Here is a 112,615-nt window from a genome sequence, read left to right as displayed (position 1 = left end):
CTGGCTCTTGGCGTCAGGGCCGAGTTTGCCGGCCTCGCCGCTGCCTTCGTGGCGGGCGGCGGCCAGCAGTTCGAGGATCTTGTGGCTGTAGTAGATCGGCGCCGGCATCAGATCCGGTGTCTCGCGGCAGGCATAGCCGAACATGATGCCCTGATCGCCGGCACCTTCCTCGCCCTGACGGTCGGACGCGTTGTCGACGCCCTGGCCGATATCGGGCGACTGGCCGTGCAGCAGGACCTCGATCTTCGCGTTCTTCCAGTGGAAGCCGGCCTGCTCATAGCCGATTTCACGGATCGCCTTGCGGGCCACCGACTTGAACTTCGCCGGATTGACGACCGGATGGCCGCCGGCATCCTTGAGGATGTTGCCTTCCTTGTCCTTCTTCAGCAGCGTCTCGGGGACGCGCACCTCTCCGGCGATGACGACGCGGTTGGTGGTGGCCAGCGTCTCGCAGGCGACACGGACTTTCCATGGGTCCATGCCGGTCTTCTTGGCTTCGCGATAGACCAGATCGACGATCTCGTCGGAGATCCGGTCGCAGACTTTGTCGGGATGGCCCTCGGCAACGGATTCCGAGGTAAAGAAGTAGTTCTGCCGCGTCACGGGTGTCCCCTCTTGAAAAAACGATCGGCAGGCTGCCGACTTTGGCGCGCCACGTGTTAGCGGGGTGGAGCGCCGCTCGTCAAGCGGTGCTACCGTTCTGGCATGAATGTCGATGCAGTTATCTTGTGCCACCGGCGGCAGGCTGCCGCCGGTCCAAACGGGATTGCGGATCAGTCGAGATCATCAGTGGAGAGGGATTTGACCAGGTCGATGAGCCGACGGCGCACCTTGGCATCGGCAATCTTGACAAAGGCGCGGTTGAGCTGAAGGCCTTCGGGACTGCCGCAGAATTCGACGGCGAAAGCCATCGACGTGTCTTCGGCAAAGCCACGGCCGGGCGCGGCCTCCTGGCCGGGCGCATCCTCGAAAAAGAAGGCGACTGGCACGCCGAGAATCGACGCTATCGCCTGCAGGCGGCTGGCGCCGACGCGGTTGGTGCCCTTTTCATATTTCTGAATCTGTTGAAATGTGATGCCGAGATTCTCGCCCAGTTTCTCCTGGCTCATTCCGAGCATATTGCGGCGAAGCCGGATGCGACTGCCAACATGGATGTCGATCGGATTCGGTTTCTTCTTGTTGTCTTCTGTCATTTTTTCCTCGCCGAATTTTTTCGGCTTTCTCTATTTTTTCTTGCCCAAACGAAGCCGGCGGCAACTGCCCCAACAGAACGATCCACCGACTTCGAGAAAATTTCAGGCGCTTACAGTATGAGTTTCTAATGTGTGGGCTGTCAATTCACCCGTAGCCTTTGCCTTACGTTCAACAATGCGGCGGCGATGGCAAACATCAACATGATCAGCATTCCGTTAATGCGTCTTTGGCCGGCGGATATGACCGCCTGTCCGGAAATCGGCACGCGTGCATCGATGGCGCCACGCGCGTCGATGGCCAGGGCATCGACGACGCGCCCGCGCGTATCGACGACGGCCGAGATGCCGTTGTTGGCAGCACGCAACAATGGCAATCCATTCTCCACTGCACGGATCTGGGCCTGCCTGAAATGCTGATACGGACCCGGCGTGTCGCCGAACCACGCATCATTGGTAACGTTCACAATAAGCTGCGCTGACGTTGCGTCAACTGCCACCAGATCGGGAAAGATCACCTCATAACAGATAAATGGCAGCGCACGGACGCCGTCAGGCAAAGTGATGGCGTGCCGCTCGTTGCCGGCCGCAAATGTCATCGGCCCGGCAACCAGCTGCTCGATGCCGAAACGCTCGAGCAGATCGGCGAAAGGCAGATATTCGCCGAACGGCACCAGATGAACCTTGTCGACGGCGTCGGCGATTTCACCCTTGTCGTCGATCGCCACCACGGAGTTGTAGTAGCGGCTGTCGGCATTCGCGGCCGAGCCGCCTTCCTCGCGGACGACGCCGGCGATCAGCATCTGGCCGGGTCCGAGCATGTCGCCCAGCGCCGTCAATGCGTCCGGACGCTCGGTGAAGAGGAACGGTACCGAGGTCTCGGGCCACAGGATCAATTGCGGCTTTTCATGACCGGGGTCCGGCGCCTTGGCCGACAGGCCCATCAAAGTTGCGAAGATGCGGTCGCGCACCGACGCATCCCACTTTTCCGACAGATCCACGGCCGGCTGGACGATGCGGACATCCAGGCTGTGCGTCGCCGGCTTTTCGGGAGTGGCAAGCCTGACATAGCCGAAACCGATATGGGCGGCGACGAGGACGGCAAACAGTGCCGCGCCGAGGCGCAGATGCCGGCGCGCCACCAGCAGTGCCGGCAATGCGAAGACGAACACCGCGAGCGCGTTCATGCCGATCATGCCAGTCACCGAGACGCTCTGCATCAGCAAGGGCACGGGCATGGCCGCATAGCCGATCGCATTCCACGGAAAACCGGTGAACAGGAAGTCGCGCAGCCACTCCGCCAGCCCAAAACCGAAAGCAAGGGCGGCGATGCGGCCGATATCGCTGCTCCACAGCAGTCGAGCAACCATTGCCGCAAAGCCGTAGAAAAAGGCGAGTGCGAAGGGAATGCCGACCACCGCGAAGGGAAGCGCCCAGGCAAAACTGTCGGCCTCGACCAGCAGTGCCGAGCCGATCCACCAGAGGCCGGCAAGGAAATAGCCGAAGCCGAACCACCAGCCGACGGCGAAGGCAGGCCGCAGGCGACGAAACAGGCTGCCGGAGGCTTCGCCGGTGGCGCCATCGATCAGCCAGACCAGCAAGGGAAACGAGATGAAACAGGCAGCGAAGAAATCGTAAGGGGCCTGGCCAAGCACGGCAAACGCCCCGGCGAGAAACGCCACGAGCGCGCGCCGCCAACCCCAAAGCAGAATTATCCGGCCGGCCAGGCGCTCCATGCAAACTTCCGAGTCGCGCGAATCAGGAAGCAAGATTTAACAGGCCGCGGTCAGCACTCCAAACGCCGGATGGCTGGCTGCAATGCAAGCTGCGGCCACCGCTCTACCGGTGCCAGCCCTCGATGCGCACGCCGCCCAGCCGTTCGGCCTCTTCACGCGAAACAACGCGAATGGCCTGCGTGAAGGTCCAGACATGGCCTTCGGGATCGCGTGCCCGATACTGGCGTTCGCCGTAGAACTGGTCTGCAGGCTCCTGGATGATCTCCGCGCCGTTTGCCCTGGCGTGCTGACAATGGGCGTCCAGGCCGTCCTTCAGCCGCACATAGACGGATTGCGTGTTCTTGCCCGAAATGGAAGCGGGACTGGCGACGTAGTCGGTCCATTCGGAATCGACGATGATGTAGCCGTCGCCGAACCGCATCTCGGAGTGGACGAGCCTTCCATCGGCGGCGCTGACCACCATGCTGCGCTGGAACCCGAAGGCCGTTTCCAGCCAGTCCAGCGCGGCGCGAGGGTGCCTGTAGAACACCCCGGACCCCAAGGTGGAATGCTTGAAGGGGTCTTCGACCGTCATCCGCGAGCGCTTATATCCTTGTTTTGTCTCATGATGTTCGTCCGAGAAGTCTGCAACTTTTCGGCATCATGCTTTGGTGCTGTCGCATGATGTTCGTCCGAAAAGTCTGCGACTTTTCGGCATCACGCTTAAGCCTGCTCGGTGCGTGCGGCGCGCCGGCGGCGCTCGCCCTTCTGGCTCTGCACGATGCGCACGCGCTTGACGCGGCGCGGATCTGCATCAAGGACGTGGAATTCGAAGCCGGGGATGGCCTGCACCACCTCGCCGCGTGCCGGCACGCGGCCAAGCGTGTTGAAGATCATGCCGCCGATGGTATCGACATACTCACCATGTTCGCCAGCAGCGAAATCCTCGCCGATCATTTTGGCGACATCGTCGATCTCGGCCTTGCCGTCTACGATGAAGACGCCGTCGCCGCTCTGGGTAATCATCGGCTCATCGTCGTCATGCTCGTCCTCAATGTCGCCGACCACCATCTCGACGATGTCTTCCAGCGAGGCAAGGCCATCGGTACCGCCATATTCGTCGATGACCAGCGCCATCTGCGTGCGTGTCGTCTGCATGCGGCCCATCAGGTCGGAGGCAAGCATCGACGGCGGCACGAACAACACCTGGCGGATCAGGTTGAGGTCGCCAATGGTGCGCGCGAGGTCGACCTGCGTGAGGTCGAGAACCGTGGCTGCAGGGGTTTTTCTTGTCGAGCGGCCCTTCTTGACGCGCGCGATCTTGGTGATGTGGGCCAGCACGTCGCGAATATGGACCATGCCGCGCGGATCATCGAGCGTCTCGGAATAGACCGGCATGCGCGAATGGCCGGACTGCTCGAAGGTGCCCAGCAGATCGCCGAGCGTCGTCGTGATCTCGACCGCCTCGATATCGGCGCGCGGCACCATGACGTCCTCGACGCGCACTTCGCGCAAGCGCAGGATGTTGTTGAGCATGGCGCGTTCGCCGGGCGAGAAGGCGCCGGCGTCGCTCGCCGTTTCGGCAAGCGCCCCTGCGATTTCCTCACGCAGGCTGGTTCCGTTGCGCTGCCGGAACAGGCCCAGCACGCGGTCGAACAGGGAGGGACCGGCTGGCGATGTTTCGCTGGCAACGCTGCCGGTAACGGTACTCGGACTTGATCCCTCTTCCGACGTATCGGAAGCCTTGTTCGCACTGCCGGCGTCGGGGCGGGCGGCAGTCTCTGGTTTGTCGTTCATCGTCGTCCGGTCAATTGATCTTTTGTAGTTACGCGTAGGGATCGGGAATGGCAAGCCTTGCGAGCGCTGCGCGCTCGATGGCCTCCATCGCCTCGGCCTCGGCATCGGTCTCGTGATCGTAGCCCAGAAGGTGCAGCAGGCCGTGGATGACGAGATGAGTGATATGGTTCTCGACAGGCTTGTCTTCCAGTGCCGCTTCACGCGCGACCGTCTCGGCGGCGAGCACGATGTCACCCAGCATCGGCGGCAATGGAGCGCCTTGCACAAGCGGAAAAGCCGGGAAAGACAAGACGTTGGTCGGTTTGTCCTTGCCGCGCCAACCCGCGTTGAGGGTCCGGATATGGGCATCGTCGGAAAAAACGAGGCTGAGTTCGGAACGGCCCGCCACGCCGGTCTCGGCAAAAGCAGCCGCGACAGCGCGATCGACCAGCCGTGTCAGGCTTGCCTCATCGGGCCAATTGCCTGCTTCGACTGATATATCAATATCGACGGGGACCGGACCTGCCCCGTCGCCGGATATGTTGTCCTCAGGCATGAGGCCGCATCGTCAAAATCAATTCTCGGCGCCGAGGCCGCGCGCCAGTTTGGCATCCCGGTCATACGCCCGGACGATTTCCGCCACCAGCGGATGGCGGACGACGTCGCCATCGTTGAAGCGCACGGTTACCGCGCCGGCCACGCCATCCAGCACGCGCAAGGCTTCGACCAGGCCCGACTTGGTATTCGAGGGCAGGTCGATCTGCGTCGGATCGCCGGTGACGATCATGCGCGAATTCTCGCCGAGACGCGTCAGGAACATCTTCATCTGCATCGGCGTGGTGTTCTGCGCTTCGTCAAGGATGACGGCGGCATGGGCCAGCGTGCGGCCGCGCATGAAGGCGAGCGGCGCGATCTCGATCACTTCGGCGGCAATGGCGCGCTCGACCTTGTCGGCGGGCATCATGTCGTACAGCGCATCATAGAGAGGGCGCAGATAAGGGTCGACCTTCTCCTTCATGTCGCCCGGCAGGAAGCCCAGCCGTTCGCCGGCCTCTACGGCCGGCCGCGACAGAATGATGCGTTCGACCATGCCGCGCTCGAGCAGCATCGCCGCATGCGCCACCGCCAGATAGGTCTTGCCGGTGCCGGCCGGGCCGATGCCGAACACCAGTTCCGAGCGCTCCAGCGCCCGCATATAGGCATCCTGGTTGAGCGAGCGGGCATAGATCGTCTTCTTGCGGGTGGCGATCTGGGCGGCCGAGACCTTGCCCTTGCGCTCCAGCGTCGGCAAGGTCAGCTGATCGTCGGCGGCAATCGCCATGCGCACGGCGCCGTCGACGTCGGACTGGCCAATATCGACGCCCTTCTGGAGAATGCCGTAGAGATTATCCAGCGCCCGGCGAGCCTGCTCGGCGGCCGACGCCGAGCCCTTGATTGTCAACTGGTTGCCGCGCGAGCGGATGTCGACGCCGAGCTTCTGCTCGAGCCTGGCCAGGTTTTCGTCGAACTGACCGTAAAGGGCGCTGGCAAGCTTGTTGTTGTCGAAAGTCAGAACGATGTGCGCCATGTCAGAAGCCCCAGATGCCGGTGCCGGGGGCAGGCTCTTCACTTCTGCAGCGCTCAACCGTCTCTCCTCATCTGCCGAGACCCCTAGGCCAATTCGGCGAACAGGCTGTTGTAGCCCGTCTTCGTGATTCGCACCTGGATAATGTCACCGATTTCGCCGGCCTTTTCATCAACAATAACCGGCTGCAGCCAAGGTGAGCGGCCAACCTTCTGGCCCGCCTGGCGGCCGGGCTTCTCGATCAGCGTGTCGATGGTGCTGCCGACGAGGCTTGTGCCGAAATCTTGCTGCTGCTTCACAAGCAAGGCCTGCAGCCGCTGCAGGCGCTCGTCCTTGACCGTTTCCGGCACATGGTCGGCCATCTCGGCGCCCGGCGTGCCGGGACGCGGCGAATATTTGAACGAGAAAGCCGAGGCATAGTTCACCTGGCGCACCAGTTCCATGGTCGCCTCGAAATCCGCCTCGGTCTCGCCGGGGAAGCCGACGATGAAGTCGCCGGAAAGCGCGATGTCCGGTCGCGCGGCACGGATGCGGTCAAGCAGTGCCAGATAATCCTTCGCCGTGTGCCTGCGGTTCATCGCCTTGAGGATGCGGTCGGCCCCGGATTGTACCGGCAGATGCAGGTAGGGCATCAACGCCGGCAGATCACGGTGGGCTGATATCAGTTCATCGTCCATGTCGCGTGGGTGGCTGGTGGTGTAGCGCAGCCGCGCCAGCCCTGGGATTTCGGCCAGCCTGAACAGCAGGCGGCCAAGGCCCCATTCCTCGCCGTCTTCGCCCTGGCCATGCCAGGCATTGACGTTCTGGCCAAGCAGCGTCACCTCGCGCACGCCGGCTTCGGCCAGACGCTGCGCCTCGGCAACGATCTGCGCCACCGGCCGCGACACTTCGGAGCCCCTGGTGTAAGGCACGACGCAGAAGGTGCAGAACTTGTCGCAACCCTCCTGCACGGTGAGAAACGCGGTGACGCCGCGCTTGATGACCTCGGCGCGCTTGGGCTGCGGCAGGTGCTCGAACTTGTCCTCGATGGCGTAGTCGGTCTCGACGATCTTTTCGCCGCCACGCACCCGCGCCAGCACGTCGGGCAGCCGGTGATAGGTCTGCGGGCCGATGACCAGATCGACGGCCGGCGAACGGCGGATGATCTCGGCGCCTTCGGCCTGCGCCACGCAGCCGGCGACGCCGACCAGCATCTCGCGGCCGGCCAAAGCACGTTCGGCTTTCATATCGCGGATACGGCCGAGCTCGGAATAGACCTTTTCGGCCGCCTTCTCCCTGATATGACAGGTGTTGAGCAGCACCAGATCGGCCTCGCCGATGGCTTCGGTGGCCATATAGCCGTCGGCGGCCAGCGCATCGGCCATGCGCTGTGAATCATAGACGTTCATCTGGCAGCCATAGGTCTTGATGAAGACCTTCCTGGTCGCCGCCGCCGGCACGGCCATCGCTTCGGCCGCGGCGTCGATGTCGTCACTTTCTATCGTGTTCAAGTCCATCCGGCGGCTTCTAACGCCTTTCGATGACAAAAAACAGACGATTCTCCGCCACGGTCGTCATGCACTCTGGCGCACCCACCACCTGTCTACCGGCTCGGGTGTGGATCGGCGAGTGCCGCCTGCATCATCGCGCGCACCTGGCTTTCCATCAGCTTCGACGTTTCCTTGCGGTTCGAGCCCTTGGAAAAGGCGATCGGTTCGCCGAAATGTACCTCGACGTCGAGCGCCCCCTCCGCCAGCAACACCTTGAGATGCGGCATCAGGTCCTCATCGCCGATCCAGGCGGCAAGTGGCCGGTGCCGGCGGCCGAGCGGCACGCCGTGCAGGCGCGTGTAGGCGATCGCCACCGGCTGGATGAAGACCTGCTCGGCCGCGCCTTCCGAAATCGCCATCGAGGCGGCGCCGAACAGCGTGCTCTTGAAGGGCAGGACGATATTGCCGTCGCCGGTCGATCCCTCGGCGAACAGCACCATGGCGTCGCCCTTGGCCATGCGGCTGGCGATCTCGCTTGCCTGGTCGCCGGACGAACGCTTGCGCTCGCGCTCGATGAAAACGGTGCGCTGCAGCTTCGACAGCATGCCGATCAGCGGCCAGCCTTCCATATCGGCTCTGGCGATGAACTTCACATCGACCATCGAGCCGAGCACCATGATGTCGGTCCAGGAGACGTGGTTGGACGCGACCAGCAGTGGACGTTTGTCGGACAGCGCGCCCTTGACATGGATGCGCATGCCCAGCGCCCGGATGATCAGCCTGTGCCAGATTTTCAGGATGAAGGTTTCCGGCCACCAGCCGGTCTTCATCGACAGGATCTGCAACGGCACGAGGACCAGCGAACCGGCGGTGACGAGGCCCAGCGCCAGGAAAATCCTGATTTTTCCGATCATACAGTCCCGGCCCTGCCGTTACAGCGCGCCGCGCGTCCTTTTTGGAAGCGCTGGGGACACTATAACCCTTGGATTTGGCGCTTCTGGCTAGCGAAGATCGCGGCGCATGACAAGCGCCCCGGTCGGTCCGTGCTCGGACGACCTGTAGTAATTGGGGCGTTTGCCGACCTCGCGGAAGCCCAGCCGCCGGTAGAGGGCGATCGCCGCGACATTGGTCTCGTCGACCTCGAGGAACAGCGCTTCGGCGCGCTGCGCGTGCAGTTCGCGCAGCACCGCGTCCATCAATTGCCAGCCCAGCCCCTGCCGTCGGTGCGAGCGCGCCACCGCGACGGTCAGGATCTCGCCCTCACCGGCCGCCAGCCTGGCCAGCACGAAGCCGACCGGCGGCTTGGCACCCTGCCCGGTCTCGCGCGCGGCATAGCCGAAGACGGTGTCCTGTTCGAGCAAGGCGGCGAATTCGCCGTCGGTCCAGGGGCGGACAAAATCCTCGCGATGCAGCAGCGAGACCGCCGGGCTGTCGGTGATCCTCAGCGGCTCGAGCGCATAGTCCCGGCGGCGTGGTTGGAGAAAAGGTATGCGCATTTTATCTTTCTTGCCTTGATAAAATGAACCCAGCCTGCGGCTTGGCGTCCGCGCCACGCAAATAAAGCGGTTTCGGCCTTTCGCCCTCGCCCTTCCCGGCCGCCATGCGAGCGTAGGTGAGAATGTCGGCGGTGGCCGTCTCCGGGCCGATCTCGAAGGCGCGCCCTGCTGAGGCAGCGATTTGCGCAGCCGCGGTGCCGCAGAGCGCCGAAGCGCTTTCCGTCGCCATGGCCACGGCGTCAGCCAGTGTGGTCACAGCCGGACCGTAAGTCAAAACTGACATTTCATCGAAAAGGGCGGCGTGGAGTTCCTCGCGACCAGCGTCGAGCGCCGCAAGTACGGCACGGCCGGGAAATCTCGCTGCTGCCTCGGTGGCCAGCGCCTCGAGCGTCGTCACCCCGATCGCCGGGACCTTCAGCGCCAGCGCCAGACCGCGCGCGGTCGAGACGCCGACGCGCAGGCCGGTGAAAGAGCCGGGACCGACAGAGACGGCGATGGCGCCGAGACCGGCATAGTCGGTTGCGCCTGCCTTTAGCGCTTCAGCGATGGCGGCCATCAGGTGCTCGGCGTGGCCCTTGCCGAGATCGAGCACCGAGCGGCCAAGCTCCTGCTTCGCCTCGGTGTCATAGACGCAAGCGGCGCAGAGGTTGGCGGCACAGTCGATGGCAAGCAATTTCATGAAACGACCGGTTCGAGAAAACAGTTCCCTGTGCCCGCCACGGCCCGCCACCGCAAGGGGATAGTGCATAATTTGTTAAGCGGCTTCGTTTCGACCCGGCAGAAAAGTATTTATGCGGCCTGTTCGATACGCAGCATGTGGTTGTCCCAGACATAGTCTGGTTCGGAGCGTGTAGCACCGCTGCCCTCGATGATTTCGCCGGCGCCTGTGGTCGCCATGAAGCTGGTTCCGTCGGGCGCCACGCCGCAGACCTCGACCAGCGCGCTGTTCGAGATGACCCGGCCGCTCGCCGCGTCGATCACCACAAGCGAATTGCCTTCCGGCGAAGAGACGGCGACGGTGCCGGCAACCGGATTGGCGGCGACCGACCCGATGTAGTTGCGGAAACCGGACAGGACGTCCTGCGGCATGTCGAGCAGCTGCAACTCCTTGCCACGCGCGGCGCGGCCGATCAGCAGCGGTCGATCGGTGCCCGGCCCCCTGTACTGGCAGCCGAACCAGACGGTGCCGGACCGGTCGATGTCCATATGGCGGATCGACAGCTGGTGCAGTGCCGCCGGCAGCTCGTGCTTCTCGATGAGGTCTCCGGTGACGCGGTCGATCAGCACATAGGACGGCTTCATGGTGGCGATGTTGAGCTCGGCGCGGCCATAGTCCGGATGGGTCTCGATGCCGCCATTGGCAACAGCAATCGTCTTGCCGTCGCCCAGGAGCAGAAGCTCGTGCGGACCCATGCCGCAGGTCGGGAATTCGCCGATGCGGCTGAATTTCGCCCGCGCATCGTAGATGCCGACGACGCCGGCGGCATTGTCGAAATCATTCTCGGTTGCATAGAGCAAAGCGCCGTCGGGGGAGAACACGCCATGGCCGAAGAAGTGCCGGCCGGTGATGCTGGTGATGGTCAGCGGTCCCTCGCGGCCCGAATGATCGAAGACCACGGCGAAGGTGCCGGGCTGGCGGGCGAAGACCACGGAACGCTTCGACACCGGATCGAAGGTGACGTCGTGGCCGCGATCGGGCAGGTCGATCGCATGCAGGAGCTTGCCGCCCTCGGACAGAACAGCGGCGCCATAACTGCCGTCGCGCTTGACGAAGGCGGTGGCGAAGACGGCGTCCGCCGCAAGCGTCTTCGCCCAGGCCGACGGCGCCATCGCGGCGGCAAAACCAATGCCTGCGGCCCTGAGGAAATCGCGGCGGTCGATCAGCGGGGTACGCATGCTCAGTCTCCGTCGAGCGACGAGAAGCCGGCGGTCAGGCCGAATTCGGCGGTCAGCCTGGTGCCGATCAAGGTCGACAGGCTGGAGGTGATCAGCGCGAAATGATCGAGCTTTTCGCGCAACGCTGGATCGGCAAGCGCCTTGTCGATCGGACCGCTGACCGCCTTGGCGGTGGCGACGCCATTGACCAGTTGGATATGGATCGATTCCGCCATCCAACGCGCATCGGGCGGCAGTGCGTCGCCAAGCTTCGAGGCCTGGAACAGATCGTCTATTCCCGACAGATTGGCGGCCAGAGAATTGGTGGTGTTCTGCGACCGCCAGTAGATTGCCTGCCTCGGCTTGTCCGCGTCCGGCTTGCCGCCGAAAAAGCCCTTCAGGCGCACGTCGCGCACCATTTCCAGCTCATTGATCAAGACGCCGACCAGTTCGGTCACCGCTTCGTTGCCGTCGCGATAGAGCGCGTTCTGCAGCCCCGGATTGGCCCAAAGGGCCGCAAAGCCGTCAGGCTTGTTCCAGGCGGCGCTGACCTCGCCGGCCATGGTTTCGATGTTGCCGGCAACCGCCGCGCCATAGGCACAGCGGTAGGGGTCGCCCTTGCCCGTCAACACCTCGGCGCCATCGCCGTAAAGGACGAATTCCAGCGCGCCCAGCCCCTGCATGGCGACGCTCTTGCCGGCCAGCTGTACCGCATCGGTTGCGGTCGGGTCCTTGTCGGACAGCGCCGCCTGCACCTGCTTCAGGCCGATGCTCTTGCGGTCCGGCCAGAACAGCATGCGCTCCAGCCGGTTGTTCTCCTTGATCGGCCCGAACCCGATGATCTCGGCTGACGACCAGGCATCGACCGTCGCCGAAAACTGGGCCCGCGCCGCATCGAGGTCCGCTTGAGAGGGCGCGGCGCAGAGCTTGTGCATCGACTTGGTCAACCGGCCGGCGTGGTCGTGCAGGCTGGCATAGGCCGGGCGGACAAAGCCGTCGATCGCCCGCTGGATGATTTCGGAGGCTTTCACAGCCGCCGACGCCGGGACGACGCCCAGCAGGGCCAGCGGCAGAACAAGAACCAGTGCAGAGCGCTTGAGCATCACAGTGACTCCAGGAATTTGAGCAGCGCATCACGGTCGGCCGCGCTGGCGGCGGCAAATCGGTCGCGCGCCTTCTGCGCCTCGCCACCATGCCACAGGATCGCCTCGGTCAGGCTGCGCGCGCGCCCGTCATGCAGGAAGAAGGAATTGCCGTTGACCGTTTCGGTGAGACCAATGCCCCATAGTGGCGGGGTGCGCCACTCGTTGCCCGTCGCGTCGCCCACGGCCTGGCCGTCGGCCAGATCGGGCCCCATGTCGTGCAACAGGAAGTCGGAATAAGGCCAGATCAACTGGAAGGCCTGCGCCTTGTTCGGCGTATCGCGACGGGTGACGAATTTCGACGTATGGCAGGAAATGCAGCCTGTCTCGTAGAAGATTTTCTTGCCGGCGAGCACTTGAGGTGTGTCGGGGTCACGGCGTGCCGGCACCGCCAGATTCTGCGAATAGAAGGTGACAAGATCCATCACCGGCGCCGGCGCCTCGACCGGGCCGAGGCGCTGCTGCACGCCATTTGGCATGGCGAGGCATTTTTCCTGTGCGGCGGTGCAGTCGCCCCAATATTTCGGCTCTTCCGGCGTCGAGATGCCGATGTCGCCGGCAAGCGCATCCGCCGCCTGCTGGCGGATCGACGCTGTCTGCGCCTTCCAGCCGAAACGCCCAAGCGTCAGCTCTCCGCTCTGGCCGTCGCGCACGATGTTGGGCTTGCCGGAAATCCCGTCAGCGTTCCGGTCGTCCGGGTCGGCATCGGCAAGGATATCCGCCAGCGCGATCTGCTCGATCAGGCCAAGGCCGATCATCGGCGGCGTCAGGCGCGGCGACAAGGTGGTGCGCGGATCAAGCGGCCCATATCCGGGATCGACGACCGAATAGCTGGGTTTGCGAAGCGAAATCACGGTGCCGTCCGCCAGCGTCACCTGCCGTTCCTGATAATCGACATGCATCCTGCCTTCGCCGCGCAGGCCTGGCACGGCCAGTTCCTGCAATTGCGTGCCGTAGACCGGGTCGGGAAAATTGAGCAGCCTGTGGTCGGCAAGTGCTGCCTTCTCTTCCGCGCTGCTCGCCTCGCGGGCCAGCCGCAGGAACATCGAGGTGGTGCCGACGTCGCCTTGCGGCGGGCGGCCGCGGCCATCCTTCAGATGGCAGTTCTGGCAGGCGCGTTCATTGAACAGCGGACCGAGCCCGTCCGAAGCCTGCGTCGAGGATGGCGACGACACCCAGTTCTTGCGGAACAGGGCATTGCCGAGCTTAAAGGTGCCCTCTTCCTCGAAGGTGATGTTGGCCGAGGATTGCGAGAAGGAATCGCGGCTGACGTCCTTCCTGGACGTGCCGGCGCCACCTTGCATCAGTTCGAACTGCTCGGGCTTGGAAAAATCCGACGTCGGCCGGGTGATGGCGGTGACGCGCGCCTGATCCTTCGGATTGAGGTCGGTGCGCGTGGTGGCGAGGCCGGCTGGCCGAAGGTCGCCCGCAATCGCCGAAGAGGTGAGCGCCACCCCAAGGATGACGCAGCGCCCGCGCGCCGATCCGGCTGGCGCTTTGTGACGGGGCGGCGAGCCATTGGCCCGCCGCAAGCGGCGCACGAATTCTAGCAGGCGCCGCATTCCCGCATGTCCTTAGTCCGCCTCGTCCGCCGATGCGGCGTTGAGCTGGCCGTATTTTTCCTCGCCGATCGAAGCAAGCAGGTCGAGCTGCGTCTCGAGGAAGTCGATGTGACCTTCCTCGTCGGACAGCAATTCCTCAAACAGCTTCATCGACACGTAATCGCCCGCTTCCTCGCAGATCTCACGCGAGCGCTTGTAGGCGGTACGCGCGTCATATTCGCCGGCAAGGTCGGATTCGAGCACTTCCTTGACGTTCTGCCCGATGCGCAACGGCGCCACGGATTGCAGGTTCGGATGGCCTTCAAGGAAGATGATGCGGGCCACGAGCCGGTCGGCATGGTGCATCTCCTCGATCGATTCCGCCCGCTCCTTCTTTGCCAGCTTGGCGTATCCCCAGTCCTCCAGCAGACGGAAATGCACCCAATACTGGTTGACGGCCCCCAGCTCCAGAAAAAGAGCCTCGTTAAGCCGCTCGATGATCTGCGGTTCGCCTTTCATGGATCCTGCTCCCATATTGGACGCGCAGGCCTCTGACGCGGTCCAGGTGTGAAACGATGTCGACGCCGCTCGCCTCCGAGCGGGCGTGGTAATTTTCGGTGACCCGAATGATCGTTTCGACCACATTTGGGAAGCAGCCGCAACAGCGGCCGCGCTTCTGCATGGTGTGATAGACCTTCGCCGGCACGATCAGTTGCCAGGGATCCTGATCCAGCAGCCCGATGATCGTCTGCTCGATTTCCCTCTCGGTGATGATGTTGCAATGGCATATCAGCATTTGGCGGCTCGGATGGCTGACGGCGCCTCCCGCGCCGTGTGGCTTGATTTCTTACCATGGCCTATTTCGAAGCCGGTTGTCAGGCTTCGGATCAGGCCATGGCCCGTCGGCGGTTACTTGAACACCTTGTCCGGCGCGTCGAGACTGTCGGAACCCTCGAAGGCGATGGCATTGAGCTTCAGGGTGCCGACGGCGCGTTCGATCGACTTGGTCTGGTCGATCAGCGCGTCGATCGCCGCCTGCACGGTGGCGTTGCCTTCCGTGTTGCCCTCGGCGATCTGCTGGTCATAGGCCTCGCCGGCCAGGGCCCGCGCCTTGATCGCCTCCATCTTGGCGACGGTGACATCGAGCTTGCCCGACAGTTCCTTGTCGATCGCCGGATCGGCCGCCTTCACCATATCGGCCACCGAAGGTCCCGAAACGACGGTGCCGTCGAGCCTGGTATAGCTGGCATGGTAGGCGGCGCGAATGCCAATGGCGTCGTAGAGATGGGAGTTGTAAGTGTTGTCGGAAAAGCAGTCATGCTCCTCTTCCGGATCATGCAGCAGCAGGCCGAGCTTCATGCGTTCGCCGGCGAGTTCACCGTAGGACAGCGAGCCCATGCCGGTGAAGATGATCGAGATGGCGGTGTTCGGCTCGCCGTCGACGAGGTTCTTGCGGGCGGCACCGTCTTCCTTCCAGTCGTTGACCATCTTCTGCAGGTCGGAGACCAGAAGGTCGCTCGCCGACTTCAGATATTGCACGCGGCGGTCGCAATTGCCGCCGGTGCAGTTTTTGAGGTCATAGTCGGTGTACGGGCGCTCGCCGGCCCCCGGGCCGGTGCCGTGCAGGTCCTGGCCCCAGAGCAGGAACTCGATGGCGTGATAGCCGGTGGCGACATTGGCCTCGATGCCGCCGGCCTGCTGCAGCGTGCCGGAGAGAAATTCCGGCGTCAGGTTCGTGGCATCGACCTTCTTGCCGTTGATCTCGATCTCCTTGTTGGCGATCACATTGGCCGTATAGAGCGAATTCGCATCCGATTCCGTGCCATAGCTCTTGGCGACATAGTCGATCAGCCCTTCGTCGAGCGGCCAGGAGTTCACCTCGCCTTCCCAATCGTCGACGATCTTGTTGCCGAAACGGTAGACTTCGGTCTGCTGGTAGGGGACGCGGGCTGCCTTCCAGGCGTCGCGGGCGGCGTTGAGGGTTTCCACCGATGGATCGGCAATCAGGGCGTCGACCGCCTTGTCGAGCGCCTGCGCCGTGGTCAGCGAATCCTCGTATTTGGCGAGCCCGATATCGGCATAGGTCTTGATGACCGCCTTCGCATCGGCTGCCGCCTTGGCCGGCAGCACGAACACCGCCGCCGTCAGCAGGGCGGTGGCGCCGATCGCGGCGAGCCTGCCGCCATACCGTGCCGCTATCATCGCTCTCATGACTGTCATCTCCTCAGGAATTCACTGAAATATGGGCGCGGCAACAGGCGGCCCGCACAAGTCGGGCAGGGCAACGCCATCCGGCAAAAAAATGGCCACGACAAGACGTGGTCTGCGGAAGAAAGACACCGAAATGCCTCCAATCGAAAGGGTTCAAGGCCCAGACATCAAAGGGATGCGCCATTGCGCGAGCCTCCATAAAGCTTCGACGCTGGTGGACGTCAATGAAAATCTACAGGAAAAGCCAATTGAAACAATAGTTTAGAATTATTCTAAACTACGACAGTCAACTTTATGCCCGGGTCTTGCCGATGAACGCTGCGATTGACAGCCGCCATTCCGGGTGCGACCCGCAAAAGCTCTCTTGCGGCGGTGCCAGACAATTGCCACTTGGCGGGACATCCTAGAATTGAACCGGGATTGGAATGCGATGAAGAACGGTGTGGTCATTGTCGGTGCGGGTCATGCGGGCGTGCAAGCGGCCGCAAGTCTGCGCGAGGAGGGCTATGACGGACCGGTGATCCTCGTCAGTGACGAGAACGAATTGCCGTACCACAAGCCGCCGCTGTCGAAGACGTTCATCAAGGACGCCGAGGCCAAGCCGCAGCCGCTGCGCGGCGAGGCCTTCTACACCGGCAGCGCCATTGACTACCGGCCCGGCGTCAGGATCGAGCGTATCGACGCTCCCCGTCGTAGCCTGGACGTTGCCGGTGGTGGCGCGCTCGCCTTCGATCACCTGATCCTGGCGACCGGCTCGCGCCCGCGCACCCTGCCGCTGGCCGGTTCGGATCTTACCGGCGTGGTGTCGCTGCGCTCGCTGGCCGATGCGCGGCTGATCCGCGAGCTCAGCGCACAGAGCGACGATGTCGTCATCCTCGGCGGCGGTTTCATCGGTCTGGAGATCGCCGCCACATTGCGGGCGGCCGGCCGCACGGTGACGGTGGTCGAAGCGGTCGACCGGCTGCTCGGCCGCGCCGTGGCGCCGGTCGTAGCGAGCCATGTCCGCCAAAAGCTGGAAGCGATCGGTGTGCGCATCCTCACCGGCACCTCGATTGCAAGGCTCGAAGGCGAAAACGGCCATGTCTCGGCCGCGATCACCTCAACCGGTGAAAGGCTGCCGGCACGCATGGTCATCATCGGCATCGGCGCCGTGCCGAATGTCGAGCTGGCGCAGGAAGCCGGCCTGGCTGTCGCCAACGGCATCCGCGTCGATCACCAAATGCGCAGCTCGGTGCAGGGAATCTTCGCCATTGGCGACGCCGCCTCTTACCGGCACTGGTTCACAGGCGGCGACGTGCGGCTGGAATCGGTGCAGAACGCCACCGACCAGGCGCGGCTCGCCGCCCGCACCATTACCGGCCATGCGGACGCCTATTCGGCGGTGCCGTGGTTCTGGTCCGACATCGGCGACATGAAGCTGCAGATGGTCGGCCTGACCGCCGGCGGCGACAGCCATGTGGTGCTGGGCGACCTGCCCGACAACAAGTTCTCGATCTACCACTACGCCGGAGACCGGCTGCTCGGCATCGAATCGGTCAACCGGCCCGGCGACCACATGCTTGGCCGCAAAATGCTCGGCGCCGGCTTCTCGCCGACGCCGCAGACAATTGCGGCAGGCCCCGAAGGCTTGAAAGCGGCGCTGGCCGCTTTCCTTGAGGGTGAACCAGCCAGAGCGGCTGGATAATTCCGGCCCTTCAGGCCGACGCGCCGTCGATCAGGCAGCGCAGACTTCGCGGATCGAGCTTTCCAGAATGTCGAGCGCCTCGTTCATGACGCCGTCCTGGATGGTGATCGGCGCGAGGAAGCGGATGACGTTGCCATAGACGCCGCAGGTCAGCAGGATCAGTCCCTTGTCGAGCGCCTTCAGCCTGATCGCATTGGCGATCTCGGCCGACGGCAGGCCTTTCTTGACGTCGTTGAACTCGACGGCGTTCATGAAACCGAGGCCTCTGATATCGACGATCTCGGGCACGTCGTCACGGATCGACTGCAGCCGCTGCTTCAACCGTGCACCCAGCGTGTTGGCGCGGTCGCATAGCTTCTCCTCGTCGATCACGTTGAGAACGGCATGCGCGGCGGCGACACCGATCGGGCTGCCGCCATAGGTGCCGCCGAGCCCGCCGGGCCCGGGTGCATCCATGATCTCTGCACGGCCGGTGACCGCGGCCAGCGGGAAGCCACCAGCCAGGCTTTTCGCCATTGTGGTGATGTCGGCCGCCACCTCATGGTGATCCATGGCAAACATCTTGCCGGTGCGGGCAAAGCCGGTCTGCACTTCGTCAGCAATCAAAAGCATGCCGTGCTGGTCGCAGAGCTTGCGCAGCGCGGTCAGGAACTCACGCGGTGCGTCGTAGAAGCCGCCCTCGCCCTGCACCGGCTCGATGATGATGGCGGCGACGCGGGCCGGATCGACATCGGCCTTGAACAGCCGGTCGAGTGCGGCCAGCGAATCGGCGATCGACACACCATGCAGCGGCACCGGGAACGGCGCATGGTAGACGTCGCCCGGCATGGCGCCGAAGCCGACCTTGTAGGGCACGACCTTGCCGGTCAGCGCCATACCCATGAAGGTGCGGCCGTGGAAGCCGCCGGCGAAGGCGATGACCGCCGGACGGCCGGTGGCGTTGCGGGCGATCTTGATGGCGTTCTCGACCGCCTCGGCGCCGGTGGTGACGAAGATCGTCTTCTTCTCGAACTTGCCGGGCAGCATGCCGTTCAGCCGTTCGGCCAAGCGCACATAGCTCTCATAGGGCACCACCTGGTGGCAGGTGTGCGTGAAGCGGTCGAGCTGCGCCTTGACCGCCTCGATCACCTTCGGATGGCGATGACCGGTGTTGACGACGGCGATGCCCGACGAGAAGTCGATGTAGCGGCGGCCTTCGACATCCCATATCTCCGAGTTTTCAGCCCGGTCCGCGTAGATCTGCGTGGTCATGCCGACGCCGCGCGAGATCGACTGGTTCTTGCGTTCGGAAATGGCTGAATTCTTCATGGGATCCTCATCGGGCCGGCGCCCGTTCTGGTTTGATGTCGCTGACATGTCTTCTGACCTTATTTCACGTTTTCCTCAAGTCGGCACCGTCGACAGGCGATTGGGCCTGCCACAGGGCGCCGCCTTGACCAGTCGACCGATCCGCGTACGAGGGAGGTTCCCTTTTCATCGGGATCGATTATCTTTGGACGGCCCGCGAGGCTCCGCGGTGGGAGCGGCCTACGCAGGCAGGGGAAGCCATGAGCAGGAACGCGAAATCGTCCGCCTTGCAACCATTGCTCCCAAGCCCTTTGCCGTACCGAAACACCTCAATCCTTGCCTGCGCGATGGCGAGCCTGCTGCTTGCCGGCTGCCAGAAGCAGGAGGCAGTCGAACACAGGCTGCCGGTGATGGTGCGCACCGAGACAGTGGCGATCGCAGACTTTTCGCCAAGGACCTCGCTGACCGGCGTGATCGCGGCGCGCACGCTGAACAATCTGTCGTTCCGGGTCGGTGGCCGTGTCGCCGAGCGGCTGGTCGATGTCGGCCAGCATGTCGATCAAGGTGCCGTGCTTGCCCGCATCGATCCGCAGGAGCAGGAATCCGATTTGCGCTCGGCACAGGCCGATCTTGACGCCGCGCAGGCACAGCTGACCCAGACCGCCGCCGCCTTCGAGCGGCAGAAGACGCTGCTTGCCCAGGGTTTTACCACCAGGCGCGACTATGACGCCGCCGATCAGGCGCTGAAGGTGGCGCGAGGTAGTGTCGATGCCGCGCAGAGCGTACTCACCAACGCCCAGCAGAACCTTTCCTACACCGAGCTCAAGGCGGGTGCCGCCGGCGTCATCACCGCCCGCCAGGTCGAAACCGGACAGGTGGTGCAGGCGGCACAGACCGTCTTCACCGTCGCCGAGGACGGCGATCGCGACGCGGTGTTCAATGTCCAGGAAACTTTGGTTGCCAAAACGGCGCCATCGCCGGCGGTGACGATCACGCTGTTGTCCGACCCGCAGGTAAAGGCCGTGGGTAAGGTGCGCGAAGTCTCGCCAGCGGTGGATCCGGCTTCGGGCTCGATCCGGGTCAAGGTCGCCATTCCCAACACGCCCGCCGGCATGCCACTGGGAGCGGCTGTCATCGGCTCGGTCAGCGCCAGGCCGACGCAGGCTATCCTGTTGCCCTGGCAGGCGCTGACCTCCACTGCCGGCAAACCGGCTGTCTGGATCGTCGACCCTTCTACCAAGGCGGTTGCGACGGCGCCGGTCGAGGTGCTGGCATTCGAATCGGGCACGGTCGTCATCGCGAGCGGCCTGAACGAAGGCCAAAGCGTCGTTACGGCAGGGGGGCAGTTGCTCAGTCCCGGGCAAACGGTCGAGATATCGGGAGCGGGCCAATGAGAAGGCTGCCGCACCTCATGCTTGGCCTGATTGCACTTGGCATGCTCGTGTCCTGCTCGAAGTCCGAGGAAAAGCCTTCCGAGATCATCCGGCCGGTGCTGTCGGTGGTCATCGAGCCGCGCACCACCCAGACCTTCGGCTTTGCCGGCTCGGTCGAGCCGCAGGTCAGCGCCGACCTCGCCTTCCGCCTGCTTGGCCGGGTTGTGTCGCGCGACGTCAATGTCGGCGACATCGTCAGCAAGGGCACGACGATCGCCGCGCTCGACCCGACCGCACTGGAGCTGGCCGTCCAGGCCGCCAAGGCGGAACTCTCCAATGCCGAGGCGCAGTTCGCCAACGCCGCAGCCAGCGAGGAACGCCAGCGCCAGCTGCTTGCCGCCGCCAACACCACGCAGGCGGTCTTCGATGCCGCGCAACAGGCGAGGAAAGCGGCGGAGGCCGGCGTCGAACGGGCCAAGGCCTCGCTTGCCAAATCGCAGGAGCAGCTTGGCTACGCCCGGCTGTTCTCGGATTTCGACGGCGTCGTCACCGCCACCGGCGCCGAGGTCGGCCAGACGGTCTCGCCTGGCCAGACGGTCGTCACGGTGGCGCGCTCGGACCTGCGCGAGGCGGTGGTCGACATTCCCGACCAGTTGATCGGTGACCTCACGGCCGGCACGCCATTCCAGGTCATCCTGCAATCGCTGCCGACGATCCAGACCGAGGCCAAGCTGCGCGAGATCGCGCCGCAGGCCGAAGGCTCGACCCGCACGCGGCGCGTGCGGCTGACGCTCACCGATCCGCCGCAAGCCTTCCGACTCGGCTCGACAGTGACGGCGACCCGTGTGACCAAGGTTGCGCCGACGATAGAATTGCCCATGTCGGCACTGCTTGAGAAGGACGGCGTCGACAAGGTGTGGATCGTCGATCCGCAGACATCGAGCGTTAGCGCCAAAGATATCAAGGTCGCCGCCAAGGGCGCCGCTACCTTCACCGTCGCCGGAGGGCTGGAAGCCGGTATGCGCGTCGTCACCGCCGGCGTCCACAGCCTGAGCGAAGGCCAAAAGGTCAAAGTGCCGGAGGGCGGCGTCTGATGAAGGGCTTCAATCTCTCCGACTGGGCGCTCAGCCACCGCTCCATGGTCTGGTACTTCATGCTGGTCTTCGTGGTGGCCGGCATCTTCTCCTACCTCAATCTCGGTCGTGAGGAAGATCCCAACTTCACCATCAAGACGATGATCATCCAGGCAAACTGGCCGGGCGCGTCGGTCAAGGAGACCGGGCAGCAGGTGACTGACCGCATAGAGAAGAAACTCGAGGAGCTCGACAGCCTCGACTTCACCAGATCCGTCACCACCGCTGGCCAGACCGTCATCTTCGTCAACCTGAAAGACACCACCAAGGCGCGCGACGTCGTGCCAAACTGGATTCAGGTCCGCAACATGGTCAACGACATCCGGACGCAGTTTCCGCAAGGCGTGCAGGGACCGTTCTTCAACGACCGCTTCGGCGATGTCTTCGGCAACATCTACGCCTTCACGTCGGACGGGCTGACGCCGCGCCAGCTGCGCGACTATGTCGAGGACGTCCGCACCAAAATCCTGACGGTGCCGAATGCCGGTAAGGTCGATCTCGTCGGCGCGCAGGACGAGGCGATCTATCTCGAATTCTCGACCCGCCAGATCGCCGCCCTCGGCCTCAACCAGCAAGCGATCATTGCCAGCCTGCAAGCGCAGAACGCGATCACGCCGTCCGGTGTCATCGAGTCCGGACCGGAGCGCATCAGCGTGCGCGTCGGTGGCCAGTTCACTTCCGAAGAGAGCCTGCGTGCCATCAATCTGCGCGTCAACGACCGCTTCTTCCGGCTGAGCGACGTGGCGACGATCACGCGCGGCTATGTCGATCCGCCGACGGCGCTGTTCCGCTTCAATGGCCAGGACGCCATCGCGCTCGCCATAGGCATGAAGCCCAACGCCAATCTGCTGCAGTTCGGCGAGGCGCTGCACACGGAGATGAACAAGGTGCTGGCCGACCTGCCGGTCGGCGTCGGTGTGCATCTGGTCGCCGACCAGCCCGTCATCGTCGAGGAGGCCGTCTCGGGCTTCACGCGCGCGCTGTTCGAGGCGGTCGCCATTGTGCTCGCGGTATCCTTCATCAGCCTAGGCATGCGCGCCGGCTTCGTCGTGGCGCTGTCGATCCCGCTGGTGCTGGCCATCACCTTCACGGTCATGGCCTATCTCGGCATCTCGCTGCAGCGCATCTCACTGGGCGCGCTGATCATTGCACTCGGCCTCCTGGTCGACGACGCGATGATCGCGGTGGAAATGATGGTGGCGCGGCTTGAGGTCGGCGACAATCTGCGCAAAGCGGCGACTTACGTCTACACATCGACTGCCTTCCCAATGCTGACCGGTACACTGGTGACGGTCGCCGGCTTTATCCCGATCGGCCTCAACAACAGCGCAGCCGGCGAATACACCTTCACCCTGTTCGTCGTCATCGCGGTATCGCTTCTGGTGTCATGGATCGTGGCAGTGCTGTTTGCGCCGCTGCTCGGCGTCACGATCCTTCCGGCGACCATGAAGACGAAGCACCACGACCAGCCGGGCCGCTTCACGTCACTGTTCCGGCGCGTGCTACTCGGCTCTGTGCGGCATCACTGGCTGACCATCATCGCCACCGTGCTGTTGTTTGCCGGCTCGATAGCCGGCTTCGGCCTCGTCCAGCAGCAGTTCTTTCCGCCTTCTGACCGGCCGGAGCTGATCGTCGACTGGAACCTGCCGCAGAACTCATCGATCACCGAGACGCGGGACCAGATCGAGCGTTTCGAAGGGCGCGCGCTGGCCGGCAATCCCGACATCGACCATTTCAGCTCCTATATCGGCCAGGGCGCGGTGCGCTTCCTGCTCGCCTTCGACGTGCAACCGGCCAATCCGTACTTCGGCCAGACGGTCATCGTCACCAAGAGCATCGAGGCGCGTAACCGGCTGAAGCCGCAACTGGAGAAGCTGCTGCGCGAGGAGTTCGTCGGTACCGATGCCTTCGTCAAGCCGCTTGAGCTGGGGCCGCCGGTCGGCCGCCCGGTGCAGTACCGCGTCGGCGGTCCCGACATCCAGACGGTGCGCAGCCTGGCGCAGCAATTCGCCGGCCTCATCTCGACCAATCCGAAGCTTGCCGCGCCAACCTTCGACTGGAACGAGCCGCAGCGTGTGCTGAGGGTCGACGTGCTGCAGGACAAGGCGCGCCAGCTCGGCATCACCTCCTCCGATATCGCCAGCGCGCTGAACAGCACGGTCGGCGGCGCCACCATCACACAGGTGCGCGACGCCACCTATCTGATCAACGTCGTGGCGCGCTCACGCGATGCCGAACGCGGCTCGATCAGGACGCTGCAGAACATGCAGCTGCCGACCGGCACCGGCGAGGCGATCCCGCTCGCGGCGGTGGCCAACTTCCGCTACGAGCTGGAGCAGCCGACGGTGTGGCGGCGTAACCGCATTCCGACGATCACCGTGCGCGCCGGATTGGTCGGCGACACGCTGCCGGCCACCGTGGTCAATGAACTGAAGCCAGCCGTCGGTGCCTTCATCGCCAAACTGCCGCCGGGCTATTCGGTCGAGACCGCAGGCTCGGTCGAGGAAAGCGCCAAAAGCCAGGGACCGATCGCCGCAGTCGTGCCGCTGATGCTGTTCGTCATGGCGACCATCCTGATGGTGCAGTTGCAGAGCTTCCAGCGCCTGTTCCTGGTCGTTGCTGTGGCGCCGCTCGGCCTGATCGGCGTGGTGGCCGCACTGGTGCCTAGCGGCGCGCCGCTCGGCTTCGTCGCCATCCTCGGCGTGCTGGCGCTGATCGGCATCCTGATCCGCAACTCGGTCATCCTGATCGTGCAGATCGAGGATCTCGTCACCGAAGGCAAGGACCGCTGGGCGGCGGTGATCGAGGCGACCGAGCACCGCATGCGGCCGATTGCGCTGACGGCAGCGGCCGCGAGTCTCGCGCTGATTCCGATCGCACGTGAGGTGTTCTGGGGACCGATGGCCTATGCCATGATGGGCGGCATCATCGCCGGCACCGCGATCACGCTGTTGTTCCTGCCGGCGCTCTATGTGGCGTGGTTCAGGATCAAGGAGCAGAAGCGGGGGCAGGAAAGCGAAGGCGCGCGCAGTGAAACGGTGCCGGAAGGTGGGGCAGCCTGAGGCGCAAATTTCGGTCGCGCCCGCTATAGAAACTACGCCCTCACAAACCCTTCGCTCGCCCTAAGCAGATTGCGGGTATAATCCTTCGTCACACGCCGCTCGACAAGGTCGTCCGCGCTCAGATTCTCCACCGCCTCGCCGCTCTGCATCACCATCAGCCGCTCGCACATATGGGTGATGATGGCGAGGTCGTGGCTGACCATCAGGAAGGTCAGCTTGCGCCGCCGGCGGACCTCTTCCAAAAGGTTGAGCACTTCCGCCTGCACCGAGGCATCGAGTGCCGAGGTCGGCTCGTCGAGCAGCAGGATCGACGGTTCTAGGATGAGCGCACGCGCGATCGCCACGCGCTGACGCTGGCCGCCCGACAATTGATGCGAATAGCGGAAGCGAAAACCGTTGCCGAGGCCAACCTCGTCGAGCGCCCGCTGAATGCGCTTTTCGCCGTCGGCAAAGCCATGGATGGCAAGCGGCTCCTGCAGCAGGCGGTCGACGGTCTGGCGCGGGTGCAATGAGCCGTATGGATCCTGGAAGACCATCTGCACTTCGCGGTAAAAGGCCTTGTCGCGGCGTGCGCCAAGCTTCTTGCCATTGACGGTGATGCTGCCAGAAGCGACCGGCGCGAGGCCGGCGATGGCTCGCAGCAACGTCGATTTGCCAGACCCGGATTCGCCGACCAGGCCGAAGGATTCGCCCGGCTGCACATCGAGGCTGACGCCTTTCAGCGCGTGAAAGCGGTCGAAGATCACTCCCAGCCGGTCGACGGCAATCGCTGCTGTCATGCCGCCCACTCCGGCTTGCGGTCGAGCACCGGCAGCGGGTGACGGTCAGCGCCGATCTTGGGCATGCAGTTGAGCAGGCCGCGCGTATAGGGATGCTGGGCGCGGCCGAGTTCGGACGCCTTGAGCTGTTCGACCACCTTGCCGGCATACATGACGATGACGCGGTCGCAGAAGGACGAAACCAGGCGCAAATCGTGCGAGATAAAAATCAGCCCCATGCCGCGCTCGCTGACCAGCCGGTCGAGGATGCCGAGCACATCGAGCTGCACGGTGACGTCGAGCGCCGAGGTTGGCTCATCGGCGATCATCATTTCCGGTCCGGCGATCAGCATCATGGCGATCATGGCGCGCTGGCCCATGCCGCCGGACACTTCATGCGGATGCAGGTCGAAGACGCGGGCCGGGTCGCGGATCTGCACCGCTTCCAGCATCGCCAGGGCGCGGTCGCGCGCTTCGGCCTTGCCGACCTTTTCATGGGTGCGCAGCGTCTCGACGATCTGGCGGCCGATGCTCATCACGGGATCGAGCGAATATTTCGGATCCTGCAGGATCATGGCGATGCGTTTTCCGCGCAACGCACGGCGTTCGCGTGGCGACGCTGCCAGCAGGTCGATGCCGTCAAAGACAAGCTTGTTCGCCGATATCCGGGCCTGCGGGGGCGTCAGCCCCATGATGGCGCGGCCGGTCTGCGATTTACCGGAGCCGGACTCGCCGACAATGCCGAGCCGTTCGCGGCCGAGTGAGAAGGTGACGCCACGCACCGCCTCGACCAGCCCGGTGCGGGTCGGGAAAGTGACGCGCAGGTCTTCGACGTCGAGAAGCGTGCTCATTGGTCACCACTGCGGGGATCGAGCGCGTCGCGCAGGCCGTCGCCAAGCAGGTTGAAGCCAAGGCTGACGATCAGGATGGCAAAGCCCGGTGCACCGGCCACCCACCACTGGTCGAGCACGAAGCGGCGGCCCGACGCGATCATGGTGCCCCATTCGGGCAGCGGCGGCTGCGCGCCGAGGCCAAGGAAGCCGAGACCGGCGGCGGTCAGGATGATGCCGGCCATATCGAGCGTCACCCGGACGATCAGCGAGGAGATGCAGAGCGGCATGATGTGGCGCAGCACGATGCGGAAGGGCGAGGCGCCCATCAATTGCACCGCCTTGATGTAATCGGAATTGCGCACGGTGAGCGTTTCCGCGCGGGCAATTCGAGCGTATGGCGGCCACGAGGTGATGGCGATGGCGAGGACCGCATTCTCGATGCCGGGGCCCAAGGCGGCAACAAAGGCCAGCGCCAGGATCAGTTTGGGGAAAGCGAGGAAGATGTCCGTGATGCGCATCAGGATGGCATCGGTCCAGCCGCCGGCATAGCCGGCGACGGTGCCGACCAAGAGGCCGATCGGTGCGGCGATGATGGCAACCAGGATGACCACGTAGAGCGTCCAGCGCGAGCCGTAGAGAATGCGCGATAGGATGTCGCGGCCGAGATCGTCGGTCCCGAACCAGTGCTCGGCGCTCGGCGCCAGCAGGCGCGAGCCCTTGAGGTCGCCGAATGTCGGCGAATAGGGCGCCAGCACGCCGGCAGTGGCGGCAACGACCAGCAAGGCAATGATGATGAGCAGGCCGAGAAACGCCAGCCGGTTGGCGGAAAAGCGCCGCCACGCGACATAGGCGCGGCCGAGCCTTGCCTGCATGCGCGACGCCGGCCGCTCGCTGAGCAGCCAGTCGCGACGGGTCTGGACGGCGTCGGCACTCATGCGGACTTCGTCCTCGGATCAAGCACGCGATAGAGCAGATCGGAGAGCAGGTTGATGGCGATGAAGACCGAGCCGATGACGATGGTGCCGCCGAGCACTGCGTTCATGTCGGCGTTCTGCAGCGAGTTGGTGATGTAGAGGCCGATACCCGGCCACGAGAACACGGTTTCGGTCAGCACCGAGCCCTCGAGCAGCCCGGCGTAGGAGAGCGCAATCACCGTCACCATCGGCACCGCTGCGTTGCGCAGCGCATGGCCCCAGATGATGCGGGTTTCCGACAGGCCCTTGGCGCGGGCCGCGACGATGTATTCCTGGGCGAGCTCGTTGAGCATGAACGAGCGCGTCATGCGGCTGATATAGGCAAGCGAGAAGTAGCCGAGCAGCGAGGCCGGCAGGATGATGTGGCGGAAGGCATCATAGAAGACATCCCACTGCCCCTGCCACAGGGAATCCAGGAGATAGAAACCGGTGATCGGCGTGAAGGTGTATTCGTAAACGACGTCGAGCCGGGCCGGGAAGGCGACCCATTGCAGCTTGGCGTAGAACAGCACCAGCGCCAACAGCCCCAGCCAGAAGATCGGCACGGAATAACCGATGAGGCCAATGATGCGCACGATCTGGTCGATGAGACTGCCACGCCTGACCGCGGCCAGCACGCCAAGCGGCACGCCGAACAATGCACCGATCAGCGTTCCCAGCGTCGCTAGTTCCGTCGTTGCCGGAAGGGCGCGGCGAATGTCGGTCATGACCGGATTGGTGGTCAGCACCGAGGTGCCGAAATCACCGTGCAGCGCGCTTCTCACATAGATGTAGAACTGCTCCACCAACGGCAGGTCGAGGCCCATCTCGCGGCGCGTGCGCTCGACGACATTGGCCGGCGCCCGGTCGCCGAGCACCGCCAGCACCGGGTCGATCGGGATGACACGGCCGATGAAGAAGGTGACCGCGAGCAGACCAAGATAGGTCGTGATCGCGATGACCAGGAAACGGCCGAGCGATGATGCAAGGGCGACGGCGCGGGCGCTGCTGCGCCCGCCCTCGTTTTCAACCGCGCTCATGCGGCGCGCCTGTCGGCGTTATTCCTTGGAAACCGGCCCGACGAAGTTGCTGTCGAAGCTCGGGCCGAGTGCGAAGCCCTTGAGGTTCTTGCGCAGGCCAGCCACTTCCAACTGCTGATGGATAACGACGAAGGGGCTGGTGTCGAGGATCTTCTTCTCGAGATCCTTGTACATATCGGCGCGCTTGCCCGCATCCTTCTCCAGCAGCGCCGCTTCCGTCTCCTTGGTCAGGTCCGGAATGTCCCAGGCATTGCGCCAGGCCAGCGTATGGGACTTGCCTGCATCCGAATTGTCCGGGTTCGAGGCAAAGGTTTGGGCGTTGGAGTTCGGATCGAAATAGTCCTGGCCCCACTGGCCGATATAGATGTCGTGGTTGCGGGCGCGGTACTTGGTCAGCGTCTGCTTGCCGTCGCCCGGAATGATCTCCAGCTTGATGCCGGCCTGGCCGAGCGTCTGCTGGATCGATTCCGCCATGCCGGTCGTCGGCTGGCCGGTGCGCACGTCCATGGTTACGCTGAAGCCGTCGGGCAGACCGGCCTTGGCCAGCAGTTCCTTGGCCTTGGCGACATCGAGCTTGAACGGATTCTCGTCCAGTTCACCCAGGACCCCCTTGGGCAGGAAGGTCTGGTGGATCTCTCCGATGCCCTTGAGGATGGTCGAGCCCAAGGCATCATAGTCGACCAGATACTTGAACGCCTGGCGCACCTCGGGCTTGGCTAGGTTCGGGTTCTTCTGGTTGAGGCTGATGTAGAAGACCGTGCCCTTCGGCGCGCTGGTGGTGGTGAGATCGGCGTTCTTGGCGATGGCGTCGAGATCGTTCGGCTCGAGGTTGCGGGCAACGTCGATGTCGCCTGCTTCGAGCGCCAGGCGCTGGGCCGAGCTTTCCTTCATGTTGCGGTAGATGACGCGGGCCAGCTTGGCCTTTTCGCCGTAATAATTGTCGTTGCGTTCCATGACGACGGCTTCGTTTGCCCGCCATTCGCGCAACTTGAAAGCGCCCGAGCCGGCATAGCCGGTCTTCAGCCAGGCATTGCCGAAGTCATTGTCCCATTTGTAGTCAGCGGTGGGTGCTGCCGTGACGACATGTTCCTTGACCAGCTTGGCATCGACCACGGAAGCGACGGTTGCGGACAGGCAGTTCAGCACGAAGCTCGGCGCGTACGCCTTGTCGACGGTGAACTGGAAGGTGGTGTCGTCGACGGCCTTGGCTTTGTCGGTGACGTTGTCGCCGCTGATGCCGAACTGACCGATGATGAAGGCCGGGCTCTTGTCCAGCTTGACGGCGCGCTCGAACGAATAGGCGACATCGGCCGCGGTGATCGGATTGCCCGAGGCAAATTTCAGACCGGGCTTGAGCTTGAACGTGTAGGTCAGGCCGTCGTCGGAAACGGTCCAGCTTTCGGCGAGGTCGCCCTTGACCTTGGAGGTGTCGCTGAGGTCGAGACGGACGAGCAGATCATAGGTGTTGCCAGTGACCTCGGCGGTCGACAGCTCGAACGCCTCGCCTGGATCCATGGAAATGATGTCGTCGATCGCGAAACCTTCGACCAGCGTGTCGGCGGGGGTGACTGCGCCCGCTGGCGCGCCGGCCAGAAGCAGCGCGGACATTGCGGCACCCGCGAGCAGGATGCGCGAGCGTAGAGCAAACTTTTCCATCATCATTGTGATTGTTCCCTGTTTTGTTGACCTGAGTTCCCGGCTCAGGATTGCAGTATTCTTTTCGGGGCCGACAATGGCCCTCTGCCCACTTACCGTCGTGGTTTTTGTCCAATTGGTCAACACCATATCCGGCGGTATTCTGGCCGGCAACGAGCATTTGCACGACAGCGTATTGGACCAGAATGGGGTGGGGTCAGTCGATGCGCACGCCGGCTAATTGATGCCGCCAATACGGAAAAATCTGCTAATTTCGCAGCTACTTCAGCGTCGCGACCAGATCGGCATCGGGAAAACAGGTGGCGGCCCGGCCGTTCTTGGCCTGCCACTTGCCGATCGAGCGGCGGGTCTTGAAGCCGGGCAGCCCGTCGGCGCTGCCGACATCATAGCCCTTGGCCTCCAGCGTCCGCTGCAAAGCCGCGATATCCGACCTGTAGAGCCCGCCGACCGCGCCCCAACTGCCGGCAAAGTTGCTGTCGCCATGGGCGATGCGATCGGCCCCGTGGCCGATGAACAGCGCGTAGAGGTCGCTGGTGTTGTATTCCTTCAGCACGTAGAAATTGGGGGTGGCGATGAAGGCCGGCCCGCTGCGCCCGGCCGGCATCAGCAGAAAGCCTTCGGCTTTCAGCTCGCTCGCCGGAAACGGCTTTCCGCCAACGCGCTTGATGCCCATGTCAGCCCATTGCGAAATTGTCTTGCCCTGGTCCGGACCTTCCAGTGAACAGGAGACCGTCTCCGGGACGGTCACCTCAAAACCCCAGCTTCGCCCCCTCACCCAGCCATAATGGACGAGGTAGTTGGCAATCGAGGCCAGCACGTCCGGCGTCGAGTTCCAGATGTCGACACGGCCGTCACCGTCGAAATCGACGGCGTGCTTCAGGAACGAAGTCGGCATGAATTGCGGCTGGCCGAGCGCGCCGGCCCATGATGATTTCATCGCGCCGACCGGGGCCAGTCCGCGCTCGACGATTTCCAGCGCGGCCAAAAGCTCCGTGCGAAAGAAATCCTTCTTGGTCGACATGAACGCCTTGGTGCCCAGCACCTCGAAGGCATCGTAGGGCATTTTCGCCGCGCCGAAGCCGGTTTCACGGCCCCAGATCGCCAGCAGCACTTCGCCCGGCACGCCATAGCGCTTTTCGATGGCAGCCAGCGTGCGGGCATTGGTCGCTTCGCGCGCCCGGCCGCCGGCCGTCACCGCACCAATGGTCTTCTCGGCGAAATAGGCGCCGGGCGAGCCGAACTCGGCCTGATGCTGTTTCTGCGGCGTGGCCGCCTTTTCACCCGGCTTGACCAGGTCGGGCAGCTTGAGATTGGGCTTGATGCCATCGAACGCGGCGTCGAAGGTTTTTTTGGAAATGCCTTTCGCCTTCGCTTCCGGCCACAGGTCGTTCTGCAGCCAGGCGCGGAATTGGTCGTCGATTTTTGCAGCGGAGGCGGGGGATGAAGCGCCCAACGCCATAAGGATTGCGAGGAGGATCGTAATGGCCAGTTCGTAGAGGCCGCGTTCTGTCGCGCCCCCCTCTGTCCTGCCGGACATCTCCCCCTCAAGGGGGGAGATCGGACGCCATCTCGGGTTTCGCCTATCGCCCACGTTGAAAAAAGAGTGCCGCCAGCGAAGCTGCCAATCTCCCCCCTTGAGGGGGAGATGTCCGGCAGGACAGAGGGAGGCGCGAAGGAATGCAGTCATCTCGGGAGCATTCCTCTGCGCCAATTGCGTCAAAACGCCGTCCGCGAGCGAAGTGCGGCAGCCAGCGTGCCCTCGTCGAGATAATCGAGCTCGCCGCCGACCGGCACGCCATGCGCAAGGCGTGTCACCTTGATGTCGAAGCCGGACAGTTGGTCGGTGAGGTAATGCGCGGTGGTCTGGCCCTCGACCGTCGCGTTGACGGCGAGGATGATCTCCTTGACCTCGCCGCCGGCAACGCGGTCGATCAGCGAGCGTATGTTGAGCTGGTCGGGGCCGATGCCGTCGAGCGGCGACAGCGTGCCGCCGAGCACGTGGTAGCGCACATTCATCGCTGCCGCCCGCTCCAGCGCCCACAGGTCGGAAACGTCCTCGACGACGATGATGGTGCCGGCGTCACGGCGCGGATCGGTGCAGATCATGCATGGGTCCGACGTATCGACATTGCCGCAGGTCGAGCAGAGGCGCACCTTGTCGGCAGCCTCGGCCATGGCGGCGGCGAGCGGCGACAACAGCTGCTCCTTCTTCTTGATCAGATGCAGTGCCGCACGCCTGGCCGAACGGGGCCCGAGCCCCGGCACCTTGGCCAGGAGCTGGATCAGACGTTCGATCTCCGGACCGGCGATTCGCTTGGACATCGCTCTGATCTAGGATTTTTCAGTGCGTTTTGGAACATCCCGCGTCCGCATGGCCCGCCATATTGTCCCTGGCGGGCCATTGAGTACGGATCAGTTGACCTCGAGCGGACGGCTCTGGCTGGCGATCATCGCGCCGATGGCGTCAGTGTTCTCCGGTGTCGACTGGAATCCCATCGACGCCTCTTGCGGCGCGTTCGCAACCGAGGAAATGACCGGTTTGTTCAAGGTTCCGCCAAAACGGGCGGCATCCGGCTCTTCCATGGGCTCCTGCATAGCCACAACCGTCGGCTCCGCGGAGGCGCGCGCGGGTTTCGCGGTCGGAACCGCCGCGGCGGTCACATAGGTCTGCTGGGCAGGCGCGGATCGGACGGTTGCCGCCTTGGCCGGACGGACCGGCTCGGCGGAAGCAACGAGGATCACCGGTGCTGCCGGCTTCACGGGCGCCGCCGAGGCAATGGCGACCTGCGGCTCGTCCGGCAGCGGCTGCCAATTGCGGCCACGCTTCTCGTAGAAGGCATTGCCGCCGGCAACCATGGTGTAATGCATGTTCTTGTAAGGGAAACGCAGCCCGGCGGTGTGGAAATACATCGTGTTCTTCAGCTTGCCCTTGCGCTCACCCTTGAGCACGGCGTCGGCGGCTTCCTCGACATCGGGCATGGCTCGGGAATTCATCGGCCGGGTCATGACGCCGGGCGCGAACTGCCCGGGCTCGCCGACCACATCGCAGATGGTGCTGCCGTGGTTGCCAGAGCGCAGCCGGTTCATCACCACCGTGCCGACCGCGATCATGCCGTCACGGCTCGACCGGTTGGACTCGAAGAACATCGCCCGTTCCAGGCATTCCTTGTCCTTTGGCGAGTGACTGTAGGAGCGGGAACTCAGGAAACTCGGCGTGATGGCGTCGGTCAGGCTGGCGACGGACATGCCGTGTGAGGTGGTCTGGCTGCAGGCAGCCAAAAACAGGGGTGAAATGACGGCGCCGAGCAACAGCGGCGTCTTCCATCGCATGGCAATCAACAGGTAACCCTCACTTCGATGCCCGCCCCCAGGCTGCGGCAAGAATGAGACACTTTCAGGCAAAATGATGGCTAAAACGTTATTAGCGAGGCACTGTTGCCAAACTGGCACAGTTGCATGGCTTTATTCTGTCAACGCGCCGCAGCCATCGAGACCGGCTGACCAGGTTCGACCTCCTCGACTTTCTCCGAAAACAGGCCGCGCCTGAGGAACAGCGCCACCGCGTCCCTGGCCGTCGGCGCGATCTTTCCCGGCCAGTCGCTTTCGATGAATTCGGCCTTGGTGAAGTCCGGATTTGTCTCGCAGGCCGCCTCCAGGAATTCGGCGATCTCGAGCACGATCACCCGCTCGTCCTTCGACAGAGCCGATGTGCCGGCCTCGATCGACGGGCGATGTACGTAATCCTCGAACAGGTCGAAGTAGCCCTTGATGCCGACAAGATCGACGCCGGCGTCGCAATCGGCCAGGATTTCCAGGATCTCGTAGATCCTGCTTCGGACACGCTGCTCGATCAGTCTTTCGGAGGGCTCTTCGATCATGGGCGTAACGCCGTCGAACGTTAGAAGGGCAGTTTCATTCCTGGCGGGATCGGCAGGCCGGCGGTCAGCGCCTTGGTCTTCTCCTGCATGATCTGCTCGACCTTGGTTTTGGCGTCGTTGTGCGCGGCGAGCACCAGGTCCTCCAGGATCTCGACATCATCCTCCTTGAACAGGGACGGATCGATCTTCAGCGACTTCATCTCAAATTTTCCGGTCAGCGTCACGTTGACCAGGCCGCCGCCGGCCTGGCCAGATGCTTCCAGCGCGGCGATCTCGTCCTGCATGGCCTGGAACTTGGCCTGCATTTCCTTCGCCTTGCCCATCAAGCCGAGAAGATCTTTCATGGTCGCGTCCTTTGCGGATTCGTGGCTGTGGTCAGGTTTCGTCGTCGTCCGCCGGCGGCTCGACCGGCACTTCGGCCTCGGTCGTATCGGCTTCCGGCGAGTCGGGAATGCGCACGTCGATGATCTTGGCACCGGGGAACCGCGCCAGAATGGCGGCGACGGTGGGATCGCTCTTGGCATCGAGGAAGGCGGTCTCGCGCTTGGTCGATTCCATTTCGGCGAGCGTCTGGCCGCCCTCTTCCTTCGACAGCGAGACCAGCCAGCTGCGGCCGGTCCAGGCGCGCAGTTTCGTCGTCAGGTCGTTGAGCAGCATCTTGGGCGCATCAGCGGTCAGACCGACGTCGATGCGGCCGGGCTCGATGCGCACAAGACGGATACAGCTCTTGACCAGCACCTTGAAGGCGATGTCACGCTGCGCGTCGGCAAGGGCAATGATGTCGGCCAGCGATTTCAGCGGAACCTGCGGCGTCTCCAGCACCGGTTGCGGGGGCGCGACAAAAGCGGCAGGCGCGGGCGTGGCCTCGACCAGCCGCATGGTCTGCGCGCCGCCTGGCCCGGATGGCATGCGGGTCTGTGCAACCGCGCTGGCGCCGCCACCATTGCCGGAACCCGTGGGCGCGCCGTTGGGGCGCGACGCGCCATTTGGAACCGGCGCTGTGCCCTCAAGCGATCTCAACGCCTCGTCCAGCGTCGGCAGGTCGGCGGCGTGCGCCAGCCGGATCAGCACCATCTCGGCGGCGCTCACCGGCCGGTTGGAGGATTGCACCTCGGGGATGCCCTTGAGCAGCATCTGCCATGTCCGCGACAGCACCCTGACCGACAGCGTCCTGGCGAAATCCGCGCCGCGTTGCCGCTCGTCCTGCGACAGCGCGGCGTCGTCGACGGCCGACGGCACGAAACGCAGCCGGGTGACGAGGTGGTTGAACTCGGCAAGATCGGTGAGCACGGCAGCCGGATCGGCGCCGGTGTCGTACTGGGCGCGGAATTCCCCGAGAGCGGCGGCCACATCGCCCTTCATCACATGTTCGAACAGGTCGACGATGCGGGCACGGTCGGCCAGCCCCAGCATCGCCCGCACCGCGTCGGCGCTGACGGAGCCCGCGCCATGGGCGATCGCCTGGTCGAGGATGGAGAGCGAATCACGGGCAGAACCTTCCGCGGCGCGTGCGATCATTGCCAGCGCGTCGTCGTCGACCGAAATGCCTTCCTTGGCCGAGATCGAGGAGAGGTGCGCGACCAGCGCGCCGGCGTCGATGCGTCTGAGGTCGAAGCGCTGGCAGCGCGACAGGACGGTGATCGGAACCTTGCGGATTTCGGTGGTGGCAAAGATGAATTTGACGTGCGACGGCGGCTCTTCCAGCGTCTTCAGCAGGCCGTTGAAGGCCTGTGTGGAAAGCATGTGCACTTCGTCGATGATGTAGACCTTGTAGCGGGCCGAGACCGGCGCGTAGCGCACGCGCTCGATGATATCCCTGATGTCGTCGATGCCGGTGTGCGAGGCGGCATCCATCTCGATGACGTCGACATGGCGGCCTTCCATGATCGCCTGGCAGTGCTCACCCAGCACGGCAAGGTCGACCGAAGGTTGGTCTGTTGTCGGGGTTTTATAGTTCAGGGCCCGCGCCAGTATGCGCGCCGTCGTGGTCTTGCCGACACCGCGCACGCCGGTCAGCATCCAGGCTTGGGCAATGCGGCCGGTGGCAAACGCGTTGGTGAGGGTACGCACCATCGGCTCCTGGCCTACCAGCTCGGAGAAGTTCGAAGGACGGTACTTGCGCGCCAGCACCCGATAGGCAGCGGCCTTGTCCGTTCCCGAATTTCCGGCTTCGCTCATTCGCCCGTAAAGCTCCAAAGGGCCGCGCCCGAAGGCGGCCTATTTCTGCGCATAGTCTCGCCCGCGCAGCAATGCGTCGTCAATGTCGCGAGAGGAGCCGATGAGGTGGGAGGCTGGAACAATGACCCGTTCCGGGCTCGTTAGGGCTGCTTCCTTCCGGACCTGACCCGGTTGGCGAGTGGATCGTCCACCACCAACCTCCCGCTGTCCATATCGGCAATTCGGCGATGAAATGCAAGTGCGCAGGCGAATCGGCATCACGAACCGCTGGGGATCAATGATTCACTTGCAGCCCTGTTGCTGCCGCTCTAGCGTTCATGAGTTTGAGGAAACCAAGAAAAGCAAGGGAAACGCCGATGCTGCCGGGCCTTAAGGCCGGATTCACGCTGGATGCCCGACTGGAGGCGGATAGCGAGCAGTTGATGTGGCTTGGGCTGTGCGAATTGCGGGTGATGAACGACCGGCGTTGGCCATGGCTGCTCCTGGTGCCGCAGAGGCCGGGCGCGGAAGAAATCCACGACATGACGCCGCTCGACCAGGCAATGCTGACCTTCGAGACCAATATGGTGGCGCAGGCGCTGAAGAAGGCGACCGGCTGCACCAAGATCAACACCGGGGCGCTCGGCAACATCGTGCGCCAATTGCACATCCATGTCGTCGCGCGTTCAGAGGGCGATCCCGGCTGGCCAGGCCCGGTGTGGGGACACGGCCTGCGCGAGCCCTATCAGCGTTCCGACCTGCGCCGGTTTGCCCAAACGATAAGGGCGGCGCTATAAGCCTTCCCCGTGTCCATCCCAAAGCATCAGAGTGCGCATGAGCTTCCGCCTGTTTGACGCGCCGCTGCGCGAGCCGAGCCAGTTCGTCGGCTTTGCCGGCAACATCATCGACCGGCAATCCGAAAACCGCGCCGATGATTCCGTCGACAAGGCGCTGGCCGATCCGACGACGCGGCTGCTTCTGATGAATGGCGGCCGGCTCTATCTGAAGCTCGGGGGCAACGGCGGCCTCGACCCCTGGTTCGGCGCCGCCGAGAGCGAGCCGTTCAAGGTTTCCTTCGCCCACGGCGTCCTGCTCGGCTTTTCCGACCTGGGACCCGTGCTGGCGATACCAGCCGGCGTCGAGGCCGAAGATTTGCCCGAGACCGTCAAGGCGATCGACTATCGTTCGGTCTACATGCAAGGGCTGATCGATGAGGCGGCCGCCGGCGCGATGGCGCAAGGCGCTGCCCTGCTCGCCTGGCATGCAAGCCATCGCTTCTGCAGCAAATGCGGCACCGAATCACAGATGCGGGCCGGCGGCTACAAACGGCATTGCCCAAATTGCGGCACCGAGCATTTTCCGCGCACCGACCCGGTGGCGATCATGCTGACGGCGACGCGGGACAAATGCCTGCTCGGGCGCGGCCGGCATTTCGGACCGGGCATGTATTCGGCCCTTGCCGGCTTCATCGAGCCGGGCGAGACGATCGAAGCCGCGGTGCGCCGTGAGACGCTGGAGGAGGCCGGCATCAGGCTTGGCCGTGTCGTCTACCACGCCAGCCAGCCCTGGCCGTTTCCCTACTCGCTGATGATCGGCTGCTTCGGCGAGCCGCTCAACGACGACATCCAGGCCGACCTCAACGAGCTTGAAGACTGCCGCTGGTTTGCCCGCGACGAGGTGCGCTTGATGCTGACCAGGGAACATCCCGGCGATCTGGTCACGCCACCGAAAGGCGCCATTGCGCATCACCTCATCCGCGCCTGGGTGGACAGCGAATGATGGCAGCCAATACTGAAAGACATTGCAGGAGCAGAAAATGATCCGTCACACCGTCGTGTTCACGCTGAAGCATCCGCCGCATTCGCTGGAGGAAAAGAGATTCCTGGTTGACGCCAAGAAAGCCCTGTCGGCGATCAGGGGCGTCAGGCATTTCGAGCAATTGCGGCAGGTCAGCCCCAAGAACGAGTACCGCTTCGGCTTCTCGATGGAGTTCGCCGACCAAGCCGCCTACACCAGATACAACGACCATCCCGACCACGTCGCCTTCGTGCGCGACCGCTGGGTACCGGAAGTCGAGACCTTCATGGAGATCGACTACGTGCCGCTGGGTGCGGTGATTTAGTCAGCCACCTTCCACTGCTCGCGCGACTCGCTGGCCGGATAAACGCCCAGGATCCGTACCTCGCGGGAGAAGAAGCGAAGCTCGTCCAGCGCCAGCTTGACCAGCGGATCGTCGGGATGGCCCTCGATGTCGGCGTAAAACAGCGTCGCCGTGAACGCCCCCAACTGGTAGCTCTCCAGCTTGGTCATGTTGATGCCGTTGGTGGCGAAACCGCCCATTGCCTTGTAAAGTGCGGCCGGCACGTTGCGGACGCGGAAGATGAATGTCGTCATCATCTTGGTGTCGGCTGACGGGCGTTCGGCCCATTGCTTGTTCTTGGTCAGAACGACAAAGCGGGTGACGTTGGAATCGGTGTCCTCGACATTCTCCTCGATGATGTCGAGCCCGTAGAGCTTTGCCGCGAGTGCCGGGGCGAGCGATGCCATGGTGCGGTCCTTGACCTCCGAAACCAGCTTCGCCGAACCCGCCGTGTCGCCGGCGACCACCGGCTTCCAGCCATTCTTGCGGATGTATTTGCGGCACTGGCCAAGCGCGTGGATGTGGCTGTGCACGGTCTTGATCTCGTTGCGTTTGACGCCGGGCAGCACCATCAGCTGGAAATGGATTGGCAGGAAATATTCGCCGACGATGTGCAGCCTCGATTCCGGCAACAGATGGTGGATGTCGGCGACGCGCCCGGCGATGGTGTTCTCGATCGGGATCATGGCGAGATCGGCCTTGCCCGTCTCGACCGCGTTGAACGCATCCTCGAAGGTTGGGCACGGCAACGGCTCCATCGAGGGATAGACGTTGCGGCTGGCGGTGTCGGAATTGGCACCCGGCTCGCCCTGGAAGGATATTCTGTTGGTCTTTTCAGGCATGCCCAAGTCTCGATTCAAGGTGTCGCGGTTCGAAGGGATTGTTCAGTGTGAAAGGATGGTTCTGGCGCGTTCCAGATCTTGCGGCGTATCGACGCCAAGTGGCAATGAACGCACGATCTCGGCATCGATGCGCATGCCGGCTTCCAGGGCCCGCAGTTGTTCCAGCCGTTCGCGCCGTTCCAGCGGCGACGGCTTCAGCGCGACGAAGCGCTCGAGTGCTGCGCGGCGATAGGCGTAGAGGCCGACATGGTGGTAAAGCGCGCCCTCGCCCCATGGTGCGGTGGCGCGGGTGAAATAGAGCGCCCTCAGCCTGGTGCCGGAGAGCGGCGAGCCGACGATCTTGACGACGTTGGGATTGGTCTTTTCCTCGTCGCGGACGATCTCGACGCCGAGCGTGGCGATATCCACCGCCCTATCCTCGAACGGCCTGAGCGACGCGGCGATGATTTCCGGGTCGATTGTCGGCAAATCGCCTTGCACATTGACGATCGTTTCGACCTTGCGTTCAGGATCCAGCGCAACCAAAGCCTCGTGGATGCGATCGGAGCCGGATTCGTGATCCATGCGCGTCATCACGGCCTCGAAACCATGCGCGCGCACCGCTTCCGCCACGCTTTGCGTGTCGGTCGCCACCACCACCCGGCCGMGGCCGGCCKCGGCGGCGCGGCGGGCGACATGGACGATCATCGGCACGCCGGCAATGTCGGCCAGCGGCTTGCCCGGCAGGCGGGTCGAGGCCATGCGGGCCGGGATCAGGATCAGCGTGGACATGCGCGTTGCAAGGCGTCTCAAAAGGGGAAGGGAAAAGTGGCAAAAGGTCTCACTGGAAGCGCCCTTATAGGTGTTGCAACGCCGGAGCAAAAGACCTAGTTTCCGCCCGATTTGACCGCCTTAGCAGGGTGGGTCACGATACCGACGGACGGAGTGGACGGATCGGTCCGCCGGAAAAGGGAGCAAGGGGCGTATGGATTCCAACGAAGTCAACAAGCTGCTCGCCGGATTGCTCGGAACTGTTTTCGTGGTCTTCTCGGTTGGCCTTGTGTCCGATGCGCTGTTTGCCTCGCCGGCGCCGGAAAAGCCTGGCTTCGCCATCGAAGCCACCGAACCCGCCGAAGGCGGCCCGGCCGCTCCGGCCGCCGAAGCCAAGCCGATCGCCGACCTTCTGGCGACTGCCAATGTCGAAGCGGGCGCTGCGGTGTTCAAGAAATGCCAGGCCTGCCATTCCGGTGAAAAGGGCGGCCCCAACAAGGTCGGCCCCGATCTTTGGGATCTCATCGACCGTCCGGTTGGCGAGCATGAAGGCTTTGCCTATTCGGCCGGCATGAAGGAATTCTCCAAGGGCGGCACCGAGAAGTGGACCTATGACAACATCAACCACTTCATCACCTCGCCGAAGAAATTCGTGAAGGGCACGGCCATGGGCTTTGCCGGCCTGCCCAAGGACGAGGACCGCGCCAACGTCATCGCCTATCTGCGCACGCTGTCCGACAATCCCAAGCCGCTGCCGGCGCCAGGGGCTGCGGCTGATGCGACCGCGCCCGCCAAGCCTGCCGAAGCAGCCGCCCCTGCCAAGCCGGCAGAGGGTGCCGCTCCCGCCAAGCCTGCGGCTCCGGCTGCGCCAGCTCCCGCCGCCCCGGCTCCAGCCGCTCCGGCACCGGCGCCTGCCCAATAAACAAATTGTCACCTCGACGATCTTGAAAAAGCCGGGTTCAGCCCGGCTTTTTTGTTAGCAAGATCGCATATGCAGCGACAAAGCCGCGCATTGCGGTTTTCACGAGCGGCAAATCAACTAGATTGCCTTTCTGGAATGGACACGCAGCGCGAAGAGGACAGTGCATGACGGTTGGCCGAACGCTTCTCAAATCGTTGCTGGCGGCAGCCCTGCTGGCGGCGGGATTGCAAGCGTCGCAAGCCGACGAATGGCGCACCACCTCATCGCTGATCGGCGAGTCCAAATACGGCGACAATTTCCAGCACTACGATTACGTCAACCCGAACGCGCCTAAGGGCGGCACGCTGAATTCGGTGCTGCTCGGCACGTTCGACAGCTTCAATCCCTATGTCGTCCAGGGATCGCCTGCTGCCGGCCTTGTCGCGTTTGGCGGCGGCCTGCTCTACGACACGCTGATGGAGCAAGCGACCGACGAAGGAAGCACCAGCCATCCGTTGATCGCCGACGCCTACAAATATCCGGCCGATTATTCCTCCGCGACCTACCGGCTCGACCCGCGCGCCAAATGGCATGACGGCCAGCCGATCACCGTCGACGACGTGATCTGGTCGTTCCAGGTGCTGAAGGCGAACAGCCCGCAATACAGCCGCTATTTCGAGAACGTTACCGATGCGGCCGCCGTCTCCGACCGCGAGGTCGAGTTCCATTTCAATCAAAAGGGCAATCGGGAACTGCCGAAGATCATCGGCGACCTTGCCGTCCTGCCGAAACACTGGTGGGAAGGCACCGATGCCAACGGCAAGAAGCGCGACGTGACCAAGCCGACGCTGGAGATTCCGCTCGGTTCGGCCGCCTACAAGATCGCCAGTTTCAAGCCCGGCTCGGAGATCATCTGGCAGCGCGTGCCCGACTACTGGGCAGCCAAACTGCCGGTGAAGATCGGCCGCGAGAATTTCGACACGCGACGCTATACCTACATCCTCGACGACAACGCCGCTTGGCTGGCCTTCACCAAGGGTGGGCTGGAAGACATCAACCGCGAATACAGCTCGCGCAAATGGGCAACGGCTTACAATTTTCCTGCATTCCAAGCCGGTGATGTCGTCAAGAAGGACTTCCAGACCCAGGCGCCACAGGCAATGCAGGGTTTCGTCCTCAACCAGCGGCGGCCGCTGTTCCAGGACCGGCTGGTGCGTGAAGCGCTGACAATCCCGTTCGATTTCGAGAGCATGAACCGCACGCTGTTCTTCGGCTTCAACACCCGCACATCGAGCTATTTCCAGGGCACCGAACTGGCATCTACCGGATTGCCGCAAGGCAAGGAGCTGGAAATCCTGGAAAAATATCGCGACAAGCTGCCGCCCGAACTGTTCACCCAGGAATTCAAGCTGCCGGTTTACGATTCCCCACAGGCGGAACGGAAATACCTGAAACAGGCGGTTGATCTGTTCGCCATGGCTGGCTGGGTGATCAAGGGCGGCAAGATGGTCAATGCCAAGACCGGCGTGCCGTTCAGGTTCGAAATTCTCGGCTGGAACGACACCGACCAGGTGATCGCCAGCCCCTACATCGCCAATCTGCGCAAGATCGGTGTCGACGCCACGCTGCGCATCATCGACCAGACGCAGTACATCAACCGCGTCAACAATTTCGATTTCGATGTCGTCACGGGGATTTTCCAGCAGTCGGATTCGCCAGGCAACGAGCAACGCGACTTCTGGACTTCGAAAGCCGCCGATGCGCCGGGTTCGCGCAATCTGATGGGCATCAAGGACCCGATCATCGACGCGCTGGTCGACCGTATCATCTTTGCCACCGATCGCGACGACCTTGTCGCCGCCACCCACGCGCTCGACCGTATCCTGCTGTGGAACTTCTACGTCGTGCCGCAATATTACCGGTCCGCCGTCTGGCTGGCCTATTGGGACAAGTTCGGCTTTCCAGACAAGCAGCCCGCCTATGTCGGCGCCGACATCGATTCCTGGTGGATCGACCCCGAGAAGGAAAAGGCGCTGGCGGCCAAGTACAAGGGCGGCAATTGATGGCGGTCCTTGCCCGCCGCGATTTTCTGGCATTGGGCGGCGCTGTCGCAGCCGCCGCCCTGCTGCCTGGCCGGGCCTTCGCCACCGCCCCGACTGGCGTAAAACTGCACGGCCTGTCGGCTTTCGGCGATCTCAAATACAAGCCGGACTTCGCACATTTCGACTATGTCAATCCGGACGCGCCCAAGGGCGGCCAGATGAATTTCGCGCCGCCCAACGCCACCTTGAATCAGAGCTTCCTGACTTTCAACACGTTGAATTCCCTGGTGTTGAAAGGAGATTCACCGCCGCGAACGGAGCTTTGTTTCGATTCTCTGATGGCAAGCGCGCTCGATGAGCCGGATGCGGTCTATGGCCTGCTTGCCGAGTCCGTCACCTTGTCGCAAGACCGCAATGGCTTCCGCTTCGTGCTGCGACCGCAAGTGCGCTTCAACGACGGTTCGCCGCTGACCGCTGAAGACGTTGCCTTCGCGTTGAAGCTTTACAAAGACCAAGGCCATCCGAACCTTTCCAAGGCGCTGCGGTATATGACGGAAGCGGTCGCGGTCGATCCCACCACTCTCGACCTGACCTTCAACGGCCAGCAGTCGCCGCAGAACATCCTTGCGATCGTGGCAATGCCGATCGTGTCCAAGGCCTTTTATACGGCCAATGATTTCGATGCCTCGACGATGACACCGCCGCTCGGCTCGGGGCCTTACAAGATAGGGCGCGTGGCAGCCGGACAGACTGTCGAATATGACCGCGTCGCCGACTATTGGGGCCGCGATCTAGCCGTGAACCGCGGACTGTACAATTTCGACCGCATCCGCATCGACTTCTATCTTGATCGGCAGGCGGCTTTTGAAGCCTTCAAGAAAGGCGACACGCATTTTCGCGAGGAATTCACCGCGCGGGTATGGGCGACCGGATACGACTTTCCGGCGCTGAAGGATGGCAAGATCGTCAAACGGGAATTTCCCGGTGAGAAGACGCCAGACATGCAGGGCGTAGCGTTGAATCAACGTCGTCCGCAATTTCGCGACGAGCGGGTACGGCGCGCGATCGCCAGATGCTTCGATTTCGAATGGATGAAGCGGGCCCTGTTTTACGGCTCTTACGAGCGCTCTCAATCGAACTTCGAACGGTCGGATTATAAGGCCGAAGGTCTGCCATCGCCTGGCGACTTGGCCCTGCTCGAGCCGTTCCGGGCCGAGTTGCCACCAGAGGTCTTTGGCGAAGCCGTGACGCAGCCTCTGTCCGACGGGTCGGGCCATGACCGCAAGCTGCTGGGCGAGGCTTCGAGATTGCTTGCGCAAGCCGGCTGGAAACGTGCGGGCAGTTTCGTCGTCAACGCCAAGGGTGAGCGCCTGCAGGTTGAAATGCTGGCAGAGGATGACGGCATCGTTCGAATCTTCACTCCATGGTCCGAGAATATGAAGGCGATCGGGATCGACGCCTCGATCCGGCAAATCGATTCGGCACAGTATGAACAGCGGCACAGTGATTTCGATTTCGATCTTACCGTGCTGCATTGGTCGATCGGAGCGACGCCGACTGAAGACGGCCTGGAGATGCTCTATGATTCGCGAATGGCGAAAACGCCGGGGCAACGCAACTATCCGGGCACGGAAAGCAAGGCCATCGACGCGCTGATCGTGGCAGCCGGCAAGGCGCAAAGCCGAACCGAACTCGTCACCGCGCTTAGGGCGCTCGACCGGGTCTTGCGCGCACGGCTAGACTGGATTCCAACATACTATCTGGCGAATCACCGCGTCGCCTATTGGGACATGTTCGACTTCGTCGAGCAAAAGCCCGATTTCGGCTTTCCGGTCGAGACGCTGTGGTGGTTCGATAAGGGCAAGGCGGCAAAAATTGGCAAAGGCTGAGATGTTCGCTCAAGCAGGGCAAAAGACCTGATGGGCGCTTATATCCTGCGCCGCATCCTGTTGATGATCCCGACCCTGTTCGGCATCATGGCGATTTCCTTCGCCGTCATCCAGTTCGCGCCGGGCGGCCCGGTCGAGCAGGTCATCGCCCGGCTGACCAACCAGGGCGGCAGCGATCGCCTCGGCGGCGGCGGTGGTGACGCGGTCGGTGGCGCCAATGTCGATGTCGCCGGTGATGTCAGCTCAAAATATCGCGGCGCCCAAGGCCTCGATCCGGAATTCATCAAGAAGCTGGAGAAGCAGTTCGGCTTCGACAAGCCGCCGCTCGAGCGCTTCGGCATGATGTTGTGGAATTATGCGCGCTTCGATTTCGGCGACAGCTATTTCCGCGATATTTCGGTGCTCAACCTGATCCTGGAAAAAATGCCGGTGTCGATCTCGATCGGGCTGTGGATCACGCTTCTGTCCTACCTGATCTCGATCCCGCTCGGTATCCGCAAGGCGGTCAAGGACGGCACGCCTTTCGACGTCTGGACCAGCGGCGTCGTCATTGTTGGCTATGCCATTCCGGGCTTCCTGTTCGGCATCATGCTGATGGTGCTGTTTGCCGGCGGATCGTTCTGGGACTGGTTTCCCCTGCGCGGCCTCACCTCCGACAATTGGGACCAGCTATCCTGGTCCGGCAAGATCATCGACTATTTCTGGCACATGACCTTGCCGCTGACGGCGCTGGTGCTGTCGGCCTTCGCCACCACGACGCTGTTGACCAAGAACTCGTTTCTGGAAGAGATCCGCAAGCAGTATGTGGTGACGGCGCGCGCCAAGGGCCTGTCGGAGCGGCAGGTGCTCTACGGCCACGTCTTCCGCAACGCCATGCTGATCGTGATCGCCGGTTTTCCGGGCGCCTTTATCTCGGCCTTCTTCACCGGCTCGCTGCTGATCGAGAACATCTTTTCCCTCGATGGCCTCGGCCTGCTCGGCTTCAGGTCGGTGGTCGAGCGCGACTATCCGGTGGTGTTCGCCAATCTCTACATCTTCTCGCTGCTCGGGCTGTTCGTCGGATTGCTGTCCGACCTGCTCTACACCTGGGTCGATCCGCGCATCGATTTCGAGCGGAGAGACGTCTGATGTCGGACACCACCGCGACCACGGAGGCCGCACCGGAGCGGATCGTGCGGCCGTGGCTGTCGCCGCTCAACAAGCGCCGCCTGCAGAATTTCAAAGCGAACCAGCGCGGCTACTGGTCGCTGTGGATCTTCCTTGTCCTGTTCGTGCTGTCGCTGTTTGCCGAATTCATCGCCAACGACAAGCCGATCATCGCTTCCTACAAGGGCGAAATCCTGTTTCCTGTGCTGGTCGCCTACCCCGAGGAAAAGTTTGGCGGCTTCTACGCAGTCACCGACTATCGCGACCCGGTCATCCAGGACGAGATCAACGCCAATGGCTGGATGATCTGGCCGCCTGTGCGCTACTCCTACCAGACCGTCAACAACGCCATTCCGGAAGCGGCACCGGCCAAACCGTCCTGGCAGTATGACGCCAAGGCGCGCTGCAGCCAGTATCCGCAAGGGGCGGCCGATCCGGCCTGCATCGTCGGCAACTGGAATTGGCTCGGCACCGACGACCAGGCGCGCGACGTGCTGGCGCGCGTCATCTACGGCTTCCGCATTTCGGTGCTGTTTGGCCTGATCCTGACCGTCGGTTCGGCCCTGATCGGCGTCGCGGCCGGCGCCGTGCAAGGCTATTTCGGCGGCTGGACCGATCTCCTGTTCCAGCGCTTCATCGAAATCTGGTCGGCGATCCCGGTGCTCTATCTCTTGCTCATCGTCGCCGCCATCCTGCCGCCGGGCTTCTTCATCCTGCTCGGCCTGATGCTGTTGTTCTCCTGGGTGGCGCTGGTCGGCGTGGTGCGGGCCGAGTTCCTGCGCGCTCGCAATTTCGAATATGTCAACGCGGCGCGCGCGCTAGGCGTACCCAACCGCACCATCATGTTCCGGCATTTGCTGCCCAACGCCATGGTAGCGACATTGACCTTCCTGCCGTTCCTGCTCTCGGGCTCGATCTCGACGCTGACCTCGCTCGACTATCTCGGCTTCGGCCTGCCGCCCGGCTCCGCCTCGCTCGGCGAACTGTTGAAGCAGGCGCAGCGCAATCTCAACGCGCCGTGGCTCGGCATTTCCGGCTTCGTCGTCATCTCGCTAATGCTGTCGCTGCTGGTCTTCGTCGGCGAGGCGACGCGCGACGCCTTCGATCCGCGCAAGACGTTCCGATGAGCGAAGCGCCCCTGCTCAGCGTACAAGACCTCAGCGTCGCCTTTGCGCAAGGCGGACAGCAGTCGCTGGCCGTCGACCATATCTCGTTCGACATCGCCAAGGGCGAGACGGTGGCGCTGGTCGGCGAATCCGGCTCCGGCAAATCGGTGTCGGCGCTGTCGGTGCTGAAGCTTTTGCCATATCCCAGCGCCAGCCACCCCTCGGGAAGGATCCTGTTCCAGGGCGCCGACCTGCTTGCCATGAGCGAGAAGCAGTTGCGGCAGGTGCGCGGCAACAAGATCACTATGATCTTCCAGGAGCCGATGACTTCGCTCAATCCGCTGCACACGATCGAGCAGCAGATCGTCGAAATCCTGAAGCTGCATCAGGGCATGGCCGACCGCCCGGCCAAGGCGCGCACGCTGGCCCTGCTCAACGAGGTCGGCATCCGCGATCCGCAAAAGCGCCTCGATGCCTATCCGCACCAGTTGTCCGGTGGCCAGCGTCAGCGCGTGATGATCGCCATGGCGCTGGCCAACGAACCGGAACTGCTGATTGCCGACGAGCCGACGACGGCACTCGACGTCACCGTTCAGGCGCAGATCCTCGAATTGCTGGCCGGCCTGAAGAGCCGCAAAGGCATGTCGATGCTGTTCATCACCCATGACCTCGGCATCGTGCGCAAGATTGCCGACCGGGTCTGCGTGATGACCAAGGGCAAGATCGTCGAGACCGGCCCGACCAAGGACATCTTCGCCAACCCGCAACACCCCTATACGCGCCATCTGCTGGCCGCCGAGCCGAAGGGCAAGCCGCCGGCCGCCAACGCCGCCGCCAAGCCTGTCATGACCGGCAAGGACATCAAGGTCTGGTTTCCGATCAAGCAGGGCTTCTTCCGGCGCACCGTCGACAATGTGAAGGCGGTCGATGGCATCGATGTCACCGTGCGTGCTGGCCAGACACTTGGCGTGGTCGGCGAATCCGGCTCCGGCAAGACAACGCTCGGCCTTGCGCTGGCGCGGATGATCTCGTCGACCGGGAGCATCCAGTTCAACGGGCACGACATCAATCAGCTCTCCTTCAACGCCATGCGGCCGCTGCGGCGCGAATTGCAGATCGTCTTCCAGGACCCGTTCGGCTCGCTCAGCCCGCGCATGTCGATCGCCGAGATCATCGAGGAAGGCCTGAAGATCCACGAGCCGAAACTATCGCCCGACCAGCGCGACGCGCGCGTCGCCGACGTGCTGAAGGAAGTGGGGCTCGACCCTGCAACCCGCAACCGCTACCCGCACGAGTTTTCCGGCGGCCAGCGCCAGCGTGTCGCCATCGCGCGCGCCATGGTGCTCAACCCGCGCTTCGTCATGCTGGACGAGCCGACATCGGCGCTCGACATGAGCGTTCAGGCACAGGTCGTCGACCTGTTGCGCAGCCTGCAGGCCAAGCACGACCTCGCCTATCTCTTCATTAGCCACGACCTCAAGGTCATCCGGGCGCTGGCCAACGATGTCATCGTCATGCGCAATGGCAGGATCGTCGAAGCCGGCCCTTCCGAACAGATTTTTGGAAATCCACAAACCGACTATACTCGGGCGCTGATCTCGGCCGCCTTCAAGATAGAGACGGCGCCGGTCGGCATCGTCAGCGAATAGCCTGGACAACGGGCACGCATAACAGGGAAACGCCATTGATGGAAAAAGGCCGCATCCTGCTTGCCGTCACCGGCTTTCATCCGCAGCGCTGGCGCGAGCTCTTGTCGGCCGAGCGCGAGGTGGTGCTGGAACCGGACGGCGCCAGCGACCCGTCGATCACCTATGCGGTGGTGTGGAAGCAGAAGCCGAACATTCTGGCATCGCTGCCCAATCTGCGGGCCATCTTCTCGATCGGTGCCGGCGTCGACCATATCTTCGCCGACCCGGGCCTGCCGGATGTGCCTGTTGTCAAGGTCGTCGCCGACAACCTCACGCAGTACATGACCGAATATGTCGTCTGGCGGGTTCTCGACCATCACCGCCACGGCCTGCTCTACCGGTCGCAGCAGCCAAAAAAGATCTGGCACGAGCCGCAGCAGCGGCCGGCCAGCGACATTTCGGTCGGCATCATGGGCCTCGGCAATCTCGGCCGCGCCGCCGCCTCGGTGCTTTTGTCGCTCGGCTTTGCCGTCAATGGCTGGTCACGCAGCGAGCGGCCGATGAAAGGCGTAGCGACCTATTCCGGCGAGGCGGGACTGATCCCCTTCCTCAAGGCGACCGATATCCTGGTGGTGCTTTTGCCGCTGACGCCGGAAACGCATGGCATCATCAATTACGGCGTGCTGAAGGAACTGAGGAAGCGCAACGGTCTCGGCGGCTCGGTGCTGATCAATGCCGGTCGCGGCCGCCTGCAGAAGGACGCCGACATCGTGCGGGCACTGGATGACGGGACGCTGAAGGAGGCGAGCCTCGATGTGTTCGAAGTCGAACCGCTGCCGAAGACCAGCCCGCTGTGGGGACATCCCAAAGTGTTCGTGACGCCGCATTCGGCGGCGACCTCCGATCCTGTCCACCTGGCGCCGATCATGCTGCGCCAGATGGACGCCTTCGAGCGCGGCGAAAAGCTCGACCATCTGGTGGACCGCAAAGCTGGGTATTAAGCAATTCCAGGAAATGCGTGAAACGGTTTTCCCGGGAAAAGCGCGTAGCGCTTTCCCTCAGGGGAGTGACTCAAAACAAAGAGAGCGGCGCCCGCCCGATCCTAGCCAGGCAGCAGTTTCTTCTGCTGGTCTGGCTTGCCGCAATCGCGACGATCGATCGACCGGTTCATGGCATCCATCTCGCCGGTCGCCTTGTCGGCGTCCTGCTTGGCCTTCGAGCGCACATCCGGCATGAACGGGCCGAAGCCCATCGCCGGATTGGAGAAGGTGGGCTTCGCCTTCGTCGACAAATTGTGCTGCTGTGCCAGCGCGTTGCGCTGCGCCAGCAGCTGGCCGCAGGGCACGCTGTCATACTGCAGGGAGGACTGGATGTCGGCGTCCTGCCTCTCGGCCATCGAACTGCCCGCGCAGCCGGCGGTCACCAGGCAAGATGCCAAGACAATCATGTTCCAGCGCATCGACTCTGTTCCTCCTGATATCCCGCCTTGATGCGACCAGATCGCAAATATCAGTCGCGCATGCAAATCAGACTTTTTCGCAGCACGGATTATCTGCGGGCGCGACTGGAGGGGATTGCCGCCTCATCCCGGTAGCTTGCCTGCCACAACGACCAACCCGTTGACGGGTTCCCGGCGGTCCTGGCGGATCACGGTCGTTTCCAGCCACAGGACCGAAAACTCGTTGGCAGCCAGGATTTCACGCACATAATGTTCCGAATGCGCGTAGCGGCGCGATGGCAGCAACACAAAATCGCCATTGCCAACCAGGCTCTCGACGGAAAAGGCGAACAGGCCATCGCCGGCGAGCAAGCCGGCAACCGTCTTCACCACGCCGTCGAGCGCGCCGACATAGATGAAGACATCGGCCATCGCCACCAGATCGGCTTTCGGGCCGGCACAGGAAAAATCCCGCAGATCGGCCTTGCCGAGGAAATCGTAGATGCCTTTTGCGCGCGCCTGCTTCAGCATCCTGGCCGAAATGTCATATCCCTCCAGCCTATCGGCGATCGGCCGCAGCCTTTGCCCCATCAGCCCGGTGCCGCAGCCGAGATCGAGCGCCAGCGGGAAGCGGCCCGGCCTTGTCGACCGAATGGCCTGATCGAGCAATTCGGGCAGCCGGTACCCCAGCCTGTCGACCAGTGATTCATCGAAGCTGTCGGCATAGTGGTCGAACAGCGTCTCGACGAAGGCGCTAGGCAGCGCGCCGGTCTGCGGCGCCTTGCCGATCAATTGCAGGTGCAGTGCGGCGCCTTGACGATCCGTCGGATCGAGTTGCAGCGACATCGTCCATGCCTGCGCGGCGAGGTCCGGCGCACCCGCCGCCTGCTGCATTTCGCCGAGGCGAAACCAGCCCATCGCCCATTGCGGCTTCAGTTCCAGGGCACCAAGAAGCAATTCCGCCGCCGCAGCATGATCGCCGTCCGCATGCAGCATCTCGGCATAATCGGCACGGCGATCGGCGTTCAAGTCGCCGGACGAGGCCTGAAGCGGTTTCATGGCGATGGGTCCTGGGCGATGGGTCCTGTCGGCGGATGGAGCCGGCGGCGCTGTATGCGGGAGTCAGCAGTCACTTACAACAGGCTTCCCGCAACGGAATTATATCCTATCTTGGGGATCATGCGCGCCTCAGACCTGCTCCATCCCCGGCCCGAGGGCCTCTATTGCCCGCCAGGCGATTTCTTCATCGACCCGGTGCGGCCGGTGAACCGGGCGCTGATCACGCATGGTCATTCCGATCATGCGCGTTCCGGCCACCGCTCGGTGCTGGCCACACAGCAGACGCTCGACATCATGGGCCTGCGCTATGGCGAGGATTTTGCCGACACAACGCAAGCCGCACAGCTCGGCGAGACGATTGTCCTCGACGGTGTCAGCGTCAACTTCCATCCAGCCGGCCATGTGCTTGGCTCGGCGCAGATCGCCGTCGAGCACCAGGGCACGCGCATCGTCGCTTCCGGCGACTACAAGCGGCAGAAAGACGCGACCTGCGCGCCGTTCGAGCCGATCCCGTGCGATGTCTTCATCACCGAGGCGACTTTCGGCCTGCCGGTGTTTCGCCATCCACCCGACACGGAAGAGATCGCCCGCCTGCTGAAATCGGCGGCTCAGTTTCCCGAACGCTCGCATCTTGTCGGCGCCTATGCGCTGGGAAAGGCGCAGCGGGTGATGCGGCTGTTGCGCGACGCCGGCTACGACAGGCCGATCTACATCCATGGCGCGCTGGCCAGGCTCAGCGAATATTACCAGAGCCAGGGCATCGAGCTTGGGACGCTCGAACCGGCTACGGTGGAGGGCGGCAAGCAGGATTTCGCGGGCGCCATCGTGGTTGGTCCGCCGTCGGCTTTCGCAGACCGCTGGGCGCGGCGCTTTCCCGATCCGATCTCGTGCTTTGCCTCAGGCTGGATGCGCATCCGCCAACGCGCCAAGCAAGGCGGCGTCGAATTGCCGCTGATCATCTCGGACCACGCCGACTGGGACGAACTGACCGCCACCATCAAGGAGACCGGGGCCGAGGAAATCTGGGTGACGCATGGCCGCGAGGAAGCGCTGGTGCGCTGGTGCGAACTCGAGGGCATCGCCGCGCGGCCGCTGCATCTGGTCGGCTACGAGGACGAGGGCGATTGATGGCATGAACCGCTTCGCCGAACTTCTCGATCGCCTGGTGCTGACGCCGTCGCGCAACGGCAAGCTGACCTTGCTGACCGACCATTTCCGCAGCGTGGGGGATCCCGACCGTGGCCTGGCCCTGGCTGCCATCACTGGCGATCTCAACATCGCCGCGGTCAAGCCGGCGATGCTGCGCACCCTGGTCACCGAGCGCATGGACCCGGTGCTGTTCGGCTATTCCTACGACTATGTCGGCGATCTTGCCGAAACGGTGTCGCTGGTCTGGCCGCAAACGCCCGGAAACATCCCGAACCGCGAGCCGACGCTCGGCGAGGTCGTCGCCAGGCTGCAGGCGGCAAGCCGCTCCGACGGACCGAAGGTGCTGGCCGGACTGCTCGACAGCGCCGGCATCTCGGCGCGCTTTGCCGTCATCAAGCTGGTCACCGGCGGCCTGCGCATCGGCGTGTCGGCACGGCTGGCCAAACAGGCGCTGGCGGATTTCGGCAAGGTCGACGTCACCGAGATCGAGGAGCTTTGGCATGGGCTGTCGCCGCCTTACACGGCGCTGTTCGCCTGGCTGGAAGGCAAGGCCGAAAAGCCCAGGAATACGGCGATGGCCCTGTTTCGCCCGGTCATGCTGTCGAACCCGGTCGGCGACGGCGATCTCGAAAAGCTCGACCCCGCGGACTATGCGGCCGAATGGAAGTGGGACGGCATCCGCGTCCAGGCGGTCGCCGAAGGCGGTATCCGCCGGCTCTATTCGCGCACCGGCGACGATGTCTCCGGCGCCTTTCCGGATCTCGCCGACGCCATGCATTTTTCCGCAACGCTGGACGGCGAACTGCTGGTCGGCGATCCCCGGCAGGCGACCGGCACCTTCTCGGACCTGCAGCAGAGGCTGAACCGCAAGACGGTGACGCCGAAGATGCAGCAGCAATATCCAGCCTTCATGCGCTGCTACGACGTGCTGCAGATCGGCGCCGAGGATTTGCGCGCGCTGCCGTTTCGCGAGCGGCGCGGCCGTCTGGAGACCTTTGTCGGGACGCTCGACCCGAGCCGTTTCGATCTTTCGCCATTCGTCGACTTCGCCGACTGGCAGGCGCTGGAGGAGCTGCGCCGGGCGCCGCCGCATCCGATCATCGAGGGCGTCATGCTGAAGCGCTGGGACTCGCCCTATGTCGCCGGCCGGCCGAAAGGCCCGTGGTTCAAATGGAAGCGCGATCCGCACACGGTGGATGCCGTGCTGATGTATGCCCAACGCGGCCATGGCAAGCGCTCGAGCTTCTACTCGGACTACACGTTCGGCGTCTGGTCCGGCGGCGAAGGCGAGGAGGAACTGGTGCCGGTCGGCAAGGCCTATTTCGGCTTCACCGACGAAGAGCTGAAGCAGATCGACAAATATGTCCGCGACAACACCGTCGAACGCTTCGGACCGGTGCGCTCGGTACGGGCAGATCGCGACAACGGCCTGGTGCTGGAAGTCGCCTTCGAGGGCCTAAACCGCTCGACCCGGCACAAATCCGGCGTCGCCATGCGCTTTCCCCGCATTTCGCGGCTGCGCTGGGACAAGCCTGCCAACGAAGCCGACCGCATCGAGACGCTGCAGGCGCTGCTCGATCGCTAGAGCATGATGCCGAAAAGTGTGAAGCGGTTTTCGGACGACATCATGCTCTATCTCTTTGATTTAGAGGCGGATTCAGATTTCAGGTCGATTCGACCTGAAATCATCCGGCTCTAGGCCACTTGTCCTGCACGGATGCGCTTACGGCTCGACCGAGACCCGAATCTCGTAGATGTCCGCCGCCTTGCCTTGCTTGTCGAAGTCGGAATTGACGGCGATCGTGCCGGCCGAGCCCGGGTGCTTCTTGGGAAACTGCACGTCGAACAGATATTCGTTCTGCTGCTGGCCGACCGCGTAGCGCTTGCGGCCGCAGTCGCCCAGTTCGCCGAAATTGCAGTCGACGGAAATCTGCGTCTCCTTGCCTTCTTCGGAGCGGGCAATGATGTCGAACACGGCATGCTTGCCGGCGAGCTGTTCCAGCACGCCTTGCCCGACATCGAAGCTGATCGCCGAACCGGAGGCGCCGGAGCGGATGCGCAGGAACGACCCGGTGTCGTCCTTCATCACTTCGGCCTTGGCATCCGACGGGGCGCTGACATGCGACGCGTCGGTCGGCGAAAACACGTTGATCCAGTCGCGCGACTGGTCCGCGGCACCGGGCTTTGCCGGGCCGGTGTCGCCATCGGCCGGTGTGAAGTCGTCGTCGTTGACGGTCGGCGGCGCTTCGGGCGGAGCGGTGTCGAGCTGCGCCTGGGTCTTGAACACGCCGGTCTGCATGGCAAAGAACAGGCCGATGCCGACAGCGGCGAGCAGCGTCACGGTCAGGAAGATGGCGGTCAGCGGCAGGCGACGCCCCCTTATGCGCCGTTCATCGCGATCGGGCGCCACTTCCGTCGCGGCGTCGGCCGAGTCGGGAGCAGTCATGTCGATGGCCGGCGCGCCGGGAAGGCCGGCGTCCGGCATGATGTCGGGAACGACTGGCAGCACACGCGAGCGAGGCGCATCGGAGGCGGATTGCACGGGCTCGTCGACGACAACGACGGGTGATGCCGGTTGCCCGGTCTCAACCGCAGGAGCGGGGTCCGCACCCACCTCGACCGCAGGAGCCGGGTCCCCGCCAAGCTCGACCGCCGGCGCATCGCCCTGCGGGCCGATATCCGGCACCGCCGGCAGATACTCGGATTCGATTTCGGTGATTTTCGCCTGTATCGCCTTGCGGCGCTTGATGGCGACTTCCACGGTCACGTCAGGATTGGCCTGGAGCGCACGGTCGAGCGCGGCAAAAGCCGATCGATAGACCCTTTCGCGGAACGCGCGGTCCTCGGCGTTGCCTTTCTCGAAGGCATTCCGGATCGCCTTTTCGATTGCGTCCAAGCGGATCCCTCTGCACGTTTGCCCAACCTTGCCATGATCGTTAGCCGCAGGCGACCAATCAATCAACGGGCGAGCGGCGCATTCTGCCTTGTCAGGGTGTGCAAAGTCCATTCCGACGCTGTTCCGGCAACGAAATCAGCGTGTTTCAGCAATTTTGACCAGCAGGAGGGAGCGAACCGCACGCCTGACGTCGCGCCCGATTGGCGAGCAAACGCGACGGACGGCTTTCGACGGCCACATAGACCCTTGCATGAATTGCCAAGTCGCATCTTGAATTCGCCGCCGGTTGAGTCTATCACCCCCGCATCTTGGAGGCTCTGGCCTCCTGGGCCGCTTTAGCTCAGTTGGTAGAGCACATCATTCGTAATGATGGGGTCAGGTGTTCGAGTCACCTAAGCGGCACCATCCCTTCAAACAGCCATCAATGGCGTCGTCACCGGACTAAAGCCCGTGCTCCGGCCTCTCGCTGCTTAGTAGGACAGGTAAGTGAGGATGGAGGCCTCGCCTCGGGATCGAACCGAGGCTTCAGAGATTTGCAGTCTCCAGCGTAGCCGCTCCGCCACGAGGCCATCGCCGTCCACGTAGCAGCCAAATATTTACGGAAAGGTTAAGGCCGAACCGCCGCTGGAGCAAAGGCTTGCGGCGCCGGCGAGGCATATCGGCCATTGTCGAGGCCCTGGTTTGGTGTGACACTCTAAGCCTCTGAATGGAGGTCGAAAATGCCCAACAATTTCAAGACCGGAGACGTCGTCAGGCTGAAGTCCGGAGGCCCGAAAATGACCATCAGCGACGGCGCGGCCTCAGGCATATTCATGTGCCATTGGTTCAACCGCGAGGGTGACGTGTGGACCCCGCAACATGCCGGCTTCAAACCGGACCAGTTGGTCGCGGCCGACCAGTCAGACTAGGTCTCCGCCGACGCGGTTTCGCCTAGGCCGGCGACAAACCTGGCACGGTTCACGTCCAGCGTTGAGGCGCCGGGTTCGGCACGTCATTGCAGCCGCTGACGGGGCCTTGCATCCAGGAAATGCGTCCGAAACGGATTTGCGCGACCGACGGATTTCCGTCGTCGCGGCGTTTAACGGTCGAAGCGTAACCTCGGCACAGGCCGTGGCCGACGCGCCAACCGGAGACGCCAACGCATGATACGCCGTTCGATACTTGCCGCTGCCTTGAGCCTGCTGACCGTAGCGGCTCTCGCCCAGACGGCGACGCAGCCGCCTGCCGCGACGCCGCCGGTTGCCGCGCCAGCGACACCAAAGGCCAGGTCCGACATCACGCTGGCCATATTCCAGAAGCGGCGCGAGAAGGCGATCATGGCTGCCGACACGGATGGCGACGGCAAGATCAGCCTGCTGGAATGGGAAGCCTTTCAGGCCAAGCGCAACATCAAGGGCGACCCCGTCAAATCCTTCGCGCGTCTCGATTCCAACCATGACGGCTTCGTCGACCGCGCCGAACTCGATGCCTTCTTCGCCAAGCGCTTTGCCAGGCTGGACAAGAATTCCGACGGCGTCCTGACGGCCGACGAACTGCCGGGCCACAAAACCGCTCCCAAGCAGGAGCAATGACCAAGAGGCAATGACGTGCGATGAACATCGGGAGTGCGCCGGCTGATGAGCGCCGATCCGGACGAGGAGCTGGTTCGCCGCGTCGGCGCCGGCGATCCGGCAGCCGTGCAGACGCTCGTCGCGCGCAAACTGCCCCGCATCCTGGCGCTTGCCGTGCGCATGCTCGGCGATGCTGCGGAGGCCGAGGATGTCGCGCAGGAGACCTTCGTGCGGATCTGGCGCCATGCCTCGGGCTGGCGACGCGGCAATGCGCGCTTCGACAGCTGGGTCCACCGGGTGACGCTGAACCTCTGTTACGACCGGCTGCGCCGCAAGCGCGAATGGGTGACCGACGACCTGCCGGAAATGGTCGACCCGGCCGCACTTCCCGATGCCCATCCGCAGGAAGACGCGCAGCGGGTCGAACGAGCGCTGCAAGGCATAGCGCCGCGCCAGCGCGAAGCGATCGTCCTGGTCTATTACCAGGAGATGTCCAACGTCGAGGCGGCAGCGACCCTGGAGATCAGCGTCGACGCCCTGGAGAGCCTGCTTTCGCGCGGCCGGCGGTCGCTGCAGACGATCCTGGCCAGGGATGGCGCCGATGAGTGAGAATCGGGCAAGCGGCGCCGATGGGCAAGGGGAACACCATGGCTGAAGGGTCCAGGAACGAACCGGCAATGGATGCCAAGCGCTTTGCGGCCCTGGCTGCGGCCTATGGCGGTGACTTGCGGCGATGGCCGGAGGCTGAACGGGTGGCCGCCGCGATCTTTGCGCCGAGCGAGGCTGGCCAGGCCATTTTGCAGCATGCCGGGAGACTTGACGCCCTGCTGGACAGCTACCGTGTCGACGCCCCCGACAGGGCCCTGCACGGCAGCATCCTGCAGGCCGCCGGCCGGTACCTCGCCCAGCGCCGGCGTCAGCGGTTCTGGTGGCTTGGACTGGGGCTTGCCGGCATTGGCCTGGCTGGCGCTGTCGCCGGATTGGCCCTGGTGAGCATCGTCACGCCCGAGGTCCAGCCGGACCGCTACGTGCTGGATGCCAATGCGACGGCGTTCGGCGACGCCGGCCCGGACCGCGACACGATCGAGGAAGACCTATGAGCATGAGCCGAAACCTTGTCACCCTGTCGGTGGTGCTCAACGTCTTCCTGGCCGGAGCGCTTGCCGGCGGGGCCGTCTGGATAAGAAGCGGCAAGTCAGGCCAGGGCTACTCGCTGGAGACTGCCGGCGGCCGGCTTCCCGATAAGGATCGCACGGTGTTCCGCGAGGCGCTGCGCGACGTTCGCCGCGAATCCCGTCAGGTCATCCTCGACGGCCAGCAAGCCAGGCGCGAGGCGGCAGACCTGCTGCGACAGCCGGTTCTGGACGCGACGGCCCTGTCGGCGGCGCTGGAGCGGGCGCGCAATGCCGACGTCACCGTGCGCATGCGGCTTGAGCAGCGCATCGTCGCGTTCGCGGCGGCAAGTTCCGCCGAGGGCCGCCGCGTGCTGGCGGAAGGGCTCATCAGACGCGCTGGGTCGCAACTGTCGGCGGTGCCAAAAAAATCGCCGTGACGACCGACGGAAAACGCCGACGACGCCGTTTAACAGGAGAAGGGCAGGACCTGCCGGACCATGTGCGTGCAGGTTTTCAACCTCGGACACTTCGGAGTATGGCCATGAATTATTTGACAAAATACGTGCTCACCGCGGCTCTCGCCGTGACCGGAACGGTTGCGACGGCTGCGGCATCCTCGGCGATGCCAATGGCGCCGCTTGCCGCGCCGGCGCTGGTCGAGCATGCCGCTTGGGGCTGCGGTCCGGGCTGGCATCCCAATCCCTGGGGACGCTGCGTGCCCAATCGTGTGGTGGTCTACCCTCGTTACATCTATCGGCATGGCCCGGCCTTCTACGCCTGGCATCGGCACCATGTCTGGCACCGCCGGCATCACTGGTAGGATGCTCGTCGGGGGTCGGCCACTCCGTGCCGGCCTCCTCCCCCTGTTGACCATGCTCGAAACGGCTCGAACGAGCCTCATGCGCCAGGCGCTTGAGGCTCAGGCGATGGAGAGCTGACTTGACTGTCCCGGCCTCCAATTCCCTGCCGCCAGATCCGGTACTCGTCGCATTCAACCGCTTCGGGCTTGGTGCAAGGCCCGGCGACCGCGAGATGCTGGCCGGCGACCCGCGCGGCTATCTCAGGGCGGAACTGCGGCAAGCCGACATCGCCATGATCTCGCTCGACGATCCGGCCTATGCCGGCTTGCTGGGCAGCACGCCGGCCATCCAGGTCAGCATGGCGGCAAATTTCCAGCTCCAGCGCGAGCGCATGGCCGCCGCGGCAGCTCAGCCAGCGACGGCGAGCGCCCAAGCTGTGCCCGCACAGGCCCTGCCCGCCCAGATCACGCCAGCCCACCCCGCGCCTGCGCCGACCGACAAACCCGTCGTGCCGCAGGTTGAGGCGACATTGTTCCGGGCGGAAGCACAGGCGCGCTTCGACAAGGCCATTTGGGCGAAGGCCGGCTTCGTCGAACGGCTCGTCTGTTTCTGGTCGAACCATTTCTGTGTTTCGGTGGCGAAGGACATCCTCATTGAAGCCAGCGCCGGTGCCTTCGAGCGGGAGGCCATCCGCCCTTTCGTGCTCGGCCGCTTTGCCGACATGCTGCTGGCGGTGGAGCATCATCCGGCGATGCTGCTCAATCTCGACAACCAGCAGTCGGTCGGGCCGGACTCTCGTGCGGGCAGCAATCGCAAGCGCGGGCTCAATGAAAACCTCGCCCGTGAAATCCTCGAACTGCACACGCTCGGCGTCGGCAGCGGCTACAGCCAGGCCGATGTCACCAGTTTCGCACGCATCCTCACAGGCTGGACGATGGCCGGGCGCGATGGGCGGCTGGGCGAGCCCGGCAATTTTGTCTTCAACGCAAACGCACATGAGCCGGGGGATGCAATGCTGCTCGGCAAGACCTATCCTGCCGGCGGCATGGGACAGGCGGAGGCCGCGCTCAACGATATCGCCCGCCACCCGGCAACGGCCCTGCATATCGCCACCAAGCTGGCCCGCCATTTCATCGCCGACACGCCGCCGCCGTCTGCAATCGCCCGCCTCGCCAAGGTCTTTGCCAAGACCGACGGCAATCTGCGGGCGCTGGCCGCCGCCCTCATCGCCATGCCGGAGGCGTGGTCGACGCCGTTGGCGAAGATGCGTTCGCCCTTCGACTATGTCGTCGCCATCCGAAGGGCGACCGGCCCCGGTCCGGCCAACGACCCCGGCCAGTCGCTCGGCTGGCTCAACGCGCTGGGCGAGCCGCTGTGGCAACCACCGGGACCGAACGGCTTTCCCGACGGGGCCGACGGCTGGGCATCGGCGGAGGGCATGAAGATCCGCCTCGACATCGCCTGGCAGGCAGCGCGGCAGGCTAGGGATATCGGCAATCCCAACGACATGCTCGATGCGCTGATCGGCCCTGCCGCCTCACCGGAGACGAGGCAAGCGATCGCAAGGGCCGAATCCAAGCAGCAAGGGCTGGCGCTGTTGCTGATGGCCCCCGAATTCCAGCGCAGATAGTTCCAGCAAAAGATCGCTGCCGTGGAGACGACATCATGAGCCTGCTGTGCGAAATTCCCAATCCCTCCCGCCGCGCGATATTGATGACCGGCGGCGCGCTGTTTGCCTGGGCCTACATGCCCCGCTTTGCCCGCGCCGCCGACAATCGCGATCCGCGCCTGATCGTCATCGTGCTGCGCGGCGCACTGGACGGGCTCTCGGCGGTCGGTCCGGTCGGCGATCCCGACTATGCCGGCCTGCATGGCGACATCGCCTTGTCGCTAAGCGGTCCGCATGCGGCGCTGCCGCTGGACGGCTTCTTCGCGCTCAACCCGGCGATGCCGGTTTTTGCGCGGCTGTATGGGAATAACCAGGCGGCGGTCGTGCATGCGGCCGCGACCGGCTATCGCGAGCGCTCGCATTTCGATGGCCAGGATGTGCTGGAAAGCGGCTTTGCCGGCCCCGGACATGTCACGACCGGCTGGCTCAATCGGGCGCTGGAAAGCCTGCCAGCGGGCGACCGCGTGGCAACGCTTGGCGGTCTGGCCGTCGGGCCGTCGACACCGCTGGTGATCCGTGGGGCGGCACCGGTGCTTGGCTGGGCGCCGCAATCGCTGCCGACGCCCGGCGACGGGCTGGCGTCGCGCGTTCTCGATCTCTACCAGCACCGCGACCCGGTTCTCGCGGTGGCGTTGCAAAAGGGGCTAGACGCCGACCGGATGGCCGTGGACGACAAGATGGGCAAGACAATGAAGCCGAAGGGCGGCCTCGACAGTGCGGCGGGGATGCGGCAGGCGGCACAAGGCGCCGCCAGGCTGATCGCTGCCGATGACGGGCCGCGCGTTGCGGCCCTGGCCTTCGATGGCTGGGACACGCACGTCAATGAAGGCGGGGCGACCGGCCGGCTCGCCACCTTGCTCGGCGGCCTCGACGGCGTCTTCGAGGAATTCGAGAAGGGCTTGGGCGAGCGTTGGAAGGACACGGCGATCGTCACCATCACCGAGTTCGGGCGCACCGCGCAGGTCAACGGCACTGTCGGCACCGATCACGGCACCGGCACCGTGGTGCTGCTGGCCGGCGGCGCGATCAAGGGCGGCCGCGTCATCGCCGACTGGCCGGGGTTGAAGCCGGCTCAACTCTACGAGCAACGCGACCTGACGCCGACCAGCGATGTCAGGGCAGTGCTGAAAGGGCTGCTCGCCGATCAGTTCGGCCTTTCGGCCGCGGCCCTCGGCGATAAGGTGTTTCCCGATTCGGCCGCGGTGAAGCCGATGCGGGACCTCATCGCCTGAAGTAGCTTGCTTCAGAGCGACGCCACGGTCTTCAGCGCGCCGTCGAGCATGTCGCCCTTCTCGTCCTTCAACGCCATCTCGCGCAGGCGGCGTATCCAGTCGGCGGCGTCCGGGCGACCCTTGACCAGATCGAGCGCCGACAGCACGCGGTCGAATTTCGAGTGGGCGCGGACGTGGGTGTCGCTGTAGCCCTTGATCAGCCGGCGGCAATTGAGGATTTCGACGGCCAACGCGTAGTCGGCCGGCACGTAGCCGAGTGCCAGCGCGTACCAGCGTTCGAGATGCGCTGTCTCTATCTGGTGACGCAGCAGGCTGCGGCGCCAGCGGCGCAAGCCGCCGATGAACCAAAGCGCGGCAAAGCCGGCGAAGCCGTCGGTGCGGATGCGGCGGCCATGGTTGATGCGGCGGTCGAGAAACGCGGCGAGCTTCGGCCGGCTCTCGATATATCCGCCAAGCCTTGCCGGCAAAGTACCGCAGAATTCCTCGATGCGCGGATGGAAATATTCGGTCACCTGCAGGATCGAACCGTCCTTGACGCCGACCTCGCGGCGCACCCGCCGGTCGCGCGTCGAGCGCGTCTTGAGATCGGCGACACGGATCATGTCGTCGTAGCACATGGCGTTGGCCAGATGCTTCGCGGCAGCGACCGACAAGTCATATCCGCGGCCCGGCCCGTCTAGCGCGATGGCCTTGTCCAGCCTGTCGAGATACTCGCCCCCGTAGGCAATGTCCTGGTAGTCGACGACCTTTCTCAGGCCCCTGAGCGCCATGTCGCGCACCGCCTCGGGCATCACATCGATGCGGGCGGCCAAGGCCTGCCAGCCTTGCAGCAGATTTTGCGGGCCACTCACCTGCCCTGCGCCTGGGGTAGATCCGACAAGCGCCGACTCGGCCGTCTTTGGCGTCGGTACCGCCGTGCCGCGCGCGCGATCGAACGCGGCGCCGAAAGCGGCGAGGCTGGCCTTCGCACCGCGACCGCCAGCACCGATCGCCTGCTCATAGCTCTCGCGGGTGAACGGCAGCGCGTCGGACCCGGCCAGCGCGCCAAGCAGGCTGGCCGAGATCATCGAGCCGTTGTCGGCGGCGATCTTCTCCATGTCGAAAGCGATGAAGCGCTTCGAGGCGGCTTCCGCCGTCGCATGCACTTTCGAGGAGGACGCCCGGCCGTCGCCAGGCTCGATCTTTTCCGAGACGGCGGCGATGCGGTGCGACGACGCGATCAGCGTCGTGCGCTCGGGCGTGACGAAGCCGCGGATGATGGCGCGGCCGGCCTCCATCAGTTCCGCCGCGATCAATATATCGACGTCGCCTTGCGAGGGCGACAGCGCGAAGACCGGCAGCCGGCCGGTGTCGCGGGCCATCTCGACATAGTAGATTGTGGCCCCGGTGCGCTGGGCGACGCCTGCGACCGAGGTCGATTGCGCGACGTAGCCGTTGCGCTCGGCGACGTCGGTGATCCAGTCGGCCAGCACGCCGCCACCCTGGCCGCCGACCGCCAGCACGGCGAGCTTGATGACGCGCTCGTCATCGTGAGCGCCGGCTCGGGGGCGAAAAGGCGGGACAGCGTCAAGCATCGGCGAAGGTCAGGCGCCGGCTTTCGCGGCGGCGCTGCAACAGGCTGATGGTGGCGCGCCGCGCCGCTTCGAGGACGCGGTCCCAGCGGCCCGGATTGTGCACGACATCGGCGCGGTAGAAGGAGGGGCAGAGCACCGCCGCATCGGCGACCTCGCCGCAATTGCCGCAACCGACGCAGCTCTGGTCGATATGCGCCACCGGATCGTCGCGCAGCGGATCGTCGAGCGACTTCACCGACAGCGACGGACAGCCCGACAGCCGCATGCAGGCATGGTCGCCGGTGCAGATGTCCTCGTCGATGCCGAACTTCGGCTTCACCACGCGCTCGCCAACCTTGATCGCCTTGTCGACAAGGGGCTTTTCGCGCCGCTGCCGGTTGAGCATGCATTCAGACGAGGCGACGATGACCTTCGGTCCCTTCTCGTCGGTGGTCAGCGCCTCGCGCAGCGTGTCCTGCATTTTGGTGACGTCATAGGTGCGGTCGATGTGGCGCAACCATTTGACACCCATGCCTTTCACCGCCTCGGTGATCGGATGCTTCGTCGACTTGGTCTTGTTGCCCGCGCGCGACGACAGAATATCCTGCCCTCCAGTGGCGGCGGAGTAAAAATTGTCGACGATGACGATGACGCCGTCATTCTTGTTGAACACCGCATTGCCGATCGAGGAGGTCAGGCCGTTGTGCCAGAAGCCGCCGTCGCCGACGAAGGAGATCGAGCGGCGCTTGGCGTCGGGCGAATTGAAGGCCGAGGCCGAGGCCGGTCCCAGCCCATAGCCCATGGTGGTGGCGCCGAGCTCGAATGGCGGCATGATCGAGAACAGGTGGCAGCCGATGTCGGAAGCGATGTGGTGCTTGCCAAGTTCCTGCTCGACCAGCTTGGTGGCGGCAAAGATCGGCCGTTCCGGGCAGCCGATGCAGAAGCCCGGCGGACGGCCCGGCACGACGTTGATCAGGTCGGCGGTATCGACGCCGTCGCCGACCTTGTTGGGCGCGCGCACCTCACCCGGCAACAGATGCGGCGCCTCGGCACGCAGGAAGGCGCCGATACCGTCGAGCATGACCTGGCCGGTGTATTCACCAGCCATCGGCAGATGCTCCTTGCCGACCAGCCTGGTGCCGCGCCCGGCCTTATGCAGCATCGCCGCAAAGGCCTGCTCGATGTAGTTGGGCTGGCCTTCCTCGACGACCAGCACGGACTGCTTGCCCTCGCAGAAGGACAGGAACTCGTCATCGATCAAGGGATAGACGGCATTGAGCACGTAGAGCGGCACATCGGTGTCGCCATAGGTGTCGGCAAGGCCGAGACGCTGCAGCGCGCGGATGACCGAATTGTACATGCCGCCCTGCATGACGATGCCGACCGAGCCATGATCCGATCCGAACATCTCGTTGATCTTGTTCTTGCGGATGAAATCCACCGCCGCCGGCCAGCGCTTCTGCACCTTCTCCTTCTCGTGCAGGAAGGAGGCGGGCGGCAGCACGATGCGGCCGGTGTCGCGGCGTGGCGCGTCGAGCGCATCGGCCACCGTCATCGGCGGCCGCTTGTTGTCCTTGGCGATGAAATGGCCATGGACATGACAGCAGCGGATGCGGACCTGCAGCATGACCGGCGTGTTGGAAATCTCGGACAGCTCGAAGCCGTCCTCCACCGCCTTGACGATCGACGGCAAATTGGGGCGCGGGTCGAGCAGCCAGACCTGGCTCTTCATGGCAAAGGCATGGCTGCGCTCCTGCATGATCGAGGAGCCCTCGCCGTAGTCCTCGCCGACAATGATCAGCGCACCGCCGGTGACGCCGCCGGACGCCAGATTGGCGAGCGCATCGGAGGCGACATTGGTGCCGACGGTCGACTTGAAGGTCGCAGCCCCGCGGATCGGGTAATGCACCGATGCGGCCAGCATGGCGGTGGCGGTGGCTTCCGAAGCGCTGGCTTCGAAATGCACGCCGAGCTCGCCCAGAATGTCCTGCGCATCGGCCAGCACGTCCATCAGATGGCTGATCGGCGCGCCCTGATAGCCGCCGACATAGCCGACGCCGCATTGCAGCAGCGCCTTGGTGATGGCGAGAATGCCTTCGCCGGCAAATTCCTCGCCGGCGCCGAGCCGCAGTTTTTCGACTTCCTTGGCAAAAGACCGTTCGGCCATTTCTTTCTCCCTTCCGTTACCGCCAGCGCTGGCGGCGCGTAGGTCTAGATGTCGTGCTTGCGAATGTTTTTGAGCATCTTCAAAAGTGTGGCGATGAGCGCGGAATATTCGGCGTCGTCGATATCGTTGAACATCGCCTCGAACGCGTCATGCATGGCCGGCCAGGCGCGGGTGAACTCGGCGCGGCCATCGTCGGTCAGGAAGACATGGCGGATGCGGCTGTCGGTGACACCCTGCTCGCGCCGCACCAGGCCCTGGCCCTCCAGCGTGTCGAGCGTCCGGCTCAAGGTCGACTGCTCGATCACCGTATAGACCGACAGGTCGTTGACGGTGATGCCGTCGGTGACCGACAGCACGGCCAGCGTGCGGACCTGCGGAATGGTCAGCCCCTGTTTGCGGAAATCGTCGCGCAAGGTGGCGTTGTAGCGGCCCATGATGCGGTTCATCAGATAGGGCGCGAATTGCTGCAGGCCGATCTGCCCCAAGGTCGAAATGCGCTGGCGCTTTTCCGCTACCTTCTGCTCCATCACAGCCTCCCCGCCAGGAGAAAGCCGGAGCCGCCGCCGAGGCCCGCACCCGGATGGGTCGAGGCGCCGATATGGTGGAGGCCCTTGATGCCGGTCTGGTGGTTGCGGCTGGTCTTGAACGGGCGCCACAGGAACGACTGGTCGATGGTCGACGAGCCGCCATAAGGGTCGCCGCCAACCAGATTGATGTTCATCGCTTCGAGATCGGCCGGCGAATAGGCGCGGCGCGCGATGACGCTGTCCTTGAAGCCGTCGATATGGCTGGCAAGGATGGCCTCGACGCGGTCCGCATAGGCTTCTCGCAGCGCCTCGGTCCATTGGCCATCGGCCGGTGTCGCCAGCTTGCCGGCGGCGTCGCCCTTGATATGCCTCGGCGCCTCGGGCAATTGCAGCCACAGGATCGCCTTGCCCGGCGGGCAGCGCGACGGATCGAGCGCATGCGGCTGGCCGACGCAGATGGTCGGAACCTCCGGCAGCATGCCACGCGCCGCCTCGTTGCAGGCCTTCGACACGCCATCCAGTCCCGGTGTCAGGTGCAGCAACGCGACCTTGTCGAGGCCATCGCCGCGCCATGCGGGCGGTCTGTCCAGCGCGTAGTGGATCTGGAAATTGCCTTTGCCGTAGCGGTACTTCCGCGTCGCCTCGGCATCGTCCTTTGGAGCATCAGCGGCGAGCAGCCGGCCATAGAGTTGCGTCGGCGTGACGGAGCAAATGACGCTCTTCTTCGCGTTGACCGTTTCGCCCGAAGCCAGCCGCACGCCGGTGGCCCGGCCTCCAGCCAGGATGATGGCGGCAACGTCCGCTTCGGTGGCGATGACGCCACCACGCTCGATGATGAGCGCCTCGAAGGCTGACAGCAGGTTCTTCGCCCCGCCCTTGACGATCGGCGCGCCGGCCGCCTCCAGCGCAAAGGCGATGACCTTGGCGATCTGGCCGGAGAAAGCATCTTCCGGTCCGAGCCCGGCATGCAGCACCCAGGGCGCCCACAGCGCGCGGATGGTTTCGGACTGGTAGGTGCTTTCGAGCCAGCTGCGCGCCGGCACCAGCGCTTCGCCGAGAAAGGCGGCAAGGCCGCGCGGGCCGCGCCGCCAGCCGTCACCGGCCAAAAGCTTCGCCGTCGGATAGGACCACAGGCTGCCGCCGAGTAGGCCGAACAGCAGGCCGGCATTGCGTTCGATGCCACCGACATCGTCTGCATGACGGTCGCCATCGCCGGCTGCGATGGCATTGAGCGCCGCGATGTTGGCGGCGCGGTCGGTGCTGAGCACGGCATGGCTGCCGTCCGGCCGCAGCACGCCGGTCGGCGTGCCGGTGTGGCAGAACTCCAGTCCGTGCCGGGCGAGGTCGGCGCCTAGCGCTGCAAAGGCCGGTGAGGTGATGAACAGCACGAAGGTCGTTGCCATCACGTCATGGACGAAGCCGGGCGCGGTGATCTCCTCGGTGCGCATGCAGCCGCCGATGCGGTCGTTGCGCTCGAGGACGAGCACCTTCGCCCCCTTGCCGCCAAGCATCGCCGCGCAGACCAACGCGTTGATGCCGCTGCCGACGATGATGTGATCCGGCGGGCTCACGTCAAACGCTTTCGCTTAGCCCTTCGGAACAAGCGCCAGCGCGCGGATCGGGCTGCCGGTGCCATGTTCGATCTTGAGCGGGGCCGCGATCAGGATCGCACCCTTCGGCGGCAACTGGTCGAGGTTGCAGAGGCTGGCAAGCCCATAACGGTTGGCCTTGTGTATCAGCGTATGCGCCGGGAATGGCGGCTCCATGCCACCGGCCTTGCCGGCGTCAGTGCCGATCGTCTCGCTGCCCCAGCCCTTGATGTCCTTGCTGATCAGGAACTGGATGGTTTCCGCCGTCGGACCCGGCGTATGTGGGCCGGTCTCGTTGGCGTTGAGGAACTCGGCTTCGGAGCCATTGCGCTTATACCAGTCGGTACGCATCACCACCCATTCACCGGCATTGATCGCGCCATGCTTGGCTTCCCATGCCTTGACGTGGTCGACAGTGAGCAGGAAATCGTGGTCGGCGGCGGCTTCCTTCGAGCAGTCGATGACATTGACAGGGCCGACGAAGTTCTGTGCCGGAATGGTGTCGGTGGCGCCGTCTGGATAATCCTTGCCGGTGATCCAATGCTGCGGCGCATCGAAATGCGTGCCCGAATGCTCGCCGAGCTTCAGCCAGTTCCACGCCCACCACGGGCCGTTCTTGTCATAGCGGGAGATGTTATGGATTTCGACCTTCGGCGTGTCGACGGCGAGTTCCGGCGGCAGCTTGATCAGTGGCGTATTAGGGCCGAGCGGCGCCGACAGGTCGACCACCTTGATGGCGCCTGAAAGGAGCTGACCGGCGACTTCGCCGAGGAGTTTTTGGGTGTCCATGGTCTCTGTTCCCTCTTTCGTGATGATGATCAAGGCTCGTCTCGGCCCTTAATATCCTACTAGACGAAAACATATGCATCTGCAATTATCTTTAAGCATAAAGGAAATGGGACCGGGGCGTGAGCGAGTTCGACGCCATCTTTGTCGGGGCGGGCCACAACAGTCTGGCATGCGCCGCGCATTTGGCGCTCAAAGGCTGGAAAACCGGGATTTTCGAGCGCAGTGCAACAATCGGCGGCGCCGTCCAGACCCGCGAATTCACCCTTCCCGGCTTCCGCCACGATTTCGGCGCGATGAATTTGAGCTTGTTTGCCGGCTCGGCCTTCCATCGGAAATATGCAAATGAATTGAACCGCCAAGGGCTGGAGTTCGCGCCGGTCGCCGACTGTTTTGCCAGCGCCTTCCCGGACGGACGCTGGTTCGGCGTCAGCAACGACCTGGAAAAGACCGCAGCGCGCATGGCCGCCTTTTCAGCCGCCGATGCCGCGACATGGCGCAGGCTGGTCGCCGCCTTTCCTGCCGAGGCCGAACACCTGTTCCGGCTTCTGGGATCGCCGATGAGCGCCCGCGCCCTTGCCAGCACGGCATGGAACCTTTGGCGCAAGAAGGGTATGTCCGGCGCGCTCGATACCGGCCGGCTGTTGCTGTCGTCACCTCGCGCGTGGCTGGAGGAAAATTTCGAGTCGCCTTATGTGCGGGCGACGCTTGCCACCTGGGGCATGCATCTCGACTTCGCGCCCGACATCGCCGGCGGCGCGGTGTTCCCCTATCTGGAATCGATGGCCAACCAGAGCTTCGGCATGGTGCTGGGCAAGGGCGGTGCAGATACCATCATCCGGGCCCTGTCCGGCATGGTGACGTCTGCCGGCGGCACAATCGTCACCGGTGCCGAGGTGGCAGAGATCACGGTTTCCGCCGGCAAGGCGACCGGCGTGCGGCTCGCGTCCGGCGAGACGCATACCGCGACCAAGGCGGTCATCGCCGGCGTGGCGCCAAGCGCGCTGACCGGCAAGCTGCTGCCCAATGGTTCGGGTGACGCCGGCTTCGATACGGCGATGAAAACGTTTCGCCACGCACCCGGCACGATGATGATCCATCTGGCGCTCGACGACCTGCCGAACTGGCGCGCCGGCGCAGAATTGCGGCAGTTTGCCTATGTGCATCTGTCGCCTTCGCTCGACGCCATGTCGCGTACCTATCAGCAGGCGATGGCGGGCCTGCTGCCGGACGAACCTGTGCTGGTCGTCGGCCAGCCAACAGCGATCGACCCGACACGAGCGCCCGCAGGCAAACACGTGCTGTGGGTGCAGGTGCGCATGCTGCCCGCCGAAATCCTCGGCGACGCCGCCGGCAAGATCGCGCCCGCGCATTGGGACAAGGTCAAGGAAGTCTACGCCGAGCGCGTTCTCGACATCATCGAGAGCTACGCACCCGGCCTGCGCAACAAGATCCTCGGCCAGGCGGTGTTTTCGCCGATCGATCTGGAGCGCGAGAACCCGAACCTCGTCGGCGGTGACCAGGTCTGCGGCAGCCACCATCTGGCGCAGAATTTCCTGTTCCGTCCGGCGCGCGGTTTTGCGGACTGGAACACGCCAGTGGCGCATCTGCATCTCACGGGAGCTGCGACGTGGCCGGGCGCCGGCACCGGTGCGGCCTCGGGCTACATGCTCGCGCAACAACTTGGCGGGAGGTAGGAGCCTAGGATTTTCCGGGTGAAGAAGGGCAAGGCGCTGCTGCCCAAGGAGCCTGAAACGATGAACTGAGATCGCCGCGCAAAGACAATAAACCAACAAGGGGAACGACCATGACAATCAACAGACGCGAATTGCTCGGATACAGTGCCGCGGCACTCGGGGCGGCCGCTATCGGCCTGCCGCAGATCGCCAGGGCCGCTGCTGGCGAACTGACCATCGCCTACAACGTCAACCTGCCGTCCTGGGATCCGACCACCGGACCATCGGCCGTTAACCCGACGATCCAGGGTCTCTACCAGTCGGTGTTCGACCAGTTCATCCCGCAAAAGCCGGACCTCTCCTTTGCGCCGGGCCTGCTCACCGAATGGGGCTGGAACGACGACCGCACGAAGATCATGATGACGGTGCGCGAAGGCGTGACCTGGCACGACGGCTCGCCGTTCACGGCCGAAGACGTGGTCTGGTCGCTGCAGCGGGCGGGTGACGAAAAGACCGGCAACCCGATCCAGTTCGTCTGGAAGAACGTCAGCAATTTCAAGATCGAAGGCAACAAGATCACCGGCGACGTCGTGCAGTTCGACCCCGTGTATTTCAAATGGATGTCGTTCCTGACCGGCTACATCATGCCCAAGGCCTATTACGAGAAAGTCGGTGCGGAAGGTTTTGAGAAGGCGCCGATCGGCACCGGCCCCTACATGGTGGAAAAATTCGAGCGCAACGCCTTCCTGCGGCTGAAAGCCAATCCGAACTACTGGGGCGGCAAGCCGGCCTTCGAGAACGTGACGATCAAATTCGTCGCCGATGCGGCGAGCCGCGTCGCCGAAATCGAGTCCGGCTCCTCGCAGGTGACGCTCGAAATCCCTTATGAGGAGTACGACCGGCTGATCGCCAAGGACGGCCTTGCCGGCTCGTGCAAGAACGTGTCCGACATCGGCATGATCTTCTTCAACGACATCGAGGCGATGCTGGACAAGAACGTCCGCCAGGCAGCGGTGATGTCGATCGACAAGAAGCTGCTGGTCGACCGCCTGCTGCGCGGCTACGGCCGGCCGATCGACACGCTTGAGACGCCGGAATACACGGCCTACGACGCGTCGATCAAGGTCGAGCACAATCCGGAAAAAGCCAAGGAATTGCTCGCCGCCTCCGGCTATTCGCCGGAAAAGCCGGTCAAATTCACCATCCAGACGACCAAGGGCTTCAAGCCCAAGGACTATGAGATGATCCAGGCGATCGTCGGCATGTGGCGCAAGGTCGGCATCGAGGCGACGATCGAGGTCTACGAGATCGCCAAGCACTACGAACTGCGCGCCGCCGACAAGCTGGCGCCGGCGGCCTTCTACAATTGGGGCAATGCCATCGGCGATCCGACCACCTCGACCGGCTTTGCCATGTATGGCCCGAGCCCGCACTCGGTGTGGGACAGCCAGGACCTGATCGACATGATCAACCCGCTGTGGGGCGAGAAGGACGAGGCCAAGCGCATTGCCGGCTGGAAGGCGGTCGACAAATACATCGCCGAGCAGGCCTACGTGCTGCCGCTGATGCAGTATGCGCAGCCGATCGTGCATGCCAAGGGTGTCAACGTGGTCCAGCATGTCTCCGGCGCGTTGCTGCCGGCCCTGATGACCCCGGCCTGATAGCGGCCTGGGATTGCCGCGCGCCGTCCATCGAGACGGCGCGCATTTCTATCCGGCATACGAGCCAGCGGGCTCCTGCAAAGATTTACATGCTTCTGCAAAGATTCCTGATCCGTCTTTTGACGATGCTGGTGACGCTGTTCGGCGTGGCCGTCGTCGTCTTTGTCGTGATCCGCGTTGCTCCGGGCGATCCGATCGCGATGATGCTGCCGCCCGGCGCCACGGAAGCCGACATCGCCCGGTTGCGCGCGCTCTACGGGCTCGACAAGACCATCGTGCAGCAATTCTTCATCTGGCTGTCCGGCGTTGTCAGGGGCGACTTCGGCACCTCGATCTCGCTGCGGCAGGATGTGCTCGGTCTTGTCTTCAACCGGCTGCCGGCGACGCTGGAGCTTGCCATCGTTGCCCTTCTGATGGCGGTGACGATCGGCGGCACGACCGCGATCCTCGGTGCGCGCGAACGCGGCACGGCGGTCGAGGCCGGTATCGACATCGCCAGCGGTGCAGCACTTTCCATTCCAGACTTCCTGTGGGGCCTGGTGCTGATCCTGCTGTTCGGCGTGCTGGTGCCGATCTTCGACATTTCCGGCCGGGTGTCGCCGCAGTTCGACCTTCCCTTCGTCACCCAGTTTTATCTCGCCGAGAGCATCCTGAGACTGCGCTTCGATCTCACCTGGGACCTCCTCAAACACATGTTGATGCCGGCGGTTGCGCTGGCACTGCCGCTGGCGGCGATCATCTCGCAGCTGTTGAAACAGTCGCTGAAGGAAGTGCTCGACCTCGACTATGTCGTGCTGGCGCGGGTCAAGGGGTTTTCGGAAACGCAGGTCATCCTGCGCGAAGCGCTGAAGAACGCCGCCCTGCCAACGCTGACCCTGATCGGCGTACAGTTCACCTTCCTGATCGGCGGCACGGTCATCGTCGAGCGGTTGTTCTCCTATGAAGGCCTCGGCAATATGGCGATCGATGCCGTCATCAATCGCGATCTGCCGCTGATCCAAGGCATCGTGCTGGTCTTTGCGCTGCTGTTCGTATTGATCAACCTCACCGTCGACATGATGTATGCGCTGCTCAATCCGAGGCTGCGCCATGGATGAGGCGCGCGCTCCGAGGCGTGGCGTATCCCCCCGCTTGTGGCTGGCCGGCGGCTGGCTGCTGCTGGCGCTGCTGGCCGCGATCTTCGCGCCGCTGATCGCGCCGCAGGATCCGCTGGCGCAGGACCTGATGCTGGAGCGGCTGCCGCCGTTCTGGATGAGCGGCGCCGAGCCCGGCTATTGGCTCGGCACCGACAGCCTCGGCCGCGATCTGTTGTCGCGGCTGATCTTCGGCGGCCGCATCGCCTTTGTCGTCGCTTTCGCCGCAGCCATCGCCGCCTGCGTGGTCGGCTCGACGCTCGGGCTGATATCGGGCTATTTCGGCGGCTGGGCCGACCGCATCATCTCGCGCATCGTCGACGTCTGGATGGCCTTCCCGCCGGTACTGTTCGCCATCCTTCTGGTCGCCGTGCTCGGCACCGGGCTCAGCTCCGTCATCATCGCCATCGCCGTCATCGATTGGACGCGTTTCTGCCGGGTGATCCGGGCCGAGACCATGGGCCAGTCGCGCATGGACTATGTCGAGAATGCCCGCATTGCCGGCTATGGCCGCATCGGCATCATGCTGCGTGAAGTGTTGCCCGGTGGGTGCTGGTGTTTCCGCTGATCACGCTGATCCTGACGGTGCTGTCGTTCAGCCAGTTCGGCGAGGCGTTGAAGACGCGTTTCGACCCGGTGCTGCGATGAGCGCCTGTCTCGACATCAGGGACTTGAGCGCCGTGCTGCCGAACGGCCAGCGCGTGCTGCGCTCGGTGTCGCTCTCCGTGCAACCGGGAGAGGTCCGCGCGCTGGTTGGCGAGAGCGGCGCCGGCAAGACGATGATCGGCAAGGCTGTGCTTGGCGTGCTGCCGTCGAGCGTGCGCATTGTCGAGGGAGATATGCTGCTTGAGGGCGAAGACCTCGGCAGGCTGCAGCCAAAGGCAAGGCGCACGCTGATCGGTGCACGCACGGCGCTGATCCCGCAGGATCCGCTGACCGCGCTCAACCCGTCACGCCGCATCGGTTCTCAGATGACCGACCGGCTGGTGCGCATCCTGGGCTGGAGCGGCGAGAGGGCCGATACGCGCATCCGCCAGTTGCTGGACGAGGTGCAGATCCGCGACCCCGACCGGGTGCTGAAGAGCTACCCGCACGAGCTTTCCGGCGGCATGCGCCAGCGCGTGCTGATCGCCGCTGCCTTCGCCGCCGAACCACGGCTGATCGTCGCCGACGAGCCGACGACCGCACTCGATGTCACGGTGCAGAAACAGATCCTGCGGCTGATCGTGCAGTTGCAACGCGAGCACGGCACCGCGATCCTGTTCGTCACCCATGATCTCGGCGTCGTCGCCAAGATCAGCCAGAAGGTCTCGGTGCTCTATGCCGGCAAGGTGGTGGAGGAGGCCGAGACTGCAGCTCTCTTCGCCAGCCCACAGCACCCCTATACGCGGGCGCTGATGGCTGCCACGCCGCGCTACACCGACCCCTTCGCCTCGCTGAGGCCGGTGGACGAGGCGGTCCTGGCCGGGCTTGCCGCGGAGATCACCGCCGCCGACCAGGCCTGGAGGCGGCCCCATGGCTGAGCCGCTGTTCAAGGTGCGCGGGCTGAAGGTCGCGCTGCCCGACATGACACGGAAGCCGCTGATCGGCCGCGCGCCGCTGGCTGAGATCCTGAAAGGCCTGGACTTCGACCTGCCCAGGGGCTCGGTGACCGGCATCGTCGGCGAATCCGGATCGGGCAAGTCGACCCTCGGCCGCGCCCTGGTGCGCCTCTTGGAACCCAGCGCCGGCAGCATCAGCTTCGAGGGCCGTGACATCACGCATCTGCCTGAGCCGGAACTCAGGCCGCTGCGCCGCAACCTGCAGATGATCTTCCAGGATCCGATGTCGTCGCTCAACCCGCGCCGCACCATTGCCAGCATCATCGCCGCGCCGCTGAAGCAGAATGGCCTTGGCGACAATCTGAAGGCGCGCGTCGCCGAGGCCTTGCTGCGCGTCGGCCTGCCGCAAAGCTTCGCCAGCCGCTATCGCCACGAACTATCGGGCGGCCAGCGCCAGCGCGTCGGCATTGCGCGCGCGTTGGCGCTGGCGCCGAAATTCGTGCTGGCCGACGAGATCGTCTCCGGCCTCGACGTGTCGACCCAGGCGCAGATCCTCACCCTTCTGGAGAAGCTTGCGGCCGAGATGGGCCTGACCGTCGCCTTCATCAGCCACGATCTGTCTGTCATTCGGCGGCTGTGCCGGCAAGTGATCGTCATGCGGGAAGGTGTGATCGTCGAAGCGAGCGCCACCGATGCCTTGTTCGAACATCCGCAGCAAAGCTACACGCGCGACCTGATCTCAGCGATCCCGCTGCCCGAAATCGACCCAGGCTGGCTGGACATCCCTTCCGCTGCCAAAGCGCCGAGGTGAACGCATACGCACGCCGAAAAGCGGGCCTCGAACGTGCGACCGCCAAATGACCGGGCCCCGCCCATGGAGGAGGACTGACATGAAGACGATACTTCGAAATGCAACGCTCGCCGCCGCCATCCTAGGCAGCGCTGGAATGGCCGCCGCCAGCTCGATACCCGGCATGCGCGGCCACGATCACACCGGCATCACGGTTCCCGACATGAAACAGGCGGTCGACTTCTTCACCGAGGTGGTCGGCTGCAAAAAGGCGATGTCGTTCGGTCCGTTCGCCGACAACAAGGGCACCTTCATGCAGGATGTGCTGGGTGTCGACAAGAAGGCGGTGATCGAGCAGATCACCATGGTTCGCTGCGGCACCGGATCGAACATCGAACTGTTCAAATACACCGCGCCCGACCAGAAGGATCTGACGCCTCGCAACAGCGACATAGGCGGCTTCCACATCGCCTTCTACGTCGATGACGTCGCCGCCGCCAAAGCCTATCTCGACGCCAAGGGCGTCAAGACGCGTATGGGGCCGATACCGGTTTCCGAAGGGCCGGCCGCCGGCCAGACCATTCTCTATTTCCAGGCGCCGTGGGGTCTGCAACTAGAAGCGATCAGCTACCCCTCGGGGATGGCTTACGAGAAAGGCGCCGAGACCGTGCTGTGGAGCCCGAAGAACCCGGAAAAATAATCGGGGCGGCGCGCTTGCGCGAGGTCACGCAAGCGCGCCTTCGTGATATCCGGACAATCATTTCGATATAAAACTTTAAGCTTGAAATAATTTGCCGCCGGCGCGATACTGGAGCCAGCGAGCGAAGAGGAGATCGCACAAATGAAGGTTGCGGTTCTCGGCGGCGGACCAGCCGGCCTCTACTTTGCCATCTCGATGAAGCTGAGGGACGCCGCGCACGAGGTGACGGTGTTCGAGCGCAACCGCGCCGACGACACATTCGGCTGGGGTGTCGTGCTGTCGGCCGAGACGCTCGACAATTTGTCGAAGAACGATCCGGTCAGCGCCGTCTGGATCAAGAAGCATTTTGCCTACTGGGACGACATCGCCGTCATCCATGACGGTGTGCGCACGGTTTCGACCGGACACGGTTTCTGCGGCATAGGCCGCAAGCGGCTGCTGGTCCTGCTGCAGCGGCGCGCGCGCGAACTCGGCGTCAAGCTGATGTTCGAAACCGACATCGCCGATCCCCGGCCCTATATGGAGACGCATGATCTGGTCGTTGCCGCCGATGGCCTGAATTCCAAAGCGCGCAACACCTTCGTCGACATCTTCAAGCCCGACATCGACACCCGCAAGTGCAAGTTCGTCTGGCTAGGCACCAACCAGAAATTCGACGACGCTTTCACCTTCATCTTCGAGAAAACCGAGCATGGCTGGGTGTGGGCGCACGCCTACCAGTTCGACAGTGACACCGCGACCTTCATCGTCGAGTGCAGCGAACAGACTTGGGCTGCTTTCGGCTTCGGCACGATGTCGCAGCAGGAATCGATCGCCGTCTGCGAGCGCATTTTTGCCAAGCATCTTGGCGGCCATGCACTGATGACCAATGCCAACCATATTCGTGGTTCGGCCTGGATCAATTTCCCGCGCGTGCTGTGCGAACGCTGGTCCTACAAGAACCTGGCGCTGATGGGCGACGCTGCCGCATCGGCGCATTTCTCGATCGGCTCCGGTACCAAGCTGGCGCTGGAAAGTGCCGTGGCGCTGGCAGAGTATGTCGAGTCCGAGCCGGACCTCGACGCCGCGTTCCGCAAGTATGAAGATGCCCGCCGCACCGAGGTGCTGAAGCTGCAATCGGCGGCACGCAATTCGCTCGAATGGTTCGAGGAGGTCGAGCGCTATCTCGGCCTCGATCCGGTGCAGTTCAACTATTCGCTTTTGACCCGCTCGCAACGCATCAGCCACGAGAATTTGCGGCTGCGCGATGCCGCATGGCTGGGCGGCGCGGAGGAATGGTTCCAGCGCCAGGCCGGCGCCGGCGGCAACAGCCTGCGCCGCGCGCCGATGTTCGCGCCGTTCAAGCTGCGCGACATGGCACTGCAGAACCGCATCGTCGTCTCGCCGATGGCGCAGTACAGGGCCGTCGACGGCTGCCCGACCGACTGGCATTTCACCCACTATGCCGAACGCGCCAAGGGCGGCGCCGGCCTCATCTATATCGAGATGACCTGCGTCAGTCCCGAGGGCCGCATCACACCAGGCTGTCCCGGGTTCTATGCGCCCGAACATGAGGTGGCGTGGAGACGGCTGGTCGATTTCGTCCATACCGAGACGGAGGCAAAGATCTGCGCCCAGATCGGCCATTCCGGCGCCAAGGGCTCGACCCGGCTCGGCTGGGAAGGCACTGACGTTCCGCTGCCCTCAGGCAACTGGCCTGTGATGGCCGCATCGGCCGTGGAGTGGTCGCCGCAAAACCAGGTGCCGAAGGCCATGGACCGCTCCGACATGGACAAAGTGCGCGACGAGTTCGTGGCCTCGGCCGAAATGGCCGATCGTTGCGGATTCGACATGCTCGAGATCCATGCCGCGCACGGCTATCTGCTGTCATCCTTCATCACGCCGGTCACCAACCGGCGCACCGACGCCTATGGCGGCTCGCTCGAAAACCGCATGCGCTATCCCCTGGAAATCTTCCGCGCGGTGCGCGCCGCCTGGCCAGCGGAGAAGCCGATCTCGATGCGCATTTCGGCCAATGACTGGGTCGGCATCGAGGGCGTCACACCAGCCGACGCGGTCGAGATCGCGCGGCTGCTGCATGAGGCCGGTGTCGACATCTGCGACGTCTCGGCCGGCCAGACCTCGGCATTGGCAAAGCCGGTCTACGGCCGCATGTTCCAGACGCCGTTTTCCGACCGCATCCGCAATGAGGTCGGCATGGCGACGATGGCGGTTGGCAACATCTACGAACCGGACCATGTCAATTCGATCCTGATGGCCGGCCGCGCCGATCTGGTGGCGCTGGCACGGCCGCATCTCGCCGATCCCTATTGGACGCTGCATGCGGCGGTGACGCTCGGCGACCGTGGCGTCAAATGGCCGGATCCGTATCTGCCCGGGCGCGACCAGCTCTACCGGCTGGCGGAGCGCGACGCCGCGGCGGGGCTGAAAGTATGAGCGCCGCTGCAACGATTGCCGGCAAGCATGCGCTGGTCACCGGCGGCGGCTCCGGCGTCGGCCGGGCCATCGCGCTGGCGCTGGCGGGTGCAGGCATCGACGTGACCATTTGCGGCCGCCGCGACGCGGAGCTCGCCAAGGTCGCCAAGGAGAGCGACCGCATCTTCGGCATTGCCGCCGACGTCACCAATGAGGCGACAATGGCGTCGCTTTACGAGACTGCCGAAGCCGCGCGCGGCCCGTTCGACATCGTCGTCGCCAATGCCGGCATGGCCGGTAGTACACCGGCGCACAAGACCACCCTTGCCGACTGGCAGCGGACGCTGGATGTGAACCTGACCGGAGCCTTCCTGACAGTGAAGCCGGCGCTGGCCGGTATGGCGGTGCGAAAGACCGGCCGGATCGTGTTCGTTGCTTCGACGGCAGGCCTGAAAGGCTACGCCTACGTCGCGCCCTATGTTGCCGCCAAGCATGGCGTCGTCGGCCTGATGCGGGCGCTGGCGGCCGAGACCGCCAAATCCGGCGTCACCGTCAACGCGGTGTGTCCGGGTTTCGTCGAGACCGAGATGCTGGAGGAGTCCATCCAGCGTATCATCGACAAGACCGGCCGTTCAGCCGAGCAGGCACGGTCGAGCCTTGCCTCGACCAACCCGCAAGGCCGCTTCATCCAGCCGAAAGAAGTTGCCGCCGCCGTACTTTGGCTGTGTGGCGATGCCGCGGCGTCGATCACCGGACAGGCGATTTCCATTTCAGGAGGCGAAACATGGTAGCCGGCCCCCTGCCCGCGCCGACCGGACCCGGCAAGGACCGGCTGCGTCTGTGGATACGCCTGCTGCGTGCCTCGCGCACGATCGAGGCCGAACTGCGCGAGCGCCTGAAGAAGGACTTCAACACGACGCTGCCGCGCTTCGACGTGATGGCCGCACTCTATCGCGCGCCGGAAGGCATGCTGATGAGCGACCTGTCGCGCTTTCTTTTGGTATCGAACGGCAATGTCACTGGCATCGTCGATCGGCTGGTGTCGGAAGGGCTGGTTGCCCGCGCCCGCCGCAATGGCGACCGCCGCACCTCGATGGTGCGGCTGACCGAGGACGGTGTGAAGTCCTTCGGTATCATCGCCGCCGCCCATGAAGGCTGGATCGGTGAATTGCTGGGCAAGGTCAGCGAGGACGATGCGCGCCGGCTGACCGGCATGCTGACCTCGTTCCGCAGCAACTGGGAGGGACGCGAATGACCGGGATGGCCGGCCTCGAGCCGAAGCATTTCCTCTGGCAGGTCGAGGGCAGGATCGCCAAGGTTCGGCTCGACCGGCCTGAGCGCAAGAACCCGCTGACCTTCGACAGCTATGCCGAGTTGCGCGACACATTCCGCGACCTCGTCTATGCCGACGACGTCGACGCGGTGGTGTTCCTGTCCAATGGCGGCAATTTCTGCTCCGGCGGCGATGTCCACGACATCATCGGGCCGCTGGTCAAGATGGACATGAAAGAGCTTCTCGCCTTCACCCGCATGACCGGCGATTTCGTCAAGGCAATGCTGAATTGCGGCAAACCGATCATTGCGGCAGTCGACGGCGTCGCGGTCGGCGCCGGCGCCATCATTGCCATGAGTTCCGATATCCGCATCGCCACGCCGGAGGCCAAGACGGCATTCCTGTTCACCCGCGTCGGCCTCGCCGGCTGCGACATGGGCGCCTGCGCGATCCTGCCGCGCATCATCGGCCAGGGCCGCGCCGCCGAGTTGCTCTACACCGGCCGCACCATGACGGCGGCGGAGGGCGAGCGCTGGGGTTTCTACAACCGGCTGGTCGATGCCGCATCGCTGGAGGCCGACGCGCTCGACATGGCGGCGCGCATCGTCTCCGGCCCGACCTTCGCCCACGGTATCACCAAGACGCAACTCAACCAGGAATGGTCGATGGGTCTCGACCAGGCCATCGAGGCCGAAGCGCAGGCGCAAGCGATCTGCATGCAGACGCGCGATTTCGAGCGCGCCTACAAAGCGTTCGTGGCCAAGGAAAAGCCGGTGTTCGAGGGCAATTGATGGCTGACAAGAGTTTCCTTTCCTGGCCGTTCTTCGAAGATCGCCATCGCCAACTGGCCGAGCGGCTGGAGGCGTGGTGTTCGAAAAACCTGCCGGTCGATCATCATGACGTCGATGCCGCCTGCCGCGAGCTTGTGGGCAAGCTCGGCAGGGACGGCTGGCTGAAGCCGACGGCTGTAGACACGGACAATCCCGGCCCCCTCGACGTGCGCACGCTGTGCATCACGCGCGAGACGCTCGCCCGCCATGACGGGTTGGCCGATTTCGCCTTCGCCATGCAAGGGCTGGGCACCGGCGCACTCAGCCTGTTCGGCACGCCCGAGCAACAGCAGTGGCTTTCGAAGACACGTGCCGGCAAGGCGATTTCCGCCTTCGCCCTGTCGGAACCGCGCTCCGGCTCGGATGTCGCCAACACGGAAATGACGGCGACCCGCGACGGCGCCGCCTATGTTCTGTCTGGTGAAAAGACCTGGATCTCCAATGGCGGCATCGCCGATCTCTACGTCGTCTTTGCCCGCACCGGCGAAGCGCCGGGCGCCAAGGGGCTTTCCGCCTTTCTGGTGCCGGGCGATGCCAAAGGCCTTGGCATCGCCGAGCGTCTCGAAGTGATCGCGCCGCATCCGCTGGCGCGGCTGTCGTTCGAGCAGGTCCGCCTGCCCGCTTCGGCGCTGATCGGCAGACCGGGCGACGGCTTCCGCATCGCCATGTCGGTGCTCGACGTATTCCGTTCGACCGTGGGTGCGGCAGCGCTCGGCTTTGCCCGCCGCGCGCTGGATGAAAGCATCAAAAGGGTGGCCGAGCGCAAACTGTTCGGCGCGCCGATGGCCGAGTTGCAGATGGTGCAGGGCCATATCGCCGACATGGCACTCGACGTCGATGCGGCGGCGCTGCTGGTCTACCGCGCCGCCTGGACCAAGGACATGGGGGCCCCGCGGGTGACGCGCGAGGCGGCGATGGCCAAGCTGTTCGCCACCGACAAAGCACAAGAGGTGATCGACAAGGCTGTACAGCTGCATGGCGGCGACGGCGTTCGCAAAGGTCATATCGTCGAAAGCCTGTATCGCGAGATCCGCGCGCTGCGCATCTACGAGGGTGCCTCGGACGTGCAGAAGGTGGTGATCGCGCGACAGGTGATGGGCGCGGCCTGACGGCAGGAAATTGACGGGCATTCGATTTTGAGACTTGGTTTTTGGACTACCGGGAGGTTTTGAAATGCACGAGATCCTGCAGCCGGAAGGCTGGGCAAAACCAGTCGGCTACGCCAATGGCGTCGCGGCGCGCGGCAAGCTCGTCTTCGTTGGCGGACAGGTCGGCTGGAACGGGCAGTGCCAGTTCGAGACCAACGATTTCGTCGGCCAGGTGCGGCAGACGCTTGAGAACATCGTGGCGGTGCTTGCGGAAGCCGGGGCCGGGCCGCAGCATATCACCTCAATGACCTGGTACTTCACCGACAAGGCCGAATACCGCGCCAACCTCCGGGGCATCGGCGAGGCATACCGCGAGGTGATCGGCCGGCATTTTCCGGCAATGGCCGCCATGCAGGTGATGGCGCTGGTGGAGGACCGCGCCAAGGTCGAGATCCAGGCCACAGCCGTCATTCCGGAATGACCTTTGCTTATCCGCGAAGAGCAGCCTGCCTCAAAATCGGCAGCACGTGGTCGCAGAAATAGGGCAATTCCTGCGTGTAGTTGACGAAGGACAGCGCGATCCCCTGGTACCCCTGCTCAGCAATGGCGACCATGTCGGCGGCGATCGTTTCCGGCGTTCCAATCAGCGGATAGGTGCCGGCGCCGCCGGCGAAACGCTGCCGGTAGCGGTCATAGGCATGCGGGTCGTGCGATTGCGAGAATTCCTTCTTGCCGGCCATGTGGGCATCGACCGCGTCGTGGTCAGCCATATCAACAGCATAGCGCGCATAGTAGGCCTGCGCCTCTTCCATCGTCGGGCGGCAAACGACATGCGCCACCGTGTAGACGCCGACATCACGGCCCACCTTGTCGGCGCGCTCGCGAATGTCGGCGACGTGCTTGCCGGCATCGCTCATCTCGGAAAAGGTCGTGAACAGGTAGTCGCATCTGGCGGCGGCGAAATCGCGGCCCGGCCCGCCGAAAGCAGCGTTCATCGTCACCGGGCGCGGAACTTGCCGGCTGGCCGGCCGGCTGACAGCTTCCTTGAGGCGATAATAGGTGCCTTCATAGTCTAGAGGCTCGCTCGAAGCATAAAGCCGTTCGAGTATCTCGATCCATTCGGCCGCCTGGTCGTAGCCCTTTTCGACCAGCGGCGTGCCGAACATGCCGAATTCCTTCGGGTTCCAGCCGCAGACAATGTTGAGGCCGGCGCGGCCCTGGCTGATATGGTCGACGGTCGCCAGCGCCTTGGCGGCGTAGAGCGGATGCACGAGCGGCACATGCACGGTCATGAACAGGCCGATCCGTTCGGTGGCCATGGCGAGTGCCGCCGCCCAGGTGAAGGTCTCGAACGACCATTCACGCACCTTGTTGCGGCCGCCAAAACCGCGCCAGCGCGCGATCGGCAGCATGAATTCCAGCCCTGCGCGGTCGGCGATCTGGGCCGCCGTCAGATTGTCCTGCCAGCTTGCCGCCCAGCGTTCCGGAACGTCGGTGATGGCAAGGCCGCCATCGGCATTGGTCGAAAAGACGCCGAGGTTGAGTTTGTTCGGGCCGTGCAGGGGATGCGCTTTGATCATGTCCGGAACTCGTGGCGGGAGAGTCCACGCTAGGCCCGCGCGAAAATATTTCAAGCCTGAAATAGCTTCGCCTGACGGTCGTTTGCGGATATGGATTCGGCCAGAGCGAGAAAGGGGACGGGCATGAGCGAGTTCCGCCAGAAGTGTAGCGGCAAGACGAACCTCGTTGGTTCCTTTGCCGCCATTCCCCATCCCGTGGCAGTCGAAGTGATGGCGCAGTCCGGCCTCGATTTTCTCTGCATCGACTGGGAGCATGCCCAGATCTCGCGCGACATGATCGAGACCATGGTGCGAGCGGCCGACGTGCATCGCGTGCCGGCGATGGTGCGCGTTCCCGGCCATTCGCCGGAAGCCATCCAGGCGGCGCTGGACAGCGGTGCGCAAGGCGTGCTGATCCCACGCGTCTCGACCGCCGCCCAGGCGGCGATGGCTGTCAAAGCCTCGCGCTATCCGCCACAGGGCGAGCGTGGCGTCGGGCCCGGCCGTGCGGCCGGCTACGGCTATCGCATTCCCGAATATCTCGCCGGCGCCAATGATATGATCGTCGTCGCGGTCCAGGTCGAGACATCGGAAGGGCTGGCCAACATCGAAGCGATCGCCGCCGTAGATGGCGTCGACGTGATCTTCGTCGGCCCCGGCGATCTTTCGGTGTCGATCGATGCGATCGGACCGAAAGGCGCCGACAAGCTCACCGAGGCAATCCGCAGGATCATCGGCGTCACGGTTGCGCATGGCAGGACATCAGGCATCTTCTGCGCAAAGCCGCAGGACGTCTCCCAATGGGCCGCCATCGGCGCCAGCTTCTTCGTGCTGGCCAGCGACACGATGTTTCTCGGCGCGGGCGTTGCCGCCGGCACCGCCGCCGCGCGGGCCGAGCTGGCGCGAGACGGCCGTAGCTAGCGCAAAAGGCGTATTGGTCGGGCAACAGGCCGGTCAAACTTTTTAAGCTTAAAACTTTCGCCTTGAAAAGCGCCGCGCTTTGGATAAGCATTCCAAGATCGATGGCGACTGCGATACCGGACGGGCTTGCCGGCGGCAGTCCATCGTGGTGTTCCGGGTGGGAGGGGTTTCAGTCCTTGTCGTTCATGCTGCCCCAGTCGTCGTCCAGCGCGCGCTATGCCTTCGATGGCATTCGCGCCCAAATCCGTGACCTGCATACCGAGAACATCGCCAACCTCGCCGTTCGGGCGCGCGAACTCGGCGACGTCATCGCGCTCTGGTACGGCGAAGGCGACATGGTGACGCCCGCTTTCATCCGCGATGCGGCCAAGGCTGCCTTCGATGAAGGCCTGACCTTCTACGTTCCCAACATGCGCGGCCATGGCCCCCTGAATGAGGCGCTGTCGGAGTACCAGACGCGCATCCACGGCCGGTCGATCCCGATCGCCCGCACCACGGTCACGCCGGGCGGCATGCAGGCGCTGTACCTTGCGCTGGAACTGCTGGTCGATACCGGCACCAACGTCGTCTATGTCGCGCCGCAATGGCCCAACATTCACAACGCCATCCACTTGATCGGTGGCGAGCCACGGCCGTTCTCGCTCGACTTCAATGGCGACTGGCATCTCGACCTCGACCGGCTGTTCGCTTCCTGCGATGCCCGCACGCGGGCGATCTTCCTGTCGACGCCGTCCAACCCGACCGGCTGGACCGCCTCTGCCGAGGAAATGCGTGCGCTGCTCGAGTTCAGCCGGCGCACCGGCATCTGGATCATCTCCGACGAGGTCTACGGCCGGCTCTACTTCGATGGCGATGTTGCGCCCTCCATCCTGCAGATCGCCGAGGATGGCGACCGGGTGCTGTCGGTCAACAGCTTCTCGAAGGCCTGGGCGATGACCGGCTGGCGCATCGGCTGGCTGACGCATCCGTCCGGGGTGGCCGATCAGCTCGGCGCCATGACGCAATATGTCAACAGCGGCACCGCCGCGCCGATCCAGGCCGGTGCGGTTGCAGCGATCCGCCAGGGCGAGCCGCTGGTCGAGGAGATCAGGCAGCGGATCAGGACTGGCCTTGACCTCGCCTATGACCGGCTGGCGCAAATTCCGGGCGTCATCCTGCCAACGAAACCGCGCGGCGGCATGTATGCCTTCTTTGCCATGGAGGGCGAGAGCGACGCACGGCGCGCCTGCACCAGGATTCTCGAGACGGCGCGCGTCGGGCTGGCGCCCGGTCATCTGTTCGGAAGTTCGGCAACGGCCCTCCTGCGGATGTGCGTGTGCCGTGAACGCAAAGAGATAGCGACCGCGCTCGACCGCATGGTCGCGGCCATGAATTGACGCCCTGCCGAAGGTGGGGCGGCAAGAAACCGTGCGGGGCCAACCCCGCCCGATCAACAACCAGAGGGAACACCCCAGAGGGAACACCAATGAACCTGAACCGTCGCAATCTCATGCTTCTCGCCGCCGCCATCGGCATCGCCGCCGGCCCCGCCACCGCCTATGCCGCCGACGTCCTCAATGTCGGCGCCTACCCGACCAACCCGCCCTTCGAGTACAAGAACGAGAGCGGGACGTTCGAGGGCTTTGAAGTCGACATCGTCAACGAAGCAGCCAAGCGCATCGGCATGACCACGGATATCGCCGACCTCGGCTTCCAGGCACTGTTCGCAGCCACCACCTCGAAGCGCATCGATGTCGCCATCTCGTCGATCACCATCACGCCGGAGCGGCTGAAGTCGCAGTCGTTCACGCAGCCCTATTATGATTCCGACATGGGCATCGCCACCAAGACCGACAGCCCGATCAAGGCCGAAGCCGACCTCAAGGGCAAGATCGTTGGCGTGCTATCCGGCTCGACGGGCGAAACCTGGGTCAAGGGGCATCAGGAAGCCGACGGCTTCGCCGACGTGAAGGGCTATGACACGCAGCAGAACCTGCTGCTCGATCTCAGCGCCGGACGCGTCGATGCGGCCGTCAGCGACATCCCTGGCATGCAGTATTCCTTCACCAAGATGAAGGACCTGACGGTCAAGGAGCGCATCAAGACCGGCGAACAGTACGGGCTGATGATGACCAAGGACCACCCGCTGCTCGGCAAGCTGAACGACGCGCTGACCGCGATGAAGAAGGACGGCACGCTGGCCGCGATCCACAAGAAGTGGTTCGGCAGCGACGCGCCCGCCGATTCCTCGACCGTCAAGGAAATGCCGCTGCCGAAGGCCTGAGCGGCGACTGACAGACCAGAGGCGTGCCGGCTCGAAAGGCCGGCACGTCCTGTTTTTATTCGTGCCCTCCCCGGAGCCGCCATCGATGCGGCTACACCGATTTCGGTGTTCGGGTCTTGCTCTGGCGTCACGGGACGCAAAACGGTTCGGGAACGCTCCCATGTCGCTGATCGACACCTTCTTCAACCCAGATGTCATCATGTCCAGCTTGCCGGCGCTGCTGCGGGGCTTCCTAAACACGCTGCTGCTCGGCATCTTGAGCATCGGCATCGGCATCCCCATTGGCCTGACGATCAGCCTGGTGCGGCTTTATGCGCCGAAGCCGCTGCGGTGGCTTGCGGTCGGCTACACCGACATCTTCCGCGCCCTCCCGGTGCTGGTCGTGCTGATTCTGATCTACTATGCGCTGCCCTTCCTCGGCATCCGCCTGTCGTCCTGGGCGTCCGCCGTGACGGCCTTCGCCATCATCATGTCGGCCTACTCGGCCGAAGTGTTCCGCTCGGGCATCGAAAGCATTCCGCGCGGTCAGTTCGAGGCGTCGCAGGCGCTCGGCCTGCCGTTCCTTTTGACCTTGCGCAAGGTGGTGCTGCCGCAGGCAATCCGCGTGGTCATCCCGCCGATGACCAGCAACTGCGTCTCGATGTTCAAGGACACTTCGCTTGCCTCGACAGTGGCGCTGCCGGAACTGTTGAAGGAAGCGACCAACGCGCAGTCGCTCTACGCCAACCCCTCGCCGCTGATCGGCGCAGCACTCGTCTATCTCATCTTCCTCTGGCCGATGGTCCGCCTCGTCAGCTTGCTTGAACAACGTTTCAAGACCGAAAAGACGCGCTGACCTCGCAAATCAATCCACCCGCCAAGAACTTCGCAGGAGCCGACCTTGAACAAACATCAAACCGACCATGCGAGCGCCGCCGCGTTCCCCGTCGATACCATCCGCGCCATGTTTCCAGCCTTGCAGCGGGCCGGCGATTTCATCTTCATGGACAATGCCGCCGGCGCGCAGATTCCGCAGAGCGTGCTCGACGCGGTGAGCAACCATCTGGTTTCGCACAATGTGCAGCGCGGTGGCCGCTATGGCCGCAGCGTCACCGTCGACCAGTCGGTCGCCGACGCCCGCGAGAGCGTGGCGCTACTGATCAATGCCGCCAGCCCGGCCGAAATCTGCTTCGGCATGAACGCCACCTCGTTCATCCGCCTGGTCAGCCTCGGCATCGGCCAGATGCTTCAAGAGCGCGACGAGATCGTCATCACCGACATGGACCACGACGCCAACATCGCCACATGGCTGGCGCTGGAGTCCGCCGGCGCCAAGTTCAAATGGTGGCGCATGCGCGAGGACGGCAATCTGCATGTCGACGATCTGCGCCCGCTGGTTTCCGACCGCACCCGGCTGATCGCCTGCACGGTCACAGCGCATTCGATAGGCTCGATCGTCGACGTCGCTTCCGTTGCCAAGATCGCACGCGCCGCCGGCGCCGAGGTGTTCCTCGACTGCGTGCACTACGGGCCGCACGGGTTGATCGACGTGCAAGCCTGGGACTGCGACTACCTCGTCTGTTCCGGCTACAAGAACTTCTCGCCACATATGGGCTTCCTGTGGGGGCGCTTCGAAACGCTGAAGCGGCTGCCGACCTTCCGCGAGGATTTCATCCCCGACGAGCCGCCCTACAAGGTCGAGGCCGGCACCTTCATCTACGAGAACGTCTCGGGCATGGATGCGGCCGTGCAGTATCTCGAACTGATCGGCCGCAATCTCGCGCCATCCAACAACCGCTCGCGGCGCGAAAACATCGTAGCCGGCATGGGCGCTATCCGCGACTATGAGCTGGTGCTGGCGCGCGAGATGCTTGGCGTGCTCAAGGATTGCGGCGCGACGATCTACGGCGTCGCCGACGAGGCCCGTATCAACGAACGCGTGCCGACCTTCTGTTTCAACATCGGCAAACTGTCGCCGCAGAGGATCGTCGAGGAAATGGCCGACATGCAGATCGGCATCCGCGACGGCCACATGTACGCGCCGCGGCTGATGAAGCGGCTCAACCTGTCGATGGACAGCGGCGCCATCCGCGCCTCGCTGGTCCACTACAACACGGTTGAGGAGATCAGGCGCTTTGGCGAGGCGCTGCGCACCATCATCGCCAAGCTGTCCTGACCTCGGACCGTTGGTCCGATCTGTTGCATGGGAAATCGGATGGCGGCTACCTCGGCGTCGTCATCCTATGGCGAAGCAAGGAGCGAAGCGACGCGGTGCAGACCATAGGATCCATGCCGTGACATGCGAGCGTTGCAACGGTACAGAATTCTGTTCCGCTGCACTTTTTCGCTGAGGTAACGGCATGGATCCTAGGGTCTGCGCGACGCTTTGCGTTGCTCCGCCCTAGGATGACGAAGAGACGTTAGGCCGCCGCCTTCTTCGCCAGCCTCGCCTTGATCGAGGCGACGTCGGCGCGCGGCGTCGCCGCAAACAGCGTGCGGGTGTAGTTGTGCTTGGGGTCGGCAAAGACCTCTTCGCGCGAACCGTATTCGACCGCCTCGCCGAAATACATCACCATCACGTCGTCAGCGATGTAGCGCACCACCGATAGATCGTGGCTGATGAAGACGTAGGTCAGTTGGAACTCGTCCTGCAGGTCGGCGAGCAGGTTGAGCACCTGCGCTTGCACTGACAGATCGAGAGCGGAGACCGGCTCGTCCAGCACCAAAAGGCTAGGGTTCAGCATCAGCGCGCGGGCAATGGCGATGCGCTGACGCTGACCACCGGAAAACATATGCGGATAGCGATTGTAGTGCTCTGTGCCGAGGCCGACTTTCTTCAGCATCTTCATGGCCAGGTCGCGCCGCTCTTCGGCCGGCTTGTCGGTGTTGATCAGCAGTGGTTCGCCGAGCACATCGCCGATCTTCTGGCGCGGATTAAGCGACCCGTATGGATTCTGGAAGACGATCTGCACCTTGCGGCGCATCTCCTTGGTCAGGCCGTTCCTGGCGATATCGACCTTGTTGCCGTCGATGAAAAGCTCGCCTGATGTCGCCGGATCGATCAGCGTGATGATGCGGGCCAGCGTGGACTTGCCGCAACCGCTCTCGCCGACGATAGCCAGCGTCTTGCCCTTGTCGACGCTGAACGAAACGCCCTTGACCGCATGCACGATGCGCGCGCCGCGAAACAGGCCGCCACCGACGTGATAATCGCGCTTGATGTCCTTGCCTTCGACGACCTTGATGCTCATCAGGCGACTCCGGCGGCCGGTTCGAACAGCATGTCTGAGACAGTCGGCAGACGGTCGCCGACAGCGTTGTCCGGCAGCGCCGACAGGAGCGCACGCGTGTAGTTGCTCTTTGGCGACTCGAACAGCGACAGCACGTCGGCCTCTTCCATCTTGCGGCCCTTGTACTGGACGATGACGCGGTCGGCAGTCTCGGCGACGACGCCCATATTGTGGGTGATCATGATCAGGCCCATGCCGTATTTGACCTGCAGCGAGACCAGCAGGTCGAGGATCTGCTTCTGGATGGTGACGTCGAGTGCGGTGGTCGGCTCATCGGCGATCAAAAGCTTCGGATTGCAGGCGATGGCGATGGCGATCATCACGCGCTGGCACTGACCGCCCGACATCTGGTGCGGGAAGGAGTTCAGCCGTTCCGCCGGCTCGGCAATGCCGACCTGCGTCAGAAGCTCGATGGCGCGCTCCCGGCGTTGCGCACCGTCCATGCCCATATGGAAGCGCAGCACCTCTTCGATCTGGAAGCCGACGGTGAAGCAGGGATTGAGGCTGGCCATCGGCTCCTGGAAGATCATCGACATGTCCTTGCCGACGATCTTGCGGCGCTCGGCAGGACTCAGCTTCAGGAGATCGCGGCCATTGAAGCTCATGCGGTCGGCGGTGACCGTGGCCGTCCATGGCAAAAGCCCCATGACCGCCAGCATCGACACCGATTTGCCGGAACCGGATTCGCCGACAATGGCGAGCACCTCGCGCTCTTCGACATGGAGCGAGACACCGTCGACCGCACGGAACGGGCCCGACGCGGTCTGGAATTCGACGACGAGGTTCTGAATGTCGAGCAGCGCCATCACGACCTCCTCAGCTTGGGATCGAGTGCGTCGCGCAGGCCGTCGCCGATCAGATTGATGGCGAGCACGGTGATGAGGATGGCGAGGCCGGGGAAGGTCACCACCCACCAGGCGCGCAGGATGAATTCGCGCGCCGTGGCAAGCATGGTTCCCCACTCCGGCGTCGGCGGCTGGGCGCCAAGGCCGAGGAAGCCGAGCGCAGCCGCCTCGAGGATTGCGTTGGAGAAGGACAGCGTGCCCTGGACGATCAGCGGCGCGACGCAATTGGGCAGGATGGTGCGCAGCATCAGCCTAATGTGGCCGGCGCCGGCAACCTTGGCGGCGACCACATATTCGCGGCTCTTTTCGGCCATCACCGCGGCGCGCACCAGGCGGGCGAAATGCGGCTGCAGCACCAGCGCGATCGCCAGCATGGCGTTGAACAGGCCGGGACCCAGGATGGTCACCAGCACCAGTGCCAGCAGCAGCGACGGAAAGGCCAGGATCAGATCCATGACGCGCATGATCGCCACGTCGACCCAGCCGCGGAAATAACCGGCGAGCAGGCCGAGCGTGATGCCGCCGACCAGGGCAAGCGTAACGACGACGGCGCCGATCAGCAGCGAGAAGCGCGCGCCATAGAGCAGGCGGGAAAGTATGTCGCGGCCGACGGCGTCGGTGCCGAGCAGATATTCGGCGCTGCCGCCTGCCTCCCATGCCGGAGGCCTCAGAAACGCGGTCTTGTCCTGGACATCGGGCGCATAGGGCGCCAGCACCGGCGCAAGGATCGCGGCCACCACCAGCAGGATGAAGACGAACAGGCCGATGACGGCGCCGCGGTTCACCGAGAAATAGTGCCAGAAGGTCCTGAAGCCGGTCAGCCTATCCGGATTGCCGGCGGCCATCGGGGCGGTTTCGGTTGACTGGCTCATCACGATGCCCGTATGCGCGGGTTGATGACGGCATAGAGCACGTCGACGATCAGGTTCACGGCCATGACGATAAGGGCGATCAAGAGCAAGCCTGATTGCACCACCACATAGTCGCGCTTGCCGATGGAGTCGACCATCCACTTGCCGATGCCCGGCCAGGCAAAGATGGTTTCGGTGAGGATGGCGCCGGCGAGCAGGGTGCTGACCTGCAGGCCGATGGTGGTGACCACCGGGATCAATGCATTGCGCAGCGCGTGCACGCCGATGACGCGGGACGACGACAGCCCCTTGGCACGGGCGGTCCGCACATAGTCCTCGCCCAACACTTCAAGCATGGCCGAGCGCGTCTGGCGAGCGATCACCGCCAGCGGGATGGTGCCGAGCGCAATTGTCGGCAGCACCAGATGGCTCAATGCCGAGCGGAACGCGTCCCATTTGCCGTAGAGCAATGTGTCGATGGTCATGAAGCCGGTGATCGGCTTGAAGAAGTACTGCAGGCCGATGCGGCCCGAAACCGGCGTCCAGCCGAGATAGCCGGAGAAAAAGATGATCAGCAGCAGGCCCCACCAGAAGATGGGCATGGAATAGCCGACGAGTGCGGTGCCCATCAGCGACTGATCGAACCAGGAGCCGCGCTTGACCGCCGCGAATATGCCGGCCGGAATGCCCAGCGCCATGGCAAAAATCATGGCGAAGAACGACAGTTCCAGCGTTGCCGGAAAGAGGATCTTGAACTCTTCCATCACCGGGCGCTTGGACGAGATGGAGACTCCGAAATCGCCGGTCACGACCTCGCCGACATAGCGCGCGTATTGCTGCCAGATCGGCAGATTATAGCCGAACTGTTCCTTGAGCTCCTCGTAACGCGCCGGCGCCACGCCGTGTTCGCCGGCCATGGCAAGGATGGGATCGCCAGGCAGCAGCCTGACGAAGGCGGCGCTCTACAGCGCCGCCCCACTCAATATCTTATTCGGCTTTGTCGACGCCGTCGAAGCGGTGAATGCCGAGCGGGTCCATCATGAAACCGCTGACATTCTTGCGCACGACTGCGTAGACTTGGCTGTGTGCCAGCAGGAAGGCCGGAGCCTGCTTCTGGAAGACGACCTGCGCCTGCTCATAGAGCTTGGTGCGCTCGGCCTGGTCGCTGGTCTTCTTGGCCTTCTGGATCAGGTCCTCGAAGTCCTTGTCGCACCAGCTCGAGTAGTTCGAGACGCCGATGGCGGAGCAGGCGAACAGGGTGGCGAAGAAGTTGTCCGGATCGCCGTTGTCACCGGTCCAGCCGATCTGGAAGGCGCCTGGACGGTCCTTCTTCTTGCCTTCCGAGCGATACTTGGTCCACTCGTAGTTGACGATCTCGGCCTTGACGCCGACCTTGGCCCAGTCGGCCTGGATCAGTTCGGCGGCGCGCTGGAAGTTCGGGTTGTAAGGACGAACGCGATCGGAAGCCCAGAGCTGGATTTCCGTGAGCCCGGCAGCAGACAGAACCTTCTTGGCCGCATCCGGATCATAGGCATCGGCCTTCACATCCTTGTCCCACGACCACATCGTCGGCGGAATCAGGTTTACGGCCGGCGTAGCGCCGGCATCCTGGAACAGCGACTTGATCAGCGATTCCCGGTCGATCGCCTGGTTGAGCGCATGGCGCACCTCAGGCTTGTCGAGCGGCGGGATGGTCGTGTTGTAGCTCATATAGCCGATGTTCAGGCCGGCCTGATCCATCAGGGTGACGTCGGCGTTGGCCTTGATCGTACCGATGTCGGCAGGATTCGGATAGGGAGCGATGTCGCACTCGCCGGCCAGGACCTTCTGGATACGGGCGGTCGCGTCAGGCGTGATGGCGAAGACGAGATCGTCGATCTTCTCCTTGCCCTTGAAATAATCCGGATGGGCCGCGTAGCGGATAACCGAATCCAGCTGGTAGTCGACGAACTGGAACGGGCCGGTGCCGATCGGCTTGGTCGAGAAATCAGCCATCTTGCCGGACTTCTCCAACTGCTCGGCATATTCCTTCGACACGATCGAGGCGAAGTCCATGCCGAGGTTGGCCAGCATCGGTGCATTCGGCTCGGTCAGCGTCAGCTTGACGGTCAGGTCGTCGACCTTTTCCCACTTGGCGACGTATTTCGGCATGTCCATGCCGGTGTAGTAGTCCCAGGTCAGGTTCGGCAGGTATTTATCGCCGTTCCACGGGTTCGCCTTGTTGAACTGACGGTCGAAGGAGAAGACGACGTCGTCGGCATTGAGGTCGCGGGTCGGCTTGAAATAGTCGGTGGTCTGGAACTTCACACCTGGATGCAGATGGAAAGTATAGACCAGGCCATCGTCCGAGATTTCCCACTTGTCGGCGAGACCGGGCTCGACCTCGGTGCCGCCATGCTTGAATTCGACCAGGCGCGAATAGACTGTACGCGACGAGGCATCGAAGTCGTTGCCGCCCGTCGTCGTACCCGGATCAAAATTGGCCGGCGATGCTTCCGAGCAATAGACAAGCGTCTTCGCATTGGCCATGCCGCTCAGGACGCTTGCGGCCAGCAACGCGGCCGCAAAAGCGAGTTTCTTTTTCATTGAGCACTCCCTGATGTTCTTCCAAGCCCCTCTATCAGGCTCGCGAAGCCCGCATATAAGCACCGTTTTTCCGGCTTTGGAACACCCCGTTTGCTTACCCCTCGGGAAGCAGGAAAAAAATCCGCCATTTTGCTAAATGGCAGAAAAAATTAGCAGTTTTTTCCATTCACGGGATTGTTAACGACCGCATTTTTTTATTGATCGCCGATCTGGCGATACAGGTGCCACGCCGGCCCTCCCCCGGCCGAGGATGCGGCAGGACACCGGCTCGCAGTATCGGCGGCGGAAAGATTTTCAGCGGCAAATCTTTCGCCGCCTTGCCGCAGGGGCAAGACTTGCACGGCCGCCGATAGAGGCAATACATAGAGCACATCCTGGCGGCAGTGGGGGACGTCTCTGTGAATTCGGGGGCGAGCGCGGCACGGGCGAACAAGAACTATCCAGGGAGGAACGGGTGGCAAAAGCATCAAAGACGACGGCGCCGGTGAAAGCCAAGGCGGCTCCCAAGGCAGCCGTCAGCGTGGTCAAGCCGAAAGCGCCCGTTGCCAAAGCCGCCGCGGCCAAGCCGAGGGCGGCACCTGTGCCGGTGAAGGCAAGTGCAAAGCCGGCGGCCAAGGCCCAGGCCAAGCCTGCCGTCGGAAAGCCGGCGTCCGCGGCTAAGCCCGCCACTGCCAAGCCCGCGACGACGGCTGCAGCGGCGAAGGCCGCACCGGCGGCGAAGCCGGCCGCGGCCTCGCGATTGCCGGAGGCGCTGACGGCCCTGGCTGCCGGGCTGCCGGAAAAGCCATGGCTCAAAAGCTATCCGAAAAGCGTACCAGCTGAAATCGGCGCCTTGCCCTACAGCTCGATCGGCGATTTCCTGGTCGCCGCCTGCAAGCAGTTTTCCGCCCAGCCCGCATTTACCTGCATGGACAAGTCCATCAGCTATGCCGATGTCGAACGGCTGTCGGCGGCCTTCGGCGCATACCTGCAATCGAAAGGACTGCAAAAGGGCGCACGCGTGGCCCTGATGATGCCCAACGTGCTGCAATACCCGGTGGCGATGATGGCCGTCCTGCGTGCCGGCTATGTCGTGGTGAACATCAATCCGCTCTACACGCCGCGTGAACTGGAGCACCAGCTCAAGGATTCCGGTGCACAAGCCATCGTCATCCTGGAGAACTTCGCCAGCACCTTGCAGGCGGTCATCTCCAGAACGGCGGTCAAGCATGTCGTGGTCGCCGCGATGGGAGACATGCTCGGCGGACTGAAGGGCACGATCGTCAATTTCGTCGTGCGCCGGGTGAAGAAGATGGTGCCGGCATGGTCGCTGCCCGGCCATGTCAAGTTCAACGCGGCCGTCAAGGCCGGCGGCGGCGTGGGCTTCAAGCCAGCCAAGGTGGCGGCCGACGATGTCGCCTTCCTGCAATATACGGGCGGCACCACCGGCGTCTCGAAGGGTGCAACGCTGCTCCACAGCAACGTGCTGGCCAATGTCGTGCAGAACGCGCAGTGGATGGAAGACGCCTATACGATCAAGCCGAAACCGGCGCATCCGAACTTTATCTGCGCCCTGCCCCTCTATCATATCTTCGCGCTGACGGTGAACGCGCTGATGGGCATGCAGCAAGGTGCGCGCAATGTGCTCATTCCCAACCCGCGCGATATTCCCGGCTTCGTCAAGGAACTCCAGAAATATCCGATCCACATCTTTCCGGGCTTGAACACGCTGTTCAACGCCCTGCTCAACAATGAGGACTTCCGCAAGCTCGACTTCAAGCCGCTGGTGCTGACGCTGGGCGGCGGCATGGCGGTGCAGAAGGGCGTCGCCGAACGCTGGAAGGCGCTGACCGGCTGTCCGGTGACCGAAGGCTACGGGCTGTCGGAAACCTCGCCGGTGGCCACCGCCAACAAGTTCAGCGCCAGCGACTTCACCGGCACCATCGGCCTGCCGCTGCCGTCGACGGAGATCGCCATCCGCGACGACGACGGCAACAATCTGCCGCTCGGCGAGGTCGGCGAAATCTGCATCCGGGGGCCGCAAGTAATGGCGGGCTACTGGAACCGGCCGGATGAGACCGCCAAAGTGGTGACCAAGGACGGCTACTTCAAATCCGGCGACATGGGCTTCATGGACGAGCGCGGCTACACCAAGATCGTCGACCGCAAGAAGGACATGATCCTGGTCTCGGGCTTCAACGTCTATCCGAACGAGCTCGAGGAGGTCGTGGCGATGCATCCGGGCGTGCTCGAAGTGGCAGCGATCGGCGTGCCGGACGAGCATTCGGGCGAAGTGCCGAAGCTGTTCGTGGTCAGGAAGGACCCGGCGCTGACCGCAGAGACGCTCACCGCCTATTGCCGCGAGAACCTGACCGGCTACAAGCGGCCGAAATACATCGAATTCCGGACCGAGCTGCCGAAGACGCCGGTCGGCAAGATCCTGCGGCGGGCGCTGCGCGAATGACGGCAGCCGACGGCCTTGGCGCCGTAGATGCACCTTGCCGTCCTGACCCGACTGAGTTTATCAGGGCGAACATGCGCATCGCCCCGGTGCCGTCGCTTCCCGAGATCCTGCTTTATACGCCTCATCCGGCCAGTGGCCTGAGGCGGCTTACCGATCCGCAGCAAAACTCCGACGCCGATGACGACACGGTCGAGGCGGACGAAGATGGACCCGAGCCGCAGCCGCCCTACTGGGCCTATACCTGGGCCGGTGGCGCGGTGCTTGCGCGGTATATACTCGACCATCCGCAAACCGTGGCCGGTCGCCGCGTGCTCGACCTCGGCGCCGGCTCCGGCCTTGTCGGCATTGCCGCGGCCAAGGCCGGGGCGAGCGCGGTGATCGCCGCGGAGATCGACCGCAACGGCGTTGCCGCGATCGGCCTCAACGCTGCGGCGAACGGCGTTGCGATGATGGTCATGGCGCAGGATATTACCTGCGGATCGCCGCCTGCGGTCGATGTCGTCACCGCCGGCGACGTCTTTTATGGACAGGACGTCGCCGACCGCGTCGTGCCTTTCCTTGACCGCTGCCTTGATGCCGGTATCGAGGTCCTTGTCGGCGATCCGGGCCGCGCCTACCTGCCGCGATCGCGGCTGCGCCTGCTTGCCGAATACCAGGTGCCGGACTTCGGCCAGACGAAAGACAGCGCGCCGAAGAGCGGTGTCTTCCGTTTGGAGGGTATATCCGGCCGCTAGATCGTTTCCTTGACCCGCGCCGACAGAAAATCCGGCAGATCGGCAACCGAATCCAGCACGATATCGGCGATCGACGAGAGCGATTCACGCGTGCCGGTGCCGGAGAGCACGCCGATCGCCAGCCCGCAGCCGCCGGCTCGCGCCATCTCCAGGTCGTGGCGATTGTCGCCGACCATGGCGATTTGCGCCGCCTTCAGCCCGGTCAGGTCGCAGAAGGCGTAGATCGTGTCCGGCGCCGGTTTCGGATTGGCCACAGCGTCATAGCCATAGGCGGCGTCGAAGAGCTGGGCGACGCCAAGCGTAACCATGGTCTTCTCCGCGCCGCTGGTCGAATCGTTGGTAGCGACGCCGAGCCGGTAGGATCGCTTGTGCAGCACTGTCAGCGTTTCGACGATGCCGGGCAGCGCCACCGCCATCGACGAGCCTTGCACTGACGTGATTTCGTTGAAGCGGGCGACGGCCAGCATCTGGTCCTCGTCAGACAGGCGCGGGAACCACAGTTCGACGACATCCATGTTGGTGCCCGAGGCAAAGATCGAATCGGGCCTGAACCGCTTGTTGACGAAATCGAAACCCGCCGCCGAAAGCAGCCTATCGGCCTTCCAGCGATCGCCCTCGGCGGCATCCATGGCCATGAAGTCGGCAATGCCGAGCCAGGTCGCGTTGAAGTCGACAAGCGTCCCGTCCTTGTCGAACAATATGCCCTTGATGTCTGCCAAACTGCTCACTCCGAACCACGCAAATGCTGGATGTATCCCACCAGGCCGGCGGTCGATGCATCCCGCTTCGCGGCACTTTCCTTGCCCTCCACGACAGGCAAGAGGCCGGTGGCCAGTTCCTTGCCGAGCTCGACGCCCCACTGGTCGAAGGAATTGATGTTGAACAAAGTGCCTTCGACGAAGACGCGATGCTCGTAGAGCGCGATCAGCCGGCCGAAGGTGCGCGGGTCGAGCTTGCGGTAGAGGATGGTCAGCGAGGGCCGGTTGCCGGAGAAGACGCGGTGCGGGGCGATCTTGTCGACCTCGGCCGGCTTCATGCCCTTGGCCAGCATCTGGGCGCGCGCCTCCTCCAGCGTGCGGCCCTTCATCAACGCTTCCGACTGCGCCAGGCAGTTGGCGAGCAGCAGATCATGCTGATGCTTGAGGTCCGGCTCGTGGCCGACGGCCGCAGCGAGGAATTCGACCGGGATGAAATCGGTGCCCTGATGCAACAGCTGGAAGAAGGCATGCTGGCCGTTGGTGCCAGGCTCGCCCCAGACCAGCGGTCCGGTCGGCGTCGTCACCGCAACGCCTTCGAGGGTGACGCTCTTGCCGTTCGATTCCATATCGAGCTGTTGAAGATAGGCCGGCAGCCGGGACAGGCGCTGGTCATAGGGAATGACGGCACGCGCGGGATATCCGCAGATCACGCGATGCCACCACCCGACCAGCCCCAGCAGCGCCGGCAGGTTCTCCTGAACGGGCGCGGTGCGGAAATGCTCGTCCATCTCGTGCGCGCCATCGAGGAAGGCGCGAAAATTCCTCGGCCCGACCGCGATCATCACCGGCAGGCCGATCGCGCCCCAGACCGAATAGCGGCCGCCGACCCAGTCCCAGAAGCCGAAGACGCGATCTGATTCGATGCCGAACTTGGCCACCAGCTCGAGCGCGGTCGAGACGGCGGCAAAATGCTTGCCGACCGCTTCCTTGCCGAGTGCCTTCTGCACCCATTTGCGCGCCGTCTCGGCATTGGTCATCGTCTCGACGGTGGTGAAGGTCTTGGAGGCGATGATGAAAAGCGTGGTTTCGGCCGACAGGCCCTTCAGCGTGTCGTGGATATGGGCGCCGTCGATGTTGGAGACGTAGTGCGCGCGCGGCCCGTCATGATAGGGGGCCAGCGCCAGCGTCGCCATGGCCGGGCCGAGATCGGAACCGCCGATGCCGATGTTGACGATGTCGGTGATTTTCTTGCCGGTGGCGCCGGCTGCCTTGCCGGAGCGCACGGCATCGGCAAAGGCGCCCATCGCGTCGAGCACGGCAGCGACGTCCGCCTTGACGTCCTGGCCATCCACGGTGACGCCCTTGCCGGTCAGGTTGCGCAGCGCCGTGTGCAGCACGGCACGGTTTTCGGTGACGTTGATCTTCTTGCCGGCGAACATCGCCGCACGGCGACCTTCGAGATCGGCTGCCCTGGCAAGTTTCTCCAGCAGGTCCATGGTGAGCGCGTCGACCGCGCATTTCGACCAGTCGAGCAACAGGTCGCCATCGGTGGCGGAGAATGTCTTGAACCGCTGCGGATCGGCGGCGAAGGCCTGGCGCATGCTGGCTGGCGCCGCGGCGCGATGATCGCGCAAGGCTGCGAGCTGTTTCTGGAAGGCTGACTGATCCACTGGCGGGACTCCTGGCGTTTTCGACGCACCATATCAGACCGGATGTTTCCGGCGCGTGTCGTCGCGCCAAAACTAGTGAGCCGAATTCTGTACGGTCAATACGCGGCGATGACGCGAATCGTCACGCGGCGACGATGCAGGCGCGTCCCGAGGTGGGCGGAGTGCCGGATTTTCCGCCGAAGGATCACTGGCATAAATCCCAACGATCAGAAAAATTGATTGGCGCAACCCCTTGTGCCACCGTTACATTCGACTGGTCCAGCCAAGCGAAAAAAGCTGGCCATCGAGGAACATCTTCCATGCCACAGCGAAACGACACGGCGATATGGTCCGGCCTGTTCCGGATTTCGGCCGAATCCGGCCAGACCTTACAGGCACAGATCCGCCAAGCCATCGTGGCCGCCATTCTCGACCGCCAGATCGCCGCTTCGATGCCGCTTCCCTCCTGCCGGATCCTGGCCGAAAAACTCGGCGTGGCGCGCGGAACCGTGGTGCTGGCCTTCCAGCAGCTCGTCGACCAGGGCTTCCTGGTGGCACGCGAGCGGCGCGGCCATTTCGTCAATCCCGATGTGCTGGCGACACCGGCCAAGCCGCACCAAAAGGCGCCCGACCAGGCCAATGAGATCGACTGGAAGGCACGCCGCAAGATCGCCGCCAGCGACATGCCGCCGCCGGCCAAGCACGAGAACTGGATCAAGTCGTCCTACCCCTTCGTCTACGGCCAGTTCGACCCGGCGCTGTTCCCGACCGCCGAGTGGCGCGAGTGTAACCGCATGGCGCTTGCCGTGCTCGAAATCCGCAACTGGGCGTCCGACATGGTCGATCGCGACGATCCGCTGCTGATCGAACAGATCCAGGCGCGGCTGCTGCCGCGGCGCGGCATCTTCGCCAATCCCGACGAAATCATCGTCACGCTGGGCGCCCAGAACGCGCTCTACATGCTGGCAACGCTGCTGATGAGCAAGGGCTCCAAGGTGGCGATGGAGGACCCTGGCTACCCCGACGCACGCTCGATCTTCCGCCTTGCGGGTGCCGACATACAGCCGGTGCCGGTCGACCAGTCCGGCATCGTAACCGCTTCTATTCCCAATGATTCCGGGTTCGTCTTCGTCACGCCCAGCCATCATTGCCCAACCATGGTGCCATTGTCGGCGGAACGGCGGCAGGATCTCCTGGCGCGGGCCAACCGCTACAACCAGATCATCATCGAGGACGGCTATGACAGCCAGCTTCTCGACGAGGCGCCGCAGCAGGCCTTGAAGAGCCTCGACCGCTCCGGCCGCGTCGTCTATGTCGGCTCGATGTCGAAGACGCTGGCTCCGGGCCTGCGACTTGGCTACATCGTCGCCTCGGCTGGGCTGATCTCGGAACTCAGGGCGCTGCGTCGCTTCATGCTGCGCCATCCGCCGGCCAACAACCAGCGTGCCGTCGCGCTGTTCCTGTCGCTTGGCCATCACGAGGCACTGGTGCGGCGGCTGTCGAGCGCCTTCGACGAGCGGCGCAAGCGCCTGGTCCATGCGATTTCCGCTTTCCTGCCGGAATGGCGTTCGACCGATTCGGCCGGCGGCACATCGCTGTGGCTTGAAGGGCCGCGCGGCACCGATTCGCGCGGACTGGCCGAGGCCGCCGCCTCGCGCAGCGTCATCATCGAGCCGGGCGATCGTTTCTTCGATCGCACTGAAAAGCCTTCGCGTTTCATGCGGCTGGGCATTTCCTCGATCGCGCTGCAGCACATCGAGCCAGGCATCCGCGAACTGGCCACCGCCGCCGGACGCAGGCCGGCCGCCGCCTGATCCACCGCCCGATCCCTTGGCCGGAGCCACACAGCGTGGCTCCGGTGCCATTAACTCTGGCATATGCAGCCGGACCGTCTGGCTCATAGGCTGGGCCAATGCCGGCGGCATAGTCGGGGCACAAAGGGGAATGAGCAGCCGATGGTGGACCAACCGCCGCGCCCTGCTTCTCGGAAAGGTGGAGTGTCTCCATGTCAGTTCTTGAAAAGCAGGAAGCGGCGGCGGATCAGCGTTCGCGCCGCTCCGGCGGGCGCGAAGCGCGCCGCGCCATGCGGGCAGCACCGTTGGCCGACGACATCAAGCCGGTGCGCGCCGGCCTCGAAGGCGGCAGCTATGGGCCGCTGACCGAGAATGACCAGGAACGCATCCACGAAGCCGTGTTGACGCTCTTGGAAACGGTTGGCTTCGCCAATGCCATTCCCTCTTGCATCGAAGCGCTGACCGAGGCCGGCGCCAGCTATGGCGACGATGGCCGCATCCGTTTCCCCCGCGCGCTCGTGCTCGACACGATCAAGAAAGCGGCACGGCATTTCACGCTGCACGGCCAGGACCCCAAGCACGACATGCTGATCAAGGGCAAGCGCGTGCATTACGGCACGGCGGGCGCCGCCGTGCATCTGGTCGATGTCGAAAAGCGCGAATACCGCGAGTCGCTGCTGCAGGACATCTATGACGCCGCCCGCCTCGTCGAGGGGCTCGACAACATCCATTTCTTCCAGCGGCCGATGGTGCCGCGCGACATTCCCGACCCGCTCGATATGGATTTCAACACGCTGTACGCCTGCGTGATGGGCACGTCGAAGCATGTCGGCACCTCGTTCACGGTCCGCGAGAACGTGAAGCCGGCGCTCGAAATGCTCTATGCCATTGCCGGCGGCGAGGAGAATTTCCGCGCCCGGCCGTTCGTCTCGAACTCCAACTGCTTCGTCGTGCCGCCGATGAAGTTCGCCGAGGACGCCTGCGGCGTGCTCGAAGCGTGCGTCGAAGGCGGCATCCCGATCCTCTTGCTGTCGGCCGGACAGGCCGGTGCCACGGCCCCGGCGGCGATTGCCGGTGCGGTGGTGCAAGCAGTGGCCGAAGTGCTGGTCGGCCTTATCTATGTCAATGCCATCAAGCCGGGGCATCCGGCGATCTTCGGCACCTGGCCGTTCGTGTCGGATCTCAGGACCGGCGCCATGTCAGGCGGTTCGGCCGAGCAGGCGGTGCTGACCTCGGCCTGCGCGCAGATGGCGCAATTCTACGACCTGCCGGGCGGCTCGGCCGCGGGCATGACGGATTCGAAGCTGCCCGACATCCAGTCCGGCTATGAAAAGGGCATCACCGATGTGATGGCCGGCCTTGCCGGGCTCAACTTGGTTTACGAATCGGCCGGCATGCATGCCTCGCTGCTCGGCTTCTGCCTGGAGAGCCTGATCATCGACAATGACATGCTCGGCCACTGCCTGCGCTGCGTGCGCGGCATCGAGGTGACCGACGAGGCGCTGTCGATCGACACCATCGCCGATGTCTGCCTGAAGGGTCCGGGCCACTATCTCGGCAATGAGCAGACGCTGCGGCTGATGCAGACCGAATATTTCTATCCGGCCGTCGGCGACCGCTTTTCGCCCAAGGAATGGAACGAAAAGGGCCGGCCCGACATCCTGCAGCGGGCGATCATCGAAAAGAAACGCGTGCTTGCCGAGCGCTTTCCGCGCCATGTGCCGAAGCTGGTCGACGACAGGCTGCGCGCCCGCTTTGGCGAGATGATCAAGCTGCCGCGTGGCAGCATGGGTGGGTAGGCCCCGCAAAACAATCACTCGCTAACCAGCCCATAGCGCTCGACGACTTCGGCATCGATCAGCGTGGCGTGCAGCGTCATCAGCACGATCTGCGCATCGAAACTGTCGCCGGTTTCAAGGGCAGCCTCGATCCGGCGCTCTGCCTCCAGCCTGTTCTGAAGTCCATTGGATCGCTCGAAGGCTTCCGGGCCGGCGATGCAATAGCTGAACAGCCGCGCCACTTCTGGATAAGCTTGTGTGGGCGGCTCGCCGGGCCAGCGATCCTTCATCAGATTGACGATGGTGAGTTTTACCCCCTCCGGCACGAGGGCGGGATGAAGGTCGGCGCCACGCAACGCCGCATCGAGCTGTCTCAGGTCGCCCGAGCGGCCGAACATTCCGAGGAATCCGAGGGAAGAGCGTCGTGGCGCCATCATGGTCCAATCCGTTTCCAACCACTTAGGTGGTTCGCAAGCGGAATACAAAGGCGGCGCCAGCCAAAGCGTGCCGCGTTGAAACGGATCAACGCGACACGCTTTAAGCCTTTGTCGTGCCTGTCAGCCGCTCACCGCCAACAGCAAGACACCGGCAAGGGCGGATCCGGCTAGCGTCGGCAGCATGCCGATTTTCAGCTTCAGGATGGCGATCATGGTGGCACAGGAAAGCAGCGCCGCGCGCCAGTCGATCGACGAAAATACCGGCACATTCATGCCGAGGCCCAGCGCGTGTACCTCATGGAAAATGACGTGCAGGGCGAACCACAGAGCCAGATTCATGATCACCCCGACAACAGCGGCGGTGATCGCGCCAAGTGCTGCCGATAAGGCCTTGTTGCCGCGCAGGGCCTCGATATAGGGCGCACCGAGGAATATCCAGAAGAAGCAGGGCGTGAACGTAACCCACAACGTCAGCAGCGCCCCTAGCGATCCGGCAAGCAACGGGTCCAGCGAGCCGGGGTGGCGGAACGCTGCTATGAAGCCAACGAACTGCAACACCAGGATGAGCGGACCCGGCGTCGTTTCGGCAAGCCCCAAACCGTCGACCATTTCACCGGGAGCGAGCCAGCCGAAGGACTGGACGGCTGCCTGCGCGACATAGGCAAGCACCGCGTAGGCACCGCCGAAGGTGACGACCGCCATGAGACTGAAGAACCGGCCGATCTCGGTCCAGACGCTTGCAGAGCCGGTCAGCCACCAGATCAACAGAACAGGCCCGAACCAGATCGGCAGCCAGATCGCAATCGTGCGCGGCGCATGCCATCTCGTCGGCCTGAGGTGGGCCAACTCGCCGCGCTCGAACATCAGGTCGACCGCACCCTTGATATCGGCAACATCGTCCTTGCCATGTGCCGAGCTGGAAAACAGCGCCGGCGCAATGCGGTTTCCCAGCCATCCTGCCAGGCCCGCAAGCAGGATGATGAGCGGGAACGGCACATTCAACGCATAGATGGCGATGAAAGCCGAGACCGCGATCGACACCATGACCCGGTTCTTAAGGGCACGCCGTCCAATCCGGATCACGGCCTGGATGACAATGGCGAGCACCGCCGCCTTCACCCCGAAAAACAGCGCCTCGACGAGCGGTACGTCGCCATAGAGCACGTAGAGGCTGCTCAGGACGAGCATGACGAGCGCGCCCGGCACGACGAACAGGATGCCGGCGACAAGGCCGCCGATCGTCCTGTGCAGCAGCCAACCGATATAGATGGCGAGTTGCTGCGCTTCGGGGCCAGGCAGCAGCATGCAATAGTTCAGCGCATGCAGGAAACGCTGCTCGCCGATCCAGCGCCGATCCTCGACCAGTTCCTTGTGCATCAACGCGATCTGCCCGGCCGGCCCACCGAAGCTGAGCAGTCCGATTTTTGCCCAGAGCTTCATAGCTTCGGTGAAGGTCGGTGCAACCGGCGGCTGGACCACAGTATCTTGCGACACAAGCGTGCTCATGACGATTTGCCCGCGCCTGCACCGGGCCAGTTGTGCGTTTCGTCAGTGGCGTCACGACACCAACGAAAGAACGCATCGTAGAGCAGCATGCCTGCGTCCAGCTGTTCCAGGTCGTCGCGAAACATACGCGACAGGCCAAGCGAAGCCGCCAGGAAGCCGGCAGCCTGGGGAACAAGGTCGAGGCTTGCGGTGTCGGCCGCGCGCACGATCAGGGCAAGGCGATCGAGCGCCTCGGATTCCAGCCCGAACTCCTCGATCATCGTGTCGAAGGTGCAGCGTTCGCCGCGATGGCTCCAGAACACATCGTCGATGTCGAAAGGCACGGCCTGGAAGCGATCGGCTACGGCAAGAACTTCGGCCGGCTCGACAAACAGGAAAATCGCGTGAGGATCGACGAAACGCCGGATCAGCCAGGGGCAAGCGATGCGATCCACCTTCGGGCGGGCTCGCGTCACCCACACGGTGCGGCCCTTTTCGTCGCGCGAAGGCAAGGTGTCGGTGCGAACCAGAAGTCCCTTTGCATCACGCCAGGCTTCGAACCCACCGTCGAGGCTTTCGGCGGATATGCCCTCATGGCGCAGCCATGCGGCGACACCTTGCGAGAGTTTCAGCCCTTTCTGGCAAACGACCGTCACTGGCTTGCCGGTGAACTCATCGGCCCAGGTCGAAACAGTCTTGAAATCGCGCCGGCTGGAGGCCGGCAGAAGGCGTGGATCGGCGTCGAAGTCTTCATCGATACGGACATCGATGATGACAGGCGCGCCTGGCAGACCGATCAGACGGGATAGTTGCGATACGGTGATAGCGGTTGTTGACGGCATGGCGTCCACCTCCTGGAAAGAGAAGCTTGGACGCGAACGTTGGGCTGACGCCTCACGGGGTCGTCGCGATACACCCCTTGTCACGATGGTGGATGCATCGCGCGGGCTTGTCAAGGATGGCGGCGGCCTGATCCGGATCAAGCCGCCGTTTGTCATTTATGTAAGCATCTACGAACAGATGCTCGCTCAGTGATTGTCCCTGGGGACACCTCTGGTGTGCGCGACATCCTGGTACTTCACCGCCGGCTTCAGCACCATTCCCTCTGAAAACTGCGCGACCATGCCGCGCTGGATCTCCTGCCAGGGCGTCTGGTGCTTGGGATACTCATAGCCGCCATTGTTCTGCAGTTCGGCGCGGCGCCGGGTGATCTCGTCGTCGGTGACGAGGATGTCGGCCGTACCCTTGCGAAGGTCAATGCGGACACGGTCGCCCGTCTTGAGCAGCGCCAGCCCGCCGCCGATCGCGGCTTCCGGCGAGGCGTTGAGGATCGACGGCGAACCCGACGTGCCGGACTGGCGGCCATCGCCGATGCAGGCGAGCGCATGGATGCCCTTCTTGATCAGATAGGCCGGCGGCTGCATGTTGACGACCTCGGCGCCGCCGGGATAGCCGATCGGACCGGCGCCGCGCATGAACAGGATCGTGTGCTCATCAATGCCTTGCGCCGGATCGTCGATGCGGGCGTGATAGTCCTCGGGCCCGTCGAAGACCATGGCGTTGCCTTCGAAAGCCTCGGGATCCTTCGGATTGGAGAGATAGCGCTCGCGGAATTCGGGCGAGATGCCGCTGGTCTTCATGATCGCGGAATCGAACAGATTGCCCTTGAGGTTGATGAAGCCGGCATTGGCCTTCAGCGGCGCGGCAACGGTGCGGATGACGTCGGTGTTCTCGTTGGCGACACCCTCGCTATTCTCACCGATCGACTTGCCGTTGACCGTGCGCGCGCCGGGATGCGGCAAGAGCCCGCCCTTCATCAGTTCGGCGATGACCGCCGGCACGCCGCCGGCATGATGGTAGTCCTCGCCAAGATATTCGCCCGTCGGCTGCAGATTGACCAGCAACGGCACATTGAGGCCGACAGTCTGCCAGTCGTCATTGTCGAGCTTGACGCCGAGGTGGCGGGCGATGGCGTTGAGATGGATGGGCGCGTTGGTCGAGCCGCCAATGGCCGAATTGACGACAATGGCGTTCTCGAAAGCCTCTCTCGTCATGATGTCGGACGGCTTGAGGTCTTCATGCACCATGGCGACGATGCGTTTGCCGGTCTCGTAGGCGATCTGGCCGCGCTCGCGATAAGGCGCGGGGATGGCGGCCGAGCCCGGCAATTGCATGCCAAGCGCCTCGGCCAGCGAGTTCATCGTCGTGGCGGTGCCCATGGTGTTGCAGTAGCCAGTGGACGGCGCCGAAGAGGCGACGATGTCCATGAACTCGTCATAGTCGATCTCGCCGGCAGACAGGCGCTGGCGCGATTCCCAGACGATGGTGCCGGAGCCGGTGCGCTTGCCCTTGTGCCAGCCGTTGAGCATCGGGCCGACCGACAGCGCGATCGCCGGGATATTGACGGTGGCTGCCGCCATCAGCAGGGCGGGCGTTGTCTTGTCGCAGCCGATGGTGAGCACGACGCCATCGAGCGGATAGCCGTAGAGCACTTCGACCAGGCCGAGATAGGCAAGGTTGCGGTCAAGAGCCGCGGTCGGGCGCTTGCCGGTCTCCTGGATCGGATGGCACGGGAATTCGAACGGAATGCCGCCCATCGAGACGATGCCTTCGCGTACGCGCTTGGCCAGCTCGATGTGATGCCGGTTGCAGGGCGACAGATCCGAACCGGTCTGGGCGATGCCGATCAGTGGCTTGCCGGACATCAGTTCGGCCCGCGTCAGGCCGTAATTGAGGTAACGCTCCAGGTAGAGCGCCGTCATGCCCGGATTGTCGGGATTGTCGAACCACTCCTGCGAGCGAAATTTTTTCTTCCTGGTGGGGGCGCCTGCCATCGTGGTCTCCGTATTTGTAAGACAAATCGATATGGCAACGCGCGGGAGCAGGCAAGAGGGCGCAGGGTCGCATCCGGACTTTGGTGCGATAGACAGGCATGCAGCCGTGCGTTAGGGCTTCGATCAATCGTGTCAGGGAGGTTTTCATGGCTTTGGTGATCGAAGGCGAGGAGCGCATTGCCGCGCCCCTGCAAAAGGTGTGGGAAGCGCTGAACGATCCCGAGATCTTGAAGGCGACGATTCCCGGCTGCCAGAGCCTGGAGATGAAGTCGCCGACCGAGATGGCGGCGACCGTGGTGGTGAAGATCGGACCGATCAAGGCGACGTTCAATGGCGAGGTGACGCTCAAGAACCTCAAGCCGCCGCATTCCTACACCATCCAGGGCGAAGGCAAGGGCGGCATCGCCGGCTTTGCCAAGGGCGGCGCCGACGTGACACTGACAGAGGATGGGCCGGATACCACGGTGCTGAAATACGCGGCCAAGGCCGATGTCGGCGGCAAGATCGCGCAGCTCGGCAGCCGGCTGATCGAATCGACCTCGAAGAAACTGGCCGGGCAGTTTTTTTCCAGCTTCGGCGAGAAGGTTGGCGCGGCTTAGGTTACGTCCTCGCTCGAACGAAGCCTAGCTTCTCTGGGGCCAGCGCTGCCCCTCATCCGCCTGCCGGCACCTTCTCCCCGTATAGTGACGGGGAGATGGGAACTGGCTGCAACGTCGGCGCCCTTCCTCCCGCGCTGATTGGCGAAATCATCAAGGACGGTGTCTTTCTCCCGTCACTACGGGGAGAAATGTCCGGCAGGACAATGAGGGGCGGCGCCTACCGAACGAAAAACTACTCGAACACGATGTTCGGCACCGCATCCGCGGCCGCACCACGCTCTTCGTTGATCCGGTCCCAAACCTTCGAAGCGATATCCCTGTAGATCCTTGCTTCGGCGCCGTCGGGCTTCGAGACAACCACTGGCGTGCCGGCATCCGAGCTCTCACGAATGCCCATCTCGAGCGGCACTTCGCCAAGGAAGGTGACGCCCAGACGCTCGGCCTCGCGGCGCGCGCCGCCATGGCCGAAGATGTCGTAGCGCTTTCCCGTATCCGGAGCGATGAAATAGCTCATGTTCTCGACGATGCCGAGCAGCGGCACGTCGACCTTCTTGAACATGTTCAGGCCCTTGCGTGCATCGATCAGCGCCAGATCCTGCGGCGTCGAGACGATGACGGCGCCGGCCAATGGGACTTGCTGAGCCATGGTCAGTTGCGCGTCGCCGGTGCCGGGCGGCATGTCGACGACGAGCACGTCGAGCCGGCCCCATTCGACCTCGCGTAGCATCTGCGTCAGCGCCGACATAACCATCGGACCGCGCCAGATCATCGGTGTCTCCTCATCAACGAGGAAGCCCATCGACATCACTTTAAGCCCGTAATTCTCCATCGGTTTCAGGATCTTGCCGTCGACGGTCTGCGGCCGGCCATGGATGTTGAGCAGGCGCGGCATGGACGGGCCATAGATGTCGGCGTCGAGCACGCCGACGCGCAAACCATTGGCGGCGAGGCCAAGAGCGATGTTGACGGCCGTGGTCGACTTGCCGACACCACCCTTGCCGGAAGCGACGGCAATGATCGCATCGATGCCAGGTACGCCACGCCTGCCCTGGCTGTGCGAAGCCGGAGCGTGCGGAGCGGCACGCGGCGGGGTGGGAGCCGGCGGCGCTGGCCTGGGTGCAGGTCGCGATGGAACCGGCGCTTCCATGCCGCCGCCTTTCTTTTCCGCCGTCAGTGCAACGACGGCACCGGCAACGCCGGGAATAGCCTTGACGACGCGCTCGGCAGCAGCCCGCAGCGGTTCCATCTCCTGGGCGCGAGCAGCGGGAACGGTGATCGAGAAGAAGACCTTGGAATCGGCGATGAAAATCTCGGAAACCATGCCAAGGTCAACGATGTTGCCGGTGAAATCCGGGCCATTGACCGTCTTCAGGCGCTCGGTGACGATTTCCTTGGTGACGGACATCAGTTCTTCCTTATGCAAGCTTTGGCCTGAGATAGTGCAGTTTCCGGACAGAACCAAGCCGTGGAGCAATAGCTGCCTTGGTGTGCCCGCAAAAACGACGGGCGGTGTCGGAGCAGCCGGCATTTTGCAGACCGGCGATCGCCAAACGGCCCCTCTGATCTATTTCAAGGATCGACATCAGCAATCAGGGAAGGAGACGATCATGCTCGCAAACAGCAACGCAACGGCCAATGTGGCGGTGAAAGACCTGGCCAGGGCAAAGGCCTTTTATGAAGGGACGCTGGGCCTCAAGCAGGTGGATGATATGGGTGGCGAGCTTATCGTCTACAAAAGCGGCGACACGCTTATCAATGTCTATCATTCGCAGTTCGCAGGCACCAACAAGGCGACGGCGGTGACCTGGACGGTCGGCGACGAGATCGGGACCATCGTCAAGTCGTTGAGGTCGAAGGGTGTCGCCTTCGAGCACTATGAGATGCCCGGCCTAACGCTGGAGGGCGACGTGCATGTCGGCTACGGCATGAAGGTCGCATGGTTCAAGGATCCCGACGGCAATATCCTGAACCTCGTCGACAAATAGGCGATTGCGCATTTCGGGGAGCGGCGGGCGCATGATCCGGAACAGGCACTCCTGGCCGGTTTTCCTGGAGCCGGCCGTTCGTTCTAAGCTTTTGTTCTGTTGCATTTATGCGGACGCCAAAATGCTCTAGCTTCCGTCCATGATCGACAAGCTGGAATTCTTCATCGCACTGGCCAGGGAAGAGCATTTCGGCCGGGCAGCCGACGTGTGCGGGGTCACCCAGCCGACGCTGTCGGCCGGCATCAAGCAGCTTGAGGGCCAGCTCGGTGTGATGCTGGTGCTGCGCGGCTCGCGCTTTCAGGGGCTGACACCCGAAGGCAAGCAGGTATTGGTCTGGGCCCGCCGCATCGTCGGCGATACCAGGACCATGCGCGAGGAGATGCGGGCGGCGCGCCACGGCCTTTCCGGCCGCATCCGCATCGCCGCCATTCCGACGGCGCTCGCCATGCTGCCGCGCCTGACGACGCCGTTCCGAGAAAAGCACCCCGGCGTGACCTTCTCGGTGCTGTCGCGGACCTCGATCGAAGTGCTGTCCCTGCTTGGCAATTTCGATATCGACGCCGGCATCACCTATCTCGACAACGAGCCGTTGGGGCGGGTGACCAGCGTGCCGCTCTATGACGAGCGCTATCAACTGATCACCGCGATGGGGAATCCCTATTCCGACCGCGACAAAGTGACATGGGCGGAGCTCAGCAGCCTGCCGCTCTGCCTGCTGACGCCGGACATGCAGAACCGCCGCATCATCGACCAGCACCTGGCCGAGGCCGGGGTGCAGGTGCGGCCGACACTCGAATCCAATTCGATGATCGTACTGTTTTCGCACATCCGCACCGGCAAATGGTCATCGATCATGCCGCTTAACCTGGCGGAAACATTCGGCTTTTCTGAACCGATCCGGGCCATTCCGATCGTCGAGCCGGACGCCAGCCACACGGTCGGCCTGGTAGCTGCGCCGCGCGAGCCGCACACGCCACTGGTCTCGGCGCTGCTGGACGAGGCGATGGCGCTGGCGGACGATTTCCACGCCCGCCGCTAGGCTAGACAGTAGCGGCTGACCAAGCTCGATAGAAGATTTCTATCGAGCAACGAAACAGCTTTATTGATTCCGAGGGTTTCCTCTGATTTTGTAAAGACTTAGCGATAAAAGCTATCGACCAGGGAGGGCGCTGCATGCCAATGCAGCCTGCAAGTACCGAGATCACATCGCGCACGACCGCGATCATCCAGGAGCTGAAAGGCCTCGAAGGCCCGCTGCTGCCGATCCTGCACGGCATCCAGGAAGAGTTCGGCCATGTGCCGCAGGATGCGCTGCCAGTCATCGCCGAGGCGCTGAACATCTCCAGGGCCGAGGTGCACGGCGTTGTCACCTTCTATCACGATTACCGCAGCCATCCGGCCGGCCGGCATGTGCTGAAGGTCTGCCAGGCAGAATCCTGCCAGTCGATGGGTTCCGACGCCATCGCCGCCAAACTGAAGCAGTTGCTGGGCATAGGCTTCCACGAGACGACCCGCGACGGTTCGGTGACGCTGGAGCCGGTCTATTGTCTCGGCCTGTGCGCCTGTTCGCCCGCCGCCATGCTCGATGGCGAAGTGATCGGGCGGCTCGATGACGAGAAGCTCGACGAGATCGTTGCCGAGGTGCGCTCATGATCCCGCGTATCTACATTCCCGCCGATTCCGGCGCACTGGCGCTTGGCGCCGAAAAGATCGCCAAGGCGATCGCCAGTGAACTGGCGGAGCGCGGCATCGAGGCCAAGATCGTGCGCAACGGCTCGCGCGGCGCTTATTTCCTCGAACCCATGGTCGAAGTTGCGACAGCCAACGGCCGCGTCGCCTATGGCCCGGTCAAGCCATCCGACGTCAAAAGCCTGTTCGACAGCGGCTTCCTCACCGGCGGCCCTCACAAGCGCTGGCTGGGCGCGCCGGACAAAATCCCCTTCTTGGCCAAGCAGACGCGGCTGACCTTCGCGCGTTGCGGCGTCATCGATCCGCTGTCACTCGAATCCTACAAGAAGCATGGCGGTTTGAACGGGCTGACGAACGCGTTGGCATTGACGCCCGCCGCCATTGTCGCCCAAGTCACCGAATCCGGACTGCGCGGGCGCGGCGGCGCGGGCTTCCCGACCGGCATCAAGTGGAAGACGGTGCTCGATACCGTTGGCGACCGTAAATACATCGTCTGCAACGCCGACGAAGGCGACTCGGGTACCTTCGCCGACCGCATGATCATGGAGGGTGACCCCTTCGTGCTGATCGAAGGCATGACGATCGCCGGAATCGCCACGGGTGCCACCAAAGGCTTTGTCTACGTCCGCTCGGAATATCCGCATGCAGTGGCGATGATGAACAAAGCCGTCGAGGTTGCCCGCAAGGCCGGCGTGCTTGGCGCGAGCGTGTTGGGCTCACCCTACACTTTCGACATGGAGATCAGGGTCGGCGCAGGCGCCTATGTCTGCGGCGAGGAGACGGCGCTGCTTGACTCGCTCGAAGGCAAGCGCGGCATGGTCCGCGCAAAGCCGCCGCTGCCGGCTCACAAGGGGCTGTTCGGCAAGCCGACGGTGATCAACAACGTCATCTCGCTGGCCTCGGTGCCCGTCATCATGGACAAGGGTGCGGCCTTCTACAAGGATTTCGGCATGGGCCGCTCGCGCGGCACGATCCCGATCCAGATCGCCGGCAACATCAGGTATGGCGGCCTGTTCGAAGCGGCCTTCGGCATGACGCTGGGCGAGATCGTCGACGACATCGGCGGCGGCACGACGACGGGACGCCCGGTCAAGGCGGTGCAGGTCGGCGGGCCGCTCGGCGCCTATTTCCCGCGCTCGCTGTTCGACACGCCGTTCGATTATGAAGCCTTCGCGGCCAAGGACGGGCTGATCGGCCATGCCGGCATCGTGGTGTTCGACGACACTGCCGACATGCTGAAACAGGCACGCTTCGCCATGGAGTTCTGCGCCATCGAAAGTTGCGGCAAGTGCACACCCTGCCGCATCGGCTCTACGCGCGGTG

The 112,615-nt window shown here is 63.8% G+C and carries 103 protein-coding genes, 2 tRNA genes, 1 other RNA gene and 2 pseudogenes (2 of these 108 running past the window's edge); 54 read left to right on the top strand and 54 right to left on the bottom strand.

Features of this window, described 5'->3' with window-relative positions; translation table 11 throughout:
• The 17 genes from metK to AC1DZU_RS04465 form a co-directional block, all read right to left on the bottom strand.
• Window positions 1–603: the 5' end (the start) of a methionine adenosyltransferase gene (gene metK / locus AC1DZU_RS04545; protein WP_477282092.1), read on the bottom strand. Its footprint begins 663 nt before the window's first position; the window shows 603 of its 1,266 coding nt (coding positions 1–603); its start codon is at window positions 601–603; the stop codon falls past the left edge of the window.
• Window positions 604–773: 170 nt separating this feature from the next.
• Window positions 774–1,193: a helix-turn-helix domain-containing protein gene (locus tag AC1DZU_RS04540; protein ID WP_477282090.1), complete on the bottom strand. Its 420-nt coding sequence runs from the start codon at window positions 1,191–1,193 to the stop codon at window positions 774–776.
• A gap of 140 nt (window positions 1,194–1,333) precedes the next feature.
• On the bottom strand, window positions 1,334–2,926 hold the full coding sequence (lnt, locus tag AC1DZU_RS04535) for an apolipoprotein N-acyltransferase (protein ID WP_477282088.1): 1,593 nt from the start codon (window positions 2,924–2,926) through the stop codon (window positions 1,334–1,336).
• A 103-nt stretch (window positions 2,927–3,029) separates the two neighbouring features.
• Window positions 3,030–3,500, bottom strand: a complete 471-nt coding sequence (locus AC1DZU_RS04530) for a VOC family protein (RefSeq protein WP_477282086.1) — start codon at window positions 3,498–3,500, stop codon at window positions 3,030–3,032.
• Window positions 3,501–3,628: 128 nt separating this feature from the next.
• Entirely contained in the window at window positions 3,629–4,702 is a 1,074-nt protein-coding gene (locus tag AC1DZU_RS04525) for a hemolysin family protein (protein ID WP_095082435.1), read from the bottom strand.
• A 28-nt stretch (window positions 4,703–4,730) separates the two neighbouring features.
• The gene (gene ybeY, locus AC1DZU_RS04520; protein WP_477282084.1) at window positions 4,731–5,237 is read right to left on the bottom strand and encodes an rRNA maturation RNase YbeY; all 507 of its coding nucleotides are present in this window, start codon (window positions 5,235–5,237) and stop codon (window positions 4,731–4,733) included.
• A gap of 18 nt (window positions 5,238–5,255) precedes the next feature.
• Window positions 5,256–6,248 (bottom strand): PhoH family protein, encoded by a 993-nt coding sequence (locus tag AC1DZU_RS04515; RefSeq protein WP_023758127.1) that lies wholly within the window; start codon window positions 6,246–6,248, stop codon window positions 5,256–5,258.
• 83 nt (window positions 6,249–6,331) lie between these two features.
• On the bottom strand, window positions 6,332–7,741 hold the full coding sequence (gene miaB / locus AC1DZU_RS04510) for a tRNA (N6-isopentenyl adenosine(37)-C2)-methylthiotransferase MiaB (protein ID WP_477282082.1): 1,410 nt from the start codon (window positions 7,739–7,741) through the stop codon (window positions 6,332–6,334).
• Window positions 7,742–7,827: 86 nt separating this feature from the next.
• Window positions 7,828–8,628 carry a lyso-ornithine lipid O-acyltransferase gene (olsA, locus tag AC1DZU_RS04505; RefSeq protein ID WP_477282080.1) on the bottom strand — a complete coding sequence of 267 codons (801 nt, stop codon included), beginning with the start codon at window positions 8,626–8,628 and terminating at the stop codon, window positions 7,828–7,830.
• A gap of 87 nt (window positions 8,629–8,715) precedes the next feature.
• The gene (gene rimI / locus AC1DZU_RS04500; protein WP_095082444.1) at window positions 8,716–9,210 is read right to left on the bottom strand and encodes a ribosomal protein S18-alanine N-acetyltransferase; all 495 of its coding nucleotides are present in this window, start codon (window positions 9,208–9,210) and stop codon (window positions 8,716–8,718) included.
• 1 nt (window position 9,211) lies between these two features.
• Window positions 9,212–9,889: a tRNA (adenosine(37)-N6)-threonylcarbamoyltransferase complex dimerization subunit type 1 TsaB gene (gene tsaB / locus AC1DZU_RS04495; protein ID WP_477282077.1), complete on the bottom strand. Its 678-nt coding sequence runs from the start codon at window positions 9,887–9,889 to the stop codon at window positions 9,212–9,214.
• Window positions 9,890–9,999: 110 nt separating this feature from the next.
• Entirely contained in the window at window positions 10,000–11,106 is a 1,107-nt protein-coding gene (locus AC1DZU_RS04490; protein WP_477282075.1) for a DUF1513 domain-containing protein, read from the bottom strand.
• 2 nt (window positions 11,107–11,108) lie between these two features.
• Window positions 11,109–12,188, bottom strand: coding sequence for an imelysin family protein (locus AC1DZU_RS04485; RefSeq protein WP_477282073.1), 1,080 nt, complete (start codon window positions 12,186–12,188; stop codon window positions 11,109–11,111).
• Window positions 12,188–13,789 (bottom strand): di-heme oxidoreductase family protein, encoded by a 1,602-nt coding sequence (locus AC1DZU_RS04480; protein WP_477282071.1) that lies wholly within the window; start codon window positions 13,787–13,789, stop codon window positions 12,188–12,190. Before AC1DZU_RS04480 ends, AC1DZU_RS04485 begins: the two co-directional genes overlap by 1 nt.
• 12 nt (window positions 13,790–13,801) lie before the next feature.
• Window positions 13,802–14,287: a bacterioferritin gene (bfr, locus tag AC1DZU_RS04475; RefSeq protein WP_095082450.1), complete on the bottom strand. Its 486-nt coding sequence runs from the start codon at window positions 14,285–14,287 to the stop codon at window positions 13,802–13,804.
• The gene (locus AC1DZU_RS04470; protein WP_457152880.1) at window positions 14,253–14,564 is read right to left on the bottom strand and encodes a (2Fe-2S)-binding protein; all 312 of its coding nucleotides are present in this window, start codon (window positions 14,562–14,564) and stop codon (window positions 14,253–14,255) included. The genes bfr and AC1DZU_RS04470 overlap by 35 nt, the downstream gene beginning before the upstream one ends.
• A 113-nt stretch (window positions 14,565–14,677) precedes the next feature.
• Window positions 14,678–15,970, bottom strand: a complete 1,293-nt coding sequence (locus AC1DZU_RS04465; protein WP_477282234.1) for an imelysin family protein — start codon at window positions 15,968–15,970, stop codon at window positions 14,678–14,680.
• 40 nt (window positions 15,971–16,010) lie between these two features.
• On the opposite strand from AC1DZU_RS04465, the gene AC1DZU_RS04460 reads away from it, so the two are divergent.
• Both AC1DZU_RS04460 and AC1DZU_RS04455 read left to right on the top strand, forming a co-directional pair.
• Window positions 16,011–16,244 carry a hypothetical protein gene (locus tag AC1DZU_RS04460; RefSeq protein WP_477282068.1) on the top strand — a complete coding sequence of 78 codons (234 nt, stop codon included), beginning with the start codon at window positions 16,011–16,013 and terminating at the stop codon, window positions 16,242–16,244.
• Window positions 16,245–16,409: 165 nt separating this feature from the next.
• Entirely contained in the window at window positions 16,410–17,663 is a 1,254-nt protein-coding gene (locus tag AC1DZU_RS04455) for an NAD(P)/FAD-dependent oxidoreductase (RefSeq protein ID WP_477282066.1), read from the top strand.
• Window positions 17,664–17,693: 30 nt separating this feature from the next.
• Here the strand turns inward: AC1DZU_RS04455 and AC1DZU_RS04450 are convergent, their stop codons facing one another.
• Window positions 17,694–18,971: a 4-aminobutyrate--2-oxoglutarate transaminase gene (locus AC1DZU_RS04450; protein ID WP_477282064.1), complete on the bottom strand. Its 1,278-nt coding sequence runs from the start codon at window positions 18,969–18,971 to the stop codon at window positions 17,694–17,696.
• 239 nt (window positions 18,972–19,210) lie between these two features.
• Here AC1DZU_RS04450 and AC1DZU_RS04445 point away from each other — a divergent pair, with 239 nt between their 5' ends.
• The 3 genes from AC1DZU_RS04445 to AC1DZU_RS04435 are packed head-to-tail and all read left to right on the top strand — an operon-like array spanning window position 19,211 to window position 24,518.
• Window positions 19,211–20,344 carry an efflux RND transporter periplasmic adaptor subunit gene (locus AC1DZU_RS04445; protein ID WP_477282062.1) on the top strand — a complete coding sequence of 378 codons (1,134 nt, stop codon included), beginning with the start codon at window positions 19,211–19,213 and terminating at the stop codon, window positions 20,342–20,344.
• Complete coding sequence (locus AC1DZU_RS04440) at window positions 20,341–21,417, top strand: efflux RND transporter periplasmic adaptor subunit (RefSeq protein ID WP_477282059.1); 1,077 nt, start codon at window positions 20,341–20,343, stop codon at window positions 21,415–21,417. Before AC1DZU_RS04445 ends, AC1DZU_RS04440 begins: the two co-directional genes overlap by 4 nt.
• Window positions 21,417–24,518 carry an efflux RND transporter permease subunit gene (locus AC1DZU_RS04435; protein WP_477282057.1) on the top strand — a complete coding sequence of 1,034 codons (3,102 nt, stop codon included), beginning with the start codon at window positions 21,417–21,419 and terminating at the stop codon, window positions 24,516–24,518. The genes AC1DZU_RS04440 and AC1DZU_RS04435 overlap by 1 nt, the downstream gene beginning before the upstream one ends.
• A 32-nt stretch (window positions 24,519–24,550) precedes the next feature.
• Here AC1DZU_RS04435 and AC1DZU_RS04430 read toward each other — a convergent pair whose 3' ends face one another.
• The 12 genes from AC1DZU_RS04430 to ffs all read right to left on the bottom strand — a co-directional run bounded on the left by AC1DZU_RS04430 (window position 24,551) and on the right by ffs (window position 36,016).
• On the bottom strand, window positions 24,551–25,297 hold the full coding sequence (locus AC1DZU_RS04430) for an ABC transporter ATP-binding protein (RefSeq protein ID WP_477282055.1): 747 nt from the start codon (window positions 25,295–25,297) through the stop codon (window positions 24,551–24,553).
• Window positions 25,294–26,127, bottom strand: a complete 834-nt coding sequence (locus tag AC1DZU_RS04425) for an ABC transporter ATP-binding protein (protein WP_477282053.1) — start codon at window positions 26,125–26,127, stop codon at window positions 25,294–25,296. The genes AC1DZU_RS04430 and AC1DZU_RS04425 overlap by 4 nt, the downstream gene beginning before the upstream one ends.
• A complete protein-coding gene (gene nikC / locus AC1DZU_RS04420) occupies window positions 26,124–27,044 on the bottom strand; it encodes a nickel transporter permease (RefSeq protein ID WP_477282051.1) in 921 nt (306 codons plus the stop codon). The genes AC1DZU_RS04425 and nikC overlap by 4 nt, the downstream gene beginning before the upstream one ends.
• Window positions 27,041–28,102 (bottom strand): ABC transporter permease, encoded by a 1,062-nt coding sequence (locus AC1DZU_RS04415; RefSeq protein ID WP_477282049.1) that lies wholly within the window; start codon window positions 28,100–28,102, stop codon window positions 27,041–27,043. Before AC1DZU_RS04415 ends, nikC begins: the two co-directional genes overlap by 4 nt.
• Window positions 28,103–28,120: 18 nt before the next feature.
• Complete coding sequence (locus tag AC1DZU_RS04410) at window positions 28,121–29,764, bottom strand: ABC transporter substrate-binding protein (RefSeq protein WP_477282047.1); 1,644 nt, start codon at window positions 29,762–29,764, stop codon at window positions 28,121–28,123.
• 253 nt (window positions 29,765–30,017) lie between these two features.
• Complete coding sequence (locus AC1DZU_RS04405) at window positions 30,018–31,295, bottom strand: lytic murein transglycosylase (RefSeq protein ID WP_477282045.1); 1,278 nt, start codon at window positions 31,293–31,295, stop codon at window positions 30,018–30,020.
• A 179-nt stretch (window positions 31,296–31,474) separates the two neighbouring features.
• Window positions 31,475–32,080 carry a recombination mediator RecR gene (gene recR, locus AC1DZU_RS04400; protein WP_477282043.1) on the bottom strand — a complete coding sequence of 202 codons (606 nt, stop codon included), beginning with the start codon at window positions 32,078–32,080 and terminating at the stop codon, window positions 31,475–31,477.
• Between the two features lie 90 nt (window positions 32,081–32,170).
• Window positions 32,171–33,097, bottom strand: a complete 927-nt coding sequence (locus AC1DZU_RS04395) for a cell wall hydrolase (protein ID WP_477282041.1) — start codon at window positions 33,095–33,097, stop codon at window positions 32,171–32,173.
• Window positions 33,098–33,228: 131 nt separating this feature from the next.
• Entirely contained in the window at window positions 33,229–33,636 is a 408-nt protein-coding gene (locus AC1DZU_RS04390) for a hypothetical protein (protein ID WP_477282039.1), read from the bottom strand.
• Window positions 33,637–33,656: 20 nt separating this feature from the next.
• Window positions 33,657–33,980 carry a YbaB/EbfC family nucleoid-associated protein gene (locus AC1DZU_RS04385; protein ID WP_477282037.1) on the bottom strand — a complete coding sequence of 108 codons (324 nt, stop codon included), beginning with the start codon at window positions 33,978–33,980 and terminating at the stop codon, window positions 33,657–33,659.
• Window positions 33,981–34,011: 31 nt separating this feature from the next.
• Complete coding sequence (locus AC1DZU_RS04380) at window positions 34,012–35,814, bottom strand: DNA polymerase III subunit gamma/tau (protein ID WP_477282035.1); 1,803 nt, start codon at window positions 35,812–35,814, stop codon at window positions 34,012–34,014.
• 105 nt (window positions 35,815–35,919) lie between these two features.
• Window positions 35,920–36,016, bottom strand: an RNA gene (gene ffs, locus AC1DZU_RS04375) — signal recognition particle sRNA small type.
• Between the two features lie 154 nt (window positions 36,017–36,170).
• Here ffs and AC1DZU_RS04370 point away from each other — a divergent pair.
• Genes AC1DZU_RS04370 through AC1DZU_RS04360 form a run of 3 tightly spaced genes read left to right on the top strand, consistent with a single transcriptional unit; the run spans window position 36,171 to window position 37,915 of the window.
• Complete coding sequence (locus AC1DZU_RS04370) at window positions 36,171–36,590, top strand: HIT family protein (RefSeq protein WP_184877469.1); 420 nt, start codon at window positions 36,171–36,173, stop codon at window positions 36,588–36,590.
• Window positions 36,591–36,627: 37 nt separating this feature from the next.
• On the top strand, window positions 36,628–37,572 hold the full coding sequence (gene nudC / locus AC1DZU_RS04365; protein ID WP_477282032.1) for an NAD(+) diphosphatase: 945 nt from the start codon (window positions 36,628–36,630) through the stop codon (window positions 37,570–37,572).
• 37 nt (window positions 37,573–37,609) lie between these two features.
• Window positions 37,610–37,915: a Dabb family protein gene (locus AC1DZU_RS04360; RefSeq protein ID WP_477282030.1), complete on the top strand. Its 306-nt coding sequence runs from the start codon at window positions 37,610–37,612 to the stop codon at window positions 37,913–37,915.
• On the opposite strand, the gene AC1DZU_RS04355 is transcribed toward AC1DZU_RS04360, so the two are convergent.
• Window positions 37,912–38,775, bottom strand: a complete 864-nt coding sequence (locus tag AC1DZU_RS04355) for a prephenate dehydratase (protein WP_477282028.1) — start codon at window positions 38,773–38,775, stop codon at window positions 37,912–37,914. The two genes, AC1DZU_RS04360 and AC1DZU_RS04355, sit on opposite strands and share 4 nt — an antisense overlap.
• Window positions 38,776–38,817: 42 nt before the next feature.
• Entirely contained in the window at window positions 38,818–39,546 is a 729-nt protein-coding gene (locus AC1DZU_RS04350; RefSeq protein ID WP_477282026.1) for a 3-deoxy-manno-octulosonate cytidylyltransferase, read from the bottom strand.
• Window positions 39,547–39,739: 193 nt separating this feature from the next.
• Between AC1DZU_RS04350 and AC1DZU_RS04345 the strand changes: the two genes are divergently transcribed.
• From AC1DZU_RS04345 to AC1DZU_RS04315, 7 genes are all read left to right on the top strand, one after another.
• Window positions 39,740–40,447: a c-type cytochrome gene (locus tag AC1DZU_RS04345; protein WP_095082494.1), complete on the top strand. Its 708-nt coding sequence runs from the start codon at window positions 39,740–39,742 to the stop codon at window positions 40,445–40,447.
• Window positions 40,448–40,611: 164 nt separating this feature from the next.
• Window positions 40,612–42,489 (top strand): extracellular solute-binding protein, encoded by a 1,878-nt coding sequence (locus tag AC1DZU_RS04340; protein WP_477282024.1) that lies wholly within the window; start codon window positions 40,612–40,614, stop codon window positions 42,487–42,489.
• The gene (locus tag AC1DZU_RS04335; RefSeq protein WP_477282022.1) at window positions 42,489–44,357 is read left to right on the top strand and encodes an extracellular solute-binding protein; all 1,869 of its coding nucleotides are present in this window, start codon (window positions 42,489–42,491) and stop codon (window positions 44,355–44,357) included. The genes AC1DZU_RS04340 and AC1DZU_RS04335 overlap by 1 nt, the downstream gene beginning before the upstream one ends.
• Window positions 44,358–44,387: 30 nt before the next feature.
• On the top strand, window positions 44,388–45,485 hold the full coding sequence (locus tag AC1DZU_RS04330) for a microcin C ABC transporter permease YejB (protein WP_095082500.1): 1,098 nt from the start codon (window positions 44,388–44,390) through the stop codon (window positions 45,483–45,485).
• On the top strand, window positions 45,485–46,630 hold the full coding sequence (locus AC1DZU_RS04325) for an ABC transporter permease (protein ID WP_477282019.1): 1,146 nt from the start codon (window positions 45,485–45,487) through the stop codon (window positions 46,628–46,630). The genes AC1DZU_RS04330 and AC1DZU_RS04325 overlap by 1 nt, the downstream gene beginning before the upstream one ends.
• Window positions 46,627–48,258, top strand: a complete 1,632-nt coding sequence (locus tag AC1DZU_RS04320) for an ABC transporter ATP-binding protein (RefSeq protein ID WP_477282017.1) — start codon at window positions 46,627–46,629, stop codon at window positions 48,256–48,258. The genes AC1DZU_RS04325 and AC1DZU_RS04320 overlap by 4 nt, the downstream gene beginning before the upstream one ends.
• Window positions 48,259–48,296: 38 nt before the next feature.
• A complete protein-coding gene (locus AC1DZU_RS04315; RefSeq protein WP_477282015.1) occupies window positions 48,297–49,238 on the top strand; it encodes a 2-hydroxyacid dehydrogenase in 942 nt (313 codons plus the stop codon).
• A 101-nt stretch (window positions 49,239–49,339) separates the two neighbouring features.
• Here the strand turns inward: AC1DZU_RS04315 and AC1DZU_RS04310 are convergent, their stop codons facing one another.
• Window positions 49,340–49,696 carry a hypothetical protein gene (locus AC1DZU_RS04310; protein ID WP_184877448.1) on the bottom strand — a complete coding sequence of 119 codons (357 nt, stop codon included), beginning with the start codon at window positions 49,694–49,696 and terminating at the stop codon, window positions 49,340–49,342.
• Window positions 49,697–49,819: 123 nt separating this feature from the next.
• Window positions 49,820–50,734: a class I SAM-dependent DNA methyltransferase gene (locus AC1DZU_RS04305; protein ID WP_477282013.1), complete on the bottom strand. Its 915-nt coding sequence runs from the start codon at window positions 50,732–50,734 to the stop codon at window positions 49,820–49,822.
• A 120-nt stretch (window positions 50,735–50,854) separates the two neighbouring features.
• On the opposite strand from AC1DZU_RS04305, the gene AC1DZU_RS04300 reads away from it, so the two are divergent.
• Both AC1DZU_RS04300 and AC1DZU_RS04295 read left to right on the top strand, forming a co-directional pair.
• Window positions 50,855–51,862, top strand: coding sequence for a ligase-associated DNA damage response exonuclease (locus tag AC1DZU_RS04300; RefSeq protein WP_477282011.1), 1,008 nt, complete (start codon window positions 50,855–50,857; stop codon window positions 51,860–51,862).
• 4 nt (window positions 51,863–51,866) lie between these two features.
• A complete protein-coding gene (locus AC1DZU_RS04295) occupies window positions 51,867–53,468 on the top strand; it encodes a cisplatin damage response ATP-dependent DNA ligase (protein ID WP_477282009.1) in 1,602 nt (533 codons plus the stop codon).
• 138 nt (window positions 53,469–53,606) lie between these two features.
• Here the strand turns inward: AC1DZU_RS04295 and AC1DZU_RS04290 are convergent, their stop codons facing one another.
• Complete coding sequence (locus AC1DZU_RS04290) at window positions 53,607–54,779, bottom strand: hypothetical protein (protein ID WP_477282007.1); 1,173 nt, start codon at window positions 54,777–54,779, stop codon at window positions 53,607–53,609.
• 329 nt (window positions 54,780–55,108) lie between these two features.
• Between AC1DZU_RS04290 and AC1DZU_RS04285 the strand changes: the two genes are divergently transcribed.
• Window positions 55,109–55,184 (top strand) — tRNA-Thr (locus tag AC1DZU_RS04285).
• A gap of 88 nt (window positions 55,185–55,272) precedes the next feature.
• Here AC1DZU_RS04285 and AC1DZU_RS04280 read toward each other — a convergent pair.
• Window positions 55,273–55,348, bottom strand: a tRNA-Cys gene (locus tag AC1DZU_RS04280).
• Between the two features lie 150 nt (window positions 55,349–55,498).
• Here AC1DZU_RS04280 and AC1DZU_RS04275 point away from each other — a divergent pair.
• The 8 genes from AC1DZU_RS04275 to AC1DZU_RS04240 all read left to right on the top strand — a co-directional run bounded on the left by AC1DZU_RS04275 (window position 55,499) and on the right by AC1DZU_RS04240 (window position 61,145).
• On the top strand, window positions 55,499–55,687 hold the full coding sequence (locus AC1DZU_RS04275) for a YodC family protein (protein WP_095082538.1): 189 nt from the start codon (window positions 55,499–55,501) through the stop codon (window positions 55,685–55,687).
• A 234-nt stretch (window positions 55,688–55,921) separates the two neighbouring features.
• Window positions 55,922–56,350 carry an EF-hand domain-containing protein gene (locus AC1DZU_RS04270; RefSeq protein WP_477282005.1) on the top strand — a complete coding sequence of 143 codons (429 nt, stop codon included), beginning with the start codon at window positions 55,922–55,924 and terminating at the stop codon, window positions 56,348–56,350.
• A 45-nt stretch (window positions 56,351–56,395) separates the two neighbouring features.
• Entirely contained in the window at window positions 56,396–56,938 is a 543-nt protein-coding gene (locus tag AC1DZU_RS04265) for an RNA polymerase sigma factor (protein ID WP_477282003.1), read from the top strand.
• A 68-nt stretch (window positions 56,939–57,006) separates the two neighbouring features.
• Window positions 57,007–57,429, top strand: a complete 423-nt coding sequence (locus AC1DZU_RS04260) for a hypothetical protein (RefSeq protein WP_477282001.1) — start codon at window positions 57,007–57,009, stop codon at window positions 57,427–57,429.
• On the top strand, window positions 57,426–57,881 hold the full coding sequence (locus AC1DZU_RS04255; protein ID WP_477281999.1) for a periplasmic heavy metal sensor: 456 nt from the start codon (window positions 57,426–57,428) through the stop codon (window positions 57,879–57,881). Before AC1DZU_RS04260 ends, AC1DZU_RS04255 begins: the two co-directional genes overlap by 4 nt.
• A 104-nt stretch (window positions 57,882–57,985) precedes the next feature.
• Complete coding sequence (locus tag AC1DZU_RS04250; protein ID WP_095084283.1) at window positions 57,986–58,264, top strand: GCG_CRPN prefix-to-repeats domain-containing protein; 279 nt, start codon at window positions 57,986–57,988, stop codon at window positions 58,262–58,264.
• Window positions 58,265–58,383: 119 nt separating this feature from the next.
• Window positions 58,384–59,874, top strand: coding sequence for a DUF1800 domain-containing protein (locus tag AC1DZU_RS04245; RefSeq protein WP_477281997.1), 1,491 nt, complete (start codon window positions 58,384–58,386; stop codon window positions 59,872–59,874).
• A gap of 35 nt (window positions 59,875–59,909) precedes the next feature.
• A complete protein-coding gene (locus tag AC1DZU_RS04240) occupies window positions 59,910–61,145 on the top strand; it encodes a DUF1501 domain-containing protein (protein WP_477281995.1) in 1,236 nt (411 codons plus the stop codon).
• Window positions 61,146–61,156: 11 nt separating this feature from the next.
• Here AC1DZU_RS04240 and AC1DZU_RS04235 read toward each other — a convergent pair whose 3' ends face one another.
• The 5 genes from AC1DZU_RS04235 to AC1DZU_RS04215 are packed head-to-tail and all read right to left on the bottom strand — an operon-like array spanning window position 61,157 to window position 67,770.
• Entirely contained in the window at window positions 61,157–62,719 is a 1,563-nt protein-coding gene (locus tag AC1DZU_RS04235; RefSeq protein WP_477281993.1) for an indolepyruvate oxidoreductase subunit beta family protein, read from the bottom strand.
• A complete protein-coding gene (locus AC1DZU_RS04230) occupies window positions 62,712–64,865 on the bottom strand; it encodes a thiamine pyrophosphate-dependent enzyme (protein ID WP_477281992.1) in 2,154 nt (717 codons plus the stop codon). The genes AC1DZU_RS04235 and AC1DZU_RS04230 overlap by 8 nt, the downstream gene beginning before the upstream one ends.
• 44 nt (window positions 64,866–64,909) lie before the next feature.
• Window positions 64,910–65,392: a MarR family winged helix-turn-helix transcriptional regulator gene (locus AC1DZU_RS04225; RefSeq protein ID WP_095082552.1), complete on the bottom strand. Its 483-nt coding sequence runs from the start codon at window positions 65,390–65,392 to the stop codon at window positions 64,910–64,912.
• Entirely contained in the window at window positions 65,392–66,963 is a 1,572-nt protein-coding gene (locus tag AC1DZU_RS04220; RefSeq protein WP_477281989.1) for a phytoene desaturase family protein, read from the bottom strand. The genes AC1DZU_RS04225 and AC1DZU_RS04220 overlap by 1 nt, the downstream gene beginning before the upstream one ends.
• Window positions 66,964–66,978: 15 nt before the next feature.
• Window positions 66,979–67,770: a cyclase family protein gene (locus tag AC1DZU_RS04215; protein ID WP_095084285.1), complete on the bottom strand. Its 792-nt coding sequence runs from the start codon at window positions 67,768–67,770 to the stop codon at window positions 66,979–66,981.
• Between the two features lie 119 nt (window positions 67,771–67,889).
• Here AC1DZU_RS04215 and AC1DZU_RS04210 point away from each other — a divergent pair, with 119 nt between their 5' ends.
• From AC1DZU_RS04210 to AC1DZU_RS04150, 13 genes and pseudogenes are all read left to right on the top strand, one after another.
• Window positions 67,890–69,464, top strand: coding sequence for a phytoene desaturase family protein (locus AC1DZU_RS04210; RefSeq protein WP_477281987.1), 1,575 nt, complete (start codon window positions 67,890–67,892; stop codon window positions 69,462–69,464).
• Window positions 69,465–69,574: 110 nt separating this feature from the next.
• A complete protein-coding gene (locus tag AC1DZU_RS04205) occupies window positions 69,575–71,104 on the top strand; it encodes an ABC transporter substrate-binding protein (RefSeq protein ID WP_477281985.1) in 1,530 nt (509 codons plus the stop codon).
• Between the two features lie 89 nt (window positions 71,105–71,193).
• The gene (locus AC1DZU_RS04200) at window positions 71,194–72,201 is read left to right on the top strand and encodes an ABC transporter permease (RefSeq protein ID WP_477281984.1); all 1,008 of its coding nucleotides are present in this window, start codon (window positions 71,194–71,196) and stop codon (window positions 72,199–72,201) included.
• Window positions 72,194–72,885: pseudogene (locus AC1DZU_RS04195) on the top strand (ABC transporter permease). The gene AC1DZU_RS04200 and the pseudogene AC1DZU_RS04195 overlap by 8 nt, the downstream one beginning before the upstream one ends.
• A complete protein-coding gene (locus AC1DZU_RS04190) occupies window positions 72,882–73,760 on the top strand; it encodes an ABC transporter ATP-binding protein (RefSeq protein WP_477281982.1) in 879 nt (292 codons plus the stop codon). The pseudogene AC1DZU_RS04195 and the gene AC1DZU_RS04190 overlap by 4 nt, the downstream one beginning before the upstream one ends.
• A complete protein-coding gene (locus tag AC1DZU_RS04185) occupies window positions 73,753–74,589 on the top strand; it encodes an ATP-binding cassette domain-containing protein (protein ID WP_477281980.1) in 837 nt (278 codons plus the stop codon). Before AC1DZU_RS04190 ends, AC1DZU_RS04185 begins: the two co-directional genes overlap by 8 nt.
• 79 nt (window positions 74,590–74,668) lie before the next feature.
• Window positions 74,669–75,268 (top strand): VOC family protein, encoded by a 600-nt coding sequence (locus AC1DZU_RS04180; protein WP_477281978.1) that lies wholly within the window; start codon window positions 74,669–74,671, stop codon window positions 75,266–75,268.
• A gap of 141 nt (window positions 75,269–75,409) precedes the next feature.
• Window positions 75,410–77,704: a bifunctional salicylyl-CoA 5-hydroxylase/oxidoreductase gene (locus AC1DZU_RS04175; RefSeq protein ID WP_477281976.1), complete on the top strand. Its 2,295-nt coding sequence runs from the start codon at window positions 75,410–75,412 to the stop codon at window positions 77,702–77,704.
• Entirely contained in the window at window positions 77,701–78,474 is a 774-nt protein-coding gene (locus AC1DZU_RS04170) for an SDR family NAD(P)-dependent oxidoreductase (protein WP_477281974.1), read from the top strand. Before AC1DZU_RS04175 ends, AC1DZU_RS04170 begins: the two co-directional genes overlap by 4 nt.
• Window positions 78,468–78,938, top strand: coding sequence for a MarR family winged helix-turn-helix transcriptional regulator (locus AC1DZU_RS04165; protein ID WP_477281972.1), 471 nt, complete (start codon window positions 78,468–78,470; stop codon window positions 78,936–78,938). Before AC1DZU_RS04170 ends, AC1DZU_RS04165 begins: the two co-directional genes overlap by 7 nt.
• Window positions 78,935–79,747, top strand: a complete 813-nt coding sequence (locus tag AC1DZU_RS04160) for an enoyl-CoA hydratase family protein (RefSeq protein ID WP_477281970.1) — start codon at window positions 78,935–78,937, stop codon at window positions 79,745–79,747. Before AC1DZU_RS04165 ends, AC1DZU_RS04160 begins: the two co-directional genes overlap by 4 nt.
• Window positions 79,747–80,895 carry an acyl-CoA dehydrogenase family protein gene (locus AC1DZU_RS04155; RefSeq protein WP_477281968.1) on the top strand — a complete coding sequence of 383 codons (1,149 nt, stop codon included), beginning with the start codon at window positions 79,747–79,749 and terminating at the stop codon, window positions 80,893–80,895. Before AC1DZU_RS04160 ends, AC1DZU_RS04155 begins: the two co-directional genes overlap by 1 nt.
• 64 nt (window positions 80,896–80,959) lie before the next feature.
• Window positions 80,960–81,355 carry a RidA family protein gene (locus tag AC1DZU_RS04150; RefSeq protein ID WP_477281966.1) on the top strand — a complete coding sequence of 132 codons (396 nt, stop codon included), beginning with the start codon at window positions 80,960–80,962 and terminating at the stop codon, window positions 81,353–81,355.
• Between the two features lie 7 nt (window positions 81,356–81,362).
• Here AC1DZU_RS04150 and AC1DZU_RS04145 read toward each other — a convergent pair whose 3' ends face one another.
• Window positions 81,363–82,454, bottom strand: coding sequence for an LLM class flavin-dependent oxidoreductase (locus AC1DZU_RS04145; protein WP_477281964.1), 1,092 nt, complete (start codon window positions 82,452–82,454; stop codon window positions 81,363–81,365).
• Window positions 82,455–82,577: 123 nt separating this feature from the next.
• On the opposite strand from AC1DZU_RS04145, the gene AC1DZU_RS04140 reads away from it, so the two are divergent.
• From AC1DZU_RS04140 to AC1DZU_RS04120, 5 genes are all read left to right on the top strand, one after another.
• Entirely contained in the window at window positions 82,578–83,354 is a 777-nt protein-coding gene (locus AC1DZU_RS04140; protein ID WP_477281962.1) for an HpcH/HpaI aldolase family protein, read from the top strand.
• Window positions 83,355–83,539: 185 nt separating this feature from the next.
• Window positions 83,540–84,730 (top strand): pyridoxal phosphate-dependent aminotransferase, encoded by a 1,191-nt coding sequence (locus tag AC1DZU_RS04135; protein WP_477282232.1) that lies wholly within the window; start codon window positions 83,540–83,542, stop codon window positions 84,728–84,730.
• Between the two features lie 89 nt (window positions 84,731–84,819).
• Complete coding sequence (locus AC1DZU_RS04130; protein WP_457152476.1) at window positions 84,820–85,617, top strand: ABC transporter substrate-binding protein; 798 nt, start codon at window positions 84,820–84,822, stop codon at window positions 85,615–85,617.
• A gap of 160 nt (window positions 85,618–85,777) precedes the next feature.
• Window positions 85,778–86,452, top strand: coding sequence for an amino acid ABC transporter permease (locus AC1DZU_RS04125; protein ID WP_477281960.1), 675 nt, complete (start codon window positions 85,778–85,780; stop codon window positions 86,450–86,452).
• Between the two features lie 45 nt (window positions 86,453–86,497).
• Complete coding sequence (locus tag AC1DZU_RS04120; protein ID WP_477281958.1) at window positions 86,498–87,772, top strand: cysteine desulfurase-like protein; 1,275 nt, start codon at window positions 86,498–86,500, stop codon at window positions 87,770–87,772.
• Window positions 87,773–88,016: 244 nt separating this feature from the next.
• On the opposite strand, the gene AC1DZU_RS04115 is transcribed toward AC1DZU_RS04120, so the two are convergent.
• The 5 genes and pseudogenes from AC1DZU_RS04115 to AC1DZU_RS04095 form a co-directional block, all read right to left on the bottom strand.
• Entirely contained in the window at window positions 88,017–88,847 is an 831-nt protein-coding gene (locus AC1DZU_RS04115; RefSeq protein WP_477281956.1) for a dipeptide ABC transporter ATP-binding protein, read from the bottom strand.
• Window positions 88,847–89,692 carry an ABC transporter ATP-binding protein gene (locus AC1DZU_RS04110; protein WP_477241420.1) on the bottom strand — a complete coding sequence of 282 codons (846 nt, stop codon included), beginning with the start codon at window positions 89,690–89,692 and terminating at the stop codon, window positions 88,847–88,849. The genes AC1DZU_RS04115 and AC1DZU_RS04110 overlap by 1 nt, the downstream gene beginning before the upstream one ends.
• Window positions 89,692–90,576, bottom strand: coding sequence for an ABC transporter permease subunit (locus AC1DZU_RS04105; RefSeq protein ID WP_477282230.1), 885 nt, complete (start codon window positions 90,574–90,576; stop codon window positions 89,692–89,694). The genes AC1DZU_RS04110 and AC1DZU_RS04105 overlap by 1 nt, the downstream gene beginning before the upstream one ends.
• Before the next feature lie 26 nt (window positions 90,577–90,602).
• Window positions 90,603–91,394, bottom strand: a pseudogene (locus tag AC1DZU_RS04100) (ABC transporter permease subunit); the annotation flags it as partial.
• Between the two features lie 175 nt (window positions 91,395–91,569).
• Window positions 91,570–93,168, bottom strand: coding sequence for an ABC transporter substrate-binding protein (locus AC1DZU_RS04095; RefSeq protein WP_477281953.1), 1,599 nt, complete (start codon window positions 93,166–93,168; stop codon window positions 91,570–91,572).
• Between the two features lie 454 nt (window positions 93,169–93,622).
• Between AC1DZU_RS04095 and AC1DZU_RS04090 the strand changes: the two genes are divergently transcribed.
• Both AC1DZU_RS04090 and AC1DZU_RS04085 read left to right on the top strand, forming a co-directional pair.
• The gene (locus AC1DZU_RS04090; RefSeq protein WP_477281951.1) at window positions 93,623–95,611 is read left to right on the top strand and encodes a long-chain-fatty-acid--CoA ligase; all 1,989 of its coding nucleotides are present in this window, start codon (window positions 93,623–93,625) and stop codon (window positions 95,609–95,611) included.
• A complete protein-coding gene (locus AC1DZU_RS04085) occupies window positions 95,608–96,345 on the top strand; it encodes a class I SAM-dependent methyltransferase (protein ID WP_477281949.1) in 738 nt (245 codons plus the stop codon). The genes AC1DZU_RS04090 and AC1DZU_RS04085 overlap by 4 nt, the downstream gene beginning before the upstream one ends.
• Here AC1DZU_RS04085 and AC1DZU_RS04080 read toward each other — a convergent pair.
• Together AC1DZU_RS04080 and pgi are read right to left on the bottom strand one after the other, a co-directional pair.
• Window positions 96,342–97,064 carry an HAD family hydrolase gene (locus AC1DZU_RS04080; protein ID WP_477281947.1) on the bottom strand — a complete coding sequence of 241 codons (723 nt, stop codon included), beginning with the start codon at window positions 97,062–97,064 and terminating at the stop codon, window positions 96,342–96,344. The two genes, AC1DZU_RS04085 and AC1DZU_RS04080, sit on opposite strands and share 4 nt — an antisense overlap.
• A 5-nt stretch (window positions 97,065–97,069) precedes the next feature.
• A complete protein-coding gene (pgi, locus tag AC1DZU_RS04075; protein ID WP_477281945.1) occupies window positions 97,070–98,713 on the bottom strand; it encodes a glucose-6-phosphate isomerase in 1,644 nt (547 codons plus the stop codon).
• Window positions 98,714–99,012: 299 nt separating this feature from the next.
• Between pgi and pdxR the strand changes: the two genes are divergently transcribed.
• Both pdxR and AC1DZU_RS04065 read left to right on the top strand, forming a co-directional pair.
• The gene (gene pdxR / locus AC1DZU_RS04070) at window positions 99,013–100,506 is read left to right on the top strand and encodes a MocR-like pyridoxine biosynthesis transcription factor PdxR (RefSeq protein ID WP_023758211.1); all 1,494 of its coding nucleotides are present in this window, start codon (window positions 99,013–99,015) and stop codon (window positions 100,504–100,506) included.
• A 191-nt stretch (window positions 100,507–100,697) separates the two neighbouring features.
• Window positions 100,698–102,284, top strand: a complete 1,587-nt coding sequence (locus tag AC1DZU_RS04065; protein ID WP_477281942.1) for a trimethylamine methyltransferase family protein — start codon at window positions 100,698–100,700, stop codon at window positions 102,282–102,284.
• Between the two features lie 14 nt (window positions 102,285–102,298).
• On the opposite strand, the gene AC1DZU_RS04060 is transcribed toward AC1DZU_RS04065, so the two are convergent.
• From AC1DZU_RS04060 to AC1DZU_RS04050, 3 genes are all read right to left on the bottom strand, one after another.
• Window positions 102,299–102,697 carry a hypothetical protein gene (locus AC1DZU_RS04060; RefSeq protein ID WP_477282228.1) on the bottom strand — a complete coding sequence of 133 codons (399 nt, stop codon included), beginning with the start codon at window positions 102,695–102,697 and terminating at the stop codon, window positions 102,299–102,301.
• A 123-nt stretch (window positions 102,698–102,820) separates the two neighbouring features.
• The gene (chrA, locus tag AC1DZU_RS04055; RefSeq protein WP_477281940.1) at window positions 102,821–104,206 is read right to left on the bottom strand and encodes a chromate efflux transporter; all 1,386 of its coding nucleotides are present in this window, start codon (window positions 104,204–104,206) and stop codon (window positions 102,821–102,823) included.
• Complete coding sequence (locus AC1DZU_RS04050; protein ID WP_477281938.1) at window positions 104,203–105,027, bottom strand: chromate resistance protein ChrB domain-containing protein; 825 nt, start codon at window positions 105,025–105,027, stop codon at window positions 104,203–104,205. Before AC1DZU_RS04050 ends, chrA begins: the two co-directional genes overlap by 4 nt.
• Here AC1DZU_RS04050 and AC1DZU_RS04045 point away from each other — a divergent pair.
• Window positions 105,026–105,220 carry a hypothetical protein gene (locus tag AC1DZU_RS04045; RefSeq protein ID WP_477281936.1) on the top strand — a complete coding sequence of 65 codons (195 nt, stop codon included), beginning with the start codon at window positions 105,026–105,028 and terminating at the stop codon, window positions 105,218–105,220. The two genes, AC1DZU_RS04050 and AC1DZU_RS04045, sit on opposite strands and share 2 nt — an antisense overlap.
• Here AC1DZU_RS04045 and AC1DZU_RS04040 read toward each other — a convergent pair.
• Window positions 105,214–107,019, bottom strand: a complete 1,806-nt coding sequence (locus AC1DZU_RS04040) for an IlvD/Edd family dehydratase (RefSeq protein WP_477281934.1) — start codon at window positions 107,017–107,019, stop codon at window positions 105,214–105,216. The two genes, AC1DZU_RS04045 and AC1DZU_RS04040, sit on opposite strands and share 7 nt — an antisense overlap.
• Window positions 107,020–107,165: 146 nt before the next feature.
• On the opposite strand from AC1DZU_RS04040, the gene AC1DZU_RS04035 reads away from it, so the two are divergent.
• Entirely contained in the window at window positions 107,166–107,618 is a 453-nt protein-coding gene (locus AC1DZU_RS04035; RefSeq protein ID WP_477281932.1) for an SRPBCC family protein, read from the top strand.
• A 232-nt stretch (window positions 107,619–107,850) separates the two neighbouring features.
• Here the strand turns inward: AC1DZU_RS04035 and AC1DZU_RS04030 are convergent, their stop codons facing one another.
• Window positions 107,851–109,026: an Mrp/NBP35 family ATP-binding protein gene (locus AC1DZU_RS04030; protein ID WP_477282226.1), complete on the bottom strand. Its 1,176-nt coding sequence runs from the start codon at window positions 109,024–109,026 to the stop codon at window positions 107,851–107,853.
• A 199-nt stretch (window positions 109,027–109,225) separates the two neighbouring features.
• Here AC1DZU_RS04030 and AC1DZU_RS04025 point away from each other — a divergent pair, with 199 nt between their 5' ends.
• The 4 genes from AC1DZU_RS04025 to AC1DZU_RS04010 all read left to right on the top strand — a co-directional run.
• Window positions 109,226–109,603, top strand: a complete 378-nt coding sequence (locus tag AC1DZU_RS04025) for a VOC family protein (protein WP_095084288.1) — start codon at window positions 109,226–109,228, stop codon at window positions 109,601–109,603.
• Window positions 109,604–109,742: 139 nt separating this feature from the next.
• Window positions 109,743–110,642, top strand: coding sequence for a LysR family transcriptional regulator (locus tag AC1DZU_RS04020; protein ID WP_477281929.1), 900 nt, complete (start codon window positions 109,743–109,745; stop codon window positions 110,640–110,642).
• Window positions 110,643–110,776: 134 nt separating this feature from the next.
• Window positions 110,777–111,256: a formate dehydrogenase subunit gamma gene (locus AC1DZU_RS04015; RefSeq protein WP_095082625.1), complete on the top strand. Its 480-nt coding sequence runs from the start codon at window positions 110,777–110,779 to the stop codon at window positions 111,254–111,256.
• A protein-coding gene (locus AC1DZU_RS04010; RefSeq protein ID WP_477281927.1) for a formate dehydrogenase beta subunit crosses the window boundary here: on the top strand, window positions 111,253–112,615 show its 5' portion. 194 nt of this gene lie beyond the right edge of the window; the window shows 1,363 of its 1,557 coding nt (coding positions 1–1,363); the start codon lies at window positions 111,253–111,255; its stop codon lies off the right edge, out of view. Before AC1DZU_RS04015 ends, AC1DZU_RS04010 begins: the two co-directional genes overlap by 4 nt.

The organism is Mesorhizobium sp. P2_A12 (assembly GCF_056405075.1).
Note: the sequence above shows the minus strand (reverse complement) of the source record. Positions and strands in the feature narration are given on the sequence as shown.

Bases quoted from the DNA above. Each gene is read 5' to 3' on its own strand.
- AC1DZU_RS04540 (WP_477282090.1), bottom strand. From the start codon at position 1,193: ATGACAGAAGACAACAAGAAGAAACCGAATCCGATCGACATCCATGTT.
- lnt (WP_477282088.1), bottom strand. From the start codon at position 2,926: ATGGAGCGCCTGGCCGGCCGGATAATTCTGCTTTGGGGTTGGCGGCGC.
- AC1DZU_RS04530 (WP_477282086.1), bottom strand. From the start codon at position 3,500: ATGACGGTCGAAGACCCCTTCAAGCATTCCACCTTGGGGTCCGGGGTG.
- AC1DZU_RS04525 (WP_095082435.1), bottom strand. From the start codon at position 4,702: ATGAACGACAAACCAGAGACTGCCGCCCGCCCCGACGCCGGCAGTGCG.
- ybeY (WP_477282084.1), bottom strand. From the start codon at position 5,237: ATGCCTGAGGACAACATATCCGGCGACGGGGCAGGTCCGGTCCCCGTC.
- AC1DZU_RS04515 (WP_023758127.1), bottom strand. From the start codon at position 6,248: ATGGCGCACATCGTTCTGACTTTCGACAACAACAAGCTTGCCAGCGCC.
- miaB (WP_477282082.1), bottom strand. From the start codon at position 7,741: ATGGACTTGAACACGATAGAAAGTGACGACATCGACGCCGCGGCCGAA.
- olsA (WP_477282080.1), bottom strand. From the start codon at position 8,628: ATGATCGGAAAAATCAGGATTTTCCTGGCGCTGGGCCTCGTCACCGCC.
- rimI (WP_095082444.1), bottom strand. From the start codon at position 9,210: ATGCGCATACCTTTTCTCCAACCACGCCGCCGGGACTATGCGCTCGAG.
- tsaB (WP_477282077.1), bottom strand. From the start codon at position 9,889: ATGAAATTGCTTGCCATCGACTGTGCCGCCAACCTCTGCGCCGCTTGC.
- AC1DZU_RS04490 (WP_477282075.1), bottom strand. From the start codon at position 11,106: ATGCGTACCCCGCTGATCGACCGCCGCGATTTCCTCAGGGCCGCAGGC.
- AC1DZU_RS04485 (WP_477282073.1), bottom strand. From the start codon at position 12,188: ATGCTCAAGCGCTCTGCACTGGTTCTTGTTCTGCCGCTGGCCCTGCTG.
- AC1DZU_RS04480 (WP_477282071.1), bottom strand. From the start codon at position 13,789: ATGCGGCGCCTGCTAGAATTCGTGCGCCGCTTGCGGCGGGCCAATGGC.
- bfr (WP_095082450.1), bottom strand. From the start codon at position 14,287: ATGAAAGGCGAACCGCAGATCATCGAGCGGCTTAACGAGGCTCTTTTT.
- AC1DZU_RS04470 (WP_457152880.1), bottom strand. From the start codon at position 14,564: ATGCTGATATGCCATTGCAACATCATCACCGAGAGGGAAATCGAGCAG.
- AC1DZU_RS04465 (WP_477282234.1), bottom strand. From the start codon at position 15,970: ATGATAGCGGCACGGTATGGCGGCAGGCTCGCCGCGATCGGCGCCACC.
- AC1DZU_RS04460 (WP_477282068.1), top strand. From the start codon at position 16,011: ATGGGCGCGGCAACAGGCGGCCCGCACAAGTCGGGCAGGGCAACGCCA.
- AC1DZU_RS04455 (WP_477282066.1), top strand. From the start codon at position 16,410: ATGAAGAACGGTGTGGTCATTGTCGGTGCGGGTCATGCGGGCGTGCAA.
- AC1DZU_RS04450 (WP_477282064.1), bottom strand. From the start codon at position 18,971: ATGAAGAATTCAGCCATTTCCGAACGCAAGAACCAGTCGATCTCGCGC.
- AC1DZU_RS04445 (WP_477282062.1), top strand. From the start codon at position 19,211: ATGAGCAGGAACGCGAAATCGTCCGCCTTGCAACCATTGCTCCCAAGC.
- AC1DZU_RS04440 (WP_477282059.1), top strand. From the start codon at position 20,341: ATGAGAAGGCTGCCGCACCTCATGCTTGGCCTGATTGCACTTGGCATG.
- AC1DZU_RS04435 (WP_477282057.1), top strand. From the start codon at position 21,417: ATGAAGGGCTTCAATCTCTCCGACTGGGCGCTCAGCCACCGCTCCATG.
- AC1DZU_RS04430 (WP_477282055.1), bottom strand. From the start codon at position 25,297: ATGACAGCAGCGATTGCCGTCGACCGGCTGGGAGTGATCTTCGACCGC.
- AC1DZU_RS04425 (WP_477282053.1), bottom strand. From the start codon at position 26,127: ATGAGCACGCTTCTCGACGTCGAAGACCTGCGCGTCACTTTCCCGACC.
- nikC (WP_477282051.1), bottom strand. From the start codon at position 27,044: ATGAGTGCCGACGCCGTCCAGACCCGTCGCGACTGGCTGCTCAGCGAG.
- AC1DZU_RS04415 (WP_477282049.1), bottom strand. From the start codon at position 28,102: ATGAGCGCGGTTGAAAACGAGGGCGGGCGCAGCAGCGCCCGCGCCGTC.
- AC1DZU_RS04410 (WP_477282047.1), bottom strand. From the start codon at position 29,764: ATGATGATGGAAAAGTTTGCTCTACGCTCGCGCATCCTGCTCGCGGGT.
- AC1DZU_RS04405 (WP_477282045.1), bottom strand. From the start codon at position 31,295: ATGTCCGGCAGGACAGAGGGGGGCGCGACAGAACGCGGCCTCTACGAA.
- recR (WP_477282043.1), bottom strand. From the start codon at position 32,080: ATGTCCAAGCGAATCGCCGGTCCGGAGATCGAACGTCTGATCCAGCTC.
- AC1DZU_RS04390 (WP_477282039.1), bottom strand. From the start codon at position 33,636: ATGATCGAAGAGCCCTCCGAAAGACTGATCGAGCAGCGTGTCCGAAGC.
- AC1DZU_RS04385 (WP_477282037.1), bottom strand. From the start codon at position 33,980: ATGAAAGATCTTCTCGGCTTGATGGGCAAGGCGAAGGAAATGCAGGCC.
- AC1DZU_RS04380 (WP_477282035.1), bottom strand. From the start codon at position 35,814: ATGAGCGAAGCCGGAAATTCGGGAACGGACAAGGCCGCTGCCTATCGG.
- AC1DZU_RS04370 (WP_184877469.1), top strand. From the start codon at position 36,171: ATGCTGCCGGGCCTTAAGGCCGGATTCACGCTGGATGCCCGACTGGAG.
- nudC (WP_477282032.1), top strand. From the start codon at position 36,628: ATGAGCTTCCGCCTGTTTGACGCGCCGCTGCGCGAGCCGAGCCAGTTC.
- AC1DZU_RS04360 (WP_477282030.1), top strand. From the start codon at position 37,610: ATGATCCGTCACACCGTCGTGTTCACGCTGAAGCATCCGCCGCATTCG.
- AC1DZU_RS04355 (WP_477282028.1), bottom strand. From the start codon at position 38,775: ATGCCTGAAAAGACCAACAGAATATCCTTCCAGGGCGAGCCGGGTGCC.
- AC1DZU_RS04345 (WP_095082494.1), top strand. From the start codon at position 39,740: ATGGATTCCAACGAAGTCAACAAGCTGCTCGCCGGATTGCTCGGAACT.
- AC1DZU_RS04340 (WP_477282024.1), top strand. From the start codon at position 40,612: ATGACGGTTGGCCGAACGCTTCTCAAATCGTTGCTGGCGGCAGCCCTG.
- AC1DZU_RS04335 (WP_477282022.1), top strand. From the start codon at position 42,489: ATGGCGGTCCTTGCCCGCCGCGATTTTCTGGCATTGGGCGGCGCTGTC.
- AC1DZU_RS04330 (WP_095082500.1), top strand. From the start codon at position 44,388: ATGGGCGCTTATATCCTGCGCCGCATCCTGTTGATGATCCCGACCCTG.
- AC1DZU_RS04325 (WP_477282019.1), top strand. From the start codon at position 45,485: ATGTCGGACACCACCGCGACCACGGAGGCCGCACCGGAGCGGATCGTG.
- AC1DZU_RS04320 (WP_477282017.1), top strand. From the start codon at position 46,627: ATGAGCGAAGCGCCCCTGCTCAGCGTACAAGACCTCAGCGTCGCCTTT.
- AC1DZU_RS04315 (WP_477282015.1), top strand. From the start codon at position 48,297: ATGGAAAAAGGCCGCATCCTGCTTGCCGTCACCGGCTTTCATCCGCAG.
- AC1DZU_RS04310 (WP_184877448.1), bottom strand. From the start codon at position 49,696: ATGCGCTGGAACATGATTGTCTTGGCATCTTGCCTGGTGACCGCCGGC.
- AC1DZU_RS04305 (WP_477282013.1), bottom strand. From the start codon at position 50,734: ATGAAACCGCTTCAGGCCTCGTCCGGCGACTTGAACGCCGATCGCCGT.
- AC1DZU_RS04300 (WP_477282011.1), top strand. From the start codon at position 50,855: ATGCGCGCCTCAGACCTGCTCCATCCCCGGCCCGAGGGCCTCTATTGC.
- AC1DZU_RS04295 (WP_477282009.1), top strand. From the start codon at position 51,867: ATGAACCGCTTCGCCGAACTTCTCGATCGCCTGGTGCTGACGCCGTCG.
- AC1DZU_RS04275 (WP_095082538.1), top strand. From the start codon at position 55,499: ATGCCCAACAATTTCAAGACCGGAGACGTCGTCAGGCTGAAGTCCGGA.
- AC1DZU_RS04270 (WP_477282005.1), top strand. From the start codon at position 55,922: ATGATACGCCGTTCGATACTTGCCGCTGCCTTGAGCCTGCTGACCGTA.
- AC1DZU_RS04265 (WP_477282003.1), top strand. From the start codon at position 56,396: ATGAGCGCCGATCCGGACGAGGAGCTGGTTCGCCGCGTCGGCGCCGGC.
- AC1DZU_RS04260 (WP_477282001.1), top strand. From the start codon at position 57,007: ATGGATGCCAAGCGCTTTGCGGCCCTGGCTGCGGCCTATGGCGGTGAC.
- AC1DZU_RS04255 (WP_477281999.1), top strand. From the start codon at position 57,426: ATGAGCATGAGCCGAAACCTTGTCACCCTGTCGGTGGTGCTCAACGTC.
- AC1DZU_RS04250 (WP_095084283.1), top strand. From the start codon at position 57,986: ATGAATTATTTGACAAAATACGTGCTCACCGCGGCTCTCGCCGTGACC.
- AC1DZU_RS04240 (WP_477281995.1), top strand. From the start codon at position 59,910: ATGAGCCTGCTGTGCGAAATTCCCAATCCCTCCCGCCGCGCGATATTG.
- AC1DZU_RS04235 (WP_477281993.1), bottom strand. From the start codon at position 62,719: ATGCTTGACGCTGTCCCGCCTTTTCGCCCCCGAGCCGGCGCTCACGAT.
- AC1DZU_RS04230 (WP_477281992.1), bottom strand. From the start codon at position 64,865: ATGGCCGAACGGTCTTTTGCCAAGGAAGTCGAAAAACTGCGGCTCGGC.
- AC1DZU_RS04225 (WP_095082552.1), bottom strand. From the start codon at position 65,392: ATGGAGCAGAAGGTAGCGGAAAAGCGCCAGCGCATTTCGACCTTGGGG.
- AC1DZU_RS04215 (WP_095084285.1), bottom strand. From the start codon at position 67,770: ATGGACACCCAAAAACTCCTCGGCGAAGTCGCCGGTCAGCTCCTTTCA.
- AC1DZU_RS04205 (WP_477281985.1), top strand. From the start codon at position 69,575: ATGACAATCAACAGACGCGAATTGCTCGGATACAGTGCCGCGGCACTC.
- AC1DZU_RS04200 (WP_477281984.1), top strand. From the start codon at position 71,194: ATGCTTCTGCAAAGATTCCTGATCCGTCTTTTGACGATGCTGGTGACG.
- AC1DZU_RS04190 (WP_477281982.1), top strand. From the start codon at position 72,882: ATGAGCGCCTGTCTCGACATCAGGGACTTGAGCGCCGTGCTGCCGAAC.
- AC1DZU_RS04185 (WP_477281980.1), top strand. From the start codon at position 73,753: ATGGCTGAGCCGCTGTTCAAGGTGCGCGGGCTGAAGGTCGCGCTGCCC.
- AC1DZU_RS04180 (WP_477281978.1), top strand. From the start codon at position 74,669: ATGAAGACGATACTTCGAAATGCAACGCTCGCCGCCGCCATCCTAGGC.
- AC1DZU_RS04175 (WP_477281976.1), top strand. From the start codon at position 75,410: ATGAAGGTTGCGGTTCTCGGCGGCGGACCAGCCGGCCTCTACTTTGCC.
- AC1DZU_RS04170 (WP_477281974.1), top strand. From the start codon at position 77,701: ATGAGCGCCGCTGCAACGATTGCCGGCAAGCATGCGCTGGTCACCGGC.
- AC1DZU_RS04165 (WP_477281972.1), top strand. From the start codon at position 78,468: ATGGTAGCCGGCCCCCTGCCCGCGCCGACCGGACCCGGCAAGGACCGG.
- AC1DZU_RS04160 (WP_477281970.1), top strand. From the start codon at position 78,935: ATGACCGGGATGGCCGGCCTCGAGCCGAAGCATTTCCTCTGGCAGGTC.
- AC1DZU_RS04155 (WP_477281968.1), top strand. From the start codon at position 79,747: ATGGCTGACAAGAGTTTCCTTTCCTGGCCGTTCTTCGAAGATCGCCAT.
- AC1DZU_RS04150 (WP_477281966.1), top strand. From the start codon at position 80,960: ATGCACGAGATCCTGCAGCCGGAAGGCTGGGCAAAACCAGTCGGCTAC.
- AC1DZU_RS04145 (WP_477281964.1), bottom strand. From the start codon at position 82,454: ATGATCAAAGCGCATCCCCTGCACGGCCCGAACAAACTCAACCTCGGC.
- AC1DZU_RS04140 (WP_477281962.1), top strand. From the start codon at position 82,578: ATGAGCGAGTTCCGCCAGAAGTGTAGCGGCAAGACGAACCTCGTTGGT.
- AC1DZU_RS04135 (WP_477282232.1), top strand. From the start codon at position 83,540: ATGCTGCCCCAGTCGTCGTCCAGCGCGCGCTATGCCTTCGATGGCATT.
- AC1DZU_RS04130 (WP_457152476.1), top strand. From the start codon at position 84,820: ATGAACCTGAACCGTCGCAATCTCATGCTTCTCGCCGCCGCCATCGGC.
- AC1DZU_RS04125 (WP_477281960.1), top strand. From the start codon at position 85,778: ATGTCGCTGATCGACACCTTCTTCAACCCAGATGTCATCATGTCCAGC.
- AC1DZU_RS04115 (WP_477281956.1), bottom strand. From the start codon at position 88,847: ATGAGCATCAAGGTCGTCGAAGGCAAGGACATCAAGCGCGATTATCAC.
- AC1DZU_RS04110 (WP_477241420.1), bottom strand. From the start codon at position 89,692: ATGGCGCTGCTCGACATTCAGAACCTCGTCGTCGAATTCCAGACCGCG.
- AC1DZU_RS04105 (WP_477282230.1), bottom strand. From the start codon at position 90,576: ATGGCCGCCGGCAATCCGGATAGGCTGACCGGCTTCAGGACCTTCTGG.
- AC1DZU_RS04095 (WP_477281953.1), bottom strand. From the start codon at position 93,168: ATGAAAAAGAAACTCGCTTTTGCGGCCGCGTTGCTGGCCGCAAGCGTC.
- AC1DZU_RS04085 (WP_477281949.1), top strand. From the start codon at position 95,608: ATGACGGCAGCCGACGGCCTTGGCGCCGTAGATGCACCTTGCCGTCCT.
- pdxR (WP_023758211.1), top strand. From the start codon at position 99,013: ATGCCACAGCGAAACGACACGGCGATATGGTCCGGCCTGTTCCGGATT.
- AC1DZU_RS04065 (WP_477281942.1), top strand. From the start codon at position 100,698: ATGTCAGTTCTTGAAAAGCAGGAAGCGGCGGCGGATCAGCGTTCGCGC.
- AC1DZU_RS04060 (WP_477282228.1), bottom strand. From the start codon at position 102,697: ATGGCGCCACGACGCTCTTCCCTCGGATTCCTCGGAATGTTCGGCCGC.
- chrA (WP_477281940.1), bottom strand. From the start codon at position 104,206: ATGAGCACGCTTGTGTCGCAAGATACTGTGGTCCAGCCGCCGGTTGCA.
- AC1DZU_RS04045 (WP_477281936.1), top strand. From the start codon at position 105,026: ATGGCGTCCACCTCCTGGAAAGAGAAGCTTGGACGCGAACGTTGGGCT.
- AC1DZU_RS04050 (WP_477281938.1), bottom strand. From the start codon at position 105,027: ATGCCGTCAACAACCGCTATCACCGTATCGCAACTATCCCGTCTGATC.
- AC1DZU_RS04040 (WP_477281934.1), bottom strand. From the start codon at position 107,019: ATGGCAGGCGCCCCCACCAGGAAGAAAAAATTTCGCTCGCAGGAGTGG.
- AC1DZU_RS04035 (WP_477281932.1), top strand. From the start codon at position 107,166: ATGGCTTTGGTGATCGAAGGCGAGGAGCGCATTGCCGCGCCCCTGCAA.
- AC1DZU_RS04025 (WP_095084288.1), top strand. From the start codon at position 109,226: ATGCTCGCAAACAGCAACGCAACGGCCAATGTGGCGGTGAAAGACCTG.
- AC1DZU_RS04020 (WP_477281929.1), top strand. From the start codon at position 109,743: ATGATCGACAAGCTGGAATTCTTCATCGCACTGGCCAGGGAAGAGCAT.
- AC1DZU_RS04015 (WP_095082625.1), top strand. From the start codon at position 110,777: ATGCCAATGCAGCCTGCAAGTACCGAGATCACATCGCGCACGACCGCG.